General features: G+C 71.3%; 102 protein-coding genes, 8 pseudogenes and 1 riboswitch (1 of these 111 running past the window's edge). Of the genes and pseudogenes, 55 read left to right on the top strand and 55 right to left on the bottom strand.

Annotation, left to right across the window (positions count from 1 at the left end; genetic code table 11):
• The 3 genes and pseudogenes from ACZ7OO_RS05890 to ACZ7OO_RS05880 form a co-directional block, all read left to right on the top strand.
• Positions 1-717 (top strand): SDR family oxidoreductase, encoded by a 717-nt coding sequence (locus ACZ7OO_RS05890; RefSeq protein ID WP_471501875.1) that lies wholly within the window; start codon positions 1-3, stop codon positions 715-717.
• 59 nt (positions 718-776) lie between these two features.
• Entirely contained in the window at positions 777-1,733 is a 957-nt protein-coding gene (locus ACZ7OO_RS05885; RefSeq protein ID WP_471501873.1) for a ribose-phosphate diphosphokinase, read from the top strand.
• Positions 1,734-1,791: 58 nt separating this feature from the next.
• Positions 1,792-1,918, top strand: a pseudogene (locus ACZ7OO_RS05880) (EF-Tu C-terminal domain-related protein); the annotation flags it as partial.
• 28 nt (positions 1,919-1,946) lie between these two features.
• Here ACZ7OO_RS05880 and ACZ7OO_RS05875 read toward each other — a convergent pair.
• Positions 1,947-2,339, bottom strand: coding sequence for an anti-sigma factor antagonist (locus tag ACZ7OO_RS05875; RefSeq protein ID WP_471501871.1), 393 nt, complete (start codon positions 2,337-2,339; stop codon positions 1,947-1,949).
• A gap of 174 nt (positions 2,340-2,513) precedes the next feature.
• Positions 2,514-2,732 (bottom strand): annotated as a pseudogene (locus ACZ7OO_RS05870) (MarR family transcriptional regulator); the annotation flags it as partial.
• A 2-nt stretch (positions 2,733-2,734) separates the two neighbouring features.
• Here ACZ7OO_RS05870 and ACZ7OO_RS05865 point away from each other — a divergent pair.
• Positions 2,735-3,415 (top strand): annotated as a pseudogene (locus ACZ7OO_RS05865) (aldehyde dehydrogenase family protein); the annotation flags it as partial.
• A 25-nt stretch (positions 3,416-3,440) separates the two neighbouring features.
• Entirely contained in the window at positions 3,441-4,547 is a 1,107-nt protein-coding gene (locus ACZ7OO_RS05860; RefSeq protein ID WP_471501869.1) for an NAD(P)-dependent alcohol dehydrogenase, read from the top strand.
• A 17-nt stretch (positions 4,548-4,564) separates the two neighbouring features.
• Here the strand turns inward: ACZ7OO_RS05860 and ACZ7OO_RS05855 are convergent, their stop codons facing one another.
• A complete protein-coding gene (locus tag ACZ7OO_RS05855) occupies positions 4,565-5,515 on the bottom strand; it encodes an NADP-dependent oxidoreductase (RefSeq protein WP_471501867.1) in 951 nt (316 codons plus the stop codon).
• Positions 5,516-5,672: 157 nt separating this feature from the next.
• Between ACZ7OO_RS05855 and ACZ7OO_RS05850 the strand changes: the two genes are divergently transcribed.
• Positions 5,673-6,056 carry a hypothetical protein gene (locus tag ACZ7OO_RS05850; protein WP_471501865.1) on the top strand — a complete coding sequence of 128 codons (384 nt, stop codon included), beginning with the start codon at positions 5,673-5,675 and terminating at the stop codon, positions 6,054-6,056.
• A gap of 4 nt (positions 6,057-6,060) precedes the next feature.
• On the opposite strand, the gene ACZ7OO_RS05845 is transcribed toward ACZ7OO_RS05850, so the two are convergent.
• Together ACZ7OO_RS05845 and ACZ7OO_RS05840 are read right to left on the bottom strand one after the other, a co-directional pair.
• Positions 6,061-6,648: a TetR/AcrR family transcriptional regulator gene (locus tag ACZ7OO_RS05845; protein ID WP_471501863.1), complete on the bottom strand. Its 588-nt coding sequence runs from the start codon at positions 6,646-6,648 to the stop codon at positions 6,061-6,063.
• The gene (locus ACZ7OO_RS05840) at positions 6,645-7,007 is read right to left on the bottom strand and encodes a DUF1304 domain-containing protein (RefSeq protein ID WP_471501861.1); all 363 of its coding nucleotides are present in this window, start codon (positions 7,005-7,007) and stop codon (positions 6,645-6,647) included. The genes ACZ7OO_RS05845 and ACZ7OO_RS05840 overlap by 4 nt, the downstream gene beginning before the upstream one ends.
• A gap of 344 nt (positions 7,008-7,351) precedes the next feature.
• On the opposite strand from ACZ7OO_RS05840, the gene ACZ7OO_RS05835 reads away from it, so the two are divergent.
• The 5 genes from ACZ7OO_RS05835 to ACZ7OO_RS05815 are packed head-to-tail and all read left to right on the top strand — an operon-like array spanning position 7,352 to position 11,789.
• Positions 7,352-9,172 carry a sensor histidine kinase gene (locus ACZ7OO_RS05835; RefSeq protein WP_471501859.1) on the top strand — a complete coding sequence of 607 codons (1,821 nt, stop codon included), beginning with the start codon at positions 7,352-7,354 and terminating at the stop codon, positions 9,170-9,172.
• A 5-nt stretch (positions 9,173-9,177) separates the two neighbouring features.
• The gene (locus tag ACZ7OO_RS05830) at positions 9,178-9,588 is read left to right on the top strand and encodes a roadblock/LC7 domain-containing protein (protein ID WP_046733906.1); all 411 of its coding nucleotides are present in this window, start codon (positions 9,178-9,180) and stop codon (positions 9,586-9,588) included.
• Positions 9,585-9,956, top strand: a complete 372-nt coding sequence (locus tag ACZ7OO_RS05825; protein ID WP_471501857.1) for a DUF742 domain-containing protein — start codon at positions 9,585-9,587, stop codon at positions 9,954-9,956. The genes ACZ7OO_RS05830 and ACZ7OO_RS05825 overlap by 4 nt, the downstream gene beginning before the upstream one ends.
• Positions 9,937-10,542, top strand: a complete 606-nt coding sequence (locus ACZ7OO_RS05820) for a GTP-binding protein (RefSeq protein ID WP_471501855.1) — start codon at positions 9,937-9,939, stop codon at positions 10,540-10,542. Before ACZ7OO_RS05825 ends, ACZ7OO_RS05820 begins: the two co-directional genes overlap by 20 nt.
• Positions 10,539-11,789: a cytochrome P450 gene (locus tag ACZ7OO_RS05815; RefSeq protein ID WP_471501853.1), complete on the top strand. Its 1,251-nt coding sequence runs from the start codon at positions 10,539-10,541 to the stop codon at positions 11,787-11,789. Before ACZ7OO_RS05820 ends, ACZ7OO_RS05815 begins: the two co-directional genes overlap by 4 nt.
• A gap of 57 nt (positions 11,790-11,846) precedes the next feature.
• On the opposite strand, the gene ACZ7OO_RS05810 is transcribed toward ACZ7OO_RS05815, so the two are convergent.
• The 3 genes from ACZ7OO_RS05810 to ACZ7OO_RS05800 form a co-directional block, all read right to left on the bottom strand.
• Positions 11,847-13,577 carry a hypothetical protein gene (locus ACZ7OO_RS05810; protein ID WP_471501851.1) on the bottom strand — a complete coding sequence of 577 codons (1,731 nt, stop codon included), beginning with the start codon at positions 13,575-13,577 and terminating at the stop codon, positions 11,847-11,849.
• A 617-nt stretch (positions 13,578-14,194) separates the two neighbouring features.
• Positions 14,195-15,829 (bottom strand): amidohydrolase, encoded by a 1,635-nt coding sequence (locus tag ACZ7OO_RS05805; protein WP_471501849.1) that lies wholly within the window; start codon positions 15,827-15,829, stop codon positions 14,195-14,197.
• A gap of 12 nt (positions 15,830-15,841) precedes the next feature.
• Positions 15,842-17,335, bottom strand: a complete 1,494-nt coding sequence (locus tag ACZ7OO_RS05800) for an APC family permease (RefSeq protein ID WP_471501847.1) — start codon at positions 17,333-17,335, stop codon at positions 15,842-15,844.
• A 127-nt stretch (positions 17,336-17,462) separates the two neighbouring features.
• Between ACZ7OO_RS05800 and ACZ7OO_RS05795 the strand changes: the two genes are divergently transcribed.
• On the top strand, positions 17,463-18,218 hold the full coding sequence (locus ACZ7OO_RS05795; RefSeq protein WP_471501845.1) for a TetR/AcrR family transcriptional regulator: 756 nt from the start codon (positions 17,463-17,465) through the stop codon (positions 18,216-18,218).
• A gap of 51 nt (positions 18,219-18,269) precedes the next feature.
• Positions 18,270-18,662 (top strand): VOC family protein, encoded by a 393-nt coding sequence (locus ACZ7OO_RS05790; RefSeq protein WP_471501843.1) that lies wholly within the window; start codon positions 18,270-18,272, stop codon positions 18,660-18,662.
• A 6-nt stretch (positions 18,663-18,668) separates the two neighbouring features.
• Here ACZ7OO_RS05790 and ACZ7OO_RS05785 read toward each other — a convergent pair whose 3' ends face one another.
• Both ACZ7OO_RS05785 and ACZ7OO_RS05780 read right to left on the bottom strand, forming a co-directional pair.
• A complete protein-coding gene (locus tag ACZ7OO_RS05785) occupies positions 18,669-18,974 on the bottom strand; it encodes a DUF4235 domain-containing protein (protein WP_352219170.1) in 306 nt (101 codons plus the stop codon).
• A 16-nt stretch (positions 18,975-18,990) separates the two neighbouring features.
• Positions 18,991-20,004 carry a glutathione S-transferase family protein gene (locus ACZ7OO_RS05780; protein WP_471501841.1) on the bottom strand — a complete coding sequence of 338 codons (1,014 nt, stop codon included), beginning with the start codon at positions 20,002-20,004 and terminating at the stop codon, positions 18,991-18,993.
• Between the two features lie 123 nt (positions 20,005-20,127).
• Between ACZ7OO_RS05780 and ACZ7OO_RS05775 the strand changes: the two genes are divergently transcribed.
• The gene (locus ACZ7OO_RS05775) at positions 20,128-21,117 is read left to right on the top strand and encodes a cation diffusion facilitator family transporter (RefSeq protein WP_471501839.1); all 990 of its coding nucleotides are present in this window, start codon (positions 20,128-20,130) and stop codon (positions 21,115-21,117) included.
• A 95-nt stretch (positions 21,118-21,212) separates the two neighbouring features.
• On the opposite strand, the gene ACZ7OO_RS05770 is transcribed toward ACZ7OO_RS05775, so the two are convergent.
• The gene (locus tag ACZ7OO_RS05770; RefSeq protein ID WP_471501837.1) at positions 21,213-21,662 is read right to left on the bottom strand and encodes a nitroreductase family deazaflavin-dependent oxidoreductase; all 450 of its coding nucleotides are present in this window, start codon (positions 21,660-21,662) and stop codon (positions 21,213-21,215) included.
• Positions 21,663-21,834: 172 nt separating this feature from the next.
• Here ACZ7OO_RS05770 and ACZ7OO_RS05765 point away from each other — a divergent pair, with 172 nt between their 5' ends.
• On the top strand, positions 21,835-22,254 hold the full coding sequence (locus ACZ7OO_RS05765; protein ID WP_471501835.1) for a nuclear transport factor 2 family protein: 420 nt from the start codon (positions 21,835-21,837) through the stop codon (positions 22,252-22,254).
• Positions 22,255-22,269: 15 nt separating this feature from the next.
• Here the strand turns inward: ACZ7OO_RS05765 and ACZ7OO_RS05760 are convergent, their stop codons facing one another.
• Complete coding sequence (locus ACZ7OO_RS05760) at positions 22,270-22,902, bottom strand: LysE family transporter (RefSeq protein WP_471501833.1); 633 nt, start codon at positions 22,900-22,902, stop codon at positions 22,270-22,272.
• 292 nt (positions 22,903-23,194) lie between these two features.
• Between ACZ7OO_RS05760 and ACZ7OO_RS05755 the strand changes: the two genes are divergently transcribed.
• Genes ACZ7OO_RS05755 through ACZ7OO_RS05745 form a run of 3 tightly spaced genes read left to right on the top strand, consistent with a single transcriptional unit; the run spans position 23,195 to position 24,822 of the window.
• Positions 23,195-24,436, top strand: a complete 1,242-nt coding sequence (locus ACZ7OO_RS05755) for a cytochrome P450 (protein ID WP_471501831.1) — start codon at positions 23,195-23,197, stop codon at positions 24,434-24,436.
• Positions 24,437-24,448: 12 nt separating this feature from the next.
• Entirely contained in the window at positions 24,449-24,649 is a 201-nt protein-coding gene (locus ACZ7OO_RS05750; protein ID WP_362579320.1) for a ferredoxin, read from the top strand.
• Positions 24,607-24,822 carry a hypothetical protein gene (locus ACZ7OO_RS05745; RefSeq protein ID WP_471501829.1) on the top strand — a complete coding sequence of 72 codons (216 nt, stop codon included), beginning with the start codon at positions 24,607-24,609 and terminating at the stop codon, positions 24,820-24,822. Before ACZ7OO_RS05750 ends, ACZ7OO_RS05745 begins: the two co-directional genes overlap by 43 nt.
• Before the next feature lie 2 nt (positions 24,823-24,824).
• On the opposite strand, the gene ACZ7OO_RS05740 is transcribed toward ACZ7OO_RS05745, so the two are convergent.
• A complete protein-coding gene (locus ACZ7OO_RS05740; RefSeq protein WP_471502346.1) occupies positions 24,825-25,376 on the bottom strand; it encodes a TetR/AcrR family transcriptional regulator in 552 nt (183 codons plus the stop codon).
• A 95-nt stretch (positions 25,377-25,471) separates the two neighbouring features.
• Between ACZ7OO_RS05740 and ACZ7OO_RS05735 the strand changes: the two genes are divergently transcribed.
• From ACZ7OO_RS05735 to ACZ7OO_RS05725, 3 genes are all read left to right on the top strand, one after another.
• A complete protein-coding gene (locus ACZ7OO_RS05735) occupies positions 25,472-25,954 on the top strand; it encodes a nuclear transport factor 2 family protein (RefSeq protein ID WP_471501827.1) in 483 nt (160 codons plus the stop codon).
• Complete coding sequence (locus ACZ7OO_RS05730; protein WP_471501825.1) at positions 25,951-26,484, top strand: flavoprotein; 534 nt, start codon at positions 25,951-25,953, stop codon at positions 26,482-26,484. The genes ACZ7OO_RS05735 and ACZ7OO_RS05730 overlap by 4 nt, the downstream gene beginning before the upstream one ends.
• Before the next feature lie 94 nt (positions 26,485-26,578).
• Positions 26,579-27,547: an aldo/keto reductase gene (locus tag ACZ7OO_RS05725; protein WP_471501823.1), complete on the top strand. Its 969-nt coding sequence runs from the start codon at positions 26,579-26,581 to the stop codon at positions 27,545-27,547.
• A 13-nt stretch (positions 27,548-27,560) separates the two neighbouring features.
• On the opposite strand, the gene ACZ7OO_RS05720 is transcribed toward ACZ7OO_RS05725, so the two are convergent.
• Positions 27,561-28,343 (bottom strand): phytanoyl-CoA dioxygenase family protein, encoded by a 783-nt coding sequence (locus ACZ7OO_RS05720; protein ID WP_471501821.1) that lies wholly within the window; start codon positions 28,341-28,343, stop codon positions 27,561-27,563.
• 63 nt (positions 28,344-28,406) lie between these two features.
• Between ACZ7OO_RS05720 and ACZ7OO_RS05715 the strand changes: the two genes are divergently transcribed.
• Positions 28,407-29,309: a helix-turn-helix domain-containing protein gene (locus tag ACZ7OO_RS05715; RefSeq protein ID WP_471501819.1), complete on the top strand. Its 903-nt coding sequence runs from the start codon at positions 28,407-28,409 to the stop codon at positions 29,307-29,309.
• A gap of 455 nt (positions 29,310-29,764) precedes the next feature.
• A complete protein-coding gene (locus ACZ7OO_RS05710; protein ID WP_471501817.1) occupies positions 29,765-31,627 on the top strand; it encodes an RICIN domain-containing protein in 1,863 nt (620 codons plus the stop codon).
• Positions 31,628-31,639: 12 nt separating this feature from the next.
• On the opposite strand, the gene ACZ7OO_RS05705 is transcribed toward ACZ7OO_RS05710, so the two are convergent.
• The 5 genes from ACZ7OO_RS05705 to ACZ7OO_RS05685 all read right to left on the bottom strand — a co-directional run bounded on the left by ACZ7OO_RS05705 (position 31,640) and on the right by ACZ7OO_RS05685 (position 37,172).
• Positions 31,640-32,131: a universal stress protein gene (locus ACZ7OO_RS05705; protein ID WP_471502344.1), complete on the bottom strand. Its 492-nt coding sequence runs from the start codon at positions 32,129-32,131 to the stop codon at positions 31,640-31,642.
• 16 nt (positions 32,132-32,147) lie between these two features.
• The gene (locus ACZ7OO_RS05700) at positions 32,148-33,407 is read right to left on the bottom strand and encodes an arsenic transporter (RefSeq protein WP_352219222.1); all 1,260 of its coding nucleotides are present in this window, start codon (positions 33,405-33,407) and stop codon (positions 32,148-32,150) included.
• 57 nt (positions 33,408-33,464) lie between these two features.
• The gene (locus ACZ7OO_RS05695; protein ID WP_471501815.1) at positions 33,465-34,718 is read right to left on the bottom strand and encodes a polysaccharide deacetylase family protein; all 1,254 of its coding nucleotides are present in this window, start codon (positions 34,716-34,718) and stop codon (positions 33,465-33,467) included.
• A 223-nt stretch (positions 34,719-34,941) separates the two neighbouring features.
• Entirely contained in the window at positions 34,942-35,646 is a 705-nt protein-coding gene (locus ACZ7OO_RS05690) for a DUF4232 domain-containing protein (protein ID WP_471501813.1), read from the bottom strand.
• 128 nt (positions 35,647-35,774) lie between these two features.
• Positions 35,775-37,172, bottom strand: coding sequence for a serine/threonine-protein kinase (locus ACZ7OO_RS05685; RefSeq protein ID WP_471501811.1), 1,398 nt, complete (start codon positions 37,170-37,172; stop codon positions 35,775-35,777).
• Between the two features lie 46 nt (positions 37,173-37,218).
• Between ACZ7OO_RS05685 and ACZ7OO_RS05680 the strand changes: the two genes are divergently transcribed.
• The 3 genes from ACZ7OO_RS05680 (at position 37,219) to helR (ending at position 41,446) form a co-directional block, all read left to right on the top strand.
• Positions 37,219-37,767, top strand: coding sequence for an RNA polymerase sigma factor (locus ACZ7OO_RS05680; protein WP_471501809.1), 549 nt, complete (start codon positions 37,219-37,221; stop codon positions 37,765-37,767).
• A 162-nt stretch (positions 37,768-37,929) separates the two neighbouring features.
• Positions 37,930-39,159: a glycosyltransferase gene (locus ACZ7OO_RS05675; protein ID WP_471501807.1), complete on the top strand. Its 1,230-nt coding sequence runs from the start codon at positions 37,930-37,932 to the stop codon at positions 39,157-39,159.
• A gap of 112 nt (positions 39,160-39,271) precedes the next feature.
• Positions 39,272-41,446, top strand: a complete 2,175-nt coding sequence (helR, locus tag ACZ7OO_RS05670) for an RNA polymerase recycling motor ATPase HelR (RefSeq protein ID WP_471501805.1) — start codon at positions 39,272-39,274, stop codon at positions 41,444-41,446.
• 12 nt (positions 41,447-41,458) lie between these two features.
• Here the strand turns inward: helR and ACZ7OO_RS05665 are convergent, their stop codons facing one another.
• Positions 41,459-43,840, bottom strand: coding sequence for a SpoIIE family protein phosphatase (locus ACZ7OO_RS05665; RefSeq protein ID WP_471501803.1), 2,382 nt, complete (start codon positions 43,838-43,840; stop codon positions 41,459-41,461).
• Positions 43,841-44,112: 272 nt separating this feature from the next.
• Between ACZ7OO_RS05665 and ACZ7OO_RS05660 the strand changes: the two genes are divergently transcribed.
• Positions 44,113-47,223: a glycoside hydrolase family 2 TIM barrel-domain containing protein gene (locus tag ACZ7OO_RS05660; protein ID WP_471501801.1), complete on the top strand. Its 3,111-nt coding sequence runs from the start codon at positions 44,113-44,115 to the stop codon at positions 47,221-47,223.
• Positions 47,224-47,320: 97 nt separating this feature from the next.
• Here ACZ7OO_RS05660 and ACZ7OO_RS05655 read toward each other — a convergent pair whose 3' ends face one another.
• The 3 genes from ACZ7OO_RS05655 to ACZ7OO_RS05645 form a co-directional block, all read right to left on the bottom strand.
• Positions 47,321-47,701, bottom strand: a complete 381-nt coding sequence (locus ACZ7OO_RS05655; RefSeq protein ID WP_471501799.1) for a DUF2267 domain-containing protein — start codon at positions 47,699-47,701, stop codon at positions 47,321-47,323.
• A gap of 129 nt (positions 47,702-47,830) precedes the next feature.
• Positions 47,831-48,553: a 2OG-Fe(II) oxygenase gene (locus ACZ7OO_RS05650; protein WP_471501797.1), complete on the bottom strand. Its 723-nt coding sequence runs from the start codon at positions 48,551-48,553 to the stop codon at positions 47,831-47,833.
• A 14-nt stretch (positions 48,554-48,567) separates the two neighbouring features.
• Entirely contained in the window at positions 48,568-49,056 is a 489-nt protein-coding gene (locus ACZ7OO_RS05645; RefSeq protein WP_471501795.1) for a methylated-DNA--[protein]-cysteine S-methyltransferase, read from the bottom strand.
• A gap of 176 nt (positions 49,057-49,232) precedes the next feature.
• On the opposite strand from ACZ7OO_RS05645, the gene ACZ7OO_RS05640 reads away from it, so the two are divergent.
• The 3 genes from ACZ7OO_RS05640 (at position 49,233) to ACZ7OO_RS05630 (ending at position 51,970) form a co-directional block, all read left to right on the top strand.
• Entirely contained in the window at positions 49,233-49,472 is a 240-nt protein-coding gene (locus tag ACZ7OO_RS05640) for a hypothetical protein (RefSeq protein ID WP_471501793.1), read from the top strand.
• Between the two features lie 3 nt (positions 49,473-49,475).
• On the top strand, positions 49,476-49,853 hold the full coding sequence (locus tag ACZ7OO_RS05635; RefSeq protein ID WP_352219142.1) for a toxin Doc: 378 nt from the start codon (positions 49,476-49,478) through the stop codon (positions 49,851-49,853).
• Between the two features lie 467 nt (positions 49,854-50,320).
• Entirely contained in the window at positions 50,321-51,970 is a 1,650-nt protein-coding gene (locus ACZ7OO_RS05630; RefSeq protein WP_471501791.1) for an RICIN domain-containing protein, read from the top strand.
• A gap of 228 nt (positions 51,971-52,198) precedes the next feature.
• Here the strand turns inward: ACZ7OO_RS05630 and ACZ7OO_RS05625 are convergent, their stop codons facing one another.
• Positions 52,199-53,788: a purine-cytosine permease family protein gene (locus ACZ7OO_RS05625; RefSeq protein WP_471501789.1), complete on the bottom strand. Its 1,590-nt coding sequence runs from the start codon at positions 53,786-53,788 to the stop codon at positions 52,199-52,201.
• A 222-nt stretch (positions 53,789-54,010) separates the two neighbouring features.
• Positions 54,011-54,541: a hypothetical protein gene (locus ACZ7OO_RS05620; protein ID WP_471501787.1), complete on the bottom strand. Its 531-nt coding sequence runs from the start codon at positions 54,539-54,541 to the stop codon at positions 54,011-54,013.
• 324 nt (positions 54,542-54,865) lie between these two features.
• On the opposite strand from ACZ7OO_RS05620, the gene ACZ7OO_RS05615 reads away from it, so the two are divergent.
• Positions 54,866-55,288 carry a subtilase-type protease inhibitor gene (locus tag ACZ7OO_RS05615; RefSeq protein ID WP_471501785.1) on the top strand — a complete coding sequence of 141 codons (423 nt, stop codon included), beginning with the start codon at positions 54,866-54,868 and terminating at the stop codon, positions 55,286-55,288.
• Positions 55,289-55,423: 135 nt separating this feature from the next.
• On the opposite strand, the gene ACZ7OO_RS05610 is transcribed toward ACZ7OO_RS05615, so the two are convergent.
• Positions 55,424-55,807 (bottom strand): STAS domain-containing protein, encoded by a 384-nt coding sequence (locus tag ACZ7OO_RS05610; protein ID WP_471501783.1) that lies wholly within the window; start codon positions 55,805-55,807, stop codon positions 55,424-55,426.
• 216 nt (positions 55,808-56,023) lie between these two features.
• On the bottom strand, positions 56,024-57,526 hold the full coding sequence (locus ACZ7OO_RS05605; protein ID WP_471501781.1) for an MFS transporter: 1,503 nt from the start codon (positions 57,524-57,526) through the stop codon (positions 56,024-56,026).
• Between the two features lie 297 nt (positions 57,527-57,823).
• Between ACZ7OO_RS05605 and ACZ7OO_RS05600 the strand changes: the two are divergent.
• Both ACZ7OO_RS05600 and ACZ7OO_RS05595 read left to right on the top strand, forming a co-directional pair.
• Positions 57,824-58,159: pseudogene (locus tag ACZ7OO_RS05600) on the top strand (ArsR/SmtB family transcription factor); the annotation flags it as partial.
• Positions 58,160-58,170: 11 nt separating this feature from the next.
• Entirely contained in the window at positions 58,171-58,701 is a 531-nt protein-coding gene (locus ACZ7OO_RS05595) for an SRPBCC family protein (protein ID WP_471501779.1), read from the top strand.
• A gap of 4 nt (positions 58,702-58,705) precedes the next feature.
• Here the strand turns inward: ACZ7OO_RS05595 and ACZ7OO_RS05590 are convergent, their stop codons facing one another.
• The 5 genes from ACZ7OO_RS05590 to ACZ7OO_RS05570 form a co-directional block, all read right to left on the bottom strand.
• Positions 58,706-61,522 (bottom strand): NHLP bacteriocin export ABC transporter permease/ATPase subunit, encoded by a 2,817-nt coding sequence (locus tag ACZ7OO_RS05590; protein ID WP_471501777.1) that lies wholly within the window; start codon positions 61,520-61,522, stop codon positions 58,706-58,708.
• A gap of 1 nt (position 61,523) precedes the next feature.
• On the bottom strand, positions 61,524-63,746 hold the full coding sequence (locus ACZ7OO_RS05585; RefSeq protein ID WP_471501775.1) for an NHLP family bacteriocin export ABC transporter peptidase/permease/ATPase subunit: 2,223 nt from the start codon (positions 63,744-63,746) through the stop codon (positions 61,524-61,526).
• On the bottom strand, positions 63,743-64,549 hold the full coding sequence (locus ACZ7OO_RS05580) for a hypothetical protein (RefSeq protein WP_471501773.1): 807 nt from the start codon (positions 64,547-64,549) through the stop codon (positions 63,743-63,745). The genes ACZ7OO_RS05585 and ACZ7OO_RS05580 overlap by 4 nt, the downstream gene beginning before the upstream one ends.
• A 110-nt stretch (positions 64,550-64,659) precedes the next feature.
• Positions 64,660-64,875 (bottom strand): type A2 lantipeptide, encoded by a 216-nt coding sequence (locus ACZ7OO_RS05575; protein ID WP_132894275.1) that lies wholly within the window; start codon positions 64,873-64,875, stop codon positions 64,660-64,662.
• A gap of 483 nt (positions 64,876-65,358) precedes the next feature.
• Positions 65,359-65,772, bottom strand: a complete 414-nt coding sequence (locus ACZ7OO_RS05570; protein WP_471501771.1) for a PaaI family thioesterase — start codon at positions 65,770-65,772, stop codon at positions 65,359-65,361.
• Positions 65,773-65,979: 207 nt separating this feature from the next.
• Between ACZ7OO_RS05570 and ACZ7OO_RS05565 the strand changes: the two genes are divergently transcribed.
• Entirely contained in the window at positions 65,980-67,359 is a 1,380-nt protein-coding gene (locus tag ACZ7OO_RS05565) for a S1 family peptidase (protein ID WP_471501769.1), read from the top strand.
• Positions 67,360-67,447: 88 nt separating this feature from the next.
• On the opposite strand, the gene ACZ7OO_RS05560 is transcribed toward ACZ7OO_RS05565, so the two are convergent.
• Complete coding sequence (locus ACZ7OO_RS05560) at positions 67,448-69,607, bottom strand: SpoIIE family protein phosphatase (protein ID WP_471502342.1); 2,160 nt, start codon at positions 69,605-69,607, stop codon at positions 67,448-67,450.
• A 212-nt stretch (positions 69,608-69,819) separates the two neighbouring features.
• Between ACZ7OO_RS05560 and ACZ7OO_RS05555 the strand changes: the two are divergent.
• Positions 69,820-70,446 (top strand): annotated as a pseudogene (locus tag ACZ7OO_RS05555) (LuxR C-terminal-related transcriptional regulator); the annotation flags it as partial.
• Here ACZ7OO_RS05555 and ACZ7OO_RS05550 read toward each other — a convergent pair.
• Positions 70,381-70,662: pseudogene (locus ACZ7OO_RS05550) on the bottom strand (ATP-binding cassette domain-containing protein); the annotation flags it as partial. The pseudogenes ACZ7OO_RS05555 and ACZ7OO_RS05550 overlap by 66 nt on opposite strands.
• 194 nt (positions 70,663-70,856) lie before the next feature.
• Between ACZ7OO_RS05550 and ACZ7OO_RS05545 the strand changes: the two are divergent.
• The 6 genes from ACZ7OO_RS05545 to ACZ7OO_RS05520 all read left to right on the top strand — a co-directional run bounded on the left by ACZ7OO_RS05545 (position 70,857) and on the right by ACZ7OO_RS05520 (position 77,735).
• The gene (locus ACZ7OO_RS05545; protein WP_471501767.1) at positions 70,857-73,304 is read left to right on the top strand and encodes a SpoIIE family protein phosphatase; all 2,448 of its coding nucleotides are present in this window, start codon (positions 70,857-70,859) and stop codon (positions 73,302-73,304) included.
• 68 nt (positions 73,305-73,372) lie between these two features.
• Complete coding sequence (locus ACZ7OO_RS05540) at positions 73,373-73,648, top strand: hypothetical protein (protein WP_471501765.1); 276 nt, start codon at positions 73,373-73,375, stop codon at positions 73,646-73,648.
• A 162-nt stretch (positions 73,649-73,810) separates the two neighbouring features.
• Positions 73,811-74,878, top strand: a complete 1,068-nt coding sequence (locus ACZ7OO_RS05535; protein WP_471501763.1) for a glucose-1-phosphate thymidylyltransferase — start codon at positions 73,811-73,813, stop codon at positions 74,876-74,878.
• Positions 74,875-75,873, top strand: a complete 999-nt coding sequence (gene rfbB / locus ACZ7OO_RS05530; protein WP_471501761.1) for a dTDP-glucose 4,6-dehydratase — start codon at positions 74,875-74,877, stop codon at positions 75,871-75,873. Before ACZ7OO_RS05535 ends, rfbB begins: the two co-directional genes overlap by 4 nt.
• A complete protein-coding gene (gene rfbD / locus ACZ7OO_RS05525; protein ID WP_471501759.1) occupies positions 75,873-76,754 on the top strand; it encodes a dTDP-4-dehydrorhamnose reductase in 882 nt (293 codons plus the stop codon). The genes rfbB and rfbD overlap by 1 nt, the downstream gene beginning before the upstream one ends.
• 186 nt (positions 76,755-76,940) lie before the next feature.
• Positions 76,941-77,735, top strand: a complete 795-nt coding sequence (locus tag ACZ7OO_RS05520; protein ID WP_471501757.1) for a class I SAM-dependent methyltransferase — start codon at positions 76,941-76,943, stop codon at positions 77,733-77,735.
• Positions 77,736-77,787: 52 nt separating this feature from the next.
• On the opposite strand, the gene rfbC is transcribed toward ACZ7OO_RS05520, so the two are convergent.
• The 5 genes and pseudogenes from rfbC to ACZ7OO_RS05495 form a co-directional block, all read right to left on the bottom strand.
• Complete coding sequence (gene rfbC / locus ACZ7OO_RS05515) at positions 77,788-78,381, bottom strand: dTDP-4-dehydrorhamnose 3,5-epimerase (RefSeq protein ID WP_471501755.1); 594 nt, start codon at positions 78,379-78,381, stop codon at positions 77,788-77,790.
• 5 nt (positions 78,382-78,386) lie between these two features.
• Positions 78,387-80,414, bottom strand: a complete 2,028-nt coding sequence (locus ACZ7OO_RS05510; protein ID WP_471501753.1) for a glycosyltransferase family 2 protein — start codon at positions 80,412-80,414, stop codon at positions 78,387-78,389.
• A 149-nt stretch (positions 80,415-80,563) separates the two neighbouring features.
• Entirely contained in the window at positions 80,564-81,148 is a 585-nt protein-coding gene (locus tag ACZ7OO_RS05505) for a hydrolase (protein ID WP_471502340.1), read from the bottom strand.
• 39 nt (positions 81,149-81,187) lie between these two features.
• Positions 81,188-82,570 (bottom strand): annotated as a pseudogene (locus ACZ7OO_RS05500) (MFS transporter); the annotation flags it as partial.
• The gene (locus ACZ7OO_RS05495; protein WP_471501751.1) at positions 82,567-83,004 is read right to left on the bottom strand and encodes a MarR family winged helix-turn-helix transcriptional regulator; all 438 of its coding nucleotides are present in this window, start codon (positions 83,002-83,004) and stop codon (positions 82,567-82,569) included. The pseudogene ACZ7OO_RS05500 and the gene ACZ7OO_RS05495, both read right to left, overlap by 4 nt.
• 90 nt (positions 83,005-83,094) lie before the next feature.
• Between ACZ7OO_RS05495 and ACZ7OO_RS05490 the strand changes: the two genes are divergently transcribed.
• Together ACZ7OO_RS05490 and ACZ7OO_RS05485 are read left to right on the top strand one after the other, a co-directional pair.
• Positions 83,095-83,595: a metallophosphoesterase family protein gene (locus ACZ7OO_RS05490; protein ID WP_471501749.1), complete on the top strand. Its 501-nt coding sequence runs from the start codon at positions 83,095-83,097 to the stop codon at positions 83,593-83,595.
• A gap of 23 nt (positions 83,596-83,618) precedes the next feature.
• Complete coding sequence (locus ACZ7OO_RS05485; RefSeq protein WP_471501747.1) at positions 83,619-83,792, top strand: hypothetical protein; 174 nt, start codon at positions 83,619-83,621, stop codon at positions 83,790-83,792.
• Here ACZ7OO_RS05485 and ACZ7OO_RS05480 read toward each other — a convergent pair.
• Positions 83,789-84,067, bottom strand: coding sequence for a hypothetical protein (locus ACZ7OO_RS05480; RefSeq protein WP_471502386.1), 279 nt, complete (start codon positions 84,065-84,067; stop codon positions 83,789-83,791). The genes ACZ7OO_RS05485 and ACZ7OO_RS05480 overlap by 4 nt on opposite strands.
• Between ACZ7OO_RS05480 and ACZ7OO_RS05475 the strand changes: the two genes are divergently transcribed.
• Complete coding sequence (locus ACZ7OO_RS05475) at positions 83,951-84,238, top strand: GNAT family N-acetyltransferase (RefSeq protein ID WP_471502338.1); 288 nt, start codon at positions 83,951-83,953, stop codon at positions 84,236-84,238. The two genes, ACZ7OO_RS05480 and ACZ7OO_RS05475, sit on opposite strands and share 117 nt — an antisense overlap.
• A gap of 10 nt (positions 84,239-84,248) precedes the next feature.
• Here the strand turns inward: ACZ7OO_RS05475 and ACZ7OO_RS05470 are convergent, their stop codons facing one another.
• The 8 genes from ACZ7OO_RS05470 to ACZ7OO_RS05435 form a co-directional block, all read right to left on the bottom strand.
• Positions 84,249-84,863, bottom strand: coding sequence for an SRPBCC family protein (locus ACZ7OO_RS05470; protein WP_471501745.1), 615 nt, complete (start codon positions 84,861-84,863; stop codon positions 84,249-84,251).
• A 19-nt stretch (positions 84,864-84,882) separates the two neighbouring features.
• A complete protein-coding gene (locus tag ACZ7OO_RS05465; protein ID WP_471501743.1) occupies positions 84,883-85,989 on the bottom strand; it encodes an XdhC family protein in 1,107 nt (368 codons plus the stop codon).
• A complete protein-coding gene (locus ACZ7OO_RS05460) occupies positions 85,982-87,142 on the bottom strand; it encodes a vWA domain-containing protein (RefSeq protein WP_471501741.1) in 1,161 nt (386 codons plus the stop codon). Before ACZ7OO_RS05460 ends, ACZ7OO_RS05465 begins: the two co-directional genes overlap by 8 nt.
• A 6-nt stretch (positions 87,143-87,148) precedes the next feature.
• Positions 87,149-88,033 (bottom strand): AAA family ATPase, encoded by an 885-nt coding sequence (locus ACZ7OO_RS05455; RefSeq protein ID WP_352219219.1) that lies wholly within the window; start codon positions 88,031-88,033, stop codon positions 87,149-87,151.
• 6 nt (positions 88,034-88,039) lie between these two features.
• Positions 88,040-88,894 (bottom strand): FAD binding domain-containing protein, encoded by an 855-nt coding sequence (locus tag ACZ7OO_RS05450; RefSeq protein ID WP_471501739.1) that lies wholly within the window; start codon positions 88,892-88,894, stop codon positions 88,040-88,042.
• Complete coding sequence (locus tag ACZ7OO_RS05445; protein ID WP_471501737.1) at positions 88,891-91,374, bottom strand: xanthine dehydrogenase family protein molybdopterin-binding subunit; 2,484 nt, start codon at positions 91,372-91,374, stop codon at positions 88,891-88,893. The genes ACZ7OO_RS05450 and ACZ7OO_RS05445 overlap by 4 nt, the downstream gene beginning before the upstream one ends.
• Entirely contained in the window at positions 91,371-91,853 is a 483-nt protein-coding gene (locus ACZ7OO_RS05440; RefSeq protein WP_352219108.1) for a (2Fe-2S)-binding protein, read from the bottom strand. Before ACZ7OO_RS05440 ends, ACZ7OO_RS05445 begins: the two co-directional genes overlap by 4 nt.
• A 470-nt stretch (positions 91,854-92,323) precedes the next feature.
• Positions 92,324-92,560 (bottom strand): hypothetical protein, encoded by a 237-nt coding sequence (locus tag ACZ7OO_RS05435; protein WP_471501735.1) that lies wholly within the window; start codon positions 92,558-92,560, stop codon positions 92,324-92,326.
• Between the two features lie 231 nt (positions 92,561-92,791).
• On the opposite strand from ACZ7OO_RS05435, the gene ACZ7OO_RS05430 reads away from it, so the two are divergent.
• Positions 92,792-94,648 (top strand): cellulase family glycosylhydrolase, encoded by a 1,857-nt coding sequence (locus ACZ7OO_RS05430; protein ID WP_471501733.1) that lies wholly within the window; start codon positions 92,792-92,794, stop codon positions 94,646-94,648.
• A gap of 62 nt (positions 94,649-94,710) precedes the next feature.
• Here the strand turns inward: ACZ7OO_RS05430 and ACZ7OO_RS05425 are convergent, their stop codons facing one another.
• Positions 94,711-95,958, bottom strand: coding sequence for a YncE family protein (locus ACZ7OO_RS05425; protein WP_471501731.1), 1,248 nt, complete (start codon positions 95,956-95,958; stop codon positions 94,711-94,713).
• A gap of 171 nt (positions 95,959-96,129) precedes the next feature.
• Here ACZ7OO_RS05425 and ACZ7OO_RS05420 point away from each other — a divergent pair, with 171 nt between their 5' ends.
• A complete protein-coding gene (locus ACZ7OO_RS05420; protein WP_471502336.1) occupies positions 96,130-96,801 on the top strand; it encodes a TetR/AcrR family transcriptional regulator in 672 nt (223 codons plus the stop codon).
• Between the two features lie 160 nt (positions 96,802-96,961).
• Positions 96,962-98,941, top strand: a complete 1,980-nt coding sequence (locus tag ACZ7OO_RS05415; protein WP_471501729.1) for a ricin-type beta-trefoil lectin domain protein — start codon at positions 96,962-96,964, stop codon at positions 98,939-98,941.
• 69 nt (positions 98,942-99,010) lie between these two features.
• Here the strand turns inward: ACZ7OO_RS05415 and ACZ7OO_RS05410 are convergent, their stop codons facing one another.
• Positions 99,011-99,346, bottom strand: a complete 336-nt coding sequence (locus ACZ7OO_RS05410; protein ID WP_471501727.1) for a hypothetical protein — start codon at positions 99,344-99,346, stop codon at positions 99,011-99,013.
• Positions 99,343-100,950 (bottom strand): aa3-type cytochrome oxidase subunit I, encoded by a 1,608-nt coding sequence (gene ctaD, locus ACZ7OO_RS05405; RefSeq protein ID WP_471501725.1) that lies wholly within the window; start codon positions 100,948-100,950, stop codon positions 99,343-99,345. The genes ACZ7OO_RS05410 and ctaD overlap by 4 nt, the downstream gene beginning before the upstream one ends.
• Before the next feature lie 105 nt (positions 100,951-101,055).
• Between ctaD and ACZ7OO_RS05400 the strand changes: the two genes are divergently transcribed.
• Positions 101,056-101,598 (top strand): RNA polymerase sigma factor, encoded by a 543-nt coding sequence (locus ACZ7OO_RS05400; protein ID WP_471501723.1) that lies wholly within the window; start codon positions 101,056-101,058, stop codon positions 101,596-101,598.
• A complete protein-coding gene (locus ACZ7OO_RS05395) occupies positions 101,591-102,559 on the top strand; it encodes a CU044_5270 family protein (protein WP_471501721.1) in 969 nt (322 codons plus the stop codon). The genes ACZ7OO_RS05400 and ACZ7OO_RS05395 overlap by 8 nt, the downstream gene beginning before the upstream one ends.
• Here ACZ7OO_RS05395 and ACZ7OO_RS05390 read toward each other — a convergent pair whose 3' ends face one another.
• Together ACZ7OO_RS05390 and ACZ7OO_RS05385 are read right to left on the bottom strand one after the other, a co-directional pair.
• Positions 102,560-103,408, bottom strand: a complete 849-nt coding sequence (locus tag ACZ7OO_RS05390; protein ID WP_471501719.1) for a bifunctional 5,10-methylenetetrahydrofolate dehydrogenase/5,10-methenyltetrahydrofolate cyclohydrolase — start codon at positions 103,406-103,408, stop codon at positions 102,560-102,562.
• A gap of 26 nt (positions 103,409-103,434) precedes the next feature.
• A riboswitch (ZMP/ZTP riboswitch) is annotated at positions 103,435-103,517 on the bottom strand.
• A gap of 93 nt (positions 103,518-103,610) precedes the next feature.
• On the bottom strand, positions 103,611-103,976 hold the full coding sequence (locus tag ACZ7OO_RS05385; protein ID WP_471501717.1) for a nuclear transport factor 2 family protein: 366 nt from the start codon (positions 103,974-103,976) through the stop codon (positions 103,611-103,613).
• Positions 103,977-104,148: 172 nt separating this feature from the next.
• On the opposite strand from ACZ7OO_RS05385, the gene ACZ7OO_RS05380 reads away from it, so the two are divergent.
• Complete coding sequence (locus ACZ7OO_RS05380; protein WP_471501715.1) at positions 104,149-104,436, top strand: hypothetical protein; 288 nt, start codon at positions 104,149-104,151, stop codon at positions 104,434-104,436.
• A gap of 79 nt (positions 104,437-104,515) precedes the next feature.
• Here ACZ7OO_RS05380 and ACZ7OO_RS05375 read toward each other — a convergent pair whose 3' ends face one another.
• Positions 104,516-106,294: an ABC transporter ATP-binding protein gene (locus ACZ7OO_RS05375; protein ID WP_471501713.1), complete on the bottom strand. Its 1,779-nt coding sequence runs from the start codon at positions 106,292-106,294 to the stop codon at positions 104,516-104,518.
• A gap of 204 nt (positions 106,295-106,498) precedes the next feature.
• Between ACZ7OO_RS05375 and ACZ7OO_RS05370 the strand changes: the two genes are divergently transcribed.
• The 4 genes and pseudogenes from ACZ7OO_RS05370 to ACZ7OO_RS05355 form a co-directional block, all read left to right on the top strand.
• Entirely contained in the window at positions 106,499-107,587 is a 1,089-nt protein-coding gene (locus ACZ7OO_RS05370; RefSeq protein ID WP_471501711.1) for an S-(hydroxymethyl)mycothiol dehydrogenase, read from the top strand.
• Positions 107,587-108,216 (top strand): MBL fold metallo-hydrolase, encoded by a 630-nt coding sequence (locus tag ACZ7OO_RS05365; protein WP_471501709.1) that lies wholly within the window; start codon positions 107,587-107,589, stop codon positions 108,214-108,216. Before ACZ7OO_RS05370 ends, ACZ7OO_RS05365 begins: the two co-directional genes overlap by 1 nt.
• A gap of 57 nt (positions 108,217-108,273) precedes the next feature.
• Positions 108,274-108,651, top strand: a complete 378-nt coding sequence (locus ACZ7OO_RS05360) for a DUF4180 domain-containing protein (RefSeq protein WP_471501707.1) — start codon at positions 108,274-108,276, stop codon at positions 108,649-108,651.
• 135 nt (positions 108,652-108,786) lie between these two features.
• Positions 108,787-108,974 (top strand): annotated as a pseudogene (locus ACZ7OO_RS05355) (short-chain dehydrogenase); the annotation flags it as partial.
• Positions 108,975-108,986: 12 nt separating this feature from the next.
• Here the strand turns inward: ACZ7OO_RS05355 and ACZ7OO_RS05350 are convergent.
• Positions 108,987-109,523: a hypothetical protein gene (locus ACZ7OO_RS05350; protein ID WP_471501705.1), complete on the bottom strand. Its 537-nt coding sequence runs from the start codon at positions 109,521-109,523 to the stop codon at positions 108,987-108,989.
• A 50-nt stretch (positions 109,524-109,573) separates the two neighbouring features.
• On the opposite strand from ACZ7OO_RS05350, the gene ACZ7OO_RS05345 reads away from it, so the two are divergent.
• Positions 109,574-110,205 carry the 5' portion of an SDR family NAD(P)-dependent oxidoreductase gene (locus tag ACZ7OO_RS05345; RefSeq protein WP_471501703.1) on the top strand. Its footprint extends 187 nt past the window's final position, so only the first 632 of its 819 coding nucleotides appear in the window; its start codon is at positions 109,574-109,576; the stop codon falls past the right edge of the window.

Here is a 110,205-nt window from a genome sequence, read left to right as displayed (position 1 = left end):
ATGAACGATCGCACAGCACTCGTCACCGGTGCCAACAAGGGCATCGGCTTCCATGTCGCCCGGCTTCTCGTCGCGGAGGGCTTCAGCGTCCACGTGGGTTCCCGGGACATCGAGCACGGCGAGCGTGCCGTGGCGCGGATCGGCGGTGACGCGCGGCTCCTGGTCCTCGACGTCACCGACCCCGGCAGCATCGAACGCGCCGCCGCCCGCGTCGACCGCCTGGACGTCCTGGTCAACAACGCGGGCGTCCAGCCGGTGACCGGCCCGCCCACCGAAACCGGCGTCGAGGACCTCCGGCGGACGTACGAGACGAACGTCTTCGGCGTCGTCGCGGTCACCAACGCCTTCCTGCCCGCCCTGCGCCGCTCTGCCCACCCGCGCATCGTGAACGTCTCCAGCGGCACCGCGTCCCTCACCTGGAGTACGCACCCCAATCCGCAGTTCGCCCACGGCAGCCCCCGGTCCGCCGCCTACCGTTCCTCGAAGACCGCACTCAACGCGCTGGCCGTGTTCTACGCCCAGGAGCTGGCCGAGGACGGCATCAAGGTGAACGCCCTCGCCCCGGGGCGGCGGGCCACCGACCTGGTCCCCGGGATGGCCGACCGGGGCGGCGATCCGGCCGAGGGCGCACGAGGGGTCGTACGCCTCGCACTGCTGCCCGACGACGGTCCCACCGGCGGGTTCCACTCCTGGGACGGCACACCCGTGCCCTGGTGAGAGCGCCATGGTCCGTAGCATGAACGCGTAGCCCGTATTGATCATGCGAGGAGCGGATCGTGCGAGACATCGCAGTCTTCAGCGGCAGCGCCCATCCCGAGCTGGCCGAGGAGGTCTGCGCGCACCTCGGGGTGCCGCTCAGCCCGACGCGGGTCAGCCGGTTCGCCAACGACTGTCTGGAGGTACAGCTCCAGGCGAACTGCCGGGAGCGGGACGTCTTCCTGATCCAGCCCCTGGTCCGGCCGGTGCAGGAGCACCTGGTTGAGCTGCTGCTGATGTGCGACGCTGCCCGCGGCGCCTCCGCGGGCCGGATCACCGTCGTCATGCCGCACTACTCCTACGCCCGCTCCGACAAGAAGGACGCCCCGCGCATCTCGCTCGGCGGCCGCCTCGTCGCCGACCTGCTGGTGGCCGCCGGCGCCGGCCGGGTCCTCGCCATGACCCTGCACGCCCCGCAGGTGCACGGATTCTTCTCGGTGCCGGTCGACCATCTGCACGCACTGCGGGAGCTGGCCGCGCACTTCCGGCGGTACGACCTGACGCGTACCACCGTCGTCTCGCCCGACCTCGGCAACGCCAAGGAGGCCGCCGCCTTCGCCCGGCTGATCGGCGCCCAGGTGGCGGCCGGCGCCAAGCAGCGGTTCGCCGACGACCGGGTGGTCATCAGCTCCGTCATCGGCGATGTGGCCGACCGGGACGTCATCGTGCTCGACGACGAGATCGCCAAGGGCAGCACGGTGATCGAACTGCTGGAGCGACTACGGGAGTTGGGGCCGCCGCGGTCCATCCGGGTGGCGTGCACCCACGGACTGTTCGCGGCCGGTGCGCTCAAGCGGCTGAGCGAGCAGCCCGACGTGCTGGAGATCGTGTGCACCAACACCGTTCCGGTACCCGTCGAGGAGTACACCGACAAGCTGCGGATCCTGTCCATCGCCCCGGCGCTCGCCGAGGCCGTACGCCGTATTCACAACGGTGAGTCCGTGAGCGCCCTGTTCGACGAGCCGCGCAACCTCTAGACAGGAGGGAGCATCAGGTCCGGATCGGTGACTGAGCACACGGAGTTCGAGGCCCGGGCGTACCGCCGACGTGACCGGAGTCGTCACCCTGCCGCCGGGCACCGAGATGAGAGGGACTGAAGTTCGCGATCCGCGAGGGCGGGCGTACGGTGGGCGCAGGTCAGGTGACCAAAATCCTCAAGTAGGCACTGCAGCGCCTTCCCTGATGTGACGTCATAGCGATCCGGACGTGGCCTCCGGCCGGCCCAGGGCCGCGTCCAGCGTCGCCAGCGGCGGCAGCAGCTGCGACAGTCCCGTCACCTTGAGCACGCGCAGGGTCAGCGGGTGGGTGCACACCAGCTGGAGCTGTCCGCCGCGCTCCGTCACCCGGCCGCGCGCCCGGTACAGCAGCCGCAGCCCGGAACAGTCGAAGAAGTCCACATGCAGCAGGTCGATCACCACCCGGGTGGCCTCCCGTGCGGTCACCCGGTCCAGGTAGGGCGCGATCTCGGTCGCCGCCGCGATGTCGATCTCGCCCCGGAACTCCAGCACCGTGTATCCGCGCTCCTGGTGGACGCGCAGGTGCCGGGTGAGCGGCGCGGGATCCTGTCGGGGTTCCTGGCGCACGACGGCATCACCTCCCACCCCGGCCGGTCCAATTCCGTTCCCCGCCTTGCAAGTTACCCTCGATAGAGGGAATTTGAGCATGTTCGATTGACATATGTCTGCTGCTTCGGTGTGTCATTTTCTGTGGTGTACGCGACAGTCGGGGGCCCGGCACGTGGGAGCGCTACCACCACTCTAGGACAGCGCGTGCCACGCCTTGCTCAGCGCCTGGCGGAACTGCTCCTCCTGGTGGGCGGTGAGCTCGCGGGTCATCCGCTCCTCCAGCTCCCGCACCGGCCCGGCGACCCCGGCGAGCAGCTCGCGCCCGGCGTCGGTCAGCAGGAGCAGCAGCTCCCGCCGGTTGCGCGGATTGCGCTCCCGCCGGATCAGCCCACGGCTCTCCAGCGACCGTACGCAACGCGGCCCACCTGGTCTTCGAGGACGCCGACCTGGAGAAGGCGGTCGGCGCGGTCATCAAGGCGTTCGTCTTCAACACCGGCCAGTTCTGCATGGGCGGCCCCCGGCTGCTGGTCGCCCGTCCCGTCCACGCCACCCTCCTCGGGATCCTTGCCGAGGCCGTCCCCGGCGTCCCGGTCGGCGACCCGCGCGACCCGGCGACCGTGGTCGGCCCGATGGCGGGGGAGAAGCATCTGCGCAAGGTCGAGGAGTACGTCGAGCTCGCCCGCAAGGAGGGCGGCCGTATCGTCTGTGGCGGTGAACGCCTCGACCTGAACGGCGGCCACTACTACCGGCCGACCGTCATCGCCGACCTGCCGAACGACTCCCGGGTGATCCAGGACGAGATCTTCGGCCCGGTCCTCACCGTGCAGCCCTTCGACTCGGAGGACGAGGCCGTCGCCCTCGCCAACTCCACGCCGTACGGCCTGGCCTCGGGCATCCAGACCGGCAACCTCGCCCGCGCCCACCGCGTCGCCGCCCGCCTCCAGGCCGGGATCGTCTGGGTCAACGACTGGGCGATGCTCGACCCCGCCGTCCCCTTCGGCGGTGTCAAGGCCTCCGGCTTCGGCCGCGAGTACGGCCCCGAGTCCCTCGCCGCCTACACCAAGGTCAGGTCCGTCGTCGTCTCGCTCGACTGAGCCCCGCCCACCAGGAGTCCGTACGATGCCCATCACCACCCGAGCCGCCGTGGTCGAGTCCGGCGGCGCGCCCTTCACCCTCAGCGACGTCGAACTCGACGAGCCGGGGCCGTACGAGGCGCTCGTCCGCATGGTGGCCACCGGCCTGTGTCACACCGACCTCAGCGTGGCGAGCGGCGCGCTCCCCTTCCCGCTACCCGGGGTCCTGGGCCACGAGGGCGCCGGAGTCGTCGAGGCCGTCGGCTCCGCCGTCACCGCCGTGGTCCCCGGCGACCATGTCGTGCTGTCCTTCACCTCCTGCGGCAACTGCCGCAACTGCCACGGCGGCCACCCGGCCTACTGCGCCACCTGGCTGCCGCTCAACCTGATCGGCGGTCGCCGCGCCGACGGCACCGGCACGGTCGTCCGCGACGGCGAGCCACTCGGCGGCCACTTCTTCGGCCAGTCCTCCTTCGCGGAACGGGCGCTGGTGGACGAGCGCAGCCTGGTCAAGGTCGACCCCGAGGTCCCGCTGGAGACGATCGCGCCGCTCGGCTGCGGGGTGCAGACCGGGGTCGGCGCCGTGTGGAACGTACTGGAGCCGGCCACCGGCAGCACGATCGTCGTCCTCGGCGCCGGAGCGGTGGGCCTTTCGGCGGTCATGGCGGCCGCGCTCACCCCGGCCACCACGGTCATCGCCGTCGACCGGGTCGCCGAGCGCCTCGAACTGGTACGGGAGGTGGGCGCCACCCACACCGTCGACGCCACCCGGGAGAGCGTGCCGGAAGCCGTCCAGCGCCTCTCCGGGGGGCACGGCGCCGACGGCATCGTGGAGACGACCGGCAGCGTCGCCGTGCTCCGCCAGGGCGTCGACGCACTGGCCGCCCGCGGCACCCTGGTCGTCGTCGGCGCCCCGCCCTTCGGCACCGAAGTCCCCCTGGACGTCAACGGGTTGCTCGCCGGCAAGCGGATCGTCGGCCTGACCCTCGGCGACAGCGAGACCCAGGCCTTCATCCCGGCCCTGGTCCGGCTGGTCCGCCAGGGGCGCCTCCCGCTGCACCGGCTGATCAGCACGTACCCGTTCGCCGAGATCGACCGGGCCGTGCAGGACATGAGCACGGGCAAGGCGATCAAGCCCGTGCTCACCTTCTGATCCCTGGATTCCTGGGGTCAGTCCACCACCAGGACCAGCTTGCCCGTGGTCCGGCCGGTGCCGCCCAGTTCATGCGCCTTGGCGGCATCGGCCAGCGGGAAGGTCGCCGCGACGGTGGCCCGCAGCTTCCCCTCCTCCACCAGCCCGGCGACCGCCTGCATCCCGGCCCGGTCGGCGTCCACCAGCATCCGCACCGCCCGCACGCCCAGCCGCTCGGCCTCCTCGTACAGCTCCGCGGAGCCCACCGGCAGGATCGACACCAGGACCCCGCCCGGCCGCAGCACCCGCAGCGAGTCGGTGGAGGTGTCACCGCCGATCGTGTCGAGCACGACGTCGACGTCCCGCACCGCCTCCGTGACGTCCACGGACCGGTAGTCGACCGGCTCGTCCACGCCGATCTCCCGCAGGAAGTCGTGCTTGCCGGCGCTCGCCGTGCCGATCACATACGCGCCGCGCGCCTTGGCGATCTGCACCGCCACATGCCCGACCCCGCCGGCCGCCGCATGGACCAGCACCCGCTGCCCAGGCCGCACGTCGGCGTACTCCACCAGCGCCTGCCAGGCCGTCAGTGACACCAGCGGCAGCGCGCCCGCCTGGACATGGTCGATCCCGGACGGCTTCGGCACCAGGGCGCGGACGTGGACGATCGCGTACTCGGCGTGCGTGCCGTGACCGAACGGGTAGGGGACCATGCCGAAGACCTCGTCGCCGGGCCTGAAGGCGGCGACCCCGATTCCGGTGTCCTCGACCGTGCCGGAGACGTCCCAGCCGAGGACGAAGGGCGGCTTGCCCAGAAAGCCGCCGTTCTCCCGGTGCTTCCAGTCGGTCGGGTTCAGCCCGGCGGCCCGCACCCGGACCAGCACCTCGTTGGGGCGCGGCCGTGGCCGCGCCACCTCGATCACCTTGAGTACCTCGGGTCCGCCGAGGACGTCCTGGCTGACCGCACGCATCGTGTTCACATCGCTCATGGTCACCCAGCCTGCCGGGATGCGCTCGTCCGGGAAATGGCACGATGGTCAACCTTCGATAGGATCGTGCCAAGCCTGCACGTGTCGGGGAGAGCATGGGTGTTCCGGCCGCACCGGCTTCGAAGGAGGGCAGCGGCGGCGTGGAAAAGGGGCGGCCGTGCGCAGAGGGCTGGCGGCGGCGACGGCACTGGTCGCGGGGGAGGCCGACGCCAGGCGGCGGGAAGCGGACCGCGTGTTCTGCTCCTACGGCGTCGGGGCGCACGAAGGTGGCGGTCGTGGTCGCCAGGGACATGTCGGCGCGCCCGGTCGGCCCAAGGGCTGGATGGGGGCGAGCGGCCGGCGCGTGCCCGTCACGGAGATCGCCAGTCTCTCCGGCGCGGAGCGCTGCGGCTGGCAGTCCGCGTACTTCCCGACGCTCGGTGAGAAGACGTGCGTCCGTCATCCGCACCGCCTCACAGACGACCGCGACACGTCGTACGTCCGCACCTCCCAGGGCGTGGAGGCCTGGCCGAAGGAGCGGCGCGTCTTCGCCTGCGACTGACCGGTCAGCGGCTCATGTGCAGGGCGACCAGCAACTGCCAGACCTGGTCGGCTACTTCCCCGGGTCGGGCGTCCAGCAGGCCGTGCAGCCAGTCGGCCAGCACCCCGGCGAAGGTGGCGGCCACCGCCGAGGCCACCAGTGGGGCGTCCGCCGCCCCCACCAGCTCCCGCTCGGCGAGGCTGCGCGCCCGCAGGTCCCGGTGCAGCACCCGGCCCAGCGGACCCCCGCCGCCCGGCGCGAGCAACTCCCGGTACAGGGCCGCGTGCGGAACCAGCCCCGCGAAGAACTCCAGCAGCGCCGGCGGCGCGTGTACCGGATCGGGCCGGCCCCGCCAGGCGTGCAGCGCGTCCACCGCCTCCCGTACGACATCGGCGCAGGCGTCGACCGCCAGCGCCTCCAGACCGTCGTAGTGGACGTAGAACGTGGCCCGGCCCACCCCGGCCCGGCGCACCAGTGCCGCCACCCCCACCTCCGCCAGCGGCCGCTCGGCGCACTCCGCCAGCAGGGCCGCCCGCAGCCGCGCCCGGGTGCGGGCGGCGCGGGGGTCCTCGGCCGCCGACCGGGGCACGGGGCCGGTCGTCGGGTCGGTCATCGGGCCGCGAGGACGGCGGCCAGGGCGAGCGCACCGGGCAGCGCCTGCGCGACCAGGATCCGTCGGTTGGCCGTGACCGCGCCGTACACCCCCGCCACGACCACGCACGACAGGAAGAACACCTGGGCGCGGAAGCCCGTCGGGTCGGCCGCCACCAGCCCCCATATCAGGCCGGCCGCCAGAAAACCGTTGTACAGGCCCTGGTTGGCGGCGAGCGGCGCGGTCCGCCGGGCCAGTTCCGCGTCGAAGCCGTGGAAGCGCATCCCCGGCTTCTTCTGCCACAGGAACATCTCCATCACCAGGATGTATGCGTGCAGCGCGGCCACCAGGCCGACCACCACGTTCGCCAGGATTTCCATGATCGACCGACTCTCTCGCTCATTTGGACAGGTGTCCACTGTAGCTGGACGGATGTCCAGGAGTGCACACGGCCGACCAGGCCCGGGTGAGGGGACATGTCGACAAGTCGCAGACGGGAATAGGTATTTGTTGCTTTGCCACCAACTGGCGGAGCGTGACGGAACCCTCACTTCCTCTGCTCGTCGAGGTTGATCCTTTCGGGTTCAAACCCGATAAGCTCCATGCCGTCACAGCGAGTTGACGCGTCCCACATTGGGTCGTCCCGCCGTACGCAGTCATGGTACGGCCCTCGCACACTGCCCTTGTTCGCTGTTGTTCGATTGTGTTGCTTCGAAGGATGCAGATGGAACTCGCCACTCCGCCGCCGGCGGCGCGGGCCCCTGTCGCCTGGTACAGCTGGTGGCTGATGCCGCTGGCCTTAGGCGGAGGGACGGTCGCCGCCACGTTCATGAGCTCCGAGCGAATAACCGCGGCCGTCGCCGGCGCCGCGGCCACCGTGGCGAGCTCCGTGTGCGTGCGGCTGCTGATCCGCTCGCAGCGCCGGCTGCGCAGCGCCGAGGGGTCGTTCCGCGCCTCGCAGACCGAGCACTCCTTGCAGTGGCAGCAGCATGTCTCAGGCATGGAACGGAAGTTCGCCGCCGAGCGCGCCACGCTTGAGAGTCAGCTGAACGAGCAGTCGGCCGCGTTCGAAGCCCAGCTCGGTGAACAGGCCGCCGCCTTCGAGTCCCGGCTCGGTGAGCGGACCGCCCACTACGACGCCCAACTGGCCGAGCAGGCACGGGCGTACGAGGAGCGGCTGGCCGACCAGCTGAAGTCCGCCGAGGCACAGCTCGCCGACCAGGCAGAGGTCTGGCAGGAGCAGCTCACGCACCAGCGGGCCGCGATCTCCCGGCTCGCCGACGAGCAGTTGCCCGAGGCGCTGAAGCGGCTGCGCGACGGCGAGGCCATCGACGACCTGCTGCCTCTCACCGACCAGTGCGCCAAGGTCGACAAGGACGTCCAGGCCGACCTGCGCCGCATCCTGCGGACCTCGCTGATCGGCATGGAGGAGGAGTTCAACCGCTCCACCTCCGCCGAGCAGGCCGTGATCAGCATCGGCAACCGCATCCACGTCCTGACCAGCAAGCTGCGCGGCCGGCTGCACGAGATGCAGGGCGAGCACGGCCGGCTGCCCGCCGTGGCCCGCGGTCTGATGGAGCTCGACCAGGAACTCGGCCCCGCCGACTCGCTCGCCGGCAGCATCGGCGTGCTGGGCGGCTCGGACCGCCCCGGGCGCCAGTGGCAGGAGCCCCAGCGCCTGCTCAGCGTGGTGCGCGGCGGCATCGGCCGGATCAAGGACTTCCACCGCGTCGAGGTCCGGCATCTGCCCGAACTCGGCGTCGACGGCGGTCTGGTGGACCACCTCACGCTGATCTTCGCCCACCTGCTGGACAACGCGGCCCGCTACTCGCCGCCCACCGAACCGGTCGTCGTCTCCGGCAAGGAGGTGCCCAACGGCGTCGGCATCGAGATCCAGGACTCCGGCAAGGGCCTGAGCGAGGAGAAGAAGCGCGAGGCCGAGCACTCGCTGACCGGCACCGCGGCCGGACCCGGCATCGGCGGCATCTCCGAGGACGCCAACATCGGCCTGCGGGTCGTCGGCATCCTCGCCCGCCGCTACGGCATCCGGGTCACCTTCGCCGACTCGCCCTGGCTCGGTACCTCGGTGGTCGTCGTGGTCCCGCACAAGTTCTTCAGCCCGCTGCCCGCGGCCGCCGCCGCTCCGGCACCCGTGACGGCCGCCCCCGCCGCCGCGTCCCCGGTGCAGGCGCACGGCCCGGTCGCCGTCGAAACCGTCACTCAGCCGGAGTCCGGCGAGGCCCTGGACACCACCCCGGGCGGACTGCCCCGGCGGCGCAGCCGGCGCCGCGACGAGGAGCAGCCCGAGGAGCGCGTCGCGCACACGCAGGGCACCGCGTTCCCCGCGGTCCCGCCCGACGAGTCCTTTGCGGGCCTGGCCGCCTTCGCCACCGCGGGCCGCGCGCCCGTCGCGGACGAAGCGGCGGACAACGAGGCCGAGTTGACCGGAGACGAAGACGACCCGGCACCCGCGACCCCGGCCGGCGCCGATGACGCCGCCGCCGGACGCGAGTCCGCCGAGCACCGCACTGAAGAGAGCGACTAGTCCACATGACGCAACAGGGAACCGACGTGAGCTGGGCGCTCCGTGATCTGGTGGAGAGCATCCCGGAGATCCGTTTCGCCCTCGTGGCCTCCAGCGACGGCAAGGCCATCACCTCCTTTGGTGCCGAGGACCCCGACGACGTGGACCGCTTCGCGGCCGTGGTGGCAGGGCTCCAGGCCCTGGCCCAGCCGGTCGCCGAGCAGTTCCCCAAGTACGCGGGGCAGCTGCGACTGGCGATGATCGAGGTCGACGGCGGTCACCTCTTCGTCGTACGGGCCGGTGTGGAGACGTATCTCGGGGTCCTCGCCCGCGAAGGACTCGACCAGGGGCTGCTCGGTCACCAGATGAGGGACCTGTCACGGCGGATGGGCGAGCTGCTCGGCACCTCTCCGCGCCTGGAGGAGCACTCTGGATGAGTGCTCCCCGCCGACCGTCGGATCCGTCCGGTCTCGAACGTTATTACGTCCTCACCGGGGGACGCAGCGGACCGGGCGGGTCGGCGTCGAGCCTCGACGTGGCCACCCTCGTCGTCTCCCGCACCCCCCCCGTCCCGGGGATGCAGCACGAGTACGAGGAGATAGTCCGGCGCTGCCGTGATCCGCTGTCGGTGGCCGAACTCACCGCCCATCTCGGATTGCCCTTCAACATTCTCGCGGTGCTGTTGGCGGATCTGCTGGACGCAGGCCGTATTGAAGCCCGTGATCCCATTCCGGCGCACCACGCCGGACGCGGGCCTGACCTCGCGCTCCTCCAGGAGGTACTCAGTGGACTTGAAAGGCTTTGACCATCCCGGCGACCCCGGTGCCGGGGGGACCCGCTCGGTCAAGGTGATGATCGCCGGGGGGTTCGGCACCGGGAAGACCACCATGGTCCGCTCCGTCAGCGACATCAAGCCGCTCACCACCGAGGAGACACTCACCCAGGCCACCGTCGGCGTCGACAACCTCATCGGTGTCGCGGACAAGGCCGAGACCACGGTCAGCCTCGACTTCGGCAAGATCAGCATCAACGAGAACCTGATGCTGTACCTGTTCGGCACCCCCGGACAGGAACGGTTCTGGTTCCTGTGGAACGGCCTGTTCAAGGGTGCGCTCGGTGCGATCGTCCTGGTGGACACGCGCCGGCTGGCCTCCAGCTTCCGTGCGATCGAGGAGATGGAGCGGCAGAACGTGCCCTTCGTCATCGCCCTGAACGTCTTCCCGGACTGCAGGGAACACCCCATCGAGGAGATCCGGGACGCCCTCGACATCTCCCCGCACACCCCGATCGTGGCCTGTGACGCCCGGGACCGGGCCTCCAGCCGTGACGTACTGATCGCCCTGATACGTCATTTGAAGGAACGCTCCGCCGTCGCACTGGAGCCCCGATGAACGACCAGAACGCCGACAGCCCCGACGCCCCGCGCGGCTGCCCGGTCGCGCACGGTTCGGCCGAACTGACCCGGCTGTACGGGCCCGAGGCGGCGACCGACCCGTTCGGCATCTACGAGCGGCTGCGCAAGGAGCACGGCTCCGTCGCGCCGGTGCTGCTGGAGGGCGACATCCACGCCTGGCTGGTGCTGGGCTACCGGGACGGCCGACGGGTGCTCGACAATCCCCGCCAGTTCGCCCGGGACGCGCGGATCTGGCGGGACTGGCGGGAAGGCCGGGTCGCGGAGAACCATCCGCTGGTTCCGATGGTCGCCTGGCGCCCCGACTGTGTGTCCCAGGACGGTGAGGCGCACCGCCGGCTGCGCGGTGCCGTCAACGACGGGCTCCAGGCCGCCGTTGGCCGCGGTATCCGGCGCCATGCCACGTACTTCGCCAACAAGCAGATCGACGCGTTCGCGGCCAACGGTCGCGCCGACCTGGTGACGGACTACGCCGGCTACCTGCCGATGCTGATCCTCACCCGCATCCTGGGCCTCACCGAGGCGGAGGGGCGCCGACTCGTCGAGTCCAGCGCCCGGCTGTTCCAGGGTGGCGAGGACGCGATCCTGCACGACGGCATCATCAAGGAGATCCTCGGCGAACTCGTCGACCGCAAGCGGGCCGAGCCCGGCTCCGACTTCACCACCGGCCTGCTGGAGCATCACGCGGCCCTCGACCACGACGAGGTCGTGAGCCATCTGCGTCTGGTGCTGGTGGCCGGGCACAGCACCACCAGCAATCTGCTGGCCCGGGTGCTGCAGCTCGTCCTCACGGACGCCTCGCGGCTCTCCGGCCTGACCAGCGGTCAGGTGACCATCACCGCGCTGGTGGAGGAGGTCATGTGGAACTCTCCGCCGCTGTCCGTCTTGCCTGGGCGCTTCGCCGTCAGCGACGTCGAGCTGGGCGGGCACCGCATCGAGGAGGGCGACCTGCTCGTCCTCGGTCTCGCACCGGGCAACCTCGACCCCGAAGTCCGGCCCGACCCGGACATCTCGGTGCAGGGCAACGAATCGCACCTGGCTTTCAGCGCCGGCCCGCACGAGTGCCCCGGGCAGAGCATCGGGCTGTCCATCATCCAGATCGCCGTGGACGTCCTGCTGCACCGGCTGCCGGGCCTGCGCCTGGCCGTGCCGGCGGAGGAGCTCACCTCGACCGCGTCCACATGGATGTCCGTGCTGGACAGCCTGCCGGTCGAGTTCCCGGCGTAGGCCCGGACACACCGTTGCCCGGTCGGCTCACCCGACCGGGCAACAGGAGTTGAGGCGTCAGCCGTCGAGCCAGTCGCCCGCGACGCCCGTGGGCCGGTAGCCCGTGGCGTTCCAGAGGAAATGCGGGTGCGCGCAGCCGAACATGTAGGCGAGCAGTGTGGTGTCCTCCCGCCCGGTCAGAGGGTCGTGCAGGGCGTGAAACCTTTCGGATCCCACCACACCCGCGTCTTGCTGGACCTGACGAGCGAGGTCCGGGGACGGCGCGGCGCTGGACGCCTCCACGGCCGCGACGTAGGTGCGGCGCAGGATCTCCCAGGTGTTGTCGGTGTCGCCGTACCAGGGGCCGTGCACTGCTTCGAAGGCATGGAGCTCGGCGTCGAAGAGGGGCCATGCCCCGGGGTACTGGGATCGGCAGCGTGCGGACAGCTCGGCGGTCCTGGGGCTCAGCGCCGGTGCGGTGGGCCGCGGCGCGATGGTGAGGGTCGTACCGTGGGTGAGGATGCCGGTGCATGCGTTGGGCTGCAGGTCGCACAGCGGGCACCCCTCGGCCGGGGGGAGACCCTCGGTGATGCCGTCGAACCACAGGGCGTGCCGTCCCGTGAGCCCCATCCAGACGATGGTGGTGGTCAGCAGCCAGGTGTTCCACATCGGGCGATGCGCCTCGGGCGTGCAGCCGTACTTGACGAGGGCTATCGCGCAGGCAGCGTAGAAGGCCTTGGTGTGGGTGGGCATCTCGGCGAGCCAGAAGTTGCTGATCTCGCCGGTGAGGGCGTCGGCCCGGACGTCGGCCATGTCGTCGATGACACGGCACAGCAGCAGGGAGGCGAGGTTTTCCTCCTGCCAGAGTTCGGTGTCGGGTGCGACGTGCCAGAACAGGCAGTCCAGCATCTGCAGGACCGAGTAGGAGCTGTGGCCGAGTGGGTTGGTCTGGGGGAGTGTGACGCTGCCCGCCTCGTGCTGCTGGAGCCAGTACTCGTCGACGGATCGCTTGTGGGCTGCGAAGAGTCCGGAGACCAGGGCCCGTGCGCTGTTGGTGCTGAAACTCTCGGCCAGGCGCCCTTCGACGTGTTGGGTGAGGCGCGTGGTGTCGATGGTGTCGATCACGCGCTTGTACTCGTGGAAGACGAGGATGTCGTCCTCGAAGCGGTGGCGGTGGCCGAGGTCTCGTTCGAGGTCGTTCATCTGACGGGTCCAGGACCATCCACCGGTCAGGACGCTGTCGAGTTCCCGGCGGTACGGCCAGGTCTTGACGGTGAGGGGGCGGCCGGCGCTCTGCCGCCAGCGGTAGTCGTCCAGCGTGCGGGCGGGGGGCGTGGGCAGGTGACGGCACAGCGGGCAGGCGCAGTCGGTTGCCCGCTCCTCCGCGTGCGGCGGGGTGAGTGCCCGGCTCCGCCAGGCCCCTTCCAGCATCGCGCAGGTCAGCCGGCAGACCTCGATGTCGGTGCTGACTTCGGGGAAGGCCGCCTCGATCATGCGCAGGCTGGTGTCGAGGTGCCTCAACCTGGCGTAGCCCTCCTCGTCGGGCGGGAGGAACTCGCGCGGCGCCTGATGGAGGGCTCCCGCCAGATGCAGCGTGGTGCCGGAGTGGCGGGATCCGAGCGCGTCCAGTCGCTGCTGAGCGGCGTTCTGGAAGTTCCGGTACTGATCCGTGCTCCCGTTTATGCGTTTCACGAAGAGTCCGGCCAGGGTGTTCCCCGCCTCCGTGGGCCGGAACTGGGCGCTTGACTGCGCCGGGAGCAGGCTGTCGGCGGACGCCTTCGGAACAGCACCTGCGCCTCGGGAATTCACACCAGTCTCCTTCAAGTTGTGGTCATGACAACGGAATCGGTCGTCTGCGGTCGTCGGCAGTCGTGTCCGGGAAAGGGCGGCCCTTCCGCGACGGCCTCGCCGGACAGCCGGACTCGCGCGACCGGATCCTGCTCATGCCGCGAACGGCCGCGATGGGTACGACTACTGCGTTGGCGGCCGGGGAGGGGGCGCGGGTCGCCCAGGGGGCGCTGGTCCACGGCGGACGCATCCTCGACACCGCCGGCCTTCCAGGAGCGGCCCGCCCTCGTAGAAGCGCTCTTGCTGCAGGACGACGACCTGGGTCGCTGCCTCAGCTGTGTTGATGAGGCTGCGCACCAGGTCCATGTCCCGGATCCGGCGCGGATGGCGGGCGCGCGAACTCCGGATGCTCACTGACGGGCGATTCGAAGGGCAGGTCGAAGGTGACGTCCTGAGGCATGTGTTTCCTTTCGGGAGACAGAGCGCAGAGTCCCCCCGTCCCTGCGAACGGGTGGCCTGTCGGCCACCCGTGCACTCGAACTGGCCTTCGTGGCTCGAAAGTTGAGCCGTGAAGCGCTACGAGGCTGCCCAGAGCGTAAATGATCTACGCGTGACCTCGCCGTGACGTGTGTTACTGCTCACGCCTCCTGAGCTGAGTACACTCGCGCGCCCGCCACGTATGTCTGCGCGACCCGGGTGTCCGCGATGGCCTGCGGAGGCCCGGCGAACGGATCGCGGTCCAGGACCACCAGGTCCGCGAACGCCCCGGCCGCCACCCGGCCCGTGTCGTCGAGGTGGTTCACATACGCCGATCCGGCCGTGTACGCCGTGATCGCGTCCCTGAGCCCGAGCCGCTCCTTGGGCAGGAACACCGGCGCGTCGCCGCCCGGTTCGACCCGGTTCACCGCGACATGGATGCCCTGGACCGGGTCGGGACTGCTCACCGGCCAGTCGCTGCCGGCCGCGAGCCGCGCCCCGGAGCGCAGCAGTGACCCGAACGGGTACTGCCAACCGGCCCGTTCGGACCCCAGGAAGGGGATCGTCAGCTCGTCCATCTGCGGCTCGTGCGCGGCCCACAGCGCCTGGATGTTCGCGGTCGCGCCGAGCCGGGCGAAACGCGGTACGTCGGCGGGGTGCACGACCTGGAGATGCGCCAGGTGGGGCCGCGTGTCGCTGGGGCCGTTCGCGGCCCGCGCGGCCTCGACGGCGTCCAGCGCGTCCCGTACGGCCCGGTCGCCCAGCGCGTGGAAGTGGCACTGGAAGCCGAGCGCGTCCAACTCGGTGACGTACTTGGGGAGTTGCGCCGGGTCGATAAAGCTCTTGCCCCGATTGGCCGTGGCGCAGCCGCACTTGTCCAGGTACGGGTCGAGCAGCGCGGCCGTGCCGTTCTCGGCCACCCCGTCCAGCATCAGCTTCACCGTGCCCGCCCGGAACCGGCCATGGCTCAACGCGGTCCGCTTCTCGACGAGTTCCGGGATCTGTTCGGCGCCGCGCTCCCGGTCCCACCACAGCGCGCCGACCACCCGCGCGGTCAGCGAACCGTCCCGGGCCGCCGTCAGATACGCCTGCGCCGGGTCGTCCATGCCGAGGAAGTCCCCGACCAGCGCGTCCTGCCAGGCCGTGATGCCCAGTGCGTGCAGATACCGCTGGGCGTGCAGCAGGGCAGCGACCCGGTCCGCCGGGGTCGCGGGCGGCGCGAGCCGGCCGACCAGCTGCATCGCCCCTTCCTGGAGTGTGCCGCTCGGCACGCCGGACGCGTCCCGCTCGATCCGCCCGTCGGCCGGGTCGGGCGTGTCGCGGTCGATCCCGGCCAGCTCCAGGGCCCGGCTGTTGACCCAGGCCCCGTGATGGTCCCGGTTCGGCAGATACACCGGCCGGTCCGGTACGACGGAGTCCAGCAGCTCCCGTGTCGGCGTACCGCCCTCGAAGGCCTCCATGGACCAGCCGCCGCCCAGGATCCACGCCCGCTCCGGATGTGCCTCGGCATAGGCGCGTACGGCGGCCACGGTCTCCGCGGCGGTCCGCAGACCGGTCAGGTCGCACTGGCTCAACTCGAGGCCGGCCGGCACCGGATGGACGTGCGCGTCCTGGAAACCGGGCAGCAGCAGCCGTCCGGCCAGATCGACCACCTCGGTGCGCGGCCCGGCGAACTCCCGCAGCTCCTCGGCGGTCCCGACGGCGGTGATGCGCTCACCGGTGACCGCGACGGCAGAAGCCGTCGGGCCCTCGGGGGTGAGGACGGGGCCACCGGTGAAGAGCAGATCAGCGCGCATCTTTCCTGTTCCTTAGTTGGGGGTCGTGAGCAGCTGGGGTGCATCGGCGTCCGTGCCCTCACCGGTGCGGAAGTACGGCGAGCGGCGTACGTACTTCGCCCATCCGGCCGCGACGAAACCGGACGCGATCATCACCAGCGGGGTGGTCAGCAGGAACCAGCCGTTGTCCGCGCTGACCTCGAAGTGGTCGGCCGAGGTGTAGAAACACCAGCCGAGGTAACCGCCCAGGCCCAGCAGCGTGAGGGCGCTCAGCGCCGGGAGCACCACCGCACGGACGCCCTGTCGCCAGTCCTTGCGCAGCAGCGCCCGGAAGCGCACGGCGGCGGCCAGCGCGGTGAGCGCGTACGACAGGGCGACGACGATGCCGACCGCGTTCACCGTCGCCATGATCATGTCGGCCAGCCGCGGGATCACCAGGGCGAGCGCGGCGACCGCCGTGGCCAGCGCCCCGATCAGCAGCGTCCCGGCCGCCGGAGTGCCGTACCTGGGACTGACCCCGGCCCACACCGGCCCGAGGGTACGGTCCCGGCTCATCGCGAACATGCCGCGCGCGGTCGGGATCACCCCGGCCTGGAGCGAGGCCGTCGCCGAGAACATCAGCGCCACCAGCGGCAGCGCGGCCCACGGCTGGGAGGCGAGCCGGTCGCCGAAGAACGCCAGCCCCTCGGCCCCGTGCCCGGCCAGCTCCGGCTCCGACAGCACTCGCTGGAAGGCCACCGAGCCCAGCAGGAACAGCCCCAGCATGGTCACCAGGGTGATCAGCCCGGCCCGGGAGGCGTCCCGGGGGTCGCGGACCTCCTCGTTGACGCTGAACGCGGCCTCGAAACCCCAGTAGCAGAACACCGACAGCAGCAGACCCTGCGCCAGCGCCGTCGCCGACGGGATCGCGAACGGGTCGAACCAGCTGAGACTGAAGGGGTGCGAGCCGGTGACGATGCCGTAGCCGCAGAACCCGAGCAGTACCACGTACTCGAAGACCAGCAGCCCGGTCTGGAGCCGGGCGGCTGTGCGGATGCCGGTCACCGCGGTGAGGGTGACCGCGACCAGGACGACGATGCCGACGGCCGTGGTCTGCGCCGTCGATCCGGGGTCGAGGGCGAGCCCACCGACGCGGTGCAGTCCGGCCTCGCCCGCCAGCTGGAGCATCGCCGACCCGGTGACCGCCGTGGTGTACGCGAGAAAGGCGACCGTCGCCACGATGTTCACCCAGCCGACCATGAAGCCGAGCCATGGATTGAGCGAACGGCCCACCCACACATAGCCGTTGCCCGCGTTCGGCTCCACCCGGTTCAGCCGGGAGTAGGCGCCCGCGATGCCCAGGATCGGCAGGAACGCAAGCAGCATGATGGCCGGCAGATGCAGCCCGACCACCCCGGCCGTCACCCCCAGCCCGATGCCGATGCTGGTGGTGGCGGCCGTACTGGACGCGGCGACCGCGACGGTGTCGAGGACACCGAGGGATCTGCGCAACTCAGGGGGGTCGACTGTGTAGGGCTTGTCGGTCATGGCCAGCACTCCGCTCACACCTGGGGGCCGGACCTGGTCGGCCCCGGTGACCGCACATGAAACTGCCGGTGCACTTCACAGGTCAACGGTGTTGTCATAAGGTGCGGCAGCAGGAAGGGAGGCCACCATGAGCGAACGAGTCGTCCCCGCCGCCGACCGGCGGCGCAGGCGCCCCACCAAACACGGTGTGGTCCTCTCCGAGGGGCTGATCGTCGAGACCGCCCTGCGGCTGATCGAGGAGCACGGCGCAGAGGCCCTGTCCGTGCGCCGCCTCGGCCGCGCCCTGGGTGCCGACCCAAGCTCCCTCTACCGCTACTTCCGGCACACCGACGAGCTGATGCTGGCCGTCGCCGACGAGCTGATCGGCCGTACCCTGCGCGTCTGGCGGCCCACCGGCGACTGGCGCGCCGACCTGCGCGACCTGGGCCTGCGCATGCACGCCGGCGCCCTCGCCCATCCGCGGGCGGCGGTCCTCAGCGCCCACCGGGTGACCGGACGGACGTACGAGATCCAGGCTGTCGAGACCATCCTCGGAGTGCTGCGGAGCGCTGGCTTCCCGGACGCGGAGGCGGTCCGCGTCTATCACGCCTTCGTCGACCAGGCCCTCGCGTACAGCGCCCTCGACTCCGCCAACACCGCCCTGCCCAAGCCCGCCCGCGAGGCCGAGGCGGACGTGTGGCAGGCGACCTACGCCCGGCTGCCCGCCACCACCCACCCGAACATCGCGGCCACCGCCCGCCACCTCGTGGCCTCGATGCGGGGCAGTTCCTACCCGGCCGCCCTGGACCTGCTGCTGACGGCGGCCGAGGACCGGCTCGCGCAGATCCGTACCGCCGAGGCCAACGACCATGACCCCGACGGGAAGTGGCCTGCGGCCGACTGAATCCGGTCCGGGGGGACAGATGCACCGGGAGAACCTTCCCAGGGAGGAAGCATGGCACTGGTGACCGCGGCCGTCGTGGTGCTCGACTGCAACGAGCCCGAGAAACTCGCCCATTTCTACCGGCAGTTGCTGGACGGCGAGGAGAGGGAGGCATCCGCCAACCTCGTCGAGATCCGCACCGCCGACGGCGTCCGGATCGCCTTCCGGCGGGACGTCAACGCCACCCCGCCCAGCTGGCCGCGCCCCGAGAACTCCCTCCAGGTCCATCTCGTCTTCCTCGTCGAGGACCTGGACGCGACGGAGCGCCGGGTGGTCGGGCTCGGCGGGCGGCCGATCGAGGCACGGGACCCGGCCGGGCCCTACGAGGAACGTGGGTACTCGGACCCGGCCGGACACTCCTTCACCCTGCGCCTGGTGCCGCCCCTGGCACCCAAGCAGGGCTGACCCTCCTCAGTCCCGGCCCCCCTTGCGGGTCGTCGGCCACGTCCCGGTGGAGCGCTCGACGGCGGTGGCGCCGGTGCGGTCCACGGCACTGCGTACCACCGCGAAGACGGCGCCCTGGAGGGCCGCGGCCAGCAGCACCTCGCCCCAGCCGCGGTCCCGGTCCAGGGCGTCCGGCGCGTCCTCCTCGCCGCGCAGCGCCATCCAGGTCCGACGGAAGACCAGTGCGCCCAGCGCGCCGCCGGCCCAGCTCAGCACGAAGCCGAGCGGCGCGTAGACGAGAGGGAGCTTCTGCTTCTTCCTGCGCTTGGCCATGTCTGCCTCCTCGTTCTCAGGGCCGCCCCGCGACCGGAACCTCCTCGCCCGCCGGCACCGGGCCGGGCGGGGTCCCGTCCCCGAAGGGCCGGCCGCCCAGCTGCTCCCGGTGATGGGGCGTCAGCCACCCGGAGAGATCCGGGCCGAGGGGAACGATACGGGTGGGGTTGATCCCGGTGTGAACCTGGTAGTAGTGCCGCTTGATGTGGTCGAAGTCGACGGTGTCACCGAATCCCGGCGTCTGGTAGAGGTCCCTGGTGTACGCCCACAGCACCGGGTTCTCCGTCAGCTTCCAGCGGTTGCACTTGAAGTGGCCGTGGTAGACGGCGTCGAACCGCACCAGCGTGGTGAACAGCCGGATGTCGGCCTCCGTGATCGTGTCCCCGACCAGATAGCGCTGCCCCGCCAGCCGCTCGGCGAGCAGACCGAGCCGCCGGAACACCGCCGCGCACGCCTCCTCGTACACCTTCTGCTCGTGCGCGAACCCGGCCCGGTAGACACCGTTGTTGACGTCCTCGTAGACCTCCGCCATCACCGTGTCGATCTCGTCCCGGTGCTGGACCGGATACAGGTCCGGCGCCCCGTCACGGTGCAGTGCCGTCCACTCGGCGGCCAGGTCCAGGGTCAGTTGCTGGTAGTCGTTGGTGACCAGCCGCCCGCTCGGCACGTCCACGATCGCGGGCACGCTCACCCCGCCCGGGTAGCCGGTCTCCCGCCGGTCGTAGGCCTCGCTGAGGAACCGGATGCCGAGCACCGGGTCACGGTCGTCGGGGTCGAGGGTGAAACGCCAACTGCGGTCGTCCTGGATCGGGTCGGCGACGGCCAGCGACAGGACGCCCTCCAGGCCGAGCAGCCGCCGTGAGACCAGTGCCCGGCTCGCCCACGGACAGGCACGGCTGACCACAAGCCGGTAACGGCCTGCCGCCACGGGCCAGCCGTCCCGCCCGTCCGCCGTGATCCGGTCCGCGAAGTGACTGGGGGAGCGGGAGAACTTCCTGTGCCCGTACGAGGTGTTGCCGTCGCCACTCATGGTGCCTCCTTGCCGAGGTGCGGGCGCGGGCCGATACGCGCCCGATGGGCCGTGTTCCCCGATGTTCCCCGATTCGCGCATCCCGTACGGTGTGATCAGCTCGGCCCGGGGCAGTCGGCCGTCGTGAGTGGGACTTCATCGAAAGATCAGCCGCAAGAACATTCGAGCCCGGCGAACGCCGACCGCAGGACACGTCTGACCGTGTTCGTGGCACTCGCCGCCAATCTGGTGATCGCCGTGGCCAAGGCCGTCGGCGGTGTCGTAGCCGGCTCGCCGGCCCTGCTGGCCGAGGCCGCGCACTCCGTGGCCGACAGCCTCAACGAGGTGTTCCTGCTGGCCGCCCTGCGCAGCAGCCGCCGTCCGCCCGATGACCGGCACCCCTTCGGCTACGGCAAGGAGCGCTTCTTCTGGTCGCTGCTCGCGGCCGTCGGGATCTTCGTCATGGGCGGCTGCTTCTCCTTCTTCCAGGGCGTCGAGGCGCTGCGCAACGGCGCGGAGGAGAAGCTCAGCGGCTATGTGGCGGGCCTGATCGTGCTGGGTGTCGCCCTGCTCGCCGAGGGCGCCTCGTTGATCCGGGCGCTGCACCAGGCCCGCCGTGAGGACCGGGGGCTGCGGGATCCGGCGTTGCGGACGGTCGTCGCCGAGGACGGCACCGCGGTGCTCGGTGTGCTGCTCGCGATGGTCGGCATGGTGCTGCACATGGTCACCGGCCAGGTCGCCTGGGAGGCCTCCGCCTCACTGGCGATCGGCGTCCTGCTGGTGTTCGTGGCCTACCGGCTGGGCGCGGACGCCCGCGCCCAGCTGATCGGGGAGGCCGCGGACCCGGAGCTGAGCCGCACCATCCGGGAGCGGCTGGCGAAGGAGCCGGAGATCGACAGCGTGGAAGCGCTGTTCACGATGAAGCTTGGCCTCGACTCGGCCCTGGTCGCGGCCCGGGTCGACCTGGCGCCCGGCCTGGACAGCGAAGAGGTCGAGGAGGTCCTGGTGCGCATCAAGCGTTCCCTGGAACGGGAGTTGGGCGAGACCGGCCAGATCTTCCTGGACGTGACCGACGGCTCCGCGCAGGAGGCACGAGAAAGCCCCGCCGCGACGGGGGAACGCGGCGGGGCCTGACTTTCGGCTGCCCGGCCCGAAGCCGGTTCATGCCTGCGGGAAACAGATTTTTCTAAATTCCGACGTTCCCCGGCCGGAAAGGATTCCCGGAACCGTCAGTTCGCCTGCTGGGGCTCCAGCACGAACACCGGGATCTCCCGGTCGGTCTTCTCCTGGTACTCGGCGTACGGCGGGTACGCGGCGACCGCCCGCTCCCACCACTCGGCCTTCTCCGCGCCGGTGACCTCACGGGCGGTCATGTCCTGCTTGACCGGCCCGTCCTGGAGCTCGACATGCGGATCCGACTTGATGTTGAAGTACCAGACCGGATGCTTGGGCGCACCGCCCTGTGAGGCGACCACGGCGTACTTCCCGTCGTGCTCCACCCGCATCAGCGGCGTCTTGCGGATCTTCCCGCTCTTGGCCCCCCGGGTGGTCATCAGGATGACGGGCATCCCGGTGTCCATCAGGGTCGTGCCCTTCGTCCCGCCGGAGCTCTCGTACAGCTCGACCTGCTCACGCACCCAGGCTGTCGGGCTGGGCTCGTACTCGCCCTCAAGAGGCATGAGGTCCTCCCCTCGTCGCTTCCACATCTGACGCCATGATTCAACACCGGGAGTGCCCCGGATCATCCGCACGACACCAGGCCCTCCTTACCTCACGGGTAATCGCACTTCCCGCACGTCGCGGGCACAGTCGTGGACACACCCCGTCCGGCCGACACCCGAGGCAGGTCCCATGTCCCCCACGCATGCCGTCGTCGAGGAACTCCTCCGCCGGATCGGCGACGGTGACGCCGAGCGGGTCGCCGAGCTGTACGCCCAGGACGCCGACTGGCGGCTGAACTGGCCGCAGGACCAGCACGACCGCCCGGCCACTCCGTGGATCACCCACCGCAGCGGCCGCGCCGGGGCCGCCGCGCACTACCGCGACCTCGCGGCGCACCATGTCCCCGGGCGGGCGGACACCCGGATCGAGCGGGTGCTGGTCGACGGCGAGGACGCGGTCGTGCTGGGCGGGATCCGGCAGACCGCCAAGCCCACCGGGCGCTCGTATCACGCCAGGTTCGCCCTGCATCTCACCGTCCGGGACGGACTGGTCGTACGGCACCACGTCCACGAGGACAGCCTCGCCGTGGCCCGTGCCTTCGCGCCCTGACCGCGTGCGGGATCCTCAGCCCGGCGACAGGGCCATCCGGGCCGCGAGCCCCAGCATCACGCAACTCGACAGCAGCGCCGTGACCAGGCGTCCCCGGTGGCCGGTGAGGCCCCGGCCGAGCAGCGCGCCACCGCCCGCCAGCAACAGCTGCCAGCTCGCGGAGGCGGCGAAGGCGGCGAGGACGAAGACGCCCTGCTGCAACGGTCGTACCGCCTCGGCGGAACGCGTGCCGACCACCAGAGCCGCGAAGTAGATCACCGTCGTGGGGTTGAGCAGCGTGATCCCGAGGAGGCCGAGATACGCCCGTCCGGGACCGGGTACCGGCCGCTCGGGCCGGGCCGGAAGTCGCCGCTCCCGGTACTGGCGCAGAGCCACCGCCGCACCGCGAACCGCCAGTCCCACCAGGACCAGGGCGGAGGCCCGGCGGAGCGGCCCGAGGACCGGCAGCAGCGCCGTCGCCAGCGCGGCGCCGCCGACCGCGGCGAGCAGGGCGTAGAGGCCGTCGGCGCTCGCGACGCCGAGCGCGGCGCAGGCGCCGGTCCGCAGTGACGTGCGAGCCGTGAGGGACACTAGGTATGTGCCGACCGCACCGACCGGGACGGCGATCCCGTACCCGGCAAGCAGGCCGGCGACGAGCGCGGCCGTCACGGGCGTGCGGGCTCGGGCCTCCAGGAACGCCTCGGCTGCTGCTGGACCCGCCCCCGACCGATGGTCGTGAAGGTCAGCGGCACCACGGCGTCAGGAGTGTTCATGCGCAGATCCTGTGGTCCGCCTCGCCGCCCCGGCAAGCGAATTTCGGCGCGGAAGCGTCGCCGACCGCGTGCGGTTCGGCCAGATCACCCGTTTCGCCGATCTGGCTGAACTTGCGGTCGTCCCATAGATGCCCCGGGCATCTAATGAAGATCGGCACGACGTACGACATTCGTCTGCGAGGTCTTCCATGAACGAACTGACGGACCTGACGGAATCCACGATTCCTGACCGCCCGGCCGACCCTGTGGCCTGGCCGCAGGACCGCACGTGCCCCTACCACCCGCCCACCGGCTACGACCCACTGCGCGACGGAACCCCGCTGTCCCGTGTCACTCTCTACGACGGCCGCACCGCCTGGGCGGTCACCGGCCACGGCACGGCCCGGGCGCTGCTCTCCGACCCCCGGCTCTCCAGCGACCGCCGACGGGACGACTTCCCGATGCCGAACGCCCGGTTCGCGGCGGCCCGGGAGCGCCGCCAGGTCGCCCTGCTCGGACTCGACGATCCCGAGCACCAGACCCAGCGCCGGATGCTGATCCCGGACTTCACCCTCAAACGGGCGACCGGGATGCGGCCGGCCATCCAACGGATCGTCGACGAACTGCTCGACCGGATGATCGCCCAGGGGCCGCCGGCCGACCTGGTGAGCGCCTTCGCCCTGCCGGTGCCGTCCATGGTCATCTGTGACCTGCTCGGTGTGCCGTACGCCGACCACGAGTTCTTCGAGGCGCAGTCCCGGCGGCTGCTGCGCGGCCCGGCGCCCGCGGACTCCCTGGACGCGCGCGACAGGCTGGAGGCCTACCTGGGCGACCTGGTCGACCGTAAGAGCCGGGACGAGGCGCCCGGCGAAGGTGTCCTCGACGACCTCGTCCACGAGCGGCTGCGTGAGGGTGCCCTGGACCGCGCCGAGGTCGTCGCACTCGCCCTCATCCTGCTGGTCGCCGGGCACGAGACCACGGCCAACATGATCTCGCTCGGTACCTTCACCCTGCTGCAGCAGCCCGAGCGGCTCGCCGAACTGCGCACCGACCCCGCGCTGCTGCCCGCCGCCGTCGAGGAACTGATGCGGATGCTCTCCATCGCCGACGGGCTGCTGCGCGTCGCCCTGGAGGACATCGAGGTGGCCGGCACCACCATCCGCAAGGGCGACGGCGTGCTCTTCGCGACCTCGGTCATCAACCGCGACGAGTCCGTGTACGCCGACCCCGACACCATCGACTGGCACCGCCCGGCCCGCCACCATGTGGCCTTCGGCTTCGGCATCCACCAGTGCCTGGGCCAGAACCTAGCCCGCACCGAGCTGGAGATCGCCCTCGGCACCCTGTGGGAGCGGCTGCCGGACCTGCGGTTGGCCGCGCCACCGGAGAAGATTCCCTTCAAACCCGGCGACACGATCCAGGGGATGCTGGAACTCCCCGTGACCTGGTAAGAGGCTCCTGCCATGCACATCGAGATCGACACGGACGTATGCATCGGAGCCGGCCAGTGCGCCATGACGGCCCCGAACGTCTTCACCCAGGACGACGACGGCTTCAGCACACTGCTCCCCGGCAAGGAGGACGGCGGCGGCGACCCGCTGGTCCGAGAGGCGGCCCGGGCGTGCCCGGTGCACGCCATCACCGTCAAGGAACCGACGGGCTAGCAACAGCCGGCGGTGCCTCCAGCACCGCCGGCTCCAGCCCGCGCAGCCGCGCCGGGTCGGCGATCACCTCGTACGCCGTCATCCTGCTGCCCCACCTGGCCGGCCGGGAAGCGGCGGCCGCCGACTCCCGCGCGGCGGCCCGGGCCGCGCTGTCGGCGCTCGCTGCGGCCTGACCTCACGGGTCGCGCAGCAGCGCCCGGGCCGCCTCGCGCGCCTCGGCCGCGGGCTCCGTGCTCCCGGTGATGCCCGCGGTCACCATCGCCCCCTCGGCCAGCAGGAACAGCGGCCCGGTGAGCGCGGCGTCCAGCCCGGCGCCCGCCACCAGGCCCGCCAGGTAGTCCCGGAACGCCCGCTTGTGGCCCCGCACCTGGGCCACCACCCGCTCGGAGGTGGCCCCCAGTTCGCCGTACGCGTTGATCCACGCGCACCCCCGGAAGTCCTCCTCGCCGAACCACCCCGCCAGCCAGTCGAAGACGGCGAGCAGCCGCTCCCGGGGATCCGTCTGCCGCTCGACATGCTCGGCGAGCCGCTGCCGCCAGCGCACGTCCCGGCGCTCCAGATAGGCCACCACGAGCTGTTCCTTGGCGGGGAAGAGCTGGTAGAGCCGCTTGAGGGAGACCCCGGAGGAGGCGCGTATGTCGTCCATGCCGACGGACTGCACCCCGCGCCCGTAGAACAGCCGCTCGGCGGCCTCCAGAGCCTGCTCCCGCGCGACCGCGCTGTCCATCACCATTCCCGGATCGCTCCTTGACGAGAGAACGTACGTTCTCATACGTTAGCAGCGACCGTGAGAACGTGCGTTCTCCACTTGAGGAGGAGATCATGCCCGACCGTCCGCCCCTGCCGCCCTTCACCCGTGAGACCGCCGCCCAGAAGGTCCAGGCCGCCGAGGACGCCTGGAACACCCGCGACCCGCAGCGCGTGGCGCTCGCCTACTCCGAGGACTCGGTCTGGCGCAACCGCGACGCCTTCGTCACCGGCCGCGCCGAGATCGTCGAGTTCCTCACCGCCAAGTGGGAGCGCGAACTGGAGTACGCGCTGCGCAAGGACCTGTGGGCCTTCGACGGCAACCGCATCGCGGTCCGCTTCCAGTACGAGTGCCACGACGCGGCCGGCCAGTGGTGGCGGTCGTACGGCAACGAACTCTGGGAGTTCGACGAGCACGGGCTGATGACCCGGCGCGAGGCCAGCATCAACGACGTCCGGATCGAGGAGCACGAACGCCGTCTCCACGGTCCGCGTCCGGAGTCCGAGCGGGGCCTGTCGTTCCCGCTCCGCCAGCACCCGCATAGGGTTCCGGGATGACCGATGCGACCTCGAAGTCCTTCCTCTACCTCGTCGTCTGCGCGGCCGGCATCGCCTCGGGCGTCGGCAAGCTGATCACCGCGGCCCAGGAACGGGGCTGGGAGGTCGGGGTCATCGCCACACCGGTCGCCATGAACGGCTTCTTCGACACCGCCGAGGCCGAGGCCCGCACCGGCCGCCCCGTCCGGTCGGCCTGGCGCCGGCCCTCCGACCCGCGCCCCTTCCCGCCGCCGGACGCGGTGGTCGTCGCCCCCGCCACCTTCAACACCGTCAACAAATGGGCCGCCGGGCTCGCCGACACCCTCGCCGTCGGCACCCTCTGCGAGGCCCTCGGCCTGGGTGTCCCGATCGCCGTCCTGCCCTGTGTCGCCGACGCGCTGGCCGCTCACCCCGCCTACCAGGAGAGCCTGAACCGGCTGCGCGGGCTGGGCGTCCGCTTCGGCGACCCGCACACCGGCGGAACCGAAGTGGACGGCCGGCGCCCCGAGTTCGCCTGGGAACGGGCGCTGGACCTGCTGGAGCGGGGCTGACGGCGTCCGATTACCGCCCAGTGACGCGGGACCGCACGGCGGGCCGACGTACGCTCGGCTCTGTACGACGTGATCTCGACGGTGGGAGACAACGATGGAGTACGTGAAGCTCGGCCGCACCGGTCTGGACGTGTCCCGGATCTGCCTCGGCTGCATGACCTACGGCCTGCCCGACCGCGGCACCCATGAGTGGACCCTCGACGAGGAGGCGTCCCGCCCGCTGATCCGGCAGGCGCTGGAGGCGGGCATCAACTTCTTCGACACCGCCAACGTCTACTCGGACGGCACCAGCGAGGAGATCGTCGGCAAGGCGCTGCGCGACTTCGCCCAGCGCGACGAGATCGTCCTCGCCACCAAGGTGCACGGCCGGATGCGCCCCGGCCCCAACGGCGGCGGTCTGTCCCGCAAGGCGATCCTCACGGAGATCGACCACAGCCTCAGCCGCCTCGGTACCGACTACGTCGATCTCTACCAGATCCACCGCTTCGACCACGACACGCCGATCGAGGAGACGATGGAGGCGCTGCACGACGTCGTCAAGGCGGGCAAGGCGCGGTACATCGGGGCGAGTTCGATGTACGCCTGGGAGTTCTCCAAGGCCCAGTACACGGCCGAGCGGAACGGCTGGACCAAGTTCGTCTCCATGCAGAACCACTACAACCTCCTCTACCGCGAAGAGGAGCGCGAGATGCTGCCGCTCTGCGCCGACCAGGGCGTGGGCGTGCTGCCGTGGAGCCCGCTGGCCCGGGGCCGCCTCACGCGCGACTGGGGCACGGTCACCGAGCGCAGCGCCAACGACAACTTCGGCGACCGCCTCTACCAGGAGGGCGACCGCGCGATCGTCGAGGCGGTCACCCGCATCGCCGGCGACCGGGGCGCCCCGCGAGCCCAGGTGGCCCTGTCCTGGCTCCTCCACCAGAAGACGGTGACGGCCCCGATCGTCGGCGCGTCCAAGCCCCAGCACATCGAGGACGCGGTCGCGGCAGTGGACCTGAAGCTCAGCGACAAGGAACTCGAAGAACTGGAGCAGCCCTACGGCCCCCATTCGATCGCCGGTCACTGAGGCGCGCCCCGCATCACAACCGCTCCGTCCCGCAAGGACCGGCCCCCTCGCTCTCAAGCAGGGGAACCCTCTCGCCGTTCATCGTCAATGTCCGGTAGTACTCCCCGATCCGCACCGCCGACCGCCCCACGTAGTGCCCGATGAACGACCGCCGGAACCGGTCCCCGGACCGGTTCGGCTGTGACCCGTGCACCAGACTCCCGTTGAAGAACAGCACATCCCCCGGCCCCATATCGACCGGCACCGTCACCAGCCCCTCCGGCGGAGCCACGTACTCCCGCGCGAACGACAGTTCCGCATCCGACTCCTCCGGGCAGAACAGCTCCATCCGGTGCGTCCCCGGCACCACCTCCAACCCGCCGTTGTCCCGGTCGATCTCCTCGCAGGCGACCCACGCGGCGACGCACGTTCCCGGTTCCACCCGCAGATAGAAGTTGTCCTGGTGCAGCGCCTGCCCCCGGGCCCCCGGCGGCTTGAAGTAGAACATGCTCTGCGCGGCCAGTACCTCCTCCGCGAAGAGCCCCTCCAGGATCACCCGCAGCCGCGCGTCCAGCAGGAACTCCCGTGCGATCGCGCTGATTTCATGCGGCTGCATGACACGGGGATACCGGTGGAGAGGATCCGCCGTCGGCCCCGGCCGGAAGTGGCCCGGCACGGGCCGCCCCGCCGCGTGCAGCGCCGCGAACTCCGCACACAACCCGTCGATCTCGTCGTACCCGAACAACCCGCGTACGACGGTGAACCCGTCCTCCTCGAACTGCCGCAGAATGGCGGTGTCGATGCCCGTGACTGTCATACCCGCGCTCCTCGGTCCGGTGCCCTGGGCCTGTCACGCTAGGCCGGCGCACTCGCGGAGAGGATGCCCATGACCGCTGAGGAATTGCCCGGGGCTGCTGTCCCCGCCCCGCCGCCGGGCATGGTCGTCACCGGCCGCTACGACCAGGGCCCCGGCTACCGGATCAACCGCCCGCAGGGGTCGAGCAGTTGGCTGTTCACCTGGACCACGGACGGCCGCGGCCTGCTCCGGCAGGGCACCGCACAGGCCCACGCCCGCCCCGGCGACCTGGTCGTCCTCGCCCCGGGCGTCCCGCACACCTACACGGTGGCGCCCGGCGCGAGCCGCTGGCGTTTCTGGTGGACCCACTGCCAGGCCCGCGCCGGCTGGGCCCAGTGGCTGGGCCCGTGCAACGTGGGCGACGGTGTGTACGCCGTCGGCGCCCCGGACGACACGCACGCCCGGATCGAAGCCGCCTTCCACCGGCTGCTGGCCGACTCCCGCTGGACCGGCAGCGGCGCGCCGCCCGCGGCCGTACCCGGCGAAGCGCCCGTCGCCGTCGCGTACGGCAGCGCCGCTCGCGAACTCGCCCTCTGCGCGCTGGAGGAGGTGGTCCTGCTCGCGACGGCCGGCGCGCACCGGACGCCACCCGGTCCGGACGCCCGGGACGGACGCGTGCGCCGCGCCGAGGAACTGATCGCCGCCGACCCGGGCGCCCCGCACACCGTCGGCACGCTCGCCGCGCGTGTCGCACTGTCGCCGTCCCGGTTCGCCCACCTCTTCACCCGGCAGACCGGCGTGCCCCCGATGCGCGCGTTGCGCGAGGCCCGGCTGCGACACGCCGCCCGACTGCTGGAGAGCACCGACCTGACCGTCGAGCGGGTCGCCGCCGCGTCCGGATTTCCCAGCCCCTTCCATTTCAACCGGGTTTTCCGCGAAAGTTACGGTGTCCCGCCCGGGGCCTACCGTTCCGGTGAACGTCCGTAAAACCCGCGGCCATTGGTTCGCGGACGCCGTCGGCCGAGCGGCATGCGCAGGTCGGGCCGTGGTTCAATGGTTGGTGTCGTCGGCGGGGCGGTCCGCCCCGAATCCCCGCCCGAATTACGATGTCGATACAACGACAATGCGTCGGCACACTCATTGACGTTTCGTCAAATTAGCGCAAGCTCCGGGCAATGCGCAAAACCCTGGGATCCCTTGTTCTGCGCTGCTGGCCTGTGCAAAGGTGTGCCGTGTCGGCATGCGGACAATTATTTTCACCCCCCGCATGCGCGAGGCCGCTCCCGTACGCCCCTCACGCTTCAAAAGAGCTGCCGACGGCGGACGTTCGAGGGCCGAACCCCCAACGGGCCCATCCGATCATGGCGTCGGCCGGGTCGCATACCGGTCGCATACCAGATGGTATGGACTAATCCCGCGTTGCGTCTGGAAGGAATGCCGCCGTGAATGACGCAGGCCTGGGGAATTCCCCTGCCCCCGCCCGGCCGTTCGACGTCACCGACGAGCAGCTCAGCGCCGAGCTCAAGCAATGGACGGGCGCCGCGCCCGCGCTGCACCCCGTCGGTGAACTCCTCGACCGGCACTGGGAAGCGGCCTTCGCCTACGCCCGTCTGTGCACCGACGGAACCCGCGGCGCGGGAATGCTCACCACCGCCGCATTCACCCGGCTTTTCGGTGAATCCCTCCGCCAGACCGGCCCCACCGCCGCCTGGCGTCCCCAACTCCTTGTCACCGTCCGTCGTATCGCCGCCGAATGGGACAACGACGGCCGCAGCGAACTCCTGCACCCCGAACTGCGCGTCGGCAAGGGGGAGCGGGCCGCCTCCCGGCTGCTCCCGCCCGCGAACCGGCGACTGCTCTCCCGCGCCTTCCAGCGCCTTACCCAGTCCTCACGGGCCGTGCTGTGGCACACCGAGGTCGAGTCGGAACCGCTGTCGACCCCCGCCGGACTGCTGGGCCTCGACGAGCAGGACACGGCGGTCGAACTGCGCCGGGCCCGCGAGCGGCTGCGCGAGGAGTGCCTCCAGGTGCACCGCGAACTCGCCCACGAGGACGAGTGCCAGCGGTACGTCCGGATGATCGACGTGACCTTCCGGCGTGGCGGCGTCGACATCGACCGGGACCTCCAGCAGCACCTCCACGGCTGCACCCACTGCCGGCACACCGCCGACCAGCTCCACCAGTTCAACGGCGGCCACGGCCTCGGCCTCGCCCTGGCCGAGGCCGTGCTCGGCTGGGGCGCCCACGCCTATGTGGAGTCGCGGGCCGGCCTCGCCGAGGAGCCCGCCGAACAGGAGGCCACGCCCCACGGCCGTCTCGCGGGCGGCGAGGCCTTCGCGCCGGCGCCGGGCGCGCCGGGCAAGGACCTGATCGTGCACCCCGCCCTCTCCCGCCGCGCCAAACAGCGGGCCGCCCGCCGGGTGCGCCACCGCAACCTCGCCGTGGCCGTGGGCGCGGTGAGCGGTCTGGTCGTACTGCCGCTGGTGCTGTGGTCGGTGCTCGGCTCAGGCGACGACTCCGGCCCGGCGGCCGCCGGCAAGCCCTCCGCCACGCCCGGCAAGGGCACCTCCAGCTCGGGCCCGTCCTGGATCGGCACCAGCCAGACCGCCCAGGGCACCCTGCGCGGGCGCCTGCACAACATCGCCTCCGGCCTGTGCATCGGCGTGGTCGGCAAGAAGCCCGCCAAGGGCGCCGAGACCGAACTCGCCGAGTGCTCCTCGGCCGCCGGCCAGCAGTGGACGTACGAGAACGACGGGCTGCTGCGCAACGGCGCCGACCCCGGCCTGTGCCTCGACTCGCACCTCGGCTACTCCGTCCGGCTCGCCCCGTGCTCGGCCGCCTCCGGGACCGGCGGCCGGAGCATCCGCTACGACTTCACCCTCCAGGGCGCCCTGGTGCCCCGCTGGGACCAGGACCTGGCGCTCGCCCCGGCCGCCACCGACGGCGGTGGCTCCCTGGTGGTCAAGACCCGGGCGAACGTCGCCGCCCAGCGCTGGGTGATGGACACCTCCCAGCCCGACCTGCAGATGCAGATCGTCAACTGGGACGCCGACACCACCCCGGCACCCACCCCGACCCCGTCGGCCACCCCCACGACCAAGGCCGCGAAGACCCCCGCCCCCACGCCGACGCCCACCCCGTCGGCGTCGAGGACGACCGCGCAGCCGACGCCGTCGAGCAGCGCCCCCGGCCACAACCCGTGCGAGGAGTACCCCGGCTACTGCTACGGCGGCGGCCAGTACGGCGACGGTCGGGGGTACGGCGGCGGCTACGGCGGCGGTGGTGGTGGTCAACGCGGCCACTGAGCCGGTACGGGCTCAGTGGTGGTGCGGCGGCGGGGGCGGCATCGTCGTCAGGTCCGGCGCCCCCTCCGGCCACACCAGCAGCACCGGGCACGGCGCGTGGTCGACGGCGAACCGCACCGCCTTGCCCAGGCTGTGCGGGCCCAGCCGGGACCGGTCGCCGTCCCTGGCCACGATCAGCAGAGCGGCGCCCTCTGTGGCGGCCACCACCTCCCGCTCCACGCGCCCGGTCCGCTCCAGCCGGGTGCACGGCCGCCCCAGCCGTGCCTCGGCCGCGTCCAGCAGTTCCGCCGCCGACCTGCCGCCGAACTCCACCAACCGCTGCTCCGGGTCTCGTTCCGAACCCGCCCGGCCCAGCAGCCCCGCGAACGCGCCGTGCGCGAGCCCGGGCACCCCCGGCTCGGCCACGTGCAGCAGCACCACCTCGGACGCGTCCCGCGCGTAGACACGCGCCGCGTCCACACAGGCGGGCCAGGTCCCCTCGACCAGCCAGACGATCACCCGCATGTCCATGGCCTCCCGCCTAGATCCCGACCACCTGGAGCGCCCCCCACAGTGCCACCACCGCACCGGCCAGCGCGGTCGGCACGGCGATCAGCCCCAGCCGGGTGAACTCCCCGAGGTCCACCCCGTGGTCGTGCTGGTGCACGATCCTGCGCCACAGCAGTGTCGCGAGGGAACCGGCGTAGGTGAGGTTCGGCCCGATGTTCACGCCGAGCAGCACCGCCAGCACCGCGCCCGGCCCCGTCTGCGCGGCCAGCGGCAGCAGCACAAGGACCGCCGGCAGGTTGTTGACGATGTTCGCCAGTACGGCGGCCAGCGCGGCGATGCCGAGCAGGGCCGGCAGCCCCGTGCCGCCCGGAAGGACCTGCCCGAGCGCGTCGGACAGCCCGTTGTCGACGACCGCCCGCACCACGATCCCGAGCGCGAGCACGAACGCCAGGAACGCGGGTGCGGCCGCCTTCACGACCGACAGCGGTGTCGCCTGCCGTCGTACCAGCGCCCGCCCGGCGAGCACCAGGGCACCCGCGCACGCGGCCCACGCCGGGTCGATCCCGAGGGCGGAGGTGAGCACGAACCCGGCGAGCGTGCAGGCCACCGTCACCAGCGCGAAGAGCGGGAGCCGGGGCGGCTCTCCGGTGTCCTTCGACCCCGGGGCCGCCGAGGACAGATCGCGGGCGAAGAACCGCCGGAACACCACGTACTCGGCGCCGATCGCCACCAGCCAGGGCAGCACCATCAGCGCCGCGAACCGGGTGAAGCTCAGCCCGCTCGCCGCGAACGCGAGCAGGTTCGTCAGATTGGACACCGGCAGCAGCAGCGAGGCGGTGTTCGACAGATGCGTGCAGGCGTAGACGTGCGGCTTGGCCCGCACCCCGGACCGGGCCGCCGTCGCGAACACCACCGGGGTCAGCAGTACCACCGTCGCGTCCAGACTCAGTACGGCGGTGATCACCGAGGCCAGGGCGAACACCGCGGTCAGCAGCCGTACCGGCCGGCCGTCCGCCCAGTGGGCCATCCACGCCCCGCAGGCCTTGAACAGCCCCTCCACGTCGCAGAAGTGGGCGAGTACCAGGACGGCGGCGAGGAAACCGACGACGGGGCCGAGCCGTTCGGCCTCCGCCCGGGTGTGGTCCAGCGAGATCGCCCCGGTGGCGATCACCACCCCCGCCGCCGGTACGGCGAGCACCGCCTCCGGCCAGCCGCGGGGCCGGATCACGGCCCAGGCGAGGACGGCGGCGAGCAGCAGGACGGACAGGGTTTCGGCGAGCGGGGTGTTCAGGGGGCGTTCCTCGGGGCGTGGTCAGGTGCGGCCCGCCCATGAAAGCAGACGGACCGATTACGAGGACCGGGTACCCGCCGTGCCCAGGAACTCAGCCCACCCGCCCGTCGGCTCCTGTCCCGGGTTCAGGGTACGCAGGGTGCGCAGCACCGCCGGGTCCTGCGCCTCCAGCCACGCCACCAACTGCTTGAAGGAGACGAAGCGCACATCGTCGTGCTCGGCCATCTTGCCGATCGCCTCCTCGACGGCGTCCATGTAGATGCCGCCGTTCCAGCGCTCGAAGTGGTTGCCGATGAAGAACGGCGCCCGGTTGGTGGAGTACGCCCGCTCGAAGCCCGCCAGATAGGTGTCGCGGGCCTGGGAACGCCAGGCGTCGTACTGGGACTTGTCGCCCAGCGGGTTACCGGCGGACTGGTTGTACATCATGTTGTAGTCCATCGACAGGACCTGGAAGGAGTGCCCGGAGAACGGTATGGACTGCAGGGGGAAGTCCCAGATGCGGTTGCCCTGCACCTTGCCCGGCCAGATCTGCAGACCGCCGGGAGAGCTGGCGTCGTACTTCCAGCCGAGCGCGGCCGCCGTCGGGAGCAGGTTGGTCTGGCCCTCCAGGCACGGGGTGCGGCCGCCGATCAGCTCCTTGCGGTAGTCGAAGGGCAGCGGGTCCAGGTCGGTGAAGCCGGTGTTGGTCTTCCACTTGGTGACGAAGTCGATCGCCTGGTCGATCTCGCTGCGCCACTCGGCGGGGGACCAGTTGCGCACACCGTCGCTGCCGCAGAAGTGCCCGTTGAAGTGGGTGCCGATCTCGTGGCCCTCCAGCCAGGCGGCGCGCACCTGCTGGAGCGTGTTGTGGATGTGCCGGTCGGAGAGGTAGCCGATCGCCGAGGCGCCGACGGCGTGCTGCGGCGGCCGGTAGAGGTCCTTCTTGGCCTCGGGCAGGGTGTAGATGCCGGACAGGAAGAAGGTCATCTTCGCTCCGTGGTCGGCTGCCACCTTGCGGAACCGGGAGAACAGCTTGTTGCTGAGTTCGCCCGCGCCGTCCCAGGAGAACACCACGAACTGCGGCGGCTTGGCGCCGGCCGCCAGGCGCGTCGCCTTCGGCTGGTGCGGCTGCGCGCCGGTGTCGGCGGTGGAGCCGTCCCCGATGAGCTTCAGCGGCTTGGCCGGCACGCCGCCGCTCTTGCCGCCGTCGGCCGAACTGCCGCCGCCCACGGTCCAGTTGCCGTTCGAGCACCCCGACACCGCGCCCAGTGCGCCGAGGGCGCCCGCCGTCGCGCCCGCCGTCAGGACCCGCCTGCGAGAGATGCCGCTCATGTCCGTCCCCGATTCCGTCGTCCCGGCCCCTCGCGGGGCCCTCCTGCTGTGTGGTCGACGGGTTCGATGAACGGGCCGGCGGAAAAGATCGGAGCCGAGGGCGTGTGTTGCACGCCTGTGACAGTTGTGGTCCGGACATGACGAACCCCGCTGCCCGGGGGGAGTGGGCAGCGGGGTCCGGGTGCGGGGTGGTCAGGACCCGGGCGGCCGGCGTTCGGGCCGGTCAGGCACCGGTACCGGCGCTGAACACGGACAGCCGTACGGAGGAGGCGTTGCCGGAGACCGGGACCGTGCCGCCCTTCCAGGTGACCATCAGCGAGTCACGCTCGTCCGGCGGGGTGACCTTCAGCGCGGCCGGGGTCGCCGTCTTGGCGCCGCTGATCTCCGGGTTGGAGAAGGTCAGCCCTGCCCAGGCGCTCTGGCCGGGCTTGAGGGTGACCGTGGCGGGGGTGCTGCCGGACTCTCGCTGCGGGTCGGAGCCCAGCTGGGTTCCGGAGGCGTTCACGAAGGCCGCGCCGGGGAAGCCGCGGACGGTGCAGGTCCGGCCCGACTTGTTGGTGAGCACGATCGGGAAGTTCTCCTGACCGGCTCCCGGGTTGTTGCCGCCCACCGAGGCGGTCAACTCGGAGGTGTGGCAGCGGCTGCCGGTCGCTGTGGTGGCGGTCGTCGTGCCGTCGCCGCCGCTCGTCGATCCGCCGCTGCCTGTCGTCGAGCCGGTGTTCTGGGACGCCGTGCCGGACGGGGCGGCACCGGTGTCCGACGCGCTCGAACCCGCCGAGTCGCCGGTCGCGGGCGCGGCCGTGCCCGACACCGACTCCGGCGACTTGCCCGGGCTGTCGTTGCCACAGGCGGTCAGGAGGCCCAGGGCGGCGACCGTGCTCGCGAGCAGGGCCGCCCCGCGCCGCAAGGACTGGGACGTGTGCGCCATGTCTCTCCACACTCCTGGATGTTCTACGGCACGCTGCGAGGGCGTGCCCGAGGCGCTCCGTGCGCCGTCACTCCCATCCGATGCGAGAAACGGCGGAAAAGTTCGAGGGCACGCCGTGGTTCATCGAGTCAGGTGACCCGGATCGACCGGATTATGCCGTCCGTGGCGGTGTCGTCGACGGCTGCCTTCTGCCGTACCTGGACATACACCTGGGGCTGGTCGTCCCCGTCGGCCGGGGCGAGTGCCGCTTCCTGGATCGAGCCGCCGGCGCCGGAACAGTCGCTCCAGGTGCGGACCCGGCCCTTCCAGGACGTGCTCGTGAAGGTGCGGCTGCCGTCGTAGTGGCACTGCGCATGGGACAGGGCGTTCATCTTGGCCGTGACGTCGCCGTGTTCGCTCAGGCCGATGAACACGCCGTTCACCGCGGTGGTCAGGTCCTGCCACTTCGACACGTCGTCGGCGACCTCCAGCCCCGGCTCGTGCCCCGAGGCCAGCCCCAGGGCCTTGGGATTCCAGCCGGAGCTGCGCAGCTCACCCGCCCACCCGGACGGCACCTCGGCCACCACCCGCCCGGTGGAGTCGGTGACCTTCGCCCCGTCGCCCGCCGAGCCGTTCCGGTCGACCAGCGTGACCGCGAGGGCCGTGCCCCCGGCCGCGAGGACCGCGGCGACAGTCAGCGTGATCGCGTTGAGGTTCCTGCGGACGCCGTCCAGGCGCCGTGGCCGGCGCGCCGCGGCGGCTGCCGCCAGCCGGTCCAGCTCGTCCGCGAAGGCCTGCGCGGAAGGCCAGCGCCGCTGCCGGTCCGGCTCCAGGGCCCGCATCAGGGCCCGCTGGACGTCGTCCCCGAGGTCCGGCCGCAGCCGCTCCGGCCGCACCACCTTCCCGGGCGCCCCCGGCACCGTCCCGGTGACCAGCTCGTAGCCCACCGCACCCAGCGCGTACACGTCGGCGCGTGCGTCGACGCCCTCGCCGGGCTCGGCCTGCTCCGGCGGCTGATAGCCCGCCGACCCGGCGGCGAGCGTGAGCCCCGACGCCTGCGCCAGGCTCTTCGCCAGCCCCAGGTCGGCCAGCAGCACCCGTCGGGTGCCGTCCTGCGTGGTGCGCAGCAGGACATTGGTCGGCTTGATGTCCCGGTGCACGATCCCCGCCCCGTGCAGATCCGCCGCGCCGCGCGCCGCCAGCGCCGTCAGCCGCAGCGCGTCGAGGACCGGCAGCGGCCCCGCCGCGAGCAGATCGGCGAGGGTGCCCGCGTCGGCGTACTCCATCACGAAGTACGGCCGCCCGTCCGGGAGCTCGCCGATGTCGTAGACCTGCACCACCCGCTTCGAGTCGGCCCGGCGCAGCAGTCGCGCCTCGGACAGGAAGCGGTCGTGGATGTCGAGACGGTGGGACCAGTTGTCGGCGAGCACCTTCACCGCGACCGAGGCGTCCAACTGGTCGTCGTGGGCGAGCCAGACCGTCCCGAAGGCACCGGTGCCCAGGCGCCGTTCGAGGCGATAGCGGCCGATCCGCTCCAGGGGTTGCATACGACTATCATGCCTGGCCTGAGATCGACTTCGAGGGGGACCTCCCGTGCCGGACGCCGCGCTGACCGAAGACCTCGCCCGGCGGGCCGCCGCCGGCGACCAGCTGGCCCTGAACCAGCTGCTGGCAGAGGTCTGGCCCGACGTCGTACGACGCTGCGCCCGGTTTCTGCCGTGCCGCGAGGACGCCGAGGAGGCGGCCCAGGACGTGCTGCTCCAGATCTCCCGGAAGATCTCCACCTTCGAGGGCCGCAGCCGCTTCAGCACCTGGCTGTACACGGTCGTCGCCAACTGTTCCCGGCAGAAGTACCGGGACCTGAAGCGGCGGGCGGCGGAGCAGCCGGCGACCATCGAACCGGCCGAGCACGTCGACCCGCGCACCACCAGCGTGATCGCCGGTTCCCGGATCGATCTGCTGGAGGCGCTGGACCGGCTGGAGCGGGAGCATCCGCAGCTGGTCGCGCCGCTGGTGTACCGGGACATCTGCCAGCTGGACTACGCCGAGGTCGCCGAACGGGTGGGGATTCCGCTGGGGACGCTGAAGTCGCGGCTGCATGAGGCCCGTAAGCAGGTCCGGCCCTGGCTCAGCGCGCCGTGACAGGCGATGAACAAGGCAAGGAGCAACAAATAAGGCAAGGAGTTCACCCACTCCTTGCCACTCTCAACTTATAGCGCACAGGGGGGCTTGCGGCAAGGCCCCCCTCGTCCCGCAAAATCGCAGGCCGAAGCCAGAACCAGCGGTATTTGGGGGATTCGCCAAGTGCGTGTGTTGTTGATGGGATACGGATCGCGCGGGGACGTCGAACCGATGGCGGGACTCGGGTCGGCGCTGCGGGGACTCGGCGCGGAGGTACGGGTGTGCGCCCCGCCGGACCAGGAGTTCGCCGAGCTGCTGGCCCGGGCGGGCGTGGCGCATGTGCCGTTGGGGCCGTCGGTGCGCTCGGTGGTGACCAGGCCGAATCCGCAGCCGTCGGACGCGTTCCGGCTCGCTGCCGACCTGGTCGCCGCGCACTTCGACGTGGTCGCCGCCGCGGCCGATGGGTGCGACGCGGTGGTGGCGACCGGCCTGATGCCGGCCGGCGTGCGGTCCGTGACCGAGAAGCTGGGCATCCGGTACGTGTTCGCGTGCCCCCATCCCTTCGGGATGCCGTCCTCGCACTTTCCGCCGTCGGGCCGCCCCGGCCGCCCGGCCCCGCCGGACGCCGACCTGCGGACGCTGTGGAAGGTGGACGCCGAGCGGGTGAACGCGCTGTACGGCGAGGCCCTGAACACCCATCGGGCGGCGATCGGACTGCCACCGGTGGACGACGTCCGCGCCCACGTCCTCACCGGCCGGCCGTGGCTGGCGGCGGACCCGGTTCTGGGACCGTGGCAGGAGCTGACGGACTTCGACCTGGTGCAGACCGGGGCATGGCTGCTGCCGGACGAGCGCCCGCTTCCGGGCGAGCTGGCGGCCTTCCTGGCGGCCGGTGAGCCGCCGGTATACGTCGGCTTCGGCAGCATGGCGATGCGCGGCGCGCCGGACGCCGCCCGGGCGGCCGTCGAGGCGGTGCGCGCCCGGGGCCGTCGGGTGCTCGTCGGGCGCGGCTGGGCCGACCTCGCCCCGATCGACGACCGGGACGACTGCCTCGAGATCGGCGAGGTCAACCACCAGGCGCTGTTCCGGCAGGTGGCCGCCGTCGTCCACCACGGCGGCGCGGGCACCACGACGACCGCCGCCCTGGCCGGCGTGCCCCAGGTGGTCGTCCCCCAGATCGTGGACCAGCCGCACTGGGCCGCCCGGGTGGCCGCGCTGGGCATCGGCGTGGCCCACGACGGGCCGGCCCCGACCGCCGACTCCCTGTCGGCCGCGCTCGCGACCGCCCTCGCCCCCGGGACCCGCGCCCGTGCGGCCGCCGTGGCCGGAGACATCCGCCCCGACGGCGCGACGGTCGCCGCGAAGCTCCTGCTCGACGAGGCCGGCCGGGAGACACCGCCCGTCTCCGCGTGAGGCGCACGGATGTCCCGTGAAGCCCACGGCTGTCCCGTGCGGCGCATGGACTTCCATGAACCGCACGCAAGCAGAGCCGCCCGCACCCGGTACCCCCAACGGAGCTGATGCAGTGAACCCCCTGACCACCCGTGCCTTCGACCTCCCCCAAGGCCTCTCCGCCAAGGCCGCCCCGGCCCTGATCGACGACGACGAGCGACACTTCGCCGCCATCGCGCGCTGCCTCGACGAGACGATCGCCGACCTTTCCGACCGCCTCGACACCGAACTCAGGGCGCCCGGCGGAACCGGCCGGGCCGCGATGGACCGGGACATCGAGGTCCACCGGCTGACCGGACGGCTGCGCACCCTGCGCCGCTTCGGCCTGGACCTGTGCCTGGGGCACATGGTCGCCGCGGACGACCCCGAGCCCGTGTACATCGGCCGGCTCGGCCTCACCGACAGCGAGGGCCGTCGGCTGCTGCTCGACTGGCGGTCACCGGCGGCCGAGCCGTTCTTCGCGGCGACCCACGCCGACCCGATGGGGCTGCGCAGCCGCCGCAGGTACCGCTGGACCGGTGGCCGGATCAGCGACTACTGGGACGAGGTGTTCACCGCCGACGGGCTCGAAGGGCACGCCGCGCTCGACGACCAGTCCGCCTTCATCGCGAGCCTCGGCGCCGACCGGTCGGAGCGGATGCGGGACGTGCTCGCCACCATCCAGGCCGACCAGGACGCCATCATCCGCGCGGGATCCCGGGGCGCCCTCGTCGTCGACGGCGGCCCGGGCACCGGAAAGACGGTCGTCGCCCTGCACCGCACCGCCCACCTGCTGTACTCCGACCCGCGCCTCGGGCACCGCCGGGGCGGTGTGCTGTTCGTCGGCCCGCACCGGCCCTACCTGAACTACGTCTCCGACGTGCTGCCCAGCCTCGGCGAGGAGGGCGTGCAGACCTGCGTCCTGGCCGACCTCGTCGACGAAGGAGCCGCGGCGACCCCCGAGGCCGACCCCGAGGTGGCCCGCCTGAAGTCGACCGTGGACATGGTGAGGGCGATCGAGACTGCCGTCCGTTTCTATGAGGAGCCGCCCGCCGAGGGGATGACGGTCGCCACCGACTGGGGCGACCTGTGGCTGAGCGCCGACGACTGGGCCGACGCGTTCCGGGGACCGGGGCCGGGCACACCGCACAACGAGGGCCGCGACCAGATCTGGGAGGAACTGACGACCCTCCTGCTGGACAAGTACGCCGGCGACGACGTCCCGCCCGACCGGTTCCGCAGGTCGCTCCAGCAGGACAGGGAGCTGGTCGACACCCTGAACGGCGCCTGGCCGCTGCTGGAGGCCACCGACCTGGTCGGGGACCTGTGGTCGGTGCCCGCCTATCTGCGGATGTGCGCCCCCTGGCTCGACCGCGACGCCGTACGGCTGCTCCAGCGTGCCGACGCCCAGGCCTGGACGGTGTCCGACCTGCCGCTCCTGGACGCGGCCCGGCAGCGGCTCGGCGACCCGGAGGCGGCCCGGCGCAGGCAGCGGCAGGAGGCCGCGCTCGCCGCCCAGCGCGAGCGCATGGCACAGGTCGTCGACAACCTGATCGGGGCCGCCGTCGACTCCGGCGCCGACGGTGACGACGGCGAGGGCCTGGTACGGATGCTGCGCGGCGAGGACGCCAAGGTCAGCCTGGTCGACGAGTCCGAACTGCCCACCCTCACCCCGGACCTTCTCGCCGGCCCGTTCGCGCACATCGTCGTCGACGAGGCCCAGGAACTGACCGACGCGGAATGGCAGATGCTGCTGCTGCGCTGCCCGTCCCGGAGCTTCACCATCGTCGGGGACCGCGCCCAGGCCAGGCACGGGTTCACGGAGTCGTGGCGGGAACGCCTGGAGCGGGTCGGATTCGACCGGATCACCCTGGCCTCGCTCAGCATCAACTACCGCACACCGGAAGAGATCATGGCGGAGGCCGAGCCGGTCATCCGGGCCGCGCTCCCGGACGCCAACGTGCCGACCTCGATCCGCGGCAGCGGCCTGCCCGTCGTCCACGGATCCGTCGAGCAGCTGACCCCGGTCCTGGAGGGCTGGCTCGCCGCCCACGCCGAGGGCATCGCCTGCGTCATCGGCGATCCCGCCTTCACCCCGACGCCCCGGATCCGGTCGCTGACCCCGGAGCTGTCGAAGGGGCTCGAATTCGACCTGGTCGTCCTCGTCGACCCGGAGGACTTCGGCACGGGCGTCGAGGGCGCCGTCGACCGCTATGTCGCCATGACCCGGGCGACCCGGCAACTGGTCGTGCTGAAGAGCACCTCCTAGTTCTAGCTAGTTCTAGGGCGTGTCCTCCTCGAACAGGGACAGCTCGGCCCAGATCGTCTTGCCCTCGGCCGTGTGCCGGGTGCCCCAGCGCTGGGTCAGCTGTGCCACCAGCAGCAGGCCCCGGCCGCCCTCGTCCCAGGTCTTGGCCCGGCGCAGGTGCGGGGCGGTGTGGCTGCTGTCGAAGACCTCGCAGATCAGCCTGGTCGTGTCGTGGATCAGGCGGAGCCGGATGGGGTGGGAGCCGTAGCGGATGGCGTTGGTGACCAGTTCGCTGACCACCAGCTCCGTCGTGAAGGCGGCCATGGTCAGGTTCCACCTGTCCAGCTGCTCCACGACCTGCTTGCGGATCGGCGCGACCAGGGCGGGGTCGGCGGGGATGTCCCACGTCGCCACCCGGGACGGCGGCAGGCCCTGGGTGCGGGCCAGCAGCAGGGCCACGTCGTCGGCGACGCCGCCCGACGGCAACAGGGCGTGCAGGATCCGGTCGCAGGTCTCCTCCAGCGAGTCGCTGTAGGCGGCCAGCACCTCGTGCAGGAGTCGGCGGCCGGTGTCCGGGCCCTGGCGCCGGGATGTGATCAGCCCGTCCGTGAACAGGGCCAGAACGGTCCCGTCGGGCAGCTCGATCTCGGTGGACTCGAACGGCAGCCCGCCCAGGCCCAGCGGGGGACCGGCGGGCAGGTCCACCTCGTGGAGGCGGTGGCCCGGGCGCAGCACCACCGGGGGCGGGTGCCCGGCACGGGCGAGAGTGCAGCGCCGGGACACCGGGTCGTAGACGGCGTACAGACAGGTGGCGCCGACCTCGCCGGGGCTGCCGTCGCCGCCGTGCTCCTCGGAGAGCCGGACCACCAGGTCGTCGAGGTGGGTGAGCAGCTCGTCCGGGGCCAGGTCGATGTCGGCCAGGGTGCGCACGGCGGTGCGCAGCCGGCCCATGGTGGCCGAGGCCTGCACACCGTGGCCGACGACGTCTCCGACGACCATGGCGACCCGCAGCCCGGACAGCGGGATCACGTCGAACCAGTCGCCGCCCACCCCGGCCCGGGCGGCCGGCAGATAGCGGGAGGCCGCCTGCAGGGCGGCGGTGTGCGGCAGCGTCCGGGGCAGCAGGCTGCGCTGCAGGGCCAGGGCGGTCTCGCGCTCGCGGGAGTAGCGGCGGGCGTTGTCGATGCAGACGGCGGCGCGGGCCGTGATCTCCTCGGCCAGCAGCACGTCGTCCGGGCCGAACGGGTCGGGCCGCTGGTGCCGGGTCAGCACCGCGACCCCCAGGGTCGTCCCACGTGCCTGGATCGGCACGGCCATCGAGGGGTGGACGCCGAACTCGCGCTCCCGCTCCCCGCGGAGCTTGTGCAGGTCCAACCACTGCGCCATCTCGCCGGACGCCACTTCGGCCACGATGCTGCGTCCCTCGGTCAGCGCGACGACGTGCGGTGAGGAGGTCGGGTAGGACTCGCTGTGGCCAGGCTTGAGGACCGCCTCCGGGACGCTGGGCAGCACGGACTGGTGCGCGATGCGGCGCAGCGTGACCGGCGCCGTCAGCCGGGTGGGGAGGTCGCCGCCGTTCTCCGGCGGGTCCAGCAGGTCGACGGTGACGAAGTCGGCGAGCGCCGGCACACAGACGTCCGCCAGCTCCTGCGCCGTACGGGTGACGTCCAGGGTGCTGCCGATGCGCCCGCTCGCCTCGTTGACCAGCTGGAGCCGCTCCCTGGCCTCGTAGATCTCGGTGAAGTCGTGTGCGGCCAGGCTCACCCCCCGCACCTGCCCCGAGTCATCGGTGATCGGCGCCAGCCGGGCCAGCCAGGCGTGCTCCCGGTCCTCGCCGCCGGTGCGCGCATAGGTCTGTACGTCCAGGGGGCGGCCCGAGGCCAACACCCGGAGCATGTTCTGCTCCAGTTCCTCGCTCTGCGGCTTGCCGCCGATCTCGGTGACCCTGAGCCCCTGGATCCGCTCCCCGGGCAGCCCGACGACCTCGGCCATCGCGTCGTTCTGCCGGCGCAGCCGCAGGTGCTCGTCGTAGACCGCGAGCGCGCACGGCGACTGGGCGAGTGCGGCCGTGGCCAGCGGATCGTCCGGGGCGGGCGGTTCGCCGCCCGGCACCGGGGAGAAGACGAGCCAGCGGCCGGGACGCTCGTCGTGTGCCGCGTGGTGGTGCGCGAGCAGCCAGACCGGGATCGTACGGCCGTCCCGGTGACGGAGTGGGAGGGTGCCGTGCCAGCGGGCGCCGACGGGCGCGGGCGGTGGGTCCCCCGCGAGCAGCAGCGCGGCGGGCCGGTCCACGACATCCTGGGCCGAGTGGCCGAGGAGCCGCTGTGCGCCCTCGTTCCACTCGACCAGTGTGCCGTCCTCGTCGATGACAGCCCGGGCCGTCGCCGCATCGTCGAACGGATAGACCCGGCTCATCTCGCCACTCCCAAGCGCACACTCACAGTCAACAGGTGCACCACCCGTGTTCAGCCTAGTGCGTCGGGCCCTCCCCGGACCGGCAGGCACCGGTGGCCGGTCGGCAAGTACCGGCCCCTGTCCGGCGAGCCGAACGAGGACCGGCCGCCGGGACGAAAGTGATGACCGATCGCTTCCGGACCCTTGACGGCCGCAAGTGGCACCCCGTCAGAATCTGTTTGTTCACGATCAGTTGTGAGTAGTTCTGGGCCCTGATGAGGGAGAGCCGCACCATGACGGTCACTCGCAGATCGGTACTGGCAGCCGCCACGGCAGCCCCGACGGCCGGCGCCCTGCTGGGCGCTCCGGGCGCCTGGGCGGCCCCAGCGGCGGAGACGCCCGCGCAGGTCAACGGCCGCCGCACGGTCGCCCTGCGTGACGGCTGGCGGTTCGCGCTGGTCAACCCGGGCGGGATCACCGACCCGACCGGCGCCTACGCGACTGCCGCCGACCCCGGGTACGACGACTCGGCCTGGCGGCAGGTCGCCGTACCGCACGACTGGAGCATCGAGCAGACACCCACCACCGACCACGGCACCACCAGCGCCACCGGCTTCTTCCCGGGCGGCCTCGGCTGGTACCGGCTCACCTTCACCCTGCCGCCCGGCTACGCCGGCAAGCGGATCTCGGTGGAGTTCGACGGCGTCTACATGGACTCGTACATCTACTGCAACGGCACCGAGGTCGGCCGCCACCCGTACGGCTACACCGGCTTCGCCTTCGACCTCACCGGTCTCCTGCACACCGACGGCAGCACCGAGAACGTCCTCGCGGTCAAGGTGCAGAACCAGCTGCCCAGCAGCCGCTGGTACTCGGGCAGCGGCATCTACCGCGAAGCCCGCCTGGTGGTGACCGACCCCGTGCACGTGGCGCGCTGGGGGACGTACGTCACCACACCGGACATCAGCGCCGAGCGGGCCGTGGTGCGGGTGCGGACGGCCGTCGTCGACGAGTCCGGGGAAGGCGCGGACGTCACGGTCGTCTCCCGGATCGTCGACCCCGACGGCCGTACGGTCGCCCGTACCTCCTCCACGGTCACCGTCAGCGGCACGGGCGGGACCACCGAGACCCATGAACTGACCGTGGACAGACCCAAGTTGTGGGACATCGAGGCCCCACACCGCTACGCCCTGCACACCGAACTCCGCGTCGGCGGCACCACCACCGACACCTACCGCACGGTCTTCGGCATCCGCGGCTACCGCTTCGACCCCGACGACGGCTTCTCCCTCAACGGCGTGCACACCAAGATCAAGGGCGTCGACCTCCACCACGACCAGGGCGCCCTGGGCGCGGCGATCAGCGCCGACGCGGTGCGCAGACAGATGACCATCATGAAGTCGATGGGTGTCAACGCCTTCCGCACCTCGCACAACCCGCCCTCGCCGCAGATGATCGAGGTCTGCGAGGAACTGGGCATCGTGATGATGGTGGAGGCCTTCGACTGCTGGCGGACCGGCAAGACCAGGTACGACTACGGCCGGTTCTTCGACGAGTGGTGCGAGAGCGACGCCACCGAGATGGTCCTCGCGGCCCGCAACTCACCCGCCGTCGTCCTGTGGTCGATCGGCAACGAGATCCCCGACTCCACCTCCAGCGCCGGCCTCGCCATGGCCGACCGGATCATCGCCGCCGTCAAGGCCGCCGACGACACCCGCCCCCTCGTCATCGGCTCCGACAAGTACCGCGGCGTACCGAAGCAGGGCTCCGCCGCCGACCTGATGCTCGCCAAGCTCGACGGACTCGGCCTCAACTACAACACCGCCAAGTCCGTGGACGCGCTGCACGCGGCCTACCCGCACCTCTTCCTCTTCGAGTCCGAGTCCTCCTCGGAGACCTCGACCCGCGGCGCCTACCAGGAGCCGGAACACCTCAACACGGGGGAGAACCACACGCCCGGCCGCCGCGCGACCTCGTCCTACGACAACAACCTGGCCTCCTGGACGATGAGCGGGGAGTACGGCCACAAGAAGGACCGGGACCGGAAGTGGTTCGCGGGTCAGTTCCTGTGGTCGGGCATCGACTACATCGGCGAGCCGACGCCGTACGACGTGTTCCCGGTCAAGGCGTCCTTCTTCGGCGCGGTCGACACGGCCGGCTTCCCGAAGGACATGTACCACCTCTTCCGCAGCCAGTGGGTGAGCGAGCCCATGGTGCATCTGCTGCCGATGAGCTGGAACCACGAGGCGGGGGACACGGTCGAGGTGTGGGCGTACGCCAATGTGCCCTCGGTCGAGCTGTTCCTGAACGGGAACTCCCTGGGCGTAAGGGAGTTCGACGTCAAGAAGACCGTCGACGGCCGTACCTACCTGGAGACCACCGAGGCCACCGGCGACGACAAGACCTTCACCACCGGCCCCTATCCCGGCAGTTACACCAGCCCGAACGGCAGCGCCGGAAAGCTGCACCTGATCTGGGAGGTGCCCTACCGGCCGGGCGAGTTGAAGGCGGTGGCCCGGCGCGACGGCAAGGTGGTCGCGACCGACGTCCTGCGCACCGCCGGCGCCCCGCACGCAGTGCGCCTCACCGCCGACCGCAAGTCCGTGGCGGCTGACGGGCGTTCACTGGTCTTCGTGACCGCCGAGATCGTCGACGCGCATGGCGTGGTGGTGCCCGACGCCGAACATCTCGTCTCCTTCGCGGTGGCCGGCGGCTCGCTCGCCGGGCTCGACAACGGCCGCGAGGAGAGCGCCGAGCGCTACCAGGCCAGCACCCGAACCACTTTCCACGGCAAGGCCCTGGCGATCGTCCGGTCCGGCACCGAGCCGGGCGCCGTGAAGGTGACGGCACGGGTGGACGGCCTGCGCGAGGGAACAGTGAGCGTGCGCGCAACGGCCGCCCACTCGGTCACCCGCACGGCCGCCCCCGACTTCGGGCCCGGCCACCCGGCACCCGTGGACTACCCCCACGCCGACGCCGGTTACTCCGGTCGCCCCGACACCCTCCCGGCCGCGATGCTCGACGGCGACCCGGCCACCGGCTGGTCCAACGCCTTCGCCAAGTCGGCCACGGCCCTGCTGCCCGCTTTCAACGGGGGCCGCACCAAGGACTGGGTGTCGGTCGACTACGGACGGAGTCGCGCCTTCGACCGGGCGGAGGTCTCCTTCACGGCCGACGCGACGCACGCGCTGCCGGCGTCGGTCGACGTGGCGGTGTGGGACGGGCGGTCCTATGTGCCGGCGGAAGGCGTGGCGGTGGAGTGGGCGACCGCCTCGGACACCCCGACGGTGATCACCTTCGACGCGGTGCGCGGCTCCCGGATCCGGTTCACCCTCACCAGCCGCTACCCGGGCGAGGCGAGGGGTGCGGTGCGCATCAGCAGGCTGGAGATGCCCGCGAGCTGAGCGCACACCCGCCGGCGGCCGCGCCGTCGGCGGGGATGGGCAGCCCCACGGTCACGGGGCTCCACCTGCCCTTGCGGCGGTGTCGCGCCGTGGTCGATCACTCGGCCGACGCCACCGCCTGGCGGAACTCGGAGCCGAGCTGCGACATGAGGTCGCTGAACTCCTTGTCGTCGACCGCCTCGCGGAGTTCGGCCAGGACCGTGCGGACACCCCGGTCGGCCTCCTCTTCCTTGAGCATGTTGCGCTCGGCGACCTGCCGTACGGTGTCGCGATAGCCGAAGCGCTCGATCCGCTCCGTGGCTCCCCGGCGCACGTACTCCGCCAGGCCCTCAGGGAGTTCCACGATCAGGTCCCTGGCCTCGCCCGGGCTCAGCCGATGGGCGAGCGTCTCGAGCGTGGCCCGGGTGATGTCCGCGGCCTCCTGCCGTGTCAGGCCCGTGCGCTCGGACACCGCCTGGATGAATTCCTTATCTTCCATGCCGTCTACCCTTTTGCTGGCATTCATCCGGACATGCGGCCCTTCGACCAGCCTGGCACGCGACAGCGGTCCTCGCGCGGGCACCGCGGAACGAGCGCTTCACCTCCCGGCCAGTTCTGCGAGTCACTACTAGGCGGCGTCGTGGAAGACCAGGCCCAGGGTGCGGCGGCGGCCGGAGCGTACGGTGCTCACGCCGTGCCGCATCGCCCCGGCCGACCAGCCGCGCCTGGTGCGCACCGGGTGGTCGCGGGTCGTGAACACCAGGCCGTGGCCCTGCCGGAGGGGTGTCGCCGTGCCCCGGGACTGGGCGCGCGGACGCTGTTCGACCATCAGGAACTCGCCGCCCGTGTAGTCCTCGCCGTACACGTCCAGGGCGACGACCACCTGGAGCGGGAAGACCAGATCGCCGAAGACGTCCCGGTGCAGGGCGTTCCAGTCGCCGGGGCCGTAGCTGAGCAGGATCTGGGCGGAGCGGTCCTGCCCGGCGGCGTGGCAGCGCTCCAGCCAATCGTCCAGTGCGTCGGGCCAGGGGGCCGGGCGGCCCAGGCGGACCGCCCAGTCCCGGGCGATCGGCAGCAGCCGTGGATAGAGGGCGGCACGCAGCGCGGCCACCGGGGCGGGCAGCTCATGGGTGAAGTAGCGGTACTCGCCGGAGCCGAACCGGTGCCGGGCGAGGTCCACCGTGGTCCGGAACGGCTCCGGCTTCTCGTACAGGGAGGCCAGTTCCCGGCACTCCTCCGGGGTGAGCAGGGGAGCGGTCGGGGCGCTGCCCAGTTCGTCCAGCTCGGCCGTGAGCGCGTCCCAGTCGGTGCCGGCCACGCGTCGGCGGGCCTCGGTGAGCGTGTAGGTCATGGCGGCTCCCTTCCTCAGCCGAGCATCGGCTGCAGTGCACCCTCGTGGGTGAGCAGCCGTACCTTGTTCTCGATCCCGCCCGCGTACCCGCGCATCGATCCGTCCGCGCCGATCACGCGATGGCAGGGGCGGATCAGGAGCAGGGGGTTGGCGCCGACCGCCGCGCCCACGGCCCGGATGTCGGCGCGGGGCACGTCCAGTCGGCGGGACAGGTCGCCGTACGTCGTGGTGGTGCCGTACGGGATGTCGTCCAGCGCCCGCCACACCTGCTGCTGGAACTCCGTACCGTGGGCGGCGCACGGCAGGTCGAAACGGGTGAGCCGGCCGGCGAAGTAGGCGTCCAACTGGCCGACCGCCTCGGTGAAGGGCCCGTCGCGGCGGGCGGCGGGCCTGCTCGGCTGCCCCGGCAGGGACAGCCCGGTGAGGACGAATCCGCCGGGCGATTCCTCGCCGGCCAGGCGTAGCTCGCCCAGCGGGCTGTCGTACACGGTGTACACGTCCATTGCTCTTCCTCGCTCTCCTGTGACGTCGTGAGCGTCGTGAGATCGAGTGTGGCTCCGGACCGGCGGGATGACCGGCGGAAAACGGACATGGCGCTGCGGGTCCGGAGGTACCGCAAACAGTCTGTCCTGACCTGCGGGTATTTACGGGTGAGTACCCTCGCGGTACGGTGAAGGGCATGCCAGCTCTCAACGTGGAGTTCACCGACCGCGAGCTAGAGGACCTGCGGCAGATCGCCAAGGAGCGCGGTACGTCCATGAAGGCCCTCGTCCGTGAGGCGGCCGCCGCCGACATTGCCCGGCACCGGGCGTTGCAGGAGGGGGCGGAGGAGTTCCGCCGGTTCTTCGCCGCGCACGCCGCCGAGTTCGCGGCCGCGTTCCCCGACGACGAGCCACGCGCGAAGGGCGAGGCCGCCTGAGCCATGCCGTCGGTCATCCACATCGACGTGCCCTGGCTCCTGCAGCGCCACGAGGAAGTGCTGCCGGACCAGCCCACCGTCGACGACTTCTCCGCGCTGGTCGCCGCCGTCGCCCGGCACCGCGTCGACCCGCCCCGGCTCGGTGTGGACTCCGACCCGGCCTGGCGGGCCGCCGCCCTGCTGCACACCCTGGCCCTGCTCAAGCCGCTGCCCTCGGCCAACGCCCGGTTCGCCTGCGCGACCGCCGTGGCCTACATGTTCGTCAGCGGGGTGGGCATCGACCCGCCCTACGGTGCCCTCGTGGACCTCGCCCGCGACCTGATCGACGGCAAAGCCGACGTCTACGCCGCGGCGGACCGGCTCCGTTCCTGGCAGCTCTGACCCGCCCGGACCTGCGGGGGAGGCTGCCTCCGGCTCCTCGGGGGCCGCCGGCCACGGGCGGGAGGAACGGGGCCGGCGGCCTGTTTCGCGCAGAAGAGCCGCCGTTCTGCGCGGGGCCGTGCGAGGAGGGCCGGTTTCCAGTGGACCACCCGTACAGGTGGGCCGGGAGTGTGCGCGCGGGACCGGAGTGGGCGCACCGTTCACACGGGGTGTGCGGAAAGGTGAATACGGCCGTGACCGGACAATGGCCGCGGCCGCCTTTCTGACTTTCTGTCAATGCTGTCGATGTTGTACAGGTGCCTTGTTGCTTGTGTGAGACTTGTGCGAGGGTGAATCATCCCCGCGGGGAGTAATGGCCAGGAACTATTCCGCAGTTGGGGAACGCGACCGACGTCATGTCGGTCAAATCCCGCTCCCCGCAAGCGCACCGAAGAGGTACGCACCACCGCACCAAAGGAATCCGCTCCGTGCCCACCCCCCACCCGCCTCGCCCCCCCTATCCGCCGCCGGGCGGTGGTGCGGGGGAGTCCGACGAGTCCCTCGCCGCCCCGCTGCGCGCCGGCTCCGACGTCGAGGCCTCCCGGTCCGCCGCGCTGCTCATGGCCCGGCACTGGCGTCCGGTTCAGGAATACGCGGTCATCTGCCTGGCCGCCTCCGGGCCCGTCGCCCACATGGTCGCGGCCGCCGCCTTCCATCAGGTCCTCGACCGGGTGGCCCTGGGGGAGACCGCCGACGCGCTCCGGCCCCGGCTGCTGGTATCCGTCCGTGACACGGTCGCCAACTGGTCAGCCGAGGACCGAATATCGGAGGTTCTCCCCGACCTCGGGAAGCCGGCCGGCGGTCGCGGTATGCGTGCCACGAAGTCCATGACACCGGAAAACCGCACCCTCGCGGAGCGTTCATTCCTGGGTCTTCCGGCGCTCGCCCAGAGTCTGCTCTGGCACATCGAGGTCGAGGCGGAACCGATAACCGTACCGGCCGGTCTGTTGGGCATGGACACGACAACCGCAGGGGCCGCTCTCGAAGACGCCCGGGAGAAATTCCGGGAGGGCTGTGTCCGCGCCCACCGGGAACTCGCGCCGTCCCAGGAGTGCCGCTACTACAACCGGCTGCTGGACGTTCCGCTCCGCCGCGGCGGCGCTCTGCTGCCGGATGTCCAGGAGCATCTCGCGGTGTGCCCGTACTGCCGGGCGGCCGCCGAACAGCTCGGCCATGTCGACGGCGGCCTGGGGGTGCTGCTCGTCGAAGCGGTGCTCGGCTGGGGAGCCCGCCGCTACCTCGACTCGCGCCCGGGACGCAACGGCGGCGAGGTGGAGCCGCGTACCCGTTCCGCCTCCCGGCGCTCCGGAGGCGGGCGCCGCCGCGCGGCGGCCCGGACCCGGCTCCTGGCCCGCATCCCCGTGCCGGTGCGCCGTCCCCCGGGGTCCTGGTCGTCGAAGACGCTGCTGACCGGCGTCGGCGTCGCCGGCGCGGGCCTGCTGGCCTCCGTCCTCGCCGTCAGTACGCTGTCGGGGGGCGGCGACGGCAAGGACGCCGTGGCCTCCGCCGGCCTGGTGCCCGGCGGCTCCGACCCCGAGGCGACGCCCACCTCCGGCACGGCTGGGACCTCCGGTAAGGCCCGACTGCCCGCCGCCCACCACGAGACCCGGCTGCGCAACGCCGCCGCCCAGCTGTGCCTGGACGTCAACGGCGCGCCGAAGGCCGGGGCGAGCGTCGTCCTGGCGGTGTGCTCCTCGTCCTCGACCCAGGAGTGGACCTACGAGAGCGACGGCGAGCTGCGCAGCGTGGCCAACCAGGGGCTGTGCCTGGACTCGCACGCGGACGGCGGGGTGGTCATCCTCGGCACCTGCGCGGACGCCGACGCCGAGCGTGGCGAGGACGTGCGCTACGGCCTCACCGCCCAGGGCGAGTTGCTGCCCCGCTGGGACGAGACCCTCGCCCTCGCCACGGCCGGCGAGGACGCGGGCGCCGACGTCGTCGTGAAGGTCCGCGACCGCTCCACCGGCCAGCACTGGCTGACCGACCCGCCGTCGGCCCCGTCCCAGAGCCCCGGCTCACTCTCCGTCGCCGGAACCGGAGGACCTTCGGCCCAGCCGGCGGAACTGGCCGGCAACTAGTCTTCTGAGTCAGGGTGGTTGCTCCGAGCGGCCGCCCCGGCCCGTCGCGGCCCTCCGGACCTCCCGGCCGTGTCCCGTCGCCGCGGTGCGGCGCGAGCACGCGCGGCAATGGCGCGCGGCGCCGCACCCCGGCCGCCGGGGCGCCCGCCAAGGCCGGTCGGGCCCACGTGGCAGGGCCGCACGTCGGTGCCGCACCGCGCCCTGTGGGGCGCGGTCAGGGCGCCCGCGTCAGCTCGCGGCCGTCGCCGCAGGCCGGGCGGTGTCCGGTTCGGTGCCGGGGCCGGTGATCGGTGGCACCGGTACGTCGACGGTCCGGGCCAGTCGAGGTCCGTCGGGACCGTAGGCCGCGCGCGGCTCCGGGAACAGCCGCAGCAGCGCCAGGAACAGTGCGGTGGCCACCGCGAGGGACAGCGGCAGGCTGATGTCGACCCCGTTGGCGAGGTCGCCCAGCGGACCGACGAACTGGCCCGGGATGTTGGTGAACAGCACGCCGATCACCGCCGAGACCCACCAGGCCGTCATCCCGCGCCAGTTCCAGCCGTGCGAGAACCAGTAACGGCCTCCGCGCTGGCGGCGGTTGAAGACCTGAAGGGCGTCCGGGTCGTACCACCCGCGCCGGGTCCAGAAGCCCAGCATCATCACGACCATCCATGGCGTGGTGCAGGTGATGATCATCGTGGCGAAGGTCGAGATCGACTGCACCAGGTCCAGGCCGAAGCGGCCGATGAAGATGAACGCGATGGACAACACGCCGACGAGCACGGTCGCCTGGACGCGCGACAGCCTCGGGAACACCGACGAGAAGTCCAGGCCGGTGCCGTACAGCGAGGTCGTGCCCGTCGACATGCCGCCGATCAGGGCGAGCAGACAGACCGGCAGGAAGAACCAGCCGGGGGAGATGGCCAGCAGACCACCGACGAAGTCCGGGGCCGCCGGGTCGACGTACTTCGGTGCCTTCGCGGCGATGATGCTCGCGGTGGCCAGTCCGAAGACGAACGGCAGCAGCGTGGCGATCTGCGACAGGAACGCGGCCCCGACCACCCGGCGGCGCGGGGCGTCGGCCGGGATGTAGCGGGACCAGTCGCCGAGAAACGCCCCGAACGAAACCGGGTTGGACAGCACGATCAGCGCCGCGCCGATGAACGACGGCCAGAACATCGACTTCGTGGCCGCGTCCGCCGAGGCCGTGAACACCCCGGCGTACGACGGATCGAAGTCCCCGGCGAACGCGATCGCGCCGAGCACGAACAGCACGCTCGCCGAGGCCACCGCGACCTTGTTCACGAACAGCATGAACCGGAAGCCGTACACGCACACCGCGAGGACCAGCACCGCGAACAGCGCGTAGGCGACGACGTACGACAGGGTGGAGCGCTCCAGGCCGAACAGCCGGTGCGCACCGCCGACCAGGGCGTCGCCGGAACTCCACACCGAGATGGAGAAGAACGCGATCGCCGTGAGGAGGGACAGGAACGAGCCGACCACACGGCCGTGCACGCCGAGGTGCGCGGAGGACGCGACGGCGTTGTTGGTGCCGTTGACCGGGCCGAACACCGCCATCGGGCAGAGGATCAGCGCGCCCGCGACCACCCCGAGCAGTGTGGCGGCGAGGCCCTGCCAGAAGGACAGGCCGAACAGGATCGGGAACGCGCCGAGGACACAGGTCGAGAAGGTGTTGGCACCGCCGAAGGCGAGCCGGAACAGGTCGAGCGGGCTTGCCGTGCGGTCCGCGTCGGGGATCCGCTCCACACCGTGGGCCTCGACCTCGGTGAGGGACGGCGCGGGGGAGGGGGCAGGCTGCGAGTGCTGCGAGGACAAGGGGGCTCCAGCGGGGGACGGCGGTGGAGCGCGGGGTGGCGCGGCGGCGGGCGGACGGCCGTCGGTGTCGCGGGGTGTGCGACGGACCGGAGGCCGTCCCCGAGGGGTTCTGCCGACGCTAGTGCCCGGGTCACGCGGGCGGCCAGTGGACCATTCATCCAACTTTCGCAGTCACAGTGGATGATTCAGCCATAACCGGACGGTCGTCAGCCCTGATCGGTCTCAGTCCTGATCGGCGTCCGGTCCCTGGGCCCGGACCCGTTCGACATGCTCCAGCGAGTCGCGCAGTTCGGTCAGCCAGTCGTCGGTGTGCTTCTGGACCAGCCGCACACACCACGCCAGCGCCTCACTGCGGCTGCGCGCGACACCCCCGGCGATCAGGGTGTCCAGTACCTGGCGCTCGGGCTGGCGCAGCCGGGTCATCACCGGCACGGCCACCTGCGTGAACAGCGCCCGCTGCCCGGCGCACTCCACACCCCAGGCCACCTTGCGCCGGAACTGGTGCTCAGCCTCGCGCGCGACACCGATGCGGGTCTCCCGGGTCCGCTCCCGGAACTCCTGGATCCGGCCCTCTACGGCGGCCTCCCGCTCGGCGTCCGATACGCCCTCCGCCAGTTTGGGCCCGGGGATGCGCCCGACGACGGTGATCTCCTCGCGGTCCACCGTCACCTCGACCAGTTCCTCGAACAGGTCGTCGGGCAGCCGGCCGGCGAACCAGCCGCGCAGCTTGTCTCGTTGCTCCTGAGTAATCATGTAATGACGATTACTCCGTTGCAGGGCAAAGGCAAGGGCTTGCGGAGAAGTCCGCCGACAGCGGAAGCGGAATGTTTCAGGACGATTAACGAGGTGATGGGATCCGGCCATCGGGCCGTTTCGAGCGATCAAGAACTGCTCAGTTGCGCGGTCGATGCGTTCGATTTCCGTTACTTCGCGCCACTGATTCAATACGCAAGGTTACTGAAACCTGTGGGTGTGATGTGTGTTTCGACGGCGGACTCGGCAGAGTGGCGCCCGCCGCCCCGGCACCCACCGGGCCGTGGGCGGCACCCGTCGAAATCAAGCGGAAGGATGCACACAATGCGAACCCCCGCGCGCTGGGCAGCGACCCTCGGCCTCACGGCCGCCGCCGTCTGCGGGCCCCTGACCGGGGCCGCCGTCGCCGCCCCGAGCACGCTCTACGCGCCGTCGGCCCTGGTCCTCACCACCGGCCACGGCACTGACGCGGCCACCGCCACGCCCGAGCGCGCCGTCACCCTCAACTGCGCCCCGGCCCCGTCCGGCACCCATCCGGCGGCCGCCCAGGCCTGCGCCGAACTGGGCGGCGCCGGCGGCGACTTCGACGCCCTGGCGCCCAGAACCGACGTGTGGTGCACCAAGCTCTACAACCCCGTCGTGGTCACGGTCGAGGGCGTCTGGCAGGGCAAGCGCGTCTCCTATGAGCGCACCTTCGGCAACCAGTGCATGAGGGACGCCTACGGAGTCGGCATCTTCGCCTTCTGAGCCCGGGATCGCGCGGTCCTCGTGACTGCCGGAACAGGTCCGCAACTGGGGAGTGCGGCCCCTGCTACGGGGAACCTGCGATCTCGCACCGGGAGTCGGACGGATGGTGTGGGGCTGCCCGTCCGACTCCCGGCATCACCGCCGCTCCCCGGCTCTCCCGTCCCGGGGAAACCCGGGGAGCGGCGGAAACCGCCCCAGCAGACCCGAGGCCCTGAGCAGCCGCGGAATGCGGGGCCCCTCGCACACCAGCCGCAGTCGCCAGCCCCGTTCCCTGGCCCGCGACTCGGCCCGGCACAGCACCCGCAGCCCCGAACGGTCGAGAAAGTCCAGCCGCCGCAGATCGACGAGCACATCCGGCTCGGCCCCGGCGGTCGCCGCGGGCAGATGCTCGGCGACCAGCCCCTCGGTGGCGATGTCCACCTCACCGAAGACCTCGACGACGAGATACGCCCCGCACCGCCGGGTCCGCGCACAGGAGTTGGCGGCGGCCGGCCCGGGTTCAACGGGTTCCGGCGTCATTTCTGCTCCCCCTGGCGCAGGGCGCGTACGGGCCCGGTTGCCACCCGCCGGGAGCCCCTGCCATTCCTGATGCGGGTAGCGCAAGATCAAGTTCGCTCGGCTCGGTGAATTTCCCTCAAGTGGCTTGACTGCGGCTCGCAGGTGACACGGGCGAGGGGCCACCGTCTCCCTGCTGACGGCGACCCCTCGGTCTTCGGCGGCTCTGCGAAGTTCACCTCACATGTGAACGACCGGCGCCGCATCGGCGTCCTGCTGCGGCACCCCCTTGCGGAACAGCAGGAAGGCGATCACCGCACCCGCCGCGAACAGACCGGCCGACCACCAGAACGCGGTCGTGTAGCTCTCGATCGTCGCCTGGGCCTGCACCAGCTTGTTGGTCGCGTCCCGTCCGGACAGATAGTCGGTCGCGGCGCTCGCGGCCAGCGTGTTGAGCAGCGCCGTTCCGACCGAGCCGCCCACCTGCTGCATGGCGTTGACGCTCGCGGAGGCCACGCCCGCGTCCTCCGCCGACACCCCGCCGGTGGCCATCTGCATGGCCGCCGGCATGACCAGGCCGAGGCCGAAGCCGGTGATGATCAGCTGCGGCAGCACCGCGCTGACGTAGCTCGACCCGATGCCGATCCCGGTCAGCCAGGCCATGCCGACCGCGGCGATCGCGAAGCCCAGCGGGACGACCACCTTCGGCCCGATGCGCGGGACCAGGACCGTGGTGCCGATCTGCGCCGCCACCATCAGCGCCGCGACCATCGGCAGGAACGCCACACCGGTCTTGGTGGGGCTGAAGGCGAGGTTCAGCTGGAGGTAGTAGGTGAGGAAGAGGAAGACGCCGAACATGCCCCCGGCGGAGATCAGCACGGAGAGGAAGGACGCGCCCCGGTTGCGGTCGACCAGGATGCGCAGCGGCAGCAGCGGGTGCGCGGTCTTGGTCTGCCACCAGGCGAAGGCGGCCAGCAGTACTCCACCGGCGATCAGGAAGCCCCAGGTCAACGGCGAGCCCCAGTCGTGGGTCTCGGCGTTGGAAAAGCCGTACACCAGCGAGAAGAGACCGGCGGCGACCAGGACCGTGCCCGGCACGTCCAGCTTGGAGTTCTCGGCGTCACGGTGGTTGGTCAGCAGCATCAGGCCGCCCACGAAGGCGACGACGGCGATCGCGACGTTCACGTACAGCGTCCAGCGCCAGTCGAGGGCGTCGGTCAGGACACCGCCGAGCAGCAGACCCACCGCACCGCCGGCACCCGCGATGGCGCCGTAGACACTGAACGCCCTGGCGCGCTCACGGGCGTCGGTGAACGTGGTGTTGAGAAGTGAGAGCGCGGCCGGCGCGAGCAGTGCGCCGAAGGCACCCTGGAGTGCACGTGCGGTGACCAGCATCCCGAAGCCGTTGGCGGCACCGCCGAGTGCGGAGACGGCGGCGAAGCCGACGACTCCTATGAGGAAGGCCGTCTTACGGCCGAACAGGTCGGCGATCCGTCCGCCGAGCAGCAGCAGGGACGCGAAGGCGAGGGCGTACGCGGTGACGATCCACTGCCGGTTGCCGTTGGAGAACCCGAGGTCGGCTTGAGCGGACGGAAGGGCGATGTTCACGATCGTGGCGTCGAGCACCACCATCAGCTGGGCGACGGCGACGACCGCGAGGATCCACCACCGCTTCGAGGAGGCGGCCGGCGGTGCCTCCACGGCACCGACGCGGACGTCGTCGGTCAGGGTTTTCTCAGACATCGGGGAACCACTCCAGGGAAGTCGCTCTGGCTATCACAAAGAGCCGTTTCGGTACGCGGCCTGTTGTGCCGCGAACGAAACGGTTTCGTACACATCGACCTTAAACCACTACCAGCGAAACGGCAACGTTTCGCTGAGGACGGAGGTCAGGCCTGGCCAACGGCATGGCGGCAGTACGGGTGCCGGCCACGCGGCTGCTCGGCGGAGTCGCACCCCAGTGGGAGGGTGCCCCGGAAGCCCTCTGAAGCTTCGTGCATTCCTTGACAGGAATATAACCGCCCAGGAATATTGAAAGCCATGTCCGACTCCGCCCTCTGGACCGCACTCGCCGACCCCCACCGACGGGCCATAGTCGGCCTCCTCCTGGAGCGCCCCAGGCCCGTCGGCGAGATCGTGGACGCGTGCGGACTGAGCCAGCCGAGCACCTCCAAGCACCTCAAGGTGCTGCGCGAGGCGGGCCTGGTCCGGGTCCGGCAGGACGCCCAGCGCCGTGTCTACGCCCTGGACCCGGCCCCCATCGCCGAGCTCGACGCCTGGCTCGCCCCCTACCGCCGACTGTGGAACAGCAGCCTGGACGCGCTGGGGCGCCGTCTCGACGAGACGGCGGACGACCCGAAAGAACCCTCCGCGAAGGACTGGTCCCCATGGCCGCCGAACTCACCGGCACCTATCTCACCCTCGACGACGGCCGCTCCGCCGTCCGATTCACCCGTACCTACGACCACCCCGTAGAGCGCGTCTGGCAGTTCGCGACCGACCCGGACGAGTCGGCGCACTGGTTCCCGTCGCGTCTCGACATCGAGTTGCGCGACGGCGGCACCGTGCGGTTCAGCGGCGATCCCCGCCAGGCGAACGCCACGGGCACGGTGCTCGCATTCGACGAACCGCGGCACCTCTCCTTCACCTGGGGTGGCGACGAACTGCACTTCGACCTCGAGGCCCTGGACGGGAAGCGCACCCGCTTCACCCTGACCCAGGTGCTGGCCGAGGAGAACACGGCCGCCCGCAACGGCGCCGGCTGGGAGGTGTGCCTGCTCGCCCTGGACGCCCTGGCCCGCGGCGACGGCCACGGGGGTCCGCATTCCGAGGACGCCGCCAACTGGCGGGAGTTCTACGACGCCTATCTGGGCGCCGGGATCCCCTCCGGCGCACCCATCCCCAGCCTCGACGCCTGACCGCTCACGCCAGCTGTCGCCGGACCAGCTCGTGCAGCCGCCCACCGGTGTCGGCGAGCAGCTGGGCCGGCGGGCCCTGCTGGGCGACCTTGCCGTCCTCCATCACGACGACCCGGTCGGCGTCCATGACCGTCGACAGCCGGTGGGCGATGACGATCCGGGTGGCGTTCAGTTTGCGGGTGCTCTCGATGACCGTGCGCTGGGTGTCGTTGTCCAGGGCGCTGGTCGCCTCGTCGAAGAAGAGGATGCGGGGCCGCCGGATCAGCGCCTGGGCGATCATCAGCCGCTGCCGCTGGCCGCCCGAGATCGCGCCGCTGCCGGCGACGATCGTGTGCAGCCCCATCGGCATCCGCTTGATGTCCTCGGCAAGGCCCGCCATCTCGGCCGCCGCCATCGCCTCCTCGGGGGTGTACGGCTCGGTGCCGCAGATGACGTCCAGGATCGAGCCGGTGAACGGCTGCGCGTGCTGGAGCACCACCCCGCACTGCCGGCGCACGGCGGACTGGTCGAGCGCGCCCAGGTCCTGGCCGTCGTACAGCACGCTCCCCGAGACCGGCTTGTCGAAGCCGATCAGCAGCCTGAGCAGGGTCGACTTGCCGCAGCCGCTGGGGCCGACGATCGCCACGAACTCGCCCGGCCGCACCTCGAAGGAGACGTCGTCGAGGACGAGAGGACCGTCGTCGGAGTACCGGAACGAGAGACGGCGGGCCTCGATGCCGCCGGACAGCGGGCCGGGGCGGGTGCTGGCGGTGCGGACCTCCGGGGCGGCCTCCAGGACCGGCTTGATCTCCTCGAACAGCGGCAGCGCGGCCACCGCCGACACGAAGGAACCGGTCAGCTGGGTGACCGAGGTGAGCAGCATCGTCACCGACGTGTTGAAGGTGAGGAAGGCCGCCGCGTCCATGGCACCCTTCGCCGGGCCCGCCAGCAGCATGAACATCAGCAGGGTGCAGACCGGGAGATACACCGAACCCAGCACGGTGGTGAGGTTCTTGATCCGTCCCACCTTCTGCTGGAGTTCACGGCTGCGCGCGAACTCGCCCGCCCAGGCCGCGTACGCGTAGTTCTCGGCCGCCGCGACCCGCAGCTTCGGCAGGCCCCGCAGGGTCTGGAAGGCCTGGTTGTTCAGCTTGTTGCCGAGCACCACCAGCCTGCGCTGCCAGCGCACCTGCCACAGCCCGAGCCCCAGGAAGAGGGCGCCGATGACGACGAGCATGGCAAGGGCCGCCAGCGCCATCGGGACGCTGTACCAGAACAGCAGGCCGAGGTTCATCGCCCCGACGGTCACCGACTGGGCGACCACCGGGCCGACGCCGGCCAGCAGCCGGCGGATCGCGCTGATGCCCATGGCCGCGCTGGCCAGTTCACCGGTCGAACGCTGGGTGAAGAACTTCGTCGGAAGGCGCAGCAGCCGATCCCAGACGGCCGGCTGGAGGGTCGCCTCGATCCGGCCCTCCAGCCGGAGGATGGTGAGGTTCTCCAGGAGCGTGAACGCGGCCGCCACCACCGCGCTGATCATCACCGCCAGACATACCTGCACGATCAGGTCCGTCTGGGCCTTCGGTACGTACTCGCCCAGCACCTTGCCGGTCGCGATCGGCACCAGTGAGCCGATCGCCACGGTCACCAGACCGGCGAGGAGCAGACTGCCGAGGTCGCCGCGGGTGCCGCGCAGACTGAACCGGAGCAGGCCGAACGGGGTGAGCGCCTTGTCGGGCAGCGGGCGGTAGAACATCACCGCACGCGGCTCGAACTCCGCCGCGTTCGCCTTCTCGATCGGCGTCTCCCGGCCGGTCGCCGGATGGACGGCGACATAGCCGCCGCGCCGCCACAGCAGTGCGACCGGAGCGCCGGACAAGGCACGGTGCCCGACCAGCGGGCCTACGTTGTCCCGCCACCAGCGGCCGTCCAGGCGCACCGCCCGAATACGCACCCGGGACGCGAGGGCCACCCGTTCGATCGGGTCGATGCGGTCGCTCTCGGTGCCGCTCTGCGCGGGCTCGGCGAGAGTGATGCCGGCCGCCTGCGCGACCAGCCTGCAGGCCGCGTAGGAGGCGTCGGCGTCGGCGGCCGTGGTGCGCTTGGCCGCCTTGCCGATGGAGGCGAGCAGCGTGCGGTCGGCCTGGGCGCCGGCCGCCTCACCGGCCTTGATCCCGGCCGCCGTGCGCGTCTCGTGGGTGCGTTCCAGCTGCTCGATCCACCGGTCCAGCGTGGTGAGCAGCCGGTACTGCTGGTCGACCATGCTCTGCCACAGGGCGGGGTCCATCAGCAGATCGGCGGCCGCCTCCGCGCCGTACAGCGAGCCGTACTGCACACTGCCCGGCGGCACCTGCATCCAGAAGACGTCGTCGTCGGTGAGGGCCGTGGCCCGCTCGCTGGCGGCCATCGGGGCCTGGAAGAGGATCGACAGGCCACGGCCGACGCCGAGTGCGAGCGCGTACTCCAGGGGACTCGTGGTCGGCGGCACGTACTGGGGGTTGCCGTACTCGTCGTAGGACCAGGTCTGGGTGCTGGCGGGCTGGTACAGCTCGCGCAGGCCGATGCGGTGGACCACGCAGTCCCGCAACGGGCGTGCCACCAGGGTGTGCTGGGGTCCGGCGACCGGGCCCAGCAGGAGAGCACCTGCCTCCAGCCGGCCCAGATGGTGCCAGTGCCCCTGCTGTTCGGCGTCCACGGCGAACAGGTCCAGGGCACCGGACACCACCAGCCACAGCACCTGCGGCCCTTCGAGGTCCAGGCGGTTGAAGCCGGTGCAGTCGATCCGGGCGCCCAGTGAGCCGAGCGCGCCGAGAACGAGGTCGCCTTCGTCTGTGGTCGTCATCTCATCGCTCCCTGACCAGCGCGGCGTACGCCCCGCCGTGTGCCACCAGCGCGTCGTGCCGTCCGCGCTCCACGATCGTGCCGTGCTGGAGTACGACGATCTCGTCGCTGTCACGGACCGTGCTCAGCCGGTGCGCGATCACCACACAGGCGCAGCCGCGCCGGCGCAGGTTGTCCATGACCGTCAGCTCGGTCTCGGCGTCCAGCGCGCTGGTCACCTCGTCGAGTACGAGGATGCTCGGCCTGCGCACCAACGCCCTTGCGATCTCCAGGCGTTGCCGCTGGCCGCCGGAGAAGTTGCGGCCGTCCTGCTCGACCTTGCTGTGGATGCCGCCGGGCCTGCGCGTCACCACGTCGTACAGGGCGGCGTCCCGCAGCGCCTCCACCACGGCCTCGTCCGGGATCGACGGGTCCCACAGCGCCACGTTGTCGCGTACCGAGCCCTCGAAGAGGAAGACGTCCTGGTCGACGAAGGAGACGGAGGCGGCGAGGGCGCCGCGCGGGATGTCCTCCAGACGCTGTCCGTCGATACGGATCACGCCCTCCCAGGGGGCGTAAAGGCCCGAGATCAGCCGAGAGACCGTCGACTTGCCGCTGCCCGAGCCGCCCACCAGGGCCACCTGCCGGCCCGGGCCGACGGTCAGGTCGAAGCCGGTGAGCAGGGGCTTGTCGAGCGGGCTGTAGCCGAAGGTGATGTTCTCCAGCTCCACATGGCCGTGCAGCCGCCGGGTCGACTCGCCGGAGCCGGGGCGGGCGTAGATCGGGTCCGCCTGGAAGTTCTCCACGTCCTTGAGGCGGGCCACGTCGGCCGCGAAGTCCTGGATCCGGCCCGCGACGCCGTTGAGCCGGGTGAGCGGGGCGGTGAAGCGGGTGACCAGGGACTGGAAGGCGACCAGGAGCCCGACCGAGATACCGCCCTCGACCGCCCGCATCCCGCCGATCCACAGGATCAGCGCGCTGTTGAGGGTGGCGAGCGTCGGGGCGACCACCCCGAGCCAGGCGCTCGGCACACCAAGTCGCTGCTGTTCCTCCAGGGTGCTGGCGTGCTGCCCGGCCCACTTGCGGAAGTAGCCGTCCTCGCCGCCGGTCGCCTTCATCGTCTCGATCAGCTGGAGGCCGGTGTAGGAGGTGTTGGTGAGCCGGGCGGTGTCCGCGCGCAGCTTGGCGGTCCGGGTCGCGCGCAGTCGTACGACGAACCGCATCGCCACGATGTTCAGCAGGGCCACGCCGATGCCGAGGAAGGTGAGCTGCACGTCGTAGGTGTAGAGGAGCACCGCGTACAGCACCACGACCACCGCGTCCACGCCGGCCGCCGCGAGGTCGCGGGCCAGGGTCTCGGCGACCTGGTCGTTGGACTGCAGGCGCTGGACCAGGTCGGCCGGGCTGCGCTGGGAGAAGAAGGTCACCGGCAGCCGCAGCAGATGGCGCAGGAAGCGGGCGCTGGACAGGGTGGAGGACACGATCCGGCCGTGCAGCAGGTTCGCCTGTTGCAGCCAGGTCAGGGCGACGGTGAGCAGCACACAGGTGCCCATCGCCGCGAACAGGACGCCGAGCAGCGAGGTCTGGCCGCCGATGAGGAACATGTCGATGTACTGCCGGCTGAGCGCGGGCACCGCCGCGCCCACGACCACCAGCAGCAGACTGGCCAGCACCGCCGCCGGCATGGTGCCCGCGGTGCCGCGCAGCCGGGCCGGCATCGCGCCGAGGACACCGGGCTTGCGGCCACCCCTCTCGAAGCCGTCGCCCGGCTCCAGGACCAGCACGACGCCGGTGAAGCTGCCGTCGAACTCCTCCATGGGCACGAACCGGCGGCCCTTGGCGGGGTCGTTGACGAAGACACCGCGGCGGCCGAAGCGGCGGCCCATGCCGTCGTAGACGACGTAGTGGTTGAACTCCCAGAACAGGATCGCCGGGGACTGCACGTCGGCGAGAGCGGCCAGGTCCATCTGCATGCCCTTGGCCGTGAGGCCGTAACTGCGGGCGGCCTTCAGCAGGTTGCTGGCGCGCGAGCCGTCGCGGGAGACACCGCAGGCGATCCGCAGCTCCTCCAGCGGGACATGCCGGCCATAGTGGCCGAGGACCATGGAGAGGGAGGCGGCGCCGCACTCGACGGCCTCCATCTGGAGCACGGTGGGGGTGCGGACCGTGTGGCCGCGGCCCTTGGGCACCGGTCGCTTGGGCGGGGCGGCGCGCCGGCGGCCGCGGGTCTCCTGGGCGGTGGTCACGGGAGCAGCCAATCGACGGGGTGCTGGTCGGCCAGCCGGATCGCACCCGAGGCCAGGGTCATGGAGTCGAGCGCGAAGGGGGGTCCGTCCGCCGAGGACCACTTGTATCCGCTCTTCGTCTTCCTCGACGGGTCCAGCCGTACGAGGACCGCCACCGGGCGGCCCTTCCTGGTGAACTGCTCGCCGAGCTGGTTGTCCCCGAGGAACGCGGAGATCGACTGGGCCGACTGGGCGGCGCGGTCCACCGACTTCACATGGCCGCGCAGCACCCCGTACTCCTGTGTCGGCACCGATGACACGGTGAGGTCGACCGGGGCGTTCGCGGGGATTGCGGAGGCGTTCTCGGCGGGGACGTAGACCGTGGCGTAGAGCGGGTCCGAGGCGTGGGCGATCTTCTCCACGGCGGCGACGTCGGCGCCGGTCTGGATGATCTGCCCGATGGTGGCGGCGAGCGCGCTGATCCGGCCCGCGGCGACCGTGCGCACCACCGAGTCCCCCTGGCCGGTGTGCACCTTCAGGACGGGGGAGTTCGCCGGCAGCCGTTCGCCCTGCTGTGCGAGGACGGCCGTGACCTGTCCGGCGACCGGGCTCTGCAGGATGTAGCTGCCCTGCCCGTGGGTGAGGATGGCCTGGGCGCTCACCGTGGAGGCGACCGAACCGGTCACCGCCCACACCGAGGCCGCCGCCATCACGACGACCGAGACCGACAGCGCGAGCCAGCCCTGCGGACGGGCGAAACGCACCGGAAGATCGAGCTCCTCCGGCGACTGGAGCTTGGCGAGGGCCTGTTGGCGGAACTGCACGGAACTTCCCTCACCTGTGGGAGAGACGCTGGTGAACAGGGGTGTCTCAAAACACCCGAGAGCCCCGGGGCCGGGGTACGGCTCCGGGACTCAGCGGCAACGAGGTGCGATCAGAGACCGGCGACCAGGTTGGTGACCGGCTGGGTGTTCAGGCCGGTGACACCCTCGACGGTGCCGACAACCGTGTTGACCAGGCCGGAAACCGGGGCAACGCCGTCCACCAGGCCGGTGACGGTGCCGAGAGCGTTCACGGACAGGCCGCCGGAGACGTTGTCGAGCTCGGCGTCGGAGATCTCGACGGTCTCAACCTGGGGGGTGGAGTTCATGATGGAACTTCCCTTCATATGGATATTCACAAGGGGGAGAGCGGCCCCCCAACGGCCCTATGGGGACAGTACGGATGGCCGCGACCGCAGGCGCCGGACGCCCGTCTCCGGGAACCCTTGACGACCCCGCGGTGCGATGGATCAAAGCACGCCCGCCGTCCGCGCATCCAATCAACCATGCGCCTACCTGGGCTCTTGAGCCTCAGCAGGCTTCATCCGTGCAGGAGCGGGCACGTCTTGTCGGCGACTCCTTCACACACCGCACGACTTCGCCGCAGCCGCACGGCTTGCCCCTGCGGCGGCGAATCCGGCACTCCGCGCCAAAGGCACGCCAGGGGGCGTGCGGTTGTGCAGATCCGCCGGTTCCGGTGACTTGCCTGGGTAGTGGATGTGCAGATTCCCTGAAGCAAGGATTCCGGTACGTGATCGCGACAGACCGTCAATGAGTGATTGCTGACCGTGTCGGTTCGGGGATGCGGCTTTTCACCCCAGGAGGGCGTACACCGTGCTCGCCCTGGCCGCGAGCGCACCTGACCGCTCGTCGCTCATCGTGATGTCGGCGAACGCCATCCGGCGGCCGAGTTTGGTCAGCACCACTTCGATCAGGACATCCGAACCGCTCACCGCGCGCATGAACGACGTCGACTGCTGGACCGTCGTCATCGGCACGAAGCCACCCCGGGCCGCCGAGACCGCGATCACCGTCGCGGTGTCGGCCGCGGCCGTCAACGCCTGCCCCGACAGCCCGCCGCCCTCCCGGGACAGCCGGTCCGACCAGGGCAGACGCAGCACCGCCCGGTCCCCGCCCACCGCCTCGACGGACAGCCCGAGATCGAGCACCCAGGGGGCGAAGTTGACGGAGAGGATCTTGTCGGCTTCGGCGGTGGTCATCGTCATATGGGGGATTGTTCCCGGGCTCGCGAGACGGCACGCGCAACCGCCCCCTGACCCGCGAGGCGTGGCCGATTCGCCTTCGGTCAAAGGAAGTTAAGAACCGGAATTGAACGCACCACGTGACCCGCCCGTACCTATGGCCATCCAGGCGCCGCTCACGAACGACTGCCCGATCAAGGCAGGCACTCCGTCCCTTGGAGGTCGAGAAGTTTGAGTCACAAGCGAATTCCGAAGCGCAAGGCCGCGATAGCGGTGGGCGGTGTCGCCGCGCTCGGCGCTGCGGCCCTTCTGCTGCCGAACGCCAACGCGTCCCAGGACAACGCCTCCGGCGCCACTGCCACCGCTCCCAGGACACTCAAGTCGGCGACCGACGCCTCGGATCTCGCCGCGCAGCTCCAGGGCCTGCTCGGCCAGGCCTTCGCCGGTTCCTACTACGACAGCGGCAAGCAGCAACTCGTCGTCAACGTCGTCAGCGGCGACAACAACACGGTCGTCCAGGCGGAGAAGGCCGGCGCGGTCGTCCGACAGGTGGAGAACAGCAACTCCGAGCTGGCGGCGGTCGCCGGCACCCTGAAGACCAAGGCGACCATCCCGGGCACCGCCTGGGCCGTCGACCCGAAGACCAACAAGGTCGTGGTCACCGCCGACAGCACCGTCACCGGCGGCAAGTGGGACACGCTGGAGTCGACGGTGAAGAGCCTCGGCTCGAACATGGCGACCCTCAAGAAGTCGTCGGGCACCTTCAAGCCCCTCGTCTCCGGCGGCGACGCGATCTTCTCCCAGGTCGCCAACGGCACCGTCCGCTGCTCCCTCGGCTTCAACGTGACCGCCTCGGACGGCAGCCCCGCCTTCCTGACGGCCGGTCACTGCGGCGTCGCGGCCAAGGACTGGTCCGACTCCCAGACCGGCCAGCCGATCGCCACCGTGGACCAGGCGCAGTTCCCCGGCAACGGTGACTTCTCGCTCGTCAAGTACAACGACGCCACCACCCAGGCGCCGAGCGAGGTCAACGTCGGCAACGGCCAGACCGTCGCCATCAACCAGGCCGTCGACGCCACCGTCGGCGAGACCGTGTTCCGGATGGGCTCCACCACCGGTCTGCACGACGGCCAGGTCACCGGCCTCGACGCCACCGTCAACTTCCAGAGCGAGACCGACCCCAACGGCGTCGACACCGTCACCGGTCTCATCCAGACCAACGTCTGCGCCGAGGCCGGCGACAGCGGCGGCTCGTTGTTCACCCAGGACGGCGGGGCGGTCGGCATGACCTCCGGCGGCAGCGGCGACTGCACCTCCGGCGGCGAGACCTTCTTCCAGCCGGTGACCACCGCCCTCCAGGCGACCGGTGCGACCCTCGGCGGCGCGGGGGCGGGCGCGGGCGCCGGTGACGCCGGGGCCACGGCCGACCCGTCCGCCACGGCCGACCCGTCCGCGACGGCCGGCGACGCGAACGGCGGCGGCGCCCAGATCGGCGGCACCGCCGACCCGTCCGCGACGGCTGCCGATCCGTCCGCGACGGCTGCCGATCCGTCCGCGACGGCCGGTGACCAGACCGGGACCGGCGCGGACGGCACCTCGTCGTCCCACTGACCCACCGCCCGGCTCCAGCGGTTCCGGCCGACGGTGGACGGTCCGGCCCTCCGGCGGGAGGGCCGGACCGCATCGCGCCCCGCGTCCGTCAGCCCTCGGACCGCGCTCTGAGCAAGAGCACCGCCACGTCGTCGACACGCTCCTGCGCCGCCGCACTGTGCCGCACGAGCGTGTCGGCGAGCTTTTCCAGCGGCTGGTCGCCGTTCTCCGCGAGCAGTTCGCCCAGATCGACCAGCGCGTCCTCGATGTCCACACCGGGCGACTCGACCAGCCCGTCGGTGTAGAGGGCGAGCACCGAGCCCGGCGTCAGCGACACCTCGGTGGTCGGGTACGTCGCCTCCGCGTCGATGCCCAGCAGCGGGCCGCCGGCCAGGTCGAGCACCCGCACCCGCCCGTCCGGACGTCTCAGCAACGGCGGCGGATGCCCGGCCCGGGCCATCACCGCCCGTCCCCGCTCCGGATCCAGCCGCAGATACAGACAGCTGGCGAACAGGTCCGCCCCGAGGTCGATGAGGAGCCGGTTGGTGCTCCTCATCACCTCCTGCGGCGCCTGCCCTACGGTCGTGAAGGCCCGTACTCCGGTGCGGATCTGGCCCATCAGCCCGGCCGCCGTCACGTTGTGCCCCTGTACGTCCCCGATCACCGCCGCCGCCAGCGGCTTGGTCGGCACCAGGTCGTAGAAGTCGCCGCCGATCTCCATGCCGTGCATCGCCGGCAGATAGCGCGCGGCCGCCTCGATGCCGGGCGGCGGGGTCAGTGAGTGCGGCAGCAGGGCCGCCTGGAGACCGTGCGCCAGCTGGTTCTTCGCGTCGTAGAGCAGGGCCCGCTCCAGCGCCTGCGCGATGAGGCCGCCGAGACTGGTCAGCACGGCGCGCTCGTCGGCGGGGAAGGCATGCGGCTCGGCGTAGGCGAGCACACAGGTGCCCACCGGCCGGCCCGACGCGATCAGCGGCAGATACGCCCAGGCGGCGAACCCGTCCGGGGTCTCGTTCCGGCTCGGATACAGCCGCTCCAGCTGCTGCATCGACTCGAAGAACGCGGGCACGCCGGTGTTCAGGACATGGGTGCCCGGCGTCCGTTCGGCCAGGGGCAGGCCGTCGAAGCGCTCCACGGTCCGTGGAACCTCGTATCCGCGTTGCCCGAGGACGTGCAGACGTCCGCCCCGTGACCCGAGGACCACCAGGGCCTGGCTGCCGACGGCCGGGGCCACCTCGTCGGCCACCAGCTGCACCACGTCCTGCACGCCGACGGCCTCCGTCAGCGCCCCGGCCAGGCTCAGCACCTGCGAGATGGTGACCAGCCGGGAGCCGGGCGCCGCGTCGGCCCGCGGCAGCGCGCCCACCATCTCGGCGACCGCCCGCGCCCGGCTGATCCGGGTGGTCAGCCCGCTCGTGCTCGGGTACATCCGGAACGACAGCCAGTCGCCCGGCGGCTTCAGCGCCACGAACGACGTCACGTGCTGGCTGATCAGCGCCGCCCGGTAACGGTCCTCGTACATCGGGTCGTTCAGCCAGGGCACCGACACCCACGGCTGGGTGCCGAGCAGATCGGCGACCTTGACGCCGAGCAACTCGGCCGCCGCCCCGTTGGCGAAGGCGACCCGCCCGTGCAGATCGATCGAGGCCAGCCCGTACGGCAGCCGCCCCACCATCCGGGCCGCCTCCACCGTGCCCAGGGTGCCCGCCACCCCGGACGCCGGTGCCGCCAGCAGATCCGGCTCGGCCCGCAGCGGACGATGCTCCCGGGCGGCCCGCGCCAGCCGCTTCGCCAGCCGGTCGCCGGCCGCGGTCAGCGCCGTCCGCTCCCGGTCGGACAGCACCGTCGGATGGGAACCGGGCCAGGTCACGTACAACGCCCCGTACACGGCGTCCGCCGTCGCCACGGGCACCGCGGCGAGCGCGAACGGATAGGGCAACACCACCGCCATCCGCGGATACCGGCGGGCCATGTCCTCCTCGCCGCCCACCCACACCAGGCGCCGCTCGCGCACCGCCTCCGCCACCGGGATCGGCGCGCTCAGCCCGACCCGCTCCCAGGGCGCCGCGAAGGCCCGGGGCAGCCCGGCCGTCACCGCCATCTCCAGGACCGGTTCGTCGGCGGCGAGGAGATAGACCGCGCCGGAGTGCGCCTGGATCTCCTCCATCACCGAGGCCAGCGCGAGTGACAGCAGCGGTGGCCGGCCGGGCCGGGTCGCGTCGGCCGCCGTCTCCGCCAGGCCCGGCTGCGCCGACGCGGGAGGGGCCCCCATCCTGTCGGACACGCCCGACCACCTCCTCGTCCGGCCGCGCCTCGCGTCCTCCCGGTCAAGACTCCCTCGTGGCGGCGGTCGGCGCACGGCGAGAGCGGCACGAGCCCCCACGCCGGGCCGCCTCTGCCTACCCCGTTCGCCCAGGCACATTCCCCCGCAGCCGAAGCACGCGGCGGCGGACGGGCGCCGGGCGTGCGCCCCCGCGCACCCTGATGGCCGGAACTTCGCGCCCACGAGCAGTCGCGGACGCCAAGAATGGGGCACGCGTTCAACACCATGAACCGAAGAGCCGAAGGACGGCTGAGGGGGCGGCGGTGATCCGGGTACTTCTGGTGCACGACACGTGTCTGGTGAGGTCGGTCCTGGCGGAGTGGTTACGCCGGGAACCGGGGCTCCGGGTGGACGACACGCCGTGGCACAGCGCACGGGGGCGGGTCCGGGCGGTACGGCCGGACGTGTGCGCGGCGGACCTCGACTGCTCCGGCACCCACGATGTGCCACCACTGGCCGACCTGCGCCCGGTGGAGCCGGGCACGGTCCCGCCGCGGCTGGTCGTGCTTGCCGGTGCGAACAGACCCGGGTTGCTGAAACGTGCCGCCGAAGCGGGGGCGCTCGGCTACGTCGACAAGAAGGGCGCGCCGGAACGGCTGGTGCGGGCGATCCGCCGCGCCGCCGAGGGGGAACGTTTCGTCGACGACTCGCTGGGCTTCGGATACTTCAAGGCCGCCGAGATCCCGCTCACCAGACGCGAGTTGAGCGTACTGGAGCTGGCGGCCGGCGGGGCGTCCATCGCGGAGATAGCCGGGAGCCTGCACCTGTCCAACGGGACGGTCCGCAACTACATGGCCGCGATCACCCGCAAGACCGGCGCCCGCAACCGCATCGACGCGATCCGGATCTCCCAGGGCGAAGGCTGGCGCGTGCCAGCCCTTCGGCACCGCACGACGTGCCGTCGCGAACAGCGGCTCCGTCTGCGACCCGCCCGTCCCGAGTCGGTCGGGCGTGTCGTAGAAGTGCTCGTCGGCGAGCGCGTACACCTCGTACCGCCTGTCCATCCGCCTCCCCTTCTGTGGCCCGGCCCGACACTCGCAGGCGCCACACGGTCGCGGACAGTCATGTCTGTCACGAGGTCACCGTGCGGAACGCACGGGTCAAGACATGTTCGGTTCCGTTCGAGCACGGCGGCCCCGGATACGGCAGAACGGCCACAGGGGCTGCGCGGACGCCCCATAAGCGCTGTAATGGCGGCGTGGTCAGTGAGGGCGCTGCGGTACGCGGAACCAGAACGGAGCGCGTCGAAATCGCCCTCGAAACGCTCACGGGCGATCCCGGCGCACCCGACCGGCTTCGCCGCGTCCTCGAACAGGCGCTGGTGTTCGCCGGTGCGGCGTTCGCCGGGGTCTACACGCCCGGCGACGACGGAACCGTGCTGCGCCTGGCCGACTCGGCCGGGCTGCCCCGTACGTTCTTCGGGCTCCGCGACGCCTACCCGGCCGTGGGGCAGTCCCCGGTTGCCGAGGTCCACGGCACCGGGCGGTCCCGCTGGCTGGGACCCGGGGAACTGGCCGACTGCCCGGACGCCCGGCGGACCCCGTCCCCTGAGTTCTCGCTGGCGGTCCTGCCGGTGCCCGGCCGCGCCGGGCTTCTGGCAGTCGTCAGCGAACGGGAGGGCGGGTTCGGCCCCGAGGACCGCGCCTGCCTGGAACTGATCGCCGGCGCGATCGCCCTGCCGGCCCCGCTCCCCACGGTCGCCGACAACGGCGAACTGCCCGCCGACGCGTTCAGCCTCGCCATGGACACCGGCCGGATCGAGGTCGGCGACGGCATCCTCGGCCTCTTCGACATGAGCCGGGACGATTTCGACGGCAAGGTCGAGACACTGCTGGGCCGTACCGTGCCCGAGGACGTGCCCGCCCTGATGTCCGTCGTCGAGGCCGACCACATGTCCATCGGGGACCGCGAGCTGGAGTTCCGGATCCTGGAGCCCTCCGGCTCGCCCAGGTGGCTGCGGCTGCGCGGCCGCATGGTGCCGGCCGGCGAGGGGCACCCCGCCAGGCTGGCCGGCACCGTCGCCGACGCCACCACGCTCCGCTCCGACGTCACCGATGTGGCCCGTGTGCAGCGGCTCGCCGCCGCGCTGGCCACCGCCGGCACGGTCAGGGATGTCAGCCAGGCCGTGGTCACCGCCCTGCGCGGACCGCTGAAGGCCGACCGCATGGCCCTGGCCGAACTGGACAACGACCGTCTCGTCGTCACCGTCCTGGACCCGCCCGACGCCGAGTCCTGGCCCGAACTGTGGCGCAGTGAATGGCGCACCGAATGGCCCGACGCGCCGGTGCGCGCCATGCCCACCCTCGCGGCCGCCCTGCGCGAGGGCCGCCCCCGGATCTGGCCCGCCCGTACCGCCCTGGAGCCCGCCCTCGCCGAGGTCGGCCCCGGCGGACTCGCCGTCCTCCCGCTGCCCGCCGGCGGCCGGATGGCGGGCGTCTGCCTGATCGGCTGGGACAGCCCGCACGACTTCGGCCACGACGAACGCGCCCTGCTCACCGCCTCCGCCGGCCTCGCCGGCGAGGCCCTGGTGCGCGCCCACGCCTTCGACGCCGAGCACGAACTCGTCGGCATGCTCCAGCGATCTCTGCTGCCCCGCCGGCTGCCCCGGCTGCCCGGCGGGGTCGCCGTCGCCCGCTACCTGCCCACCACCGAGGGCCTGGAGGTCGGCGGCGACTGGTACGACGTCATCCCGCTGACCGACAACCACGTCGCCCTTGTCATCGGCGACGTCCAGGGCCACAGCGCGGCCGCCGCCGCCCTGATGGGCCAGATGCGTACCGCGCTGCGCGCCTACGCCGCCGAGGGCCACACCCCCGACGTGGTCGTCTCGCACGCCAACCGGCTCCTCATGGACATGGAGAGCGACCTCTTCGCCACGTGCTGCTACGTCGACGTCGACATGGAGGCCGGTACCGCCTGGTGTGTGCGCGCCGGGCATCTGCCGCCGGTCCTGCGTCACCCGGACGGCGCCACCGAGGTCGTCCGGACCGACGGCGGCCCCCCGCTCGGCGTGGTCGCCCAGGCCGAGTTCCCCATGACCCAGCTCAGCCTGCGACCCGGCACCCTGCTCGCGCTCACCACCGACGGTCTGGTCGAGTCCCCCGGGGCCGACATCGACGACGGCATGCGGCGCTTCGCCCGCGACCTCGGCGTCTCCGACCCCGCTCACCTCGGCCTGGTCGCCGACGCCCTGCTCGGCAACGCCCGCCGCGTCGACGACGTCGCCCTGCTGCTGATGCGCTACGACGGCATGGCCGTGCTGCCGCTGCGGGAGAGCTGGACTGTGTGGCGGGTCCCGGAGGCGGCCCGGCACGCCCGCCGCTTCAGCCGCCGCACCCTTCGCTCCTGGGGTGTCACCGACGACGCCATGGACGCGGTCCTGCTGGTCGTCTCCGAACTCGTCACCAACGCCCTGATCCACACCGACGGCCCGGTCCGGCTCGATCTGACCCTGGTCGACCACCGGTTGCGGATCGCCGTCGTCGACGCCTCGCCGCGCAGCCCGGTGAAACCCGCGAACATCGGCTGGGAGGCCACGGGCGGGCGCGGCATCCTCCTCGTGGAGGCCATATCGGCCGCCTGGGGGACCGTGCCGGTCAGTGGCGGCAAACAGGTGTGGGCGGACCTCGTCCTCGACGCCGGATGAGCGCCACACGGGTGCATGTCCGGCCGTCTCGGGAGGCGGCGCGGCCCGACCCTTCTTAGGGTCTTGACGTGGCTCACACCTTCGAAGAACTCGTGGCGAAGCACCGCGCGGCCGACGCGGCCCACGAAAAGGTCCTGGAACTGCGGGACACCTACGGACCCCCGGCCCTGCAGCAGCCCGGCGGCGCCCAGTCCGAGACTTATGAGACCGCCCTGCGGGCCTGGCGCGACCTGGCCCGTGACGAACTGAGCGCGGTGAGCGAGTACGCCCGGGACGAGGGCCGACCGCGCTCCGAGGTGGAGGCGGAGGTGGAACGCGCGGCGGCCTTGCCGGAGGACTCCTGAGCCGCGACGGCGCGTGCGCCGAAATCACCGGACAAAACGGGCGAGATGCCAGTTCAGGGCACCTCGTTGTCACATGGCGTCCGTGCCAAGGCCATACTGTCGTAACCAATCAGGGAAACAGAAGAACGTCTCAACCAGATGTTCACCTCTAAGGTGTAGCGAATGAAGGCTTTGGTGCTCTCCGGCGGTGCCGGCACACGGCTGCGGCCGATCACCCACACATCGGCGAAACAGCTCGTGCCGGTGGCGAACAAACCCGTGCTGTTCTACGGGCTCGAATCCCTTGCCGCCGCGGGCGTCACCGAGGTCGGGATGATCGTCGGCGACACCGCCGCCGAGATCGAGGAAGCGGTCGGCGACGGGTCGAAGTTCGGCCTGGACGTCACCTACATCCCCCAGGAGCGCCCGCTGGGCCTGGCCCACGCGGTGCTGATCGCGCGGGAGTTCCTCGGCGACGACGACTTCGTCATGTACCTCGGCGACAACTTCATCGTCGGCGGCATCAGCGGACTGGTCGACGAGTTCCGCGAGACCCGTCCCGACGCCCAGATCCTCCTCACCCATGTGCCCAACCCGCGGGCCTTCGGCGTCGCCGAACTCGACGCCGACGGCCAGGTGATCGGCCTGGAGGAGAAGCCGCAGGAGCCCAAAAGCGATCTCGCCCTGGTCGGCGTGTACCTCTTCACGCCCGCCATCCACGACGCCGTGCGCGCCATCAAGCCGTCCTGGCGCGGCGAGCTGGAGATCACCCACGCCATCCAGCACCTCATCGACCAGCGTGCCGACGTGCACTCCACGGTGATCAAGGGCTACTGGAAGGACACCGGCAACGTCGTCGACATGCTGGAGGTCAACCGGACCGTCCTTGAGGGCATGGAGCCGCGCATCGACGGCGAGGTCGACGAGGCGAGCCAGATCGTCGGCCGTGTGGTCGTCGAGGCGGGCGCGCGCGTCACCAACTCCCGGATCGTCGGCCCGGTCGTGATCGGCGCCGGGACCGTCGTCGGCGACTCCTACGTGGGGCCCTTCACGTCGGTCGCCGAGAACTGCCGGATCACCGAGAGTGAGCTGGAGTTCTCCATAGTGCTGCGGGACTCCTCCATCGACGGGGTGGGCAGGATCGAGTCCTCGCTGATCGGCCGGCATGTCGAGGTGACCCCGGCACCCGGCACCCCCAGTGCCCACCGCCTCGTTCTCGGAGACCACAGCAAGGTGCAGATCCGTTCATGAACCTCCTCGTCACCGGCGCCGCCGGCTTCATCGGCTCCACGTACGTCCGCGGCCTCCTCGCCGACAGCGCTCCCGACGCGCCGCACATCACCGTGCTGGACAAGCTCACCTACGCGGGCACCCTCACCAACCTGCCCGATTCGCATCCCCGCCTGACCTTCGTGCAGGGCGACATATGCGACCCCGAGCTGGTCGACAAGCTCATGGCCGAGGCCGACCAGGTGGTGCACTTCGCCGCAGAGTCGCACGTGGACCGCTCCATCGACGGGGCCGGCGCGTTCGTCCGCACCAATGTGCTGGGCACCCAGACCCTGCTCGACGCGGCCCTGCGGCACGGCGTCGGCCCGTTCGTGCACGTCTCCACCGACGAGGTGTACGGCTCCATCGAGACCGGCTCCTGGCCCGAGACCCACCCGCTCCAGCCGAACTCGCCGTACTCCGCGTCCAAGGCCTCCTCGGACCTGCTCGCGCTGGCCTTCCACCGCACCCACGGCCTGGACGTCCGCGTCACCCGCTGCTCCAACAACTACGGGCCGCACCAGTTCCCCGAGAAGGTCATCCCGCTCTTCGTGAGCAACCTCCTCGACGGCAGGAACGTTCCGCTCTACGGCGACGGCAGCAACGTCCGCGACTGGCTCCACGTCGAGGACCACTGCCAGGGCATCGAGCTCGTCCGCACCGGCGGCCGGGCCGGCGAGGTCTACAACATCGGCGGCGGCACCGAGCTCAGCAACAAGGAACTCACCGGCCTGCTTCTGGAAGCCTGCGGGGCCGGCTGGGACCGCGTCGACCACGTCGCCGACCGCAAGGGCCACGACCAGCGCTACTCCGTCGACTGGAGCAAGATCCACGACGAGCTGGGCTACACCCCCAAGCACGACTTCACCTCAGGACTCGCCGCAACCGTCGCCTGGTACCGCGACAACCGGGACTGGTGGGAGCCGCTGAAGGAGCGCGCCGCCCTCGAATCCCGCAAGGAGCAGGAGAAGCACTGATGAAGTGGCTCGTCGCCGGAGCGGGCGGGATGCTCGGCCACGACATGGTCGAGGAACTCACCCGCCGGGGTGCGGAGGTCGTGGCCCTCGGCCGCGCCGATCTTGACATCACCAGCGCCGACTCGGTGGAGTCGGCACTCGCCGGGCACCGGCCCGACCTGGTGGTGAACTGCGCCGCGTACACGGCCGTCGACGACGCCGAGACCGACGAGGAGCGGGCCCTGCTGATCAACGGCGAGGGCCCCCGCCTGCTGGCCCGCGCCGCCGCCCGGCACGGCGCCCGCCTCGTCCATGTCTCCACGGACTACGTCTTCGACGGAGACGCCCGCACCACCCCGTACGCCGAGGACCATCCCACGGACCCGCGCACCGCCTACGGACGCACCAAGCTCGCCGGCGAGCGGGCCGTCCTGGCGGAGCTCCCGGGCACGAGCGCGGTGGTCCGCACGGCCTGGCTGTACGGCACCCACGGCAAGAGTTTCGTGCGCACGATGATCGAGCTGGAGTCCCGCCGGGACACCCTCGACGTCGTGGACGACCAGCGTGGACAGCCCACCTGGAGCGCGGACCTGGCCGCCCGGATCGCCGACCTCGGCCCCCGTCTCGGGCGGGACGACCGCGCGCACGGTGTCTTCCACGGCACCAACTCCGGCGCGGCCACCTGGTGCGAGCTGGCCCGGGAGGTGTTCCGCCTCCTCGGCGCCGACCCGGAACGGGTGCGCCCCACCACCAGTGAGGCGTTCGTCCGGCCGGCCCCCCGCCCCGCGTACAGCGCCCTCGGCCACGACCGGTGGGCCGAGGCCGGTCTGGAACCGCTGCGGGACTGGCGGGCGGCCCTGTACGAGGCACTGCCGCTCCTCCGCAAGGAGATCTCCCTGTAGATGCACTGTGGGGCACCCTGGGGTGCCCCACAGTGCATCTATACCGGACCGGCTTTTCCGCACTCTGTTGCGTTCACCACTTGTGGATCCGACTTCGTCACTACGATGATGCTTTGAATGCCATGTGAGCCGGGTGCGGAAAGGACAAGTCTCGCGATGTCGATCCGAGCGACCGTGAAGTCCGTAATGGGTGAGAAGAATGTGCGGGTGTTGCGACGGCTGAAGCGGCGTATCTCAGGTCGGCCGCCGGTCGGGTCGGCCGAGCCGGCGCCTTCGACCGGGCTCGACGCGATCTCCGGGGATCTCAACAAACTCGCCCAGCACTTCAAGACGGACAAGTGGGGAATACACCGCTACACACAGCACTACCAGCGCCATCTCGGTCACCTGAAGAACGAGTCGTTCAACCTGCTGGAAATCGGCATCGGCGGCTATAACAGGCCAGGTCAGGGCGGTGCCTCGCTACGCATGTGGAAGCAGTTCTTCCCGAAGGCGCAGATTTTCGGAATGGACATCCAGGACAAGTCATTTGTCGACGAGGACCGCATCACGACGTTCATCGGAGACCAGTCCGATCCGTCGTCCCTGAACGCCGTCGCCGACAAGATCGGTGAGCTGGACGTAATCATCGACGACGGCAGTCACCGTAGTCCGCATGTGCTCACGACGTTCGCCACGCTCTTCCCCCGTCTCAAGGACGGTGGCATCTACATCGTCGAGGACACGCAGTCGTCGTACTGGCCCGAATGGCAGGGCAGTGAGGACCTCGAGGCCGCGCACACCAGTATGGGGATGCTGAAGCGGCTGGTGGACGGGCTGAATTACGAGGAATTCGTCGTCGAGAACTATCAGCCGACGTACACGGACCTCAATGTGGTGGCCGTGCACTTCTACCACAACCTGGTGATCATCGAAAAAGGCAGGAATGCCGAGGGCAGTAACAAGCGCAGCGCGCTGAAGCAGCGCTACGCCAAGTCCTGACGCCGCCGCCTACCCGGTGGGGCGAGCCACGGCTCGCCCCACCGGGGCGTGCTCAGGCCCGCAACCGCTCGTAGTACGCCTGGCACTCCGCGTACGTCGGCAGCAGCCCGGACGCCTCGGCCTCCGCCAGCGACGGCGCCTCGGCGTCCTTCTCCGACAGCACCGGCTCGAAGCCCTCGGGCCACTCGATTCCCAGCTCGGGGTCGAGCGGGTTGATGCCGTGTTCACGGCCCGGCGCGTACCCGGCCGAGCACAGGTACACCACCGTCGCGTCGTCGGTCAGCGCCATGAACGCGTGCCCGAGGCCCTCCGAGAGGAACACGGCGTGCCGGTTCTCCTCGTCGAGCCGCACCGCCTCCCAGCTGCCGAAGGCGGGGGAGCCGACCCGGATGTCGACGACGACGTCCAGCACGGCCCCGCGTACGCACTTGACGTACTTGGACTGGCTCGGCGGTACGTCGGCGAAGTGGATGCCGCGCAGCACGCCCCGCCGGGAGACCGAGCAGTTGGCCTGCGCGAGGTCGAGATCGTAGCCGAGGGCCTCGCGGAACTCCGCGGCCCTGAACCACTCGTGGAAGCTGCCCCGGTCGTCGGGGAAGGCCTTGGGCTCCTGGACCCAGGCGCCTTCGATGTTCAGCGGTCGCACGGTTCTTACTTGCCTTCCTGTCGTGCGGGCCTGCCCCGGCCCAGGGCCCTGACCAGTGCGCGGCGCACCGGCAGCGGCAGCCGGCGGGCGAGGCGGCGTGCCGCGCTCGGCCCGGGCTTCGGCTTGGCGGCGGGCTTGGGCGCGGCCGACGCGGGCTTCTTCGGGGCCGACTTGACCACCTTCAGGCCCTCGGGGGAGTCACGGACGACGAGCGGCAGTGTGAAGAAGCGCGGCTCGGTCGCGTCCGCGACCAGGCACAGGGCGAGCCGCCAGCCGCCCTCCTGCAGCGAACGCACCGGCAGCGGGGCGTCCAGCACCGCTCCGCCGCCCCCGGCGGGCGACAGCGTGGCGGGCACCTCGAGCACCTCGGCGGCGGGCTTCGGGCCGGTCAGCCGGACCGACGCCTTGACCTCACCGGCGACATGGAAGGGCAGCACCGCGCGCAGCCGGTCGCCCGCGACGGTGAAGTCCTCCGGCTTGAACTCGCCGAAGCCCAGCCGCTTGCTCGCCAGGTCGACGTCCAGTGCGAAGTTGTCCTTGGCCGTCCAGTACGGCAGCACCCGGCGGCCGCCGACCACACCCGGGGACGGCATCGCGGGGAACGGCTCCCTGGACACCGGGAACAGCCGGTGCTCCCGCGTCCAGCCGCCGATCGTCAGCCGGACGAACGCGTCCCACAGCCCCGGCGGCAGCGCCTGGCCGCTGGCCGCGGTCCCCGGGTCCACGGTGGCCACGGCCCGCACGACAAGGCGGACGCGGTCGGGCTCGCCCTCGGCGGGCAGCGTCTCGCGGGTGATCTCGACCGGCTGGAAGAACTGGGCGTGTGTCTCGCGCTCGCGCACCACCAGGTCGACGTTGGCCTTCGCGAAGCGGGCGGCGGTGCCGCGCTCCAGCCGGTCGACGGCGTCGGCGGCCGACGCCGCCGGGCCGTCGGGCGAGGTGACGGCGGTGTCGGCCGGATAGGTCTTCGGCGCGCCGTCGGCGGTGTACTCGGCGCTGAAGTCGACCTTCAGTGCGCCGCCGTCCCAGGTGACGCTCTCCAGGGCCGTCGACGGGGCGACGGACGCCTCCCACTCGGCGACGGCGAGCACGTCCTCGTACCGGCCGGCCGCGGCCAGCTCGGCGACGACCCGCTGGGCGGGGCCGAGCAGGGCGAACACGGAGGGGCCCATGCGCTCGGCGATCACCTTGTGGATCTCGTCGAAGAGCTCCTTGCGGTAGTCGTCCGGCAGCTTGAGGAACCGCTTGCCGCGCAGCCGCTCGGTCATCTCGTTGTTCAGCCAGCGCCGGAACATCCGGTCGCGCCTGGCGCCGGGCTCGGTGTAGCGCTCGACGACGTCGAGAGCCTCGCGCAGGTTGGCGAAGTAGCCCACCGGGTCGAAGCGCTGGAAGCCGGCGTTGGACGCGTCCTCGCGCTTGATGTGGTAGTAGCAGACGTAGTCGCTGAGCACGGAGATGTTCGAGGCGCGCAGGTACGCCTCGGCGACGAAGACATGGTCTTCCAGACGCCGTCTGCCCTCGGGGAAGCGCAGCCCGATGCGGTCCAGGAAGGACCGGCGCAGCATCTTGTGCGGGGTGAGGCTGTCCATCAGCGGGGCGTTCTCGACGGTGGCCCGCGGGTGGTTGCGCCGGAAAAGCTCCACCGGCACCGGACGGCCCTTGCCGGCCATCTTGCCGATGATCAGATCGGCCTCGTTCTCGACGCCGTAGTCGTACATCCGCTCCAGGGCTTCGTCGCCGAGGAAGTCGTCGTTGTCGACGAACATCACGAACTCGCCCTTGGAGGCCGCGATGCCGACGTTGCGGGGCTTGCCGGACCAGCCGGAGGGCTCCTGGTGGATGACGTGGACGTGCGGGTGCTCGGCGGCGAGCGCGTCGAGCCGGGCCGGGGTCTCGTCGCTGGAGCCGTCGTTCACGAAGATCACTTCGTACTCGTCGCGCGGCAGCGACTGCCGCAGCACCGAGGCGATGCAGTCCTCGATATAGGGCCCCGGATTGTAAACAGGGACGACAACACTGACCTTGACCGGCATCCGGCTTCCTAGCCCCCTGGATAAGCCGTCCGTTTTCCTGGACGGCACGTACATGTGGCCGAATGCTAACCCGGTCTTGGCCTCGGGTGTGTCCCACCCCTTGGTCAAGACCGGGTCGTGAAGGGTCAGCCGGGCGTCAAGACGCCTGCTCAGCCGTGTGTCTTGGCGAGCAGCTCAAGGACCTCGGCGGTGCTGCCGGACTCGCCGAGCCGCGGGAAGATCCGCTCCACGCTGCCGCGGTGCGCCTCGGGGTCGGCGTCGGCCATGGCGTCCGTGGCGAGCGTCACGTGGTAGCCGTGCGCATAGGCGTCGCGGGCGGTGGACTCCACCCCGATGCTGGTGGCGATGCCGGTCAGGACGACCTGGGTGACGCCCCGGCGGCGCAGCTGGACGTCCAGGTCGGTGCCGTGGAAGGCGCTCCAGTTGTGCTTGGTGACGAGAATGTCGCCGTCGTGGCCGGAGAGTTCGGCGACGACGATGTCCCAGCCCTCCGGGAAGGCGAGCCCGCGCGGCTGGCGCTCGGTGCGGCCCGGGACGGCGTCGGCGCCGTCGGCGGCGAAGGACACCCGGACCAGGACCACGGGCAGGTTCTGGGCGCGGAAGGCGTCGGCGAGCTCGACGGTACGGGCCACGACCTCGGCTCCGGAGTGCGGCTGGGTGGGCATGCCCACGATGCCCTGCTGGAGGTCGATGACGACAAGGGCGGTACGCGGGTCGAGGGTGCTCAGAGACATGGGGTGGATCAGGCCTTTCGGGGGGCTTGACGGGGTCGGGGGGGTGAGCCGGGCCAGGGAGCGGTCCGGCAGGGTGATCGCCAGCAGCAGTGCGGAGCCGGCGAGCATGAACAGGGCCAGGCCGTGCAGCCCGCCCGTGTCGGCGCGGTGCGGGTAGAACGCCGCGGTGGCGGCGGAGGCACCCAGCGCGCCGAGGTACATGAAGGTGCGCAGCAGCCCGGCGGCGGAGCCGATCCGCTCCGGTTCGGCCTGCCGGTACAGCGCGTTCTGCGCGGCGAGACCGAGCAGACCCTGCGGTATGCCCAGCAGCACCCCGGTGGCGAGCAGCATCCAAACCGGGCTGTGGGCGTCGAACAGCAGCAGCGCCGCGCAGCCCGCGATCTGCAGCACGGAGCCGACGAGCAGCTTGACGCGGATCGCCTCACGGCGGCCTGTGAGCGTGGAGACGACCAGCGCGGCGACCGACAGCGGCAGCAGCACGAGCCCCGCGGTGGAGGCGCTGAGCCCGCGGCCCTCCTCCAGCCACTGTGTGTAGCCGTACAGGAAGGCGTAGGAGGTGACGCAGCCGAGGAACTGACGTACGTAGGTGGCGATGAGCGGGCCGTTGCCGCCGAGGACGCGCAGGTCGACGAACGGGTCAGGCACGCGCAGTTCCCGGGCCGCGAAGGCGACGGCCACGACCAGGGTCAGGGCCGGCAGGTACCAGCGGTCGAGCCGCGGGTCCATCAGGAAGAGCATCAGGGAGACCAGCAGGACGGCGAATAGGGCCATGCCGGGGAGGTCCATGCTCTGGCGCCGCTCGGCGGGGTCGGCCTTCGGCAGCCACAGGACGCCCAGGACCAGACAGGCCGCCGAGAGCGGCACGTTCACGGTGAACACCAGGTGCCAGCCGCCGGCGCCGATCAGCAGCCCGCCCAGCGTCGGGCCGATCACGGCCACGGTCTGCCCCGACACGGCGAGCGCGGTGAGTACCCCGGCCGGGCTGTCCCGCCCGGTGCGTTCGGCCTCGCTCCTGGTCAGCCGCATCGCCGCCGGGAACGCCGCCGACGTGCCGAAGCCGAGCAGCACCCGGGAGGCGATCAGCACGCCCAGCGAGGGCGCCAGCGCGCCCATCAGGCCGGCCACCCCCACCAGGGCCGTGGCGACGAGGTAGAGCCGGCGCGGCCCGTACACGTCCACCAGCCGGCCGATCACCGGCTGGCCCACGGCCGTCGCCAGGTAGAGCGCGGAGACCAGCCACACCGTCTCGGCGGGCGGCGCGCCGAAGGCGATGCCGATCGGCACCAGGGCCACGGCGATCATCGAGGAGTTGATCGGGTTCAGTACGGAACCCAGGATCATCGGCGCGATCAGCCGCCGGTCGAAACCGGCGGGGGCCGGGCGGGTGTCCTGAAAGGTGCGTCCGGTGAGCCTCGGTATCACGGCCGGGAGAGCCGTTCCAGCAGTTCGAACGCGGTGAGCATGGTCTGGCGTTCCTCCTCGGTGTAGCGCTCCTGGAAGGCGCGGGCCAGCCACTCGTCGCGCACCTGCCGGTTGCCCTCGACCCGGGCCTGCCCGGCCTCGGTGAGGGTGACCAGCTGGCGGCGGCCGTCGGTGGGGTCGGGGCTGCGGCGGATCAGCCCCTGCTGGTCGAGAGCGGCCAGCGTGGTCGCCATCGACTGCGGCCGCACCCCCTCGGCGGAGGCCAGCGCACTGGCCGTGGCGGCACCGTGCTTGGAGACCAGGGTGAGCGCCGACTCCTGGGACGGGGTGAGGTCCGCGTCCTGCGCGACCTCCCGGATACGGCGCCGCAGTCTGCTGAACACCACCCGCAGGTCGCGCGCCCCGCGGCTCGCTGAGTCCGAGATCTGAACCATGCGGCCCACCCTAGAACCGTCAGCAAAAACTGTCCAGCTCAAACTGTTAAGTTCAAGCTGAAGACCTCGCGCGGTCGCTAGGCTGGTCCTGTGCGTCTGCTCCTCACCTCCGACACGCACCTCCCGGTGCGCGCCAAGCGGCTCCCGGACCAGCTCCTCGCCGAACTCCCGCGCGCGGACGTCGTGTTCCACGCCGGCGACTGGGTCGACGAGGCCACCCTCGACCTGCTGGAGAGCCACAGCCGCCGGCTGATCGCGGTGTACGGCAACAACGACGGGCCGGGCCTGCGCGCCCGGCTCCCCGAGGTGGCCTACGCCCAGCTGGGCGGCCTGCGCTTCGGCGTCATCCACGAGACGGGTCCCGCCCAGGGCCGTGAGGCCCGCTGCGCCGCCCGCTTCCCGGACCTGGAGGTCCTGGTCTTCGGGCACAGCCACATCCCCTGGGACACCACGGCCCCCGGCGGCCTGCGCCTCCTCAACCCCGGTTCACCCACCGACCGCCGCCGCCAGCCCCACTGCACCTACCTCACCGCGACCATCGCCGACGACGCCCTCACGGAGGTGACACTCCACCGGCTGCCACCACGCTGACGACGCTCCGGCAGGATGCGGCGATGATCTCCGGCTCCGAGATTCCCGACGCCGTTTTCGCAGGCCGCAACGCCCGCAGCGAGCAGCCCGCCCTTCCGCTGCCGAGCGGTCTTGAGCCGCGGCCGTGGCACGCGGACGACGCCGACGCCCTGCGCGCCGCCGGTCAGGATCCTGCGATCCGGCAGTGGAACTGCTAACCGTCGCCGACCAGGGCCGAGGCGGTCCGACGCATCGAACGCAGACGTGAACGCCGACGTTCCGAGACCGGCGCCGCCTGGGTCGTCGCCCTCCCGGCGAGGTGGCCCTCGGCTTCGTCGGCCGGAACGACGTCGACCACGCGGGCGGCAGCGCCGAGATCGTCCACTGGGTGTTTCCCGAGGCGCGCGGCGGCGGCATCGTCGTGGAAGCGGTACGACGGCTCAGCCGCTGGGCCCCGGACGACCTTGGCCTGCACCGGCTGCGGCTGTGTCACTCGGTGGTCAACCCCGCCGCCTGGCCGTGTCGCGGAGAAGGCCGGATACACCTTCGAAGGCGCCACGCGCGGTGCCCTGCGGCACGTCGACGGCAGACACGGCCAGCGTCTGCACACCGGTGCGGGGGGACGTGTGATCTCCGCCCGACCCGGCGGCGCGGGCTCCCCTGAGGCGTGGGCGTCACCGGTGCCCGGAGGCCCGCCTCCTCCGGCGGAGCCTTGTCGCCAGCCATGTCAACGCGAGCGCCCCGACCGCCACCGCCGCCGCCCGCTTGGCCACCGGCACCCCCGCCGTGCGCAGCAGATCGAGCGGCGGTGCCTCCTCCTCGTCGACGACCGGCTCGCCCGGTGCCTGCTCGGCCAGCCGTTTCGCCAGGCAGGCCGCGAACTGTCCCACCAGCCGGTCGCCCACCTCCGACAGCACCCCGCGTCCGAACTGCGCCGGACGTCCCGTCACCGTCAGGTCGGTGTCGACGGACACCGCCGTACCGCCGTCGCGTTCGGCGAGCGAGCCGGTGACCGTGGCCCTGGCCGTGCCCTGCCCCCGGGTCTCCCGGCCGGTCGCCGCCAGCACCATCCGGTGGGCCGTCTCGTCCTGTTCGTCGAAGACCGCGGTGCCCCGGTAGGTCACCGTGACCGGGCCGACCTTCACCTTCACCGAGCCGGTCACGGTTCTGCCGTCGTAGTCCTCCACGACCGCGCCCGGCAGACAGGGCGCGACCCGTTCGATGTCGAGGAGCGCCCGCCAGGCGTCCTCGACCGGGACGGGGACGGTGAACTCGTGGTGCAGTTCCATGACTCACTCCTCCTGACAGTCAGCGGCCGGCGGCCGCGTGGATGGCCCCGGTGGTCGAGGTCAGTGGCGCGCCGCTGCCGCCCCAGCGCAGGGCGACGATCTCGGCGGCGACGGACACCGCGACCTCCTCGGGCGTACGGGCCCCGAGGTCGAGGCCGAGCGGTGAGCGCAGCCGGGACAGTTCGGCCTCGGCGAGACCGGCCTCGGACAGCCGGGCGCGCCGCTCCTCGTGGGTCTTACGGCTGCCCATCGCCCCGATGTAGGCGGCCGGCCGACGCAACGCCTCCTCCAGCAGCGGCACATCGAACTTCGGGTCGTGGGTGAGGACACAGATCACCGTGCGGTCGTCGGTCACGGCGCCGCTCAGATAGCGGTGCGGCCAGTCCACGACCACCTCGACGGCGGCCGGGAAACGCTTGGCCGTGGCGAAGACCGGGCGGGCGTCGCACACGGTGACCCGGTAGCCGAGGAAGTCACCGATGCGGGCCACCGCCGCCGCGTAGTCGATCGCGCCGAACACCAGCATCCGCGGCGGCGGCGCGAACGACTCCAGGAACACCGTCACCGCATCCTCACGGCGCTCCCCGCGCGGCCCGTAGTGCCTCAAGGCCGAGGCACCGAGGGCGAGTTCGCCGCGCGCGTCCGCGGTGACGGCGACGTCGAGGCCGGTCGCGCCGAGCGTGCCCGCCACCCGGCACGGCCAGACGGTGAGGGTGGCCCCGCGCGGTGCGGGCCCGTCCACCACCGTGGCCACGGTCACCGGTTCGCCCGCGGCGACCGACGCGGCGACCGCGCCGAACGCCGGGTCCGATGCGGCGGTCACCGGCCGTACCAGCACGGTGATCTCACCGCCGCAGGTCAGCCCCACCGCGAAGGCGTCCTCGTCGCTGTAGCCGAAGGTCTGCAGCCGCGGCTCGCCGCTCGCCACGACCTCCTGCGCCAGCTCGAACACGGCGCCCTCCACACAGCCGCCGGAGACGCTGCCCACGACTTCGTCGTCCGGCCCCACCGCCATGGCCGCTCCGGGCCCGCGCGGCGCGCTGCGGCTGACCGCGACCACCGTGGCCAGCCCGAACGGGATGCCGTCCGCATGCCAGCCGGCCAGCGCCGGCAGAATCTCACGCACCATCCGCTCCTCTCGCCACCCGCGCCCCACGCACCACGGACGCCAGCCGCTCCAGCGCCGCCAGGCTGTGCCCCTCGACGAAGGCGTCGACGCTGGGCAGCGCCGCCGTCATCCCGGCCGCCAACGGCGCGTAACCCGGCCGTGCCTTGCGGGGGTTCGCCCACACCACCTGGTGGGCCAGGGCGTGCAGCCGGCGCATCTGCTGCCCGAGCAGTTCGGGATCGCCGCGCTCCCAGCCGTCCGAGAGCAGCACGACGATCGCGCCGCGCGCCATACCGCGCTGACCCCACCGGCCCAGAAACTCCCGCAGCAGCTCGCCGAGGCGGGTGCCGCCGCGCCAGTCGGGCACCGCGGCCGCGACGGCCGCCATCGCCAGGTCGGGGTCGCGGTGCGACAGTTCGCGGGTCACCCGGGTCAGCCGGGTACCGACGGTGAACACCTCGGTGCGGCCCGCACGGACCGCCGCGTGCGCGAACCGCAGCAGCGCGTCGGCGTACGGCCCCATGGAACCGCTCACATCGACGAGCAGCACCACCCGGCGGGGCCGCACCACCCGTGCGTGCCGGCGCAGCAATGCCGGCTCCCCGCCGCGCCGCAGCAACTCCCGTACCGTACGGCGCGGATCGACCTGGCCGCGCCGGGCGGCCCGCCGCCGTGCCGAGCGCCGGGTCTGCCCCTCCAGCGTGAACACGGACAGCAGACGGCGCAGTTGGGCCCGTTCGGCGGCGTCCAGTTCGGTGACGTCGCGGTGCCGCAGCACCTCGGCGGAGCTGGCGAGGGCGGCGGTCGGCGGCCCCGACGGCTCGCTCGCGCCGTGCGCCCGGGGCGCCGCGGCCGCCTCCCGTGCGACGAGCCGCAGCCGGGGTGGAGGAGCGGTACGTGCCGGCTGCCGGGCGGGGGCGCCGGACGGTCCGAAGTATGCGGCGAACACCCGGTCGTAGCGCTCCAGGTCGTCGTGGCCGCCGCACAGCGTCGCCCGCCCCGCCCAGTACACGTCGGAGCGCATCTCCGGCCGCAGGGCTGCCACGGCGCGCAGGAAGGCGTATCCGCGCTCGGTGCTCGCGTCCACGCCCGCCGCCCGCAACGCCCGTACGAAGCCGAGCAGGACGGCGTCCGCCGGCAGCCCGGCCGGTCTCGGCAGCGTCGCGTCCATCCCCGGTCACCCGCCCCGGGCCGCGAGGACCGCCGCGAGATCCATCCCTCGCGCCCGTGCCGTGTCCTCCCGGTATTTGAGCACCGAACCCAGGGTCTGCACGGCCAGTTCAGCGTCCACCTCGCTCGCCCCCAGCGCGTCCAGCGCCTCGGCCCAATCCAGCGTCTCGGCCACACCCGGCGGCTTGACCAGGTCCGCGCCCCGCAGCGCCTGCACCAGCGCGGTGACCTGCTCGGCCAGCCGCGCCGACACCCGCGGCAACCGGCGGCGGACGATGGCGAGTTCGCGGGCGAAGGAGGGATGGTCGAACCAGTGGTAGAGGCAGCGCCGTTTCAGCGCGTCATGCACCTCCCGGGTGCGGTTCGAGGTCAGCACGACCACCGGTGGTTCTTCGGCCCGCAGCGTGCCGAGTTCCGGGATCGTGACGGAGTACTCGGACAGCAGCTCCAGCAGGAACGCCTCGAACTCGTCGTCGGCCCGGTCGATCTCGTCGACCAGCAGCACCGACGGCTGCGTCTGCAGGGCCAGCAGCAGCGGCCGGGCGATCAGGAACCGCCGATCGTACAGCTCGCTCTCCAGGCGGTCCGCGTCGTTCACACCGGCGGCCTCGGCGGCCCTGAGGTGCAGCAGCTGCCGGGGGAAGTCCCAGTCGTACAGCGCCTGCGAGGCGTCGATGCCCTCATGGCACTGCAGGCGGATCAGCGGCGCACCGAGCGCCTCGGCCAGGGCGGACGCGAGCGCGGTCTTGCCCACACCCGCGTCGCCCTCGCAGAACAGCGGCCGGTGCAGCCTCAGTGCCAGGAAGCAGGTGACGGCCAGCCCTTCGTCGACGAGGTACCCCGTCTCCTCCAGGCACGCCCGAACCTGCTCCGGGTCGTCCTTCCGGGTGATCGGCGCTCACCCCATTCCGCCGGCGGTCAGCACCGCCCGCCGGGTCAGCACCCGTGCGAGGTGCTCCCGGTACTCGGGCGAGGCCGACAGATCCTGGGACGGGCGGGTGCCCTCGGCCGCCGCCTCCGCCGCCTGTGCCACGGCCGCCGGGCCGTCGGCACCGGACAGCGCCGCCTCGGCGGCCGTGGCCCGTAGCGGGGTCGAGCCCATGTTGGTGAGCCCGATGCGGGCCTCGGCGATCCGCCCGTCGTCGTGCCGGACCAGCGCGGCGACCCCGACGATGGCCCAGGACTGGGCGACCGCGTGGAACTTCTCGTAGTGGAAACCCCAGCCGTCCGCCTTCGGGATCCGCACCTCCACCAGCAGTTCGTCCGGCGCCAGGGCCGACTGGAGGTAGTCCACGAAGAACTCCCGGGCCGGGATGGTGCGCCGGCCGCCCGGCCCGACGACGACCAGTGCGGCGTCGAGGGCCAGGGCGACCGCGGGCAGGTCCCCGGCCGGGTCGGCGTGCGCCAGGGAACCGCCGAGGGTGCCGCGGTGCCGTACGGCGGGGTCGGCCACGGTGGCCGTCGCCTCCGCCAGCAGTCCGGCGTGCCGGCGCACCAGGGGATCGTGGATGACGTCGTGGTGAGTGGTCAGCGCGCCGATGGCGAGTGTGTCGCCGTCCTCGCGGACGCCGCGCAGCTCCGGGATCCGGCCGACGTCCACGACCAGCTCCGGGAAGGCGAGCCGCAGGCGCAGCAGCGGCAGCAGGCTCTGTCCGCCGGCCAGCACCTTCGCCTCCTCGCCCGCGTCGGCGAGCGCGTGTACCGCCTCGTCGACGCTCGTCGGGCGGGTGTACTCGAACGCGGGGGGAATCATGTGGAACCCTCCTCGTACTGGCCCAGGTCGCCGGACCGGGCGGCCTGCCCGGACTGCCCGGACTGTGCGGGACCGGTCCCGCCGGCCTCCTCGCCCGCCCCGCCCCGGCCGGCGCGGGCGGCCTGCACGGCCTGCCACACCCGGTGCGGCGAACACGGCATCCGTACGTCCTGCACGCCCAGCGGCCGCAACGCGTCCACCACGGCGTTGACCACGGCGGGTGTCGACGCGATAGTCCCGGCCTCGCCGACTCCCTTCACCCCCATGGAGTTCGAGGCCGCCGGGGTCTCCGTCCGGTCGGTGACGAAGTCCGGCAGATCCGCCGCCGACGGCACCAGGTAGTCGGCCATGGTCCCGGAGACGAGGTTGCCGTCGTCGTCGTACACGGCCTCCTCGTACAGCGCCTGCGCGATGCCCTGGGCCAGACCGCCGTGCACCTGGCCCTCGACGATCATCGGGTTGACGACCCGGCCGATGTCGTCGACGCAGACATACGACCTGATCCGGGTCTGCCCGGTCTCCGTGTCGACCTCGACCGCGCACAGGTGGGTGCCGTGCGGGTAGGAGAAGTTCTCCGGGTCGACCACGGTCTCGGCGTTGATGGTGGGTTCGACGCCGTCGGGCAGGTCGTGGCTGGTGAACGTCTCGAAGGCGATCTCCTGGATGGTCTTCCGGGCCTCCGGCGAACCCTTCACCGCGAACACGCCGTCCGTGAACTCCAGGTCCTGCTCGCTCGCCTCCAGGAGGTGCGCGGCGACCTTCCGCGCCTTCTCGACGACCTTCGTCGCCGCCCGGTGCACGGCCTCGCCGCCGACGGACAGCGACCGCGAGCCGTAGGTGTCCATCCCCTGCGGGGCCGACCTGGTGTCGCCGTGCACCACCTCGACGTCGTCGAACGGCACCCCGAGCACGTCGGCCGCGATCTGGCTCCAGCAGGTCTCGTGGCCCTGCCCGTGCGGGCTGGTACCGGTGACCACCTCGACCTTCCCGGTGGGCAGCATGCGGATGCTCGCCGCCTCCCAGCCGCCGGCCCCGTACCTGAGGTCGCGCAGCACCCGGCTTGGTGCCAGCCCGCACATCTCGGTGAAGGTCGACACGCCGATGCCGAGGCGTACGGGGTCGCCGCGCTCGTTGCGCTGCCGCTGCTCGGCGCGCAGATCGTCGTAGCCGAACAGGGCGAGGGCCTTCTCGGTGGCCGCCTCGTAGTTGCCGCTGTCGTAGGTCAGTCCGGCGATCGTGGTGTACGGGAACTCGTCATGCCGGATCCAGTTGCGGCGCCGCAACTCCACCGGATCCAGGCCGAGTTCGGCCGCCAGCTCGTCCATGGTCCGCTCGATGGCGAAGGTCGCCTCAGGGCGCCCGGCACCGCGGTAGGCGTCGGTGGGCGTGCGGGTGGTGAAGACACCGGTGCAGGTGAAGTCGTAGGCGTCCATCTTGTAGATCGCCGGGTACATGAAGGCGCCGAGGAGCGGGATGCCCGGGGTGACCAGCATCAGATAGGCGCCCATGTCGGCGATCAGGTCGACCTTCAGACCGAGCAGCCTGCCCTCGCGGGTGGCGGCCACCTCGATGTCCTGGATCATGCCGCGGCCGTGGTGGGTGGCGAGGTAGCCCTCGGAGCGGGACTCGGTCCACTTCACCGGGCGGCCCAGCTTGCGCGCCACCGCGAGGGCGACGGCCTCCTCGCCGTACACCTGGAGCTTGGAGCCGAAGCCGCCGCCCACGTCCGGGGCGATCACCCGGAGCTTCTGCTCGGGGATCCCGGTGACCATGGCCAGCATGATCCGCAGGATGTGCGGGATCTGGGTCGCCGAGTAGACCGTGTACTCGCCGGAGGCGGCGATCGGGGTGACGACGACCGCGCGCGGTTCCATGGCGTTGGGGATCAGCCGCTGCTGGTGGTATCGGCGCTTGAGGGTCACCTCGGCGCGCTGCCGTACGGCGTCGTAGCTCTCGCCGGTGGCGAGCGGCCAGGTGTAGCAGCGGTTGGTGCCCTTGTCGGCGTGGACCAGCGGGGCGTCGTCCGCCAGCGCGGCTTCCAGGTCGAGGACCGGGGGCAGCGGGTCGTAGTCGACCTCGACCGCCTCCAGCGCGTCGGCCGCCGCGTACCGGTCGCGGGCGACGACCACGGCCACCGGGTCACCCGCGTAGCGCACCTCGTCTACGGCGATCGGCGGGTGGTCGGGGAGCACGATGTCCTCGGTCACCGGCCAGGCGCAGGGTAGCGAGCCCAGCCCCTCGGCGAGATCGGCGCCGGCGAACGCGGCGATCACGCCGGGGCGTTCGCGGGCGGGGGAGACGTCGACGCGGGTGATGCGGGCGTGGGCCATCGGGCTGCGCAGGATGGCGAGGTGGAGCAGTCCGGCGACCTGGATGTTGTCGGTCCAGTTGGTCTGGCCGGTGATCAGCCGGGCGTCCTCCTTGCGCAGCCGGGCGCGGCCGACCTCGTGTGCTGCGGCTTTTACGGCCTGATCGGTCATGCCGTGGCCTCCTCGGGTACCTGTTGCCCGGAGGCGGCGAGCACCGCGCGGACGATGTTCTGGTAGCCGGTGCACCGGCAGAGATTGCCCTCCAGGGCCTGGCGGATCTCGTCGGAGGTGGGGTGCGGGTTCTCGCTCAGCAGATCGCGGGCTGCCATGATCATCCCGGGGGTGCAGTAGCCGCACTGCAGAGCGTGCCGCTCGTGGAACGCGTGCTGGAGCGCTGTCCACTCCCCGTCCTTGGCCAGCCCTTGGACGGTGGTAACCGTGCCGCCGTCCGCCTGGACGGCCAGGACCGAGCAGCTCTTGACGGTGGCCCCGTCCAGGTCGACGGTGCACGCGCCGCAGTTCGAGGTGTCGCAGCCGATCGGGGTGCCGGTCAGGCCGAGTCGGTCGCGCAGATAGTGGGCGAGCAGCAGGCGGGGTTCCACCTCGTCCTCGTAGGGCGTGCCGTCCACGTTCACCTTGATGTGGGTCATGTGCCCTCCAGACCGTGTGGGCAGGAACGAGGGGAAAAGTGGGATGTATGCATCAGAAAGGTGTGATGCACATCACTCTATGACCGGGCTCTGAAGGCGGCGAGCGCTGCGAGGAGAATTTGGTTGAGCATTAATCCATCGCTGTCGCGGGTGGCGTCCTGCTGCACGTCCTTTGACCTGATGACCCGAAGGCTCACCGAGAGAACCACCGATGCGGAGAGCTGCTCGCTGGGCGGAAGCGCCGATCACACCGCGTGATCGACGGCCGTGGTCGAGAGTCCCAGGAGACTCCCACTGCCTTGAACGAACGGCAGCGCGTGCTTCTGGAACGGCTGGCTGCCGGTGAGGAACCCTGGGTCTGGGCGCCGGGGGACTGGCGCTCGGCCTGTGCCCTGCGCGCCCGTGGCCTGCTGACGGTCGGCAGGAGTGGCAGGGAGTTCCACGTACGGTGGCCTCGCTGAGCATGCCGCTCAGAGGAAGCACTCGTCGTCAACAAGATCGACCGGCGCGGCGCCCGGCACGAGGCCGTACCCGCCCAGCTCGCCCGCAGGCCGGTCGTTCCGCTCGTCCCGATGGGTCGGCCCGTCGCGCTCGGCGCCCGCGGCGCCCGCTTCGAGCCCGGTCTCGGCCCGGCTGAGGTGGACGCGCTCGCCGGCCGGACCCGGCGGACCCCTGGTCCACCCGGTGTACGTCGGCTCCGCCGTCACCGGCGCCGGGGTGCCCGCCCTGGAGAGCGCGTTCGACCACTACGCGCCCGTTTCCCATGGAACGGTCCCCGAACGCGCACGGACCGATCATCATCCGCTCAGCTGCAAGGAGTACCTGTTGAACGTGACGGGTCGAGTGAGCGGCTGAGCGACAAGTGCCGGGCAGGTATTCAACTTACTCAGGAGTCAGAAGTATTGACGGTATCCGGAAATCACCGGACTGTAGTGGACATGACTACTATCCGGGCACGTTTGGTCGTTGTCCTGGTTGTCCTCTGCGGATTCCTCGCGGTGGCGGGCACCCCGTCCGCCACCGCGGCCACCCCGTCCGACTCCCTCTGGTTCGACGGCACCTCGATCACCGTGCAGAACGGCCGTTTCGTCGACGGCCAGGGCCGTGAGGTGGTGCTGCGCGGCTACAACGTCTCCGGCGAGACCAAGCTGGAGGAGAACAGCGGCCTGCCGTTCGCCTCAGTCGCGGACGCGAAGAAGTCCGCCACCGCGCTGCGCGCCCTCGGCGGCGGCAACGCCGTGCGCTTTCTGCTGTCCTGGGCGCACGCCGAACCCGCGAAGGGCCAGGTGGACACCGCGTACCTGGCAGCCGTCACCGCGCAGATGCAGGCGTTCCTCGACGCCGGCATCCGGGTCTTCCCCGACTTCCACCAGGACCTGTACTCCCGCTACCTGTTCAACTCGGGCAGCTGGTACACGGGTGACGGCGCCCCCGAGTGGGCGGTGGAGCTGGGTGGCTACCCGGCCGAGTCCTGCGGTATCTGCCTGTTCTGGGGCCAGAACATCACCCAGAACGCGGCCGTCCAGCAAGGCCAGTACGACTTCTGGCACAACAACTACGGCCTCCAGGACGCCTTCCTGGCCGCCGCCCAGACCACCATGGCCTACCTGGCCCAGCATCTCACGTCCGACGAGTTCGCCGGCGTCGTCGGCTTCGACCCCTACAACGAGCCGTACGCGGGCTCGTACGACTCCGGCCAGAACTCCCGCACCTGGGAGCAGAACCTGCTGTGGCCCTTCTACCAGAAGTTCCGGGCCCGGATGGACGCGGCCGGCTGGAGCGCCAAGCCCGCCCTGGTCGAGCCGAACCTCTTCTGGAACGCCAACATCGACACCCAGAAGCAGGAGGGCGGTCTGCTGGACGCGGGCACGCTCGGCTCGCGCTATGTCTTCAACACCCACTTCTACGACCAGAAGGCCATCTCGGGCATCCTGATGTGGGGCAACGCCTCCGACGGCCAGTACAGCACCGACTTCGGCACCGTCCGCGACCGTGCCTCGGCCGCCGGAACCGCGGCGATCGTCAGCGAGTTCGGGCATCCGCTGTCGGGTACGACCACCGGCAAGGCGCCGACCGTCGACAAGGCCATGTACCAGGCCCTCGACTCCCGCCTCCCCGGATCCACCTGGTGGTCCGCCCCGGCCACTTCCGGTCCGGTGCTCTCCGGCACCCAGTGGCAGTGGGACATCTACAACGGCCGCCACCACGAGCTGATGAACGACAATCCCGACAAGGTCCTCACCTCCGGTGACGCCTGGAACGACGAGGACCTCTCGGCCGTCGCCATGAACGAGTCCGGCACGGTGACCCTCCGTCAGGACGCCAGGCTCCTCGACCGGATCTACCCGGGCGCCACCTCCGGCAGCACCCTCGCCTTCACCTACGAGGACCGCTCCCGGGACGGCTCGACGACCCTGACCTGGAACCCGGTGCCCAGCTCGCTGCCGAACGTGGCCGCGCTGGTCGGCTCCGGCCAGTACGCCGTCCAGGTCTGGCGTTCCGGCAGCGCCACCGCACCCACCGAACTCCACCTCCCGGCGTCCTTCCCGACCGCGTCCACCACGGTCGTCTCCGACCTGGGAACCGTCTACGCACCCCCGTCGTACACGTCGTCGACGCCGGTCGCTGTGGCGGCCGAACCGGGTGGCACGGGCAGCCGCCGACTGCTGCTCAGCGACTCGGACTCCGGCGTGCTGCACTACGCGCTGGTGACCAACGGCGCGACCTCGCCCAGCTCCACCCTGCTGAACGCGGCCAGGTCGGAGCTGGCCGCCTGGGTGGCGGGTAAGTTCTGACAGTGCGCTTCGGCCTCCCGAGTGCCAACGCACCCCGGAGGCCGAAGAACCCTGATGATCGGTCAACTTCCGGATGCACCGGTCCAGTCGGCCTGGACATGGCCGAGCCGGACGCGCTGCGGGTGGTCGCCGACCGCGACCGAGGTCACCTTCTCGCCCGTGGCGAAGTCGATGGCCGTCACCTGGTCGGCGCCGCTCTCGGAGATGACGCAGTCCTTGCCGTCACCGCTCACCGTGGCCCAGTACGGGGTCGACGCGGTGATGAGCGGACCCTCCTGCAGGGTGGCCCGGTCGACGACGGTCGCATAGTTGTCCATCGTCCCGGCGACGCACAGCTTGGTGCCGTCCGGCTTCATCGAGATGCCGTGGTGGCGCGAGTCGAGGAGCCAGGTGGTGCGATCCGTGCTGGTGGCCGGGTTCGATGGCAGTGTCTTCACCCGGGTGATCTTGTCGCTGGCGATGTCGTACTCCAGGAAGCCGTTGAAGAACGACACCTGGAAGTACATCTTGGACCAGTCGGGGGTGAAGGCCGCGGGCCGCACCGCGTCCGAGAAGTCCGTCAGCCCGATCGCGTTCAGCCGGTCGCGCATGTCGATGGTCTTGACCTGCTTGTAGGTGGTGGCGTCGGCGACGGTGATGTGCCGGTCGCCCTTGGTCCAGTCCCAGACCGGGTCGTCGAGCGAGGTGGTGACCTCGCCGATCGACATGTTCCAGATGTACTTGCCGTCGGGGCTGAAGACGTTCTCGTGCGGCTTGTCACCGGTGGCGAACTCACCCAGTTCCTTGCCGGTGCCGATGTCCAGCACCTGCACCTTGTTCGCCGTGGACGCCGACACCGCGACCTTGGTGCCGTCGGGGGAGACGGCCATGTGGTCGGCGCGGTAACCGGCCACCGGGAAACGCCAGTTGATCGTGTCGGTGGCCAGGTCGATGGAGACGACATCGGCGAAGCTCGGACGCGAGACGACCACGGACCTGCCGTCCGGCGTGGAGTACATGTCGTCGGCGTACTGGTCGTGGCCCTGCCCGACCTCGTTGCGGATCGACGTGTAGTAGATCCACTTGATGGGGTCGGCGTTGATCTCGGCGATCCTCTGGTCCTTGTCGGGAATGACGTTGATCTGGCCGACCTTGGCGAAGTCGCCGGACGAGTTCAGGACGGTCGCGGTGCCGTCCCAGTTGTTGCCGACGAACAGCACCTCGCGCAGGGAGCCGCCGGACGCAGCGGTGGCGGCGGTCGCGGGCGCGGTGACGGTCAGGACGAGGGCGGCGGCTACGGAGCAAAGGTGCCTGGTTCTGAAGGCAGGCATGACTGCTCTCTCCTCTGATGGGGTGGGGGCGCGCGTGCAGCCAGCGATGACGGAATCTGAACACGGGCGCGTTCAAAACGAACTTACTGAAAAGTAAGGAGGGGGCGGCTTACTTCACAAGAGGCGTACACGACAAAATTGGCCATCGGGCGGATGACGGAGGGGGCAATCGTGCCGGGCAGGCTCAAGGCACCGACGGGACGCTACGGCGGCCGGTCCGCCGAGGAACGCAAGGCCGAGCGGCGTCGGCGCTTCCTGGACGCGGCGCTCCAGCTCTTCGGCGGCACACCGGGATTCCGCGCCACGACCGTGGCCGCGCTCAGCCAGGCGGCCGGCCTGTCGACCCGGCAGTTCTACGAGGAGTTCCACACGCTGGAGGATGTGCTCGCCGCACTGCACCTGGAGGTCAACGGGTGGGCCGAGGAAGCGGTGCGGGACGCGTTCACGGAGGCGAAGCCGCTGCCGCTGGTGGAGCGGGTGACAGTGCTCTTCCGTGCCTACGCCAGCGATGTCACCTCGGACCCGCGCCGTATCCGTGTCGCCTTCGTCGAGATCATCGGCGTCAGTCCACGGCTGGAGGAGCAGCGCCTCGCGCGGCGGGCGCGGTGGGTGGAGCTGATATGCGGGGAGGCGAACGCGGCGGTGGCGCGCGGTGATGCGGCACCGCGGGACTACCGGCTGGCGGCGACCGCCTTCATCGGCAGCGTGAACGGGTTGCTGCACGACTGGAGTGCCGGGCGGGTGGACGCGACGCTGGATGACGTCGTGGAGGAACTGGTGCGGTTGCTGGTGGGGATGTTGCGGCCGGAGGGGTGGACGTCGGGCGGTCCCCGTATGGGGTGAACGGCCCGAAGGACGCGGCCGGTTCACCCCTGTCACATCCGTTGACTTCGCCCTCTACCGGCTCTACGGTCGGCGCGACATGTTCGGATGACCGATCTCTATTCGGGATTACGAACATGATGGAGCCGTAGACCCTCGCGCACCCCCGTGGAGGAGCCGCATGTATCCCCCGCCCAGATCGACCGGCACCGGTCCTGTACGACACCTGTGGGCCACCGCCGTACGCGCCCTCGCCCTGGCCCTGACGGCTGCCGCCGCGCTCCTCTTCGCCACCCCCGGACCGGCCCAGGCGGCGACGACCCGGCAGATGTCGGTGCCCACCGCCCCGATGGGCTGGGCCTCCTGGAACAGCTTCGCCGCGAAGATCGACTACAGCGTTATCAAGCAGCAGGTCGACGCGTTCGTCGCGGACGGGCTCCCTGCCGCCGGCTACAAATACATCAACATCGACGAGGGCTGGTGGCAGGGCACCCGGGACAGTGCCGGCAACATCACCGTCGACGGGGCCGAGTGGCCCGGTGGCATGAGCGCCATCGCCGACTACATCCACAGCAAGGGCCTGAAGGCCGGCATCTACACCGACGCGGGCTCCAACGGCTGCGGCTACTACTACCCGACCGGCCGCCCCGCCGCCGCGAACACCGGCAGCGAGGGCCACTACGACCAGGACATGCTCCAGTTCTCCGAGTGGGGCTTCGACTTCGTGAAGGTCGACTGGTGCGGCGGCGACGCCGAGGGCCTGGACGCGGCGACCGCCTACAAGTCGATCAGCTCGGCGGTCACCAAGGCCACCGCCACCACCGGCCGCCCGCTGACGCTGTCCATCTGCAACTGGGGCTACCAGAACACCTGGAACTGGGCACCGGGCCTCGCCCCCATGTGGCGGACCAGCACGGACATCTACTACTACGGCGGCACGGCGTCGCAGTCGAGCGTGCTGTCCAACTTCGACCAGACCCTGCATCCGGCCGCCCAGCACACCGGCTACTACAACGACCCCGACATGCTGACGGTCGGCATGTCCGGCCTCACGGCGGCCCAGAACCGCACCCACATGGCGCTCTGGGCGATCTCCGGAGCCCCCCTGCTCGCCGGCAACGACCTCACCACGATGACCAGTGAGACGGCCGCCATCCTCAAGAACTCGGACGTCGTCGCCGTCGACCAGGACCCGCGCGGCCTCCAGGGCGTCAAGGTCGCCGAGGACACCACCGGGCTCCAGGTCTACGGCAAGGTCCTCTCCGGCACCGGCAACCGCGCGGTGGTGCTGCTCAACCGCACCTCCGCCGCCCAGAACATCACCGTCCGCTGGTCCGACCTCGGCCTGACCGGCGCCTCCGCGACCGTGCGTGATCTGTGGGCGCAGCAGAACCTCGGCTCGTACGCCACGAGTTACACCACGAGCGTCCCGGCGGGCGGCTCGGTGATGCTCAAGGTGAGCGGCGGCACGGAAGCGGCGAGCACCGGCTACAGCGCCACCGCCACCGGCAAGTACACCGGCGTCAGCGCCGCGAGCACCGGCCTGAACGTCGTCGACGTCGCCTACACCAACACCGGCTCCACCGCCGTGACCGGCACGCTCCAGGTGAACGCCCAGACCTCGACGACGGTGTCCTTCCCGCCGACCGGGTCCTCGCAGGGGACGATCTCGGTGCAGGTCGACCTGAGCAAGGGGTCGGGCAACTCGCTCACCTTCACGGGGAGTTCATTGCCGACACTCGGTTCCGTCGCGGTGAGTCCGGTGCCGGGCACCAACGGCACGCTGCTCGTCGGCAAGCAGTCCGGCCGGTGCGCCGACATCTACAACAACACCATCACCAACGGCACCCAGGCGGAGATCTGGGACTGCAACGGCGGCCAGAACCAGGCCTGGACGTACACCTCCCGCAAGGAGCTGGTGCTGTACGGGAACAAGTGCCTGGACGCGTACAACCTGGGTACCACCAACGGCACCAAGGTTGTGATCTGGGACTGCAACGGGCAGAACAACCAGAAGTGGAACGTCAACTCGGACGGGACGATCACCAACGTCAACGCCGGGTTGTGCCTGGACGCGTACAACGCGGCCAGCAGTAACGGGACTTCGCTGGAGCTGTGGGCCTGCAACGGGGGTACCAACCAGCAGTGGAGTCAGAGGTGAGCCGGTAGTTCCCTGGGCGCGGGTGGGCTGTGACTGGTCGCGCAGTTCCCCGCGCCCCTGAAGGGGCGCTCATATCGCCAGCGTCAGAAACGCCGTCGCGGTGAGGAACGCGCAGGCCAGTACGGAGCAGGCCAGAAGCCGTTGGCGCAAGGACCGGTATCTGGTCTCGTACTCCCGCCTCAACTCCTCGCCCCTCTCCGCCGTACGGCGCCACGACATTCGGGCGAGTTCCACATACTCGGACTCCAACTGTCGTTCCAGATCGGCCCGTTGGCTGTCTGTCAGCCAACCCAGCCGATCCGCCGCCCGAGCCCCGACGGCACGGCCCTCCGCCCGGGCGGCGGCCAGCAGCAGATGCCCCTCGATCTGGCTGACCAGCGCGCGCTCCTCCTCCCTCGCCGTCATCGGGCCGTCAACCGCCGTTCGCCCAGCGGCGCTTCGGAGTGATGCAGATCGAACGCCGGCGACTCGCTCCTGATCTGCGGCAGCGAGACGAAGTTGTGGCGCGGGGGTGGGCAGGAGGTCGCCCACTCCAGGGAGCGGCCGTAACCCCAGGGGTCGTCCACCTCGACCCGTTCCCCGTACCTGGCCGTCTTCCACACGTTGTAGAAGAACGGCAGCAGTGACGATCCCAGCAGGAACGAGAAGATCGTCGAGACCGTGTTGAGTGTGGTGAGGCCTTCCACCGCCAGGTAGTCCGGGATCCGGCGCTGCATGCCCTCGGCGCCCAGCCAGTGCTGGACCAGGAACGTGCCGTGGAAGCCGATGAACAGCGTCCAGAAGGTGATCTTGCCGAGCCGTTCGTCGAGCATCTTGCCGGTGAACTTGGGCCACCAGAAGTGGAACCCGGCGAACATCGCGAAGACGACCGTGCCGAAGACCACGTAGTGGAAGTGGGCCACCACGAAGTACGAGTCGGAGACGTGGAAGTCGATCGGGGGCGACGCGAGCATCACGCCGGTCAGACCGCCGAAGACGAACGTCACCAGGAAGCCCATGGTCCACAGCATGGGTGTCTCGAACGACAGCGAGCCCCGCCACATCGTGCCGATCCAGTTGAAGAACTTCACTCCGGTCGGGACGGCGATAAGGAAGGTCATGAAGGAGAAGAAGGGGAGGAGCACACCTCCCGTGACGTACATGTGGTGCGCCCACACGGTCACCGACAGGCCGGCGATCGCGATGGTCGCGGCCACCAGGCCCAGGTAGCCGAACATCGGTTTGCGGGCGAAGACGGGGATGACCTCGCTGATGATCCCGAAGAACGGCAGGGCGATGATGTAGACCTCGGGGTGGCCGAAGAACCAGAAGAGGTGCTGCCAGAGCAGTGCTCCGCCATTGGCCGCGTCGAAGACGTGTGCGCCGAACTTGCGGTCCGCCTCCAGCGCGAACAGGGCCGCCGCCAGGACCGGGAAGGCGAGCAGCACGAGCACCGCGGTGAGCAGGACGTTCCAGACGAAGATCGGCATCCGGAACATGGTCATGCCGGGCGCTCGCATACAGATGATCGTGGTGATGAAGTTGACCGCGCCCAGGATCGTGCCGAAGCCGGAGAAGGCCAGGCCCATGATCCACATGTCGGCGCCGGCGCCCGGGGTGCGCACCGCGTCCGAGAGCGGGGCGTAGGCGAACCAGCCGAAGTCGGCCGCGCCCTGCGGGGTGAGAAAGCCGCCGACCGCGATGGTCGAACCGAGCAGATAGAGCCAGTAGGCCAGCATGTTCAGGCGTGGGAACGCCACGTCCGGCGCGCCTATCTGGAGCGGCATGATCCAGTTCGCGAAGCCCGCGAACAGCGGGGTCGCGAACATCAGCAGCATGATCGTTCCGTGCATCGTGAACGCCTGGTTGAACTGCTCGTTCGACATGATCTGAAGGCCCGGCCGGGCCAGTTCGGCGCGCATGAACAGGGCCATCACGCCACCGACGCAGAAGAACGAGAACGCCGTGACCAGGTAGAGCGTTCCGATCGTCTTGTGGTCCGTGGTGGTGAGCCACTTGAGGTTCCTCATGCCCCGCCTGTGTCCGGGCTGTGCGCGCCGGTCACACTCGACGGGTGCGACGAGCGTCACGGAGAAGGGTGTGACGATCGGGAAGGTGCCGGACAAGAACCGAACATGAGCAACGACGAGATCTTCGCCGCTGCCTATCGCGAGCACTACTGGGCGGTCAGCCGTTATGTCGCGCGGCGACTGGACGGGCGGACCAGCGAGGTGGAGGAAGTGGTGGCAGAGGTGTTCACGGTGGCCTGGCGCCGCCGCGCCGACCTGCCGGCGACCCCGCTGCCCTGGCTGTACGGCGTGGCACGCAACTGCCTGGCCAACGCGGTACGCGGATACGGGCGCCGGCGCCGGCTGGTGGACCGGCTGGGCAACGACCACACCGCGCACGGGCGGCACCTGGTGGCCGGTCCGGACAGCGAGCGGCCCGGCTCCTGGGTGCACGAAGCGCTCGCCCGGCTGTCCCCGGCCGACCAGGAGGTGCTGCGGCTGACCGCGTGGGAGGAACTCGGCGTCGAGGAGGTCGCGGTCGTCCTGGGCTGCGGCAGCCGGGCGGCGGCGATGCGGCTGCACCGCGCCCGCCGCCGGCTCAGAGCCGAGATCGACCGACTGCGCCCCCCTGCCGCCGGGGCTCTTCCCGAGGAACACCGCCATGGCTGACGAACTCGAACTGCTACGCGCCGCCGACCCCGTGCCCCCCGCCGGCCCGCACTTCGGCGACGGCCCCCTCGACCACACCGCCGAACGCCATCTCTACCGGTTGCTGCACGGCCCCCGCCCGGGGCGCCGCGCCCGGCCGCGACCCCGGCTCATGTGGGGGCTCACCGCGGCCGCGGTCGTCATTGCCGTCGCCCTGACCGTACTGTTCGGCGGCTCCGGTACCGCACCCGCCGTCGCCGCCCCCCGGCCGCTGACCGTCCGGGCCCACTCCACCGCCGTACCGCTCGAAGAGGTCGCGAAACTGGCCGCCGTGGCGGCGCGGGACGGTTCCCCGGCGCTGCGCCAGGGCACCCATGTGCAGTCCTGGAGCCTGGGCATGAGCGACGACAGTCCGCCGGTCACCCTGCCCGAGGAGCGCGTGGTGCGCTGGCGGGCCGACGGCAGTCACACCGAGGTGGTCGTGGCGACCGACCCGAACCACGCGGGGCGTCCGGTCCTGACCGACCAGGGACTGGTCGAGGACGGACGCGTGCTCAGCCGGCGGACGTTCCCGCCGATGTGGGGCGATGCTCCACCCCTGTCGACACCCCCGCACAACGCCGTCAAACTCCGTGCCTATCTGACCGACCTGGACCACCGCGACACCCTCACCACGTCCGAACTTCTCGACTCCACCGAGGAGTTGCTGGACAACTGGACGCTGGGGGCACGGGAGTCGGCGGCGCTGGCCGCGCTTCTCGCCGACGCCGAGGGGTTGCGCCCGGTCGGCCAGGTCACCGACCGGCTGGGCCGTACCGGGCAGGCGTACGTCCACGACGACGGCACCGGTGGCCGGCGGATGCTGATCCTGGACCCGGCCACCGGTGCCGTACTCGGCCTGGAGACCACGTTCACCCGGGACGATCCCGAGTACGGTGTGAAGGCCGGTGACGTCATGGATTACAGCGCGTGGCTGCGCTGATCACACCCCGAGCTGCCGGGCCGCCGCGGTCACCGTCTGCTCCAGCAGCACCGCGATGGTCATCGGACCGACACCGCCCGGCACCGGCGTGATCAGCGAGGCCCGCTCCACGGCCGAGTCGAAGTCGACGTCACCGACGTTCCCCTCGTTGTAGCCCGCGTCGAGCACGACCGCGCCGGGCTTGATGTCCTGCCCCCGGATCAGCCGGGGCCGGCCGACCGCGGCGACCACGATGTCGGCCTCGCGGACGGCCGCAGAGAGGTCGGCGGTGCGGGAGTGGCAGTAGGTGACCGTGGCGTCCCGGGCGAGCAGCAGCATGCCGGCCGGCTTGCCCAGGATCGCGCTGCGGCCGACGATCACCGCCCGCTTCCCGGCCGGGTCGACGTCGTACGCGTCGAGGAGCCGGAGGATGCCGCCGGGCGTGCAGGAGACGAAGCCCGGCAGGCCGAAGCTCATCGTCGCGAACGACGCGAAGGTCACGCCGTCCACGTCCTTCTCCGGGGCGATCGCCTCGAACGCGGCCCGCTCGTCGACGTGTTCGCCGACCGGGTGCTGGAGCAGGATGCCGTGCACCGCGGGGTCGGCCGACAACTCCCGCAGTGTGCCCACGAGTTCCTCGGTGGTCGTGGTGGCGGGCAGGGCCACGTGCCGGGAGGCGATGCCGGCCTTGCGGCTCCGGTTCTGCTTCATCCGGACGTAGGTGACGGAGGCCGGGTCCTCGCCGACCAGCACGGTCGCCAGGCACGGCGTGGTGCCGGTGCGTGCGGTGAGGTCGGCGGCCCGCTGTGCGGTCTGCTCGACGATCCGGCGGGCGACGGCGGTTCCGTCCATGAGACGGGCATGCGTCATGCGGCACACTCCTGAGCTGGCTCGACCTTGATCGCCCAGGCGCACGGCATCGACAGTGCGGACCGCTCCCCGGTGGTGCTCCACCTCAGCGCCAGTCACGGCCCACGCCCAGCGTAACCGAGGCGCTCGGCGTCAATCCCCCCCCGTGCCGAGAAGGTCCAGGTCAGCCGGGGCCGACCTGGACCCTCGCCGTCCCTTCCGACTACTCGTCCCATGCCTGGATCATGATCTGCTCGGCGATCTTGCCGTCGCGCAGCGTGATCATCGACTCGGCGAGCACCCGAACGCCGTCCGCGTACTCGCAGGACTCGCTGTAGGCGGCCCGGTCGCCCTGCACGATGCACTGGTCCAGCTTGTGCGTCATGTCGCGGGTGTAGACGTCGTCCAGCATCGCGGCTATGTCCTTGCGGCCGTGCAGGACCTTGGGGTGGCTGGGCTGGGTGTTGCGGTCGACGATACGGATCTCCGCGTCGTCCGCGTAGAGCGACAGCAGGTTGTTCCCGGTATTGCCCTCTATGGCCCGGCGCAGCGTCTCGGTGTCGAACGTGGAGCCTGTGGCGGTGCCCATGGTGACCTCCTGTCCGAGCCCGCGACCCGATGCGGGGCGGGCCGCGAGAGCCCCACCTTCGAGCGTCCTCCGCCCCGCGGGGCTCGGCAAGTGCAGGCCGGGCGCTCCGCCTGACGGGTGAGGGGGAGCGGCTGCCCGTGTCCGGGCCCGCGCCCGGGCCGTTGCTGAGGACATGATCTCAACACGACGTATCGTCGCCGCCGTCGGCCTCGCCGTCGGGGTCACCGGCCTCGCCGCCCCGCTGGCGAGCGCGGCCGACGCGAGCGCGCAGGACCCCGGGAAGCTCACCGCGCTCGGCGTGCTCGACTCGCTCTCCCGCAGTGACATTCCGGCGGAGTACCAGGACGAGATCCCCAAGGTCTCGGAGCAGCTGCAGGGACTCCACAAGCTGAGTGAACTGCACCAGATCACCGACCTGGCCGCACCCGCCATGGGACTGGTGCCGGGCATCGCGCACTGACCCCCGGCCACACCCCGAGGGCCGTCCCGGAAGGGGGGCGGCCCTTCGTCGTACTCGGTACGTAGGGCCTACCGCGGGCTCAGTGCTCGGAGGCCAGGAACTGTGTCGCCGCCAGTTCCGCGTACAGCGGGTCCGCCGCCACCAGCTCCCGGTGCGTGCCCACCGCGCGGACCCGGCCCGCGTCCATCACCACGATCCGGTCGGCCATCGTCACCGTGGACAGCCGGTGTGCGACGACCAGCACCGTCGTCGACCGTGCCACGTCGGCGACCGTGTCCCTGAGAGCCGCCTCGTTGACCGCGTCAAGCTGGGAGGTCGCCTCGTCCAGGAGCAGCAGCCGCGGCCGGCGCAGCAACGCCCGTGCGATCGCGACCCGCTGCCGCTCCCCGCCGGACAGCTTGGTCCCGCGGTGCCCGACCAGCGTCTCCAGGCCCTGCGGCAGCCGCGCGATGAGACCGTCGAGCCGGGTCGTCTTCAGCACTCGCGTCACCGCGTCCTCGTCCGCCTCGGGATTGCCGAGGAGCAGATTGTCCCTCAGCGACCCCGACAGCACGGGCGCGTCCTGCTCGACGTACCCGATGGCCGAACGCAGCGGGGGCAGTTCCCAGTCGGTGAGAGGTCGGCCGTCGAGGGTGACGGTGCCGGACTCCGGGTCGTAGAACCGCTCGATCAACGAGAAGACGGTGGTCTTGCCGGCGCCGGACGGGCCGACGAACGCCGTCATGCCCCGCGCGGGTATCGCGAAGCTGACCCCGTGGTGGACGTACGGCAGGTCGTCGGCGTAGCGGAAACGTACGTCGGTGAAGGTGACGGAGGCCGGTTCGGCGCCGGCGGACGGCAACTCGGCCGGCTCGGACGGGGGTTCGGCCGGCAGCCGCAGCGCCTCCTGGATCCGGGCGAGCGCGCCGGCGCCGGTCTGGTACTGGGTGACCGCGCCGACGACCTGCTGGATCGGTGACATCAGATAGAAGACGTAGAGCAGGAACGCCACCAGCGTGCCGATGCCGATCGCGCCGGTCGCCACCCGCGCCCCGCCCACCGCCAGGACCGTGATGAACGCCAGCTGCATCGCCAGCCCCGCCGTGTTGCCCGCCGCGGCCGACCACTTGGCGGCCCGCACGCTCTGCCGCCAGGACTCCTCGGCGGCCTCGTGCAGCGCACGTTCCTCGCGGGCTTCGGCCCCCGACGCCTTCACGGTACGCAGCGCGCCCAGCACCCGCTCCAGCGAGGCCCCCATCACCCCGACCGCGTCCTGGGCCCGCCGGCTCGCCCGGTTGATGCGCGGCACGATCGTGCCCAGCACCATGCCGGCCCCGGCGATCACCGCGAGCGTGACACCCAGCAGCACGGGGTCGACCACGCCCATCATCACCACGGTGGCGACCAGGGTGAGCCCGCCGGTGCCGAGCGCGACCAGGGAGTCCGTGGTGACCTCGCGCAACAGGGTGGTGTCCGAGGTGATCCGCGCCATCAGGTCACCGGGTTCGGTGCGGTCCACGGCGGTGATCCGCAGCCGCAGAAGGTACGACGACAGGGTGCGCCGTGCCCCGAGCACCACCGACTCGGCGGTTCGCCGCAGCACATACGAACCCAGGGCGCCCACCACGGTGTTGGTGACCACCAGACCGGCCATCGCGAGCAGCTTCCCGGTGATGGAACGGTCGTGGGACAGGTCGTCGATCAACCCCCGCGCCACCAGCGGCAGCAGCAGCCCGGTCGCCCCCGTCACCAGCGAGAGCACCGCACCCGCCACCAGGGCCCAGCGGTGCGGCCGTACATAGGAGAGGAGCAGCCGGAACGCGGACGGACCGGTCCGGTCCCTCGCCCGTCTCGGTGAAACTGCTTCTGCGGTGGTCACGGTGCTCCTCGTCCGGGCGGTGGGCGGCGCACCAAGGCTACGACGGGCCGCCCCGGCCCCGGGGCCACGGCTCCGTCGGCCACCGGCACCCGTTCGTACCCCGGAAAGATCCGGAAGGCTCGACGTGCTCCGTGCCGTTACCGATCGGTCGCGCGTAGGGTCGGAAGACAGGCACGTCAGCAGAGCGACGAAGGGGTCAGGTCCATGGCGCAGGAAGTACGCGGCGTGATCGCACCGGGCAAGGACGAGCCCGTGCGGGTCGAGACGATCGTGGTGCCGGACCCCGGGCCCGGCGAAGCCGTCGTACAGGTGCAGGCCTGCGGGGTCTGTCACACCGACCTGCACTACAGACAGGGCGGCATCAACGACGAGTTCCCGTTCCTGCTCGGCCACGAGGCCGCCGGTGTGGTGGAGTCGGTCGGCGAGGGGGTCACGGACGTGGCGCCCGGGGACTTCGTGATCCTCAACTGGCGTGCGGTGTGCGGGAACTGCCGGGCCTGTCTGCGCGGCCGTCCCTGGTACTGCTTCAACACACACAACGCCCAGCAGAAGATGACTCTCACCTCGACCGGACAGGAGCTGTCCCCGGCGCTCGGTATCGGGGCCTTCGCCGACAAGACGCTGGTCGCCGCCGGACAGTGCACCAAGGTCGATCCGGCCGTCTCCCCCGCGGTCGCCGGACTGCTCGGCTGCGGGGTGATGGCCGGCATCGGCGCCGCGATCAACACGGGCAGTGTCGGCCGGGGCGACTCGGTCGCCGTGATCGGCTGCGGCGGGGTCGGTGACGCGGCGGTCGCCGGGTCCCGTCTCGCGGGCGCCGCGAAGATCATCGCCGTCGACATCGACGACCGGAAGCTGGAGAAGGCGCGCACCCTGGGCGCCACCCATACGATCAACTCGCGCGAGGGCGACCCGGTGGCGGCGATCCGCGAGCTGACCGGCGGCTTCGGTGCCGACGTCGTGATCGATGCGGTCGGCCGCCCGGAGACATACCGGCAGGCCTTCTACGCCCGCGACCTCGCGGGCACGGTCGTTCTCGTCGGCGTGCCGACCCCCGAGATGAAACTCGAACTGCCGCTCCTCGACGTCTTCGGCCGCGGTGGCGCGCTCAAGTCCAGCTGGTACGGCGACTGCCTGCCCTCCCGGGACTTCCCCATGCTGATCGACCTGCATCTGCAGGGCCGGCTGCCCCTGGACGCCTTCGTCACCGAGACCATCCGACTCGACGAGGTGGAGAAAGCGTTCGACCGGATGCACCAGGGTGACGTGCTGCGTTCGGTGGTGGTGCTGTGATGACCACGCGCATCGAACGCATCGTCACCTCCGGGCAGTTCACCCTCGACGGCGGCACCTGGGACGTCGACAACAACGTGTGGATCATCGGGGACGAACGCGAGGTGATCGTCATCGACGCCGCCCACGACGCTCGGGCCATCGCCGAGGCGGTCGAGGACCGCGTGCTGAAGGCGATCGTGTGCACCCACGCCCACAACGATCACATCGACGCCGCGCCCGCCCTCGCGGACCTCACCGGTGCCAAGATCTGGCTGCACCCCGACGACCTGCCGCTGTGGAAGCTCACCCACCCCGACCGCGATCCCGACAACCATCTGGCGGACGGGCTGGTCATCGAGGCGGCCGGCGCCGACCTGACCGTGCTGCACACGCCCGGCCATGCGCCCGGCGCCGTCTGCCTCCACGCGCCCGGCCTGGCCACGGTGTTCACCGGAGACACCCTCTTCCAGGGTGGCCCCGGCGCGACCGGACGGTCGTACTCCCACTTCCCGACCATCGTCGACTCCATCCGGGACAAGCTCCTCACCCTCCCACCGGAGACGAAGGTCCTGACTGGACACGGCGACTCGACCACCATCGGCGCGGAGGCTCCCCATCTGGAGGAATGGATCGCCCGAGGGCACTGACCCGGCCGGCCGGAAAACCGGGGCGCGCCACCGCGGCGCGCCCCTACCATCACGCCCATGACCTCCACCGCCACGCTCGTGACCCTGCACACCACCCGCGTCCTGCGCTGTGCCCCCGAGGGGCCGGCGCTCGACGGTGAGAGCGCCGCGCTCGACCTCGTCGGCGACGCGATGGGCCAGGACGCGGAGCTGGTCGCCGTCCCGGCCGAACGGGTCGGGGACGAGTTCTTCCGGCTCCGCTCGGGGGTCGCCGGCGCGGTGGCGCAGAAGTTCGCGAACTACCGGTTGCGGCTGGCCGTCGTCGGCGACCTCTCCCGGCACCTCGCCGGGAGTTCCGCGTTGCGCGACTTCGTGTACGAGGCGAACCGCGGCCGTCAGCTCTGGTTCGTGACCGACGACCGCGAACTGGAGGACCGGCTGCGTCCCACCGGGTGACGTGCGGCATCCGCCAGGAAAAGGCGACAGGTGATGTCAGGCTTCCGCGCGATCCTCGACGGAGACAGCGCGAGATCACGCATCGGAGGCCTGAGATGCCCGGACCGCTCGACGGAAGGGTCGCGCTCGTCGCGGGGGCGACGCGCGGCGCCGGACGCGGCCGACCCGGACGTGGCCCGCGGAACGGGCGGTCCCTCTCCAGCGGCGGCCTCGCCCAGGGGTACGGGTTCACGGACCTGGACGGCAGCCGGCCGGACGCCTGGCGGTACCTCGTGGAGGTGCAGGACGCGGGCAAGCCCGCGGACGTCACCGGCTACCGCTGACCCGGCACGTCCTCATCCGTCGGAGACCGGCCGGGTCGGCCAGAGCGCCGGATGCCCCGGGGGCAGCGCCAGGTCCTCGCGGACGGCGGTGTAGTACCGCTCGCGGCAGGCCCGCTGTCGCTCCAGCAGGTCCTGCCAGGCGTCCGGGGCGACCGTCCCGGCGCGCATGAACCGTTCCATGTCCATCACCGTGGTCACCCACTCCCGTGCCCGCTCCACCACGTCCCGGCTGCCCAGCATGATCAGCGCCTCCCCGGCCGGATCGCGGCCGTCGGTGGCCGCGGCCAGCAGTGGCTCGGCCTCGGCCGGGGAGAGCGGATGGGGATGCGGGTCGTTGCCGAGGTGGGCGGCGACCCGGTAGGTGAGGTTCACCGATTTCTTCAGCGCTCGCGCGTAGTCGCTGTAGACCGCCAGCCGCCGCTCCTCCCAGCGCGCCGCCCGCTCCTGCCGGAACCGGACCTGATCACCTCGCACGACGGCGAGATACGAACCGAGCGCGCCGATCACGACGCCTATGAGGGCCGGGAGTTGCTGCAAGAACGCGGACATGCCCGCACGCTATCTGTCCTGTTGATCCTTCCGCCCGTACGGTCGTTGCCATGACCGGACTCAATCGCTTTGCGGGACACGGGGTTCTCGTCACGGGCGCGGCCCGCGGCATCGGCGCGGCCGTCGCCCGGCGGCTGGCCGAGGAGGGCGCACGGGTACTGGCGACCGACCGGGACCTGCCCGAGGTGGAGCGGACGGCTGCCGCGCTGCGCGAACAGGGGCTGGCGGTCGAGGCGTTCGACTGCGACGTTTCCGACCGGGGCTCCGTGGAGGCCGCCGTCGACCGTGCCGTCGGTGCCTTCGGCGGACTGGACGTGCTGGTGAACTGCGCCGCGCACTGCACCCCGGACGTCCCCCTCTTCGAGGACCAGCCGGACGACGGATGGGACCTCGACCTCGACGTCACCCTCACCGGCGTCCACCGCTGCTGCCGCGCCGCCCTTCCGCACCTGGCCGCCTCCGGCCGGGGCGCCGTCGTCAGCGTCGGCTCCGTCAACGCCGCAGCCGACTTCGGCAACCACGCCTACAGCGCCGCCAAGGCCGGCCTCGGCTCGCTGACCCGCACCCTCGCCGGGCACGCGGCCGCGCGCGGGGTCCGGGTCAACCTGGTGGAGCCGGGCACGGTCCGCACCTCGGCGTGGGCCGGACGTGAGGACGAACTGGACGCCCTGCTGCCCCTCTA

This window comes from Streptomyces sp. NPDC111744 (assembly GCF_055634995.1).
Note: the sequence above shows the minus strand (reverse complement) of the source record. Positions and strands in the feature narration are given on the sequence as shown.

What these genes read in the sequence shown, in the direction of transcription:
- ACZ7OO_RS05665 (WP_471501803.1), bottom strand. Translation starts at nt 43,840, where the DNA reads ATGAGCCGGGTCTATCCGTTCGACGATGCGGCGACGGCCCGGGCTGTC.
- ACZ7OO_RS05770 (WP_471501837.1), bottom strand. Translation starts at nt 21,662, where the DNA reads ATGCCTCTTGAGGGCGAGTACGAGCCCAGCCCGACAGCCTGGGTGCGT.
- ACZ7OO_RS05415 (WP_471501729.1), top strand. Translation starts at nt 96,962, where the DNA reads ATGTATCCCCCGCCCAGATCGACCGGCACCGGTCCTGTACGACACCTG.
- ACZ7OO_RS05350 (WP_471501705.1), bottom strand. Translation starts at nt 109,523, where the DNA reads ATGTCCGCGTTCTTGCAGCAACTCCCGGCCCTCATAGGCGTCGTGATC.
- ACZ7OO_RS05860 (WP_471501869.1), top strand. Translation starts at nt 3,441, where the DNA reads ATGCCCATCACCACCCGAGCCGCCGTGGTCGAGTCCGGCGGCGCGCCC.
- ACZ7OO_RS05445 (WP_471501737.1), bottom strand. Translation starts at nt 91,374, where the DNA reads ATGACCGATCAGGCCGTAAAAGCCGCAGCACACGAGGTCGGCCGCGCC.
- ACZ7OO_RS05765 (WP_471501835.1), top strand. Translation starts at nt 21,835, where the DNA reads ATGTCCCCCACGCATGCCGTCGTCGAGGAACTCCTCCGCCGGATCGGC.
- ACZ7OO_RS05535 (WP_471501763.1), top strand. Translation starts at nt 73,811, where the DNA reads ATGAAGGCTTTGGTGCTCTCCGGCGGTGCCGGCACACGGCTGCGGCCG.
- ACZ7OO_RS05800 (WP_471501847.1), bottom strand. Translation starts at nt 17,335, where the DNA reads ATGACCGACAAGCCCTACACAGTCGACCCCCCTGAGTTGCGCAGATCC.
- ACZ7OO_RS05640 (WP_471501793.1), top strand. Translation starts at nt 49,233, where the DNA reads ATGCCAGCTCTCAACGTGGAGTTCACCGACCGCGAGCTAGAGGACCTG.
- ACZ7OO_RS05755 (WP_471501831.1), top strand. Translation starts at nt 23,195, where the DNA reads ATGAACGAACTGACGGACCTGACGGAATCCACGATTCCTGACCGCCCG.
- ACZ7OO_RS05360 (WP_471501707.1), top strand. Translation starts at nt 108,274, where the DNA reads ATGACCTCCACCGCCACGCTCGTGACCCTGCACACCACCCGCGTCCTG.
- ACZ7OO_RS05815 (WP_471501853.1), top strand. Translation starts at nt 10,539, where the DNA reads ATGAACGACCAGAACGCCGACAGCCCCGACGCCCCGCGCGGCTGCCCG.
- ACZ7OO_RS05390 (WP_471501719.1), bottom strand. Translation starts at nt 103,408, where the DNA reads ATGACGCATGCCCGTCTCATGGACGGAACCGCCGTCGCCCGCCGGATC.
- ACZ7OO_RS05795 (WP_471501845.1), top strand. Translation starts at nt 17,463, where the DNA reads ATGAGCGAACGAGTCGTCCCCGCCGCCGACCGGCGGCGCAGGCGCCCC.
- ctaD (WP_471501725.1), bottom strand. Translation starts at nt 100,950, where the DNA reads ATGAGGAACCTCAAGTGGCTCACCACCACGGACCACAAGACGATCGGA.
- ACZ7OO_RS05690 (WP_471501813.1), bottom strand. Translation starts at nt 35,646, where the DNA reads ATGGCGCACACGTCCCAGTCCTTGCGGCGCGGGGCGGCCCTGCTCGCG.
- ACZ7OO_RS05740 (WP_471502346.1), bottom strand. Translation starts at nt 25,376, where the DNA reads ATGGACAGCGCGGTCGCGCGGGAGCAGGCTCTGGAGGCCGCCGAGCGG.
- ACZ7OO_RS05655 (WP_471501799.1), bottom strand. Translation starts at nt 47,701, where the DNA reads ATGGAAGATAAGGAATTCATCCAGGCGGTGTCCGAGCGCACGGGCCTG.
- ACZ7OO_RS05825 (WP_471501857.1), top strand. Translation starts at nt 9,585, where the DNA reads ATGAGTGCTCCCCGCCGACCGTCGGATCCGTCCGGTCTCGAACGTTAT.
- ACZ7OO_RS05780 (WP_471501841.1), bottom strand. Translation starts at nt 20,004, where the DNA reads ATGAGTGGCGACGGCAACACCTCGTACGGGCACAGGAAGTTCTCCCGC.
- ACZ7OO_RS05635 (WP_352219142.1), top strand. Translation starts at nt 49,476, where the DNA reads ATGCCGTCGGTCATCCACATCGACGTGCCCTGGCTCCTGCAGCGCCAC.
- ACZ7OO_RS05430 (WP_471501733.1), top strand. Translation starts at nt 92,792, where the DNA reads ATGACTACTATCCGGGCACGTTTGGTCGTTGTCCTGGTTGTCCTCTGC.
- ACZ7OO_RS05595 (WP_471501779.1), top strand. Translation starts at nt 58,171, where the DNA reads ATGGCCGCCGAACTCACCGGCACCTATCTCACCCTCGACGACGGCCGC.
- ACZ7OO_RS05790 (WP_471501843.1), top strand. Translation starts at nt 18,270, where the DNA reads ATGGCACTGGTGACCGCGGCCGTCGTGGTGCTCGACTGCAACGAGCCC.
- ACZ7OO_RS05685 (WP_471501811.1), bottom strand. Translation starts at nt 37,172, where the DNA reads ATGCAACCCCTGGAGCGGATCGGCCGCTATCGCCTCGAACGGCGCCTG.
- rfbB (WP_471501761.1), top strand. Translation starts at nt 74,875, where the DNA reads ATGAACCTCCTCGTCACCGGCGCCGCCGGCTTCATCGGCTCCACGTAC.
- ACZ7OO_RS05590 (WP_471501777.1), bottom strand. Translation starts at nt 61,522, where the DNA reads ATGACGACCACAGACGAAGGCGACCTCGTTCTCGGCGCGCTCGGCTCA.
- ACZ7OO_RS05470 (WP_471501745.1), bottom strand. Translation starts at nt 84,863, where the DNA reads ATGGAACTGCACCACGAGTTCACCGTCCCCGTCCCGGTCGAGGACGCC.
- ACZ7OO_RS05520 (WP_471501757.1), top strand. Translation starts at nt 76,941, where the DNA reads ATGGGTGAGAAGAATGTGCGGGTGTTGCGACGGCTGAAGCGGCGTATC.
- ACZ7OO_RS05645 (WP_471501795.1), bottom strand. Translation starts at nt 49,056, where the DNA reads ATGGACGTGTACACCGTGTACGACAGCCCGCTGGGCGAGCTACGCCTG.
- ACZ7OO_RS05400 (WP_471501723.1), top strand. Translation starts at nt 101,056, where the DNA reads ATGAGCAACGACGAGATCTTCGCCGCTGCCTATCGCGAGCACTACTGG.
- ACZ7OO_RS05730 (WP_471501825.1), top strand. Translation starts at nt 25,951, where the DNA reads ATGACCGATGCGACCTCGAAGTCCTTCCTCTACCTCGTCGTCTGCGCG.
- ACZ7OO_RS05395 (WP_471501721.1), top strand. Translation starts at nt 101,591, where the DNA reads ATGGCTGACGAACTCGAACTGCTACGCGCCGCCGACCCCGTGCCCCCC.
- ACZ7OO_RS05485 (WP_471501747.1), top strand. Translation starts at nt 83,619, where the DNA reads ATGATCTCCGGCTCCGAGATTCCCGACGCCGTTTTCGCAGGCCGCAAC.
- ACZ7OO_RS05440 (WP_352219108.1), bottom strand. Translation starts at nt 91,853, where the DNA reads ATGACCCACATCAAGGTGAACGTGGACGGCACGCCCTACGAGGACGAG.
- ACZ7OO_RS05450 (WP_471501739.1), bottom strand. Translation starts at nt 88,894, where the DNA reads ATGATTCCCCCCGCGTTCGAGTACACCCGCCCGACGAGCGTCGACGAG.
- ACZ7OO_RS05380 (WP_471501715.1), top strand. Translation starts at nt 104,149, where the DNA reads ATGATCTCAACACGACGTATCGTCGCCGCCGTCGGCCTCGCCGTCGGG.
- ACZ7OO_RS05735 (WP_471501827.1), top strand. Translation starts at nt 25,472, where the DNA reads ATGCCCGACCGTCCGCCCCTGCCGCCCTTCACCCGTGAGACCGCCGCC.
- ACZ7OO_RS05385 (WP_471501717.1), bottom strand. Translation starts at nt 103,976, where the DNA reads ATGGGCACCGCCACAGGCTCCACGTTCGACACCGAGACGCTGCGCCGG.
- ACZ7OO_RS05365 (WP_471501709.1), top strand. Translation starts at nt 107,587, where the DNA reads ATGACCACGCGCATCGAACGCATCGTCACCTCCGGGCAGTTCACCCTC.
- ACZ7OO_RS05615 (WP_471501785.1), top strand. Translation starts at nt 54,866, where the DNA reads ATGCGAACCCCCGCGCGCTGGGCAGCGACCCTCGGCCTCACGGCCGCC.
- ACZ7OO_RS05750 (WP_362579320.1), top strand. Translation starts at nt 24,449, where the DNA reads ATGCACATCGAGATCGACACGGACGTATGCATCGGAGCCGGCCAGTGC.
- ACZ7OO_RS05495 (WP_471501751.1), bottom strand. Translation starts at nt 83,004, where the DNA reads ATGGTTCAGATCTCGGACTCAGCGAGCCGCGGGGCGCGCGACCTGCGG.
- ACZ7OO_RS05725 (WP_471501823.1), top strand. Translation starts at nt 26,579, where the DNA reads ATGGAGTACGTGAAGCTCGGCCGCACCGGTCTGGACGTGTCCCGGATC.
- ACZ7OO_RS05805 (WP_471501849.1), bottom strand. Translation starts at nt 15,829, where the DNA reads ATGCGCGCTGATCTGCTCTTCACCGGTGGCCCCGTCCTCACCCCCGAG.
- ACZ7OO_RS05460 (WP_471501741.1), bottom strand. Translation starts at nt 87,142, where the DNA reads ATGGACGCGACGCTGCCGAGACCGGCCGGGCTGCCGGCGGACGCCGTC.
- ACZ7OO_RS05370 (WP_471501711.1), top strand. Translation starts at nt 106,499, where the DNA reads ATGGCGCAGGAAGTACGCGGCGTGATCGCACCGGGCAAGGACGAGCCC.
- ACZ7OO_RS05510 (WP_471501753.1), bottom strand. Translation starts at nt 80,414, where the DNA reads ATGCCGGTCAAGGTCAGTGTTGTCGTCCCTGTTTACAATCCGGGGCCC.
- ACZ7OO_RS05785 (WP_352219170.1), bottom strand. Translation starts at nt 18,974, where the DNA reads ATGGCCAAGCGCAGGAAGAAGCAGAAGCTCCCTCTCGTCTACGCGCCG.
- ACZ7OO_RS05610 (WP_471501783.1), bottom strand. Translation starts at nt 55,807, where the DNA reads ATGACGCCGGAACCCGTTGAACCCGGGCCGGCCGCCGCCAACTCCTGT.
- ACZ7OO_RS05890 (WP_471501875.1), top strand. Translation starts at nt 1, where the DNA reads ATGAACGATCGCACAGCACTCGTCACCGGTGCCAACAAGGGCATCGGC.
- ACZ7OO_RS05715 (WP_471501819.1), top strand. Translation starts at nt 28,407, where the DNA reads ATGCCCATGACCGCTGAGGAATTGCCCGGGGCTGCTGTCCCCGCCCCG.
- ACZ7OO_RS05620 (WP_471501787.1), bottom strand. Translation starts at nt 54,541, where the DNA reads ATGATTACTCAGGAGCAACGAGACAAGCTGCGCGGCTGGTTCGCCGGC.
- ACZ7OO_RS05560 (WP_471502342.1), bottom strand. Translation starts at nt 69,607, where the DNA reads ATGGGGGCCCCTCCCGCGTCGGCGCAGCCGGGCCTGGCGGAGACGGCG.
- ACZ7OO_RS05570 (WP_471501771.1), bottom strand. Translation starts at nt 65,772, where the DNA reads ATGACGATGACCACCGCCGAAGCCGACAAGATCCTCTCCGTCAACTTC.
- ACZ7OO_RS05705 (WP_471502344.1), bottom strand. Translation starts at nt 32,131, where the DNA reads ATGCGGGTGATCGTCTGGCTGGTCGAGGGGACCTGGCCCGCCTGTGTG.
- ACZ7OO_RS05410 (WP_471501727.1), bottom strand. Translation starts at nt 99,346, where the DNA reads ATGACGGCGAGGGAGGAGGAGCGCGCGCTGGTCAGCCAGATCGAGGGG.
- ACZ7OO_RS05605 (WP_471501781.1), bottom strand. Translation starts at nt 57,526, where the DNA reads ATGTCTGAGAAAACCCTGACCGACGACGTCCGCGTCGGTGCCGTGGAG.
- ACZ7OO_RS05575 (WP_132894275.1), bottom strand. Translation starts at nt 64,875, where the DNA reads ATGAACTCCACCCCCCAGGTTGAGACCGTCGAGATCTCCGACGCCGAG.
- ACZ7OO_RS05660 (WP_471501801.1), top strand. Translation starts at nt 44,113, where the DNA reads ATGACGGTCACTCGCAGATCGGTACTGGCAGCCGCCACGGCAGCCCCG.
- ACZ7OO_RS05695 (WP_471501815.1), bottom strand. Translation starts at nt 34,718, where the DNA reads ATGAGCGGCATCTCTCGCAGGCGGGTCCTGACGGCGGGCGCGACGGCG.
- ACZ7OO_RS05650 (WP_471501797.1), bottom strand. Translation starts at nt 48,553, where the DNA reads ATGACCTACACGCTCACCGAGGCCCGCCGACGCGTGGCCGGCACCGAC.
- ACZ7OO_RS05855 (WP_471501867.1), bottom strand. Translation starts at nt 5,515, where the DNA reads ATGAGCGATGTGAACACGATGCGTGCGGTCAGCCAGGACGTCCTCGGC.
- ACZ7OO_RS05840 (WP_471501861.1), bottom strand. Translation starts at nt 7,007, where the DNA reads ATGGAAATCCTGGCGAACGTGGTGGTCGGCCTGGTGGCCGCGCTGCAC.
- ACZ7OO_RS05830 (WP_046733906.1), top strand. Translation starts at nt 9,178, where the DNA reads ATGACGCAACAGGGAACCGACGTGAGCTGGGCGCTCCGTGATCTGGTG.
- ACZ7OO_RS05845 (WP_471501863.1), bottom strand. Translation starts at nt 6,648, where the DNA reads ATGACCGACCCGACGACCGGCCCCGTGCCCCGGTCGGCGGCCGAGGAC.
- ACZ7OO_RS05425 (WP_471501731.1), bottom strand. Translation starts at nt 95,958, where the DNA reads ATGCCTGCCTTCAGAACCAGGCACCTTTGCTCCGTAGCCGCCGCCCTC.
- ACZ7OO_RS05835 (WP_471501859.1), top strand. Translation starts at nt 7,352, where the DNA reads ATGGAACTCGCCACTCCGCCGCCGGCGGCGCGGGCCCCTGTCGCCTGG.
- ACZ7OO_RS05720 (WP_471501821.1), bottom strand. Translation starts at nt 28,343, where the DNA reads ATGACAGTCACGGGCATCGACACCGCCATTCTGCGGCAGTTCGAGGAG.
- rfbD (WP_471501759.1), top strand. Translation starts at nt 75,873, where the DNA reads ATGAAGTGGCTCGTCGCCGGAGCGGGCGGGATGCTCGGCCACGACATG.
- ACZ7OO_RS05505 (WP_471502340.1), bottom strand. Translation starts at nt 81,148, where the DNA reads ATGTCTCTGAGCACCCTCGACCCGCGTACCGCCCTTGTCGTCATCGAC.